General features: G+C 64.7%; 110 protein-coding genes, 1 pseudogene and 1 riboswitch (2 of these 112 cut by a window edge). Of the genes and pseudogenes, 49 read left to right on the top strand and 62 right to left on the bottom strand.

Features of this window, described 5'->3' with window-relative positions; genetic code table 11:
- The 3 genes in view from ctaD to LDZ24_RS22950 are tightly spaced (at most 10 nt apart) and all read right to left on the bottom strand, a layout consistent with a single transcriptional unit that may run on beyond the window.
- Nucleotides 1-2264, bottom strand: the 5' portion of a protein-coding gene (ctaD, locus tag LDZ24_RS22940) for a cytochrome c oxidase subunit I (protein ID WP_248323515.1). It extends 337 nt beyond the left edge of the window; the window shows 2264 of its 2601 coding nt (coding positions 1-2264); it begins with the start codon at nucleotides 2262-2264; its stop codon lies beyond the left edge, outside the window.
- 10 nt (nucleotides 2265-2274) lie between these two features.
- Nucleotides 2275-3330: a cytochrome c oxidase subunit II gene (coxB, locus tag LDZ24_RS22945; protein WP_248323516.1), complete on the bottom strand. Its 1056-nt coding sequence runs from the start codon at nucleotides 3328-3330 to the stop codon at nucleotides 2275-2277.
- 5 nt (nucleotides 3331-3335) lie between these two features.
- On the bottom strand, nucleotides 3336-3878 hold the full coding sequence (locus tag LDZ24_RS22950; protein ID WP_248323517.1) for a DUF4396 domain-containing protein: 543 nt from the start codon (nucleotides 3876-3878) through the stop codon (nucleotides 3336-3338).
- 463 nt (nucleotides 3879-4341) lie between these two features.
- Here LDZ24_RS22950 and LDZ24_RS22955 point away from each other — a divergent pair, with 463 nt between their 5' ends.
- The 4 genes from LDZ24_RS22955 (at nucleotide 4342) to LDZ24_RS22970 (ending at nucleotide 10237) form a co-directional block, all read left to right on the top strand.
- Nucleotides 4342-4758 (top strand): MarR family winged helix-turn-helix transcriptional regulator, encoded by a 417-nt coding sequence (locus LDZ24_RS22955; protein WP_175943997.1) that lies wholly within the window; start codon nucleotides 4342-4344, stop codon nucleotides 4756-4758.
- Between the two features lie 155 nt (nucleotides 4759-4913).
- Nucleotides 4914-5915, top strand: coding sequence for an SDR family oxidoreductase (locus LDZ24_RS22960; protein WP_248323518.1), 1002 nt, complete (start codon nucleotides 4914-4916; stop codon nucleotides 5913-5915).
- Nucleotides 5912-7687 carry a glycoside hydrolase family 15 protein gene (locus tag LDZ24_RS22965; protein ID WP_248323519.1) on the top strand — a complete coding sequence of 592 codons (1776 nt, stop codon included), beginning with the start codon at nucleotides 5912-5914 and terminating at the stop codon, nucleotides 7685-7687. The genes LDZ24_RS22960 and LDZ24_RS22965 overlap by 4 nt, the downstream gene beginning before the upstream one ends.
- Before the next feature lie 255 nt (nucleotides 7688-7942).
- Nucleotides 7943-10237 carry a multicopper oxidase family protein gene (locus LDZ24_RS22970; RefSeq protein ID WP_248323520.1) on the top strand — a complete coding sequence of 765 codons (2295 nt, stop codon included), beginning with the start codon at nucleotides 7943-7945 and terminating at the stop codon, nucleotides 10235-10237.
- Nucleotides 10238-10254: 17 nt separating this feature from the next.
- On the opposite strand, the gene LDZ24_RS22975 is transcribed toward LDZ24_RS22970, so the two are convergent.
- The 7 genes from LDZ24_RS22975 to LDZ24_RS23005 form a co-directional block, all read right to left on the bottom strand.
- Complete coding sequence (locus LDZ24_RS22975) at nucleotides 10255-11214, bottom strand: ABC transporter permease (RefSeq protein WP_248323521.1); 960 nt, start codon at nucleotides 11212-11214, stop codon at nucleotides 10255-10257.
- Complete coding sequence (locus tag LDZ24_RS22980; RefSeq protein WP_248323522.1) at nucleotides 11214-12221, bottom strand: ABC transporter permease; 1008 nt, start codon at nucleotides 12219-12221, stop codon at nucleotides 11214-11216. Before LDZ24_RS22980 ends, LDZ24_RS22975 begins: the two co-directional genes overlap by 1 nt.
- Complete coding sequence (locus LDZ24_RS22985) at nucleotides 12218-13762, bottom strand: sugar ABC transporter ATP-binding protein (RefSeq protein WP_248323523.1); 1545 nt, start codon at nucleotides 13760-13762, stop codon at nucleotides 12218-12220. The genes LDZ24_RS22980 and LDZ24_RS22985 overlap by 4 nt, the downstream gene beginning before the upstream one ends.
- 10 nt (nucleotides 13763-13772) lie before the next feature.
- Nucleotides 13773-14792 carry an ABC transporter substrate-binding protein gene (locus tag LDZ24_RS22990; protein ID WP_248323524.1) on the bottom strand — a complete coding sequence of 340 codons (1020 nt, stop codon included), beginning with the start codon at nucleotides 14790-14792 and terminating at the stop codon, nucleotides 13773-13775.
- 81 nt (nucleotides 14793-14873) lie between these two features.
- On the bottom strand, nucleotides 14874-16211 hold the full coding sequence (locus LDZ24_RS22995; protein ID WP_248323525.1) for an amidohydrolase family protein: 1338 nt from the start codon (nucleotides 16209-16211) through the stop codon (nucleotides 14874-14876).
- 144 nt (nucleotides 16212-16355) lie between these two features.
- Nucleotides 16356-17141, bottom strand: coding sequence for an alpha/beta fold hydrolase (locus LDZ24_RS23000; protein WP_248323526.1), 786 nt, complete (start codon nucleotides 17139-17141; stop codon nucleotides 16356-16358).
- 2 nt (nucleotides 17142-17143) lie between these two features.
- On the bottom strand, nucleotides 17144-18022 hold the full coding sequence (locus tag LDZ24_RS23005; protein WP_248323527.1) for a fumarylacetoacetate hydrolase family protein: 879 nt from the start codon (nucleotides 18020-18022) through the stop codon (nucleotides 17144-17146).
- 125 nt (nucleotides 18023-18147) lie between these two features.
- On the opposite strand from LDZ24_RS23005, the gene LDZ24_RS23010 reads away from it, so the two are divergent.
- The 4 genes from LDZ24_RS23010 (at nucleotide 18148) to LDZ24_RS23025 (ending at nucleotide 22197) form a co-directional block, all read left to right on the top strand.
- Complete coding sequence (locus tag LDZ24_RS23010) at nucleotides 18148-18891, top strand: FadR/GntR family transcriptional regulator (protein WP_248323528.1); 744 nt, start codon at nucleotides 18148-18150, stop codon at nucleotides 18889-18891.
- A 395-nt stretch (nucleotides 18892-19286) separates the two neighbouring features.
- Nucleotides 19287-20390, top strand: coding sequence for a sugar ABC transporter substrate-binding protein (locus tag LDZ24_RS23015; protein WP_248323529.1), 1104 nt, complete (start codon nucleotides 19287-19289; stop codon nucleotides 20388-20390).
- On the top strand, nucleotides 20390-21400 hold the full coding sequence (locus LDZ24_RS23020; protein WP_248323530.1) for an ABC transporter permease: 1011 nt from the start codon (nucleotides 20390-20392) through the stop codon (nucleotides 21398-21400). Before LDZ24_RS23015 ends, LDZ24_RS23020 begins: the two co-directional genes overlap by 1 nt.
- Nucleotides 21400-22197 (top strand): ATP-binding cassette domain-containing protein, encoded by a 798-nt coding sequence (locus LDZ24_RS23025; protein WP_248323531.1) that lies wholly within the window; start codon nucleotides 21400-21402, stop codon nucleotides 22195-22197. Before LDZ24_RS23020 ends, LDZ24_RS23025 begins: the two co-directional genes overlap by 1 nt.
- Before the next feature lie 115 nt (nucleotides 22198-22312).
- On the opposite strand, the gene LDZ24_RS23030 is transcribed toward LDZ24_RS23025, so the two are convergent.
- From LDZ24_RS23030 to LDZ24_RS23045, 4 genes are all read right to left on the bottom strand, one after another.
- Nucleotides 22313-24055: a tannase/feruloyl esterase family alpha/beta hydrolase gene (locus LDZ24_RS23030; RefSeq protein WP_248323532.1), complete on the bottom strand. Its 1743-nt coding sequence runs from the start codon at nucleotides 24053-24055 to the stop codon at nucleotides 22313-22315.
- Between the two features lie 428 nt (nucleotides 24056-24483).
- Nucleotides 24484-25179, bottom strand: a complete 696-nt coding sequence (locus LDZ24_RS23035) for an H-NS family nucleoid-associated regulatory protein (protein ID WP_248323533.1) — start codon at nucleotides 25177-25179, stop codon at nucleotides 24484-24486.
- Between the two features lie 147 nt (nucleotides 25180-25326).
- Nucleotides 25327-25728 carry a hypothetical protein gene (locus tag LDZ24_RS23040; protein ID WP_248323534.1) on the bottom strand — a complete coding sequence of 134 codons (402 nt, stop codon included), beginning with the start codon at nucleotides 25726-25728 and terminating at the stop codon, nucleotides 25327-25329.
- A 90-nt stretch (nucleotides 25729-25818) separates the two neighbouring features.
- Nucleotides 25819-26787 (bottom strand): NAD(P)H-binding protein, encoded by a 969-nt coding sequence (locus LDZ24_RS23045; RefSeq protein WP_248323535.1) that lies wholly within the window; start codon nucleotides 26785-26787, stop codon nucleotides 25819-25821.
- Nucleotides 26788-26879: 92 nt separating this feature from the next.
- Here LDZ24_RS23045 and LDZ24_RS23050 point away from each other — a divergent pair, with 92 nt between their 5' ends.
- The 3 genes from LDZ24_RS23050 (at nucleotide 26880) to LDZ24_RS23060 (ending at nucleotide 29103) form a co-directional block, all read left to right on the top strand.
- Nucleotides 26880-27773 (top strand): LysR family transcriptional regulator, encoded by an 894-nt coding sequence (locus LDZ24_RS23050; RefSeq protein WP_248323536.1) that lies wholly within the window; start codon nucleotides 26880-26882, stop codon nucleotides 27771-27773.
- A gap of 89 nt (nucleotides 27774-27862) precedes the next feature.
- The gene (locus tag LDZ24_RS23055) at nucleotides 27863-28687 is read left to right on the top strand and encodes an oxaloacetate decarboxylase (protein ID WP_248323537.1); all 825 of its coding nucleotides are present in this window, start codon (nucleotides 27863-27865) and stop codon (nucleotides 28685-28687) included.
- 17 nt (nucleotides 28688-28704) lie between these two features.
- Nucleotides 28705-29103, top strand: a complete 399-nt coding sequence (locus tag LDZ24_RS23060) for a RidA family protein (protein ID WP_248323538.1) — start codon at nucleotides 28705-28707, stop codon at nucleotides 29101-29103.
- A gap of 16 nt (nucleotides 29104-29119) precedes the next feature.
- Here LDZ24_RS23060 and LDZ24_RS23065 read toward each other — a convergent pair whose 3' ends face one another.
- Nucleotides 29120-30247 carry a YbdK family carboxylate-amine ligase gene (locus LDZ24_RS23065; RefSeq protein ID WP_248323539.1) on the bottom strand — a complete coding sequence of 376 codons (1128 nt, stop codon included), beginning with the start codon at nucleotides 30245-30247 and terminating at the stop codon, nucleotides 29120-29122.
- Between the two features lie 233 nt (nucleotides 30248-30480).
- Here LDZ24_RS23065 and LDZ24_RS23070 point away from each other — a divergent pair, with 233 nt between their 5' ends.
- A complete protein-coding gene (locus LDZ24_RS23070) occupies nucleotides 30481-30966 on the top strand; it encodes an SLATT domain-containing protein (RefSeq protein WP_248323540.1) in 486 nt (161 codons plus the stop codon).
- A 12-nt stretch (nucleotides 30967-30978) separates the two neighbouring features.
- Here LDZ24_RS23070 and LDZ24_RS23075 read toward each other — a convergent pair whose 3' ends face one another.
- Both LDZ24_RS23075 and LDZ24_RS23080 read right to left on the bottom strand, forming a co-directional pair.
- Entirely contained in the window at nucleotides 30979-32391 is a 1413-nt protein-coding gene (locus LDZ24_RS23075) for a cytochrome-c peroxidase (protein ID WP_248323541.1), read from the bottom strand.
- Between the two features lie 130 nt (nucleotides 32392-32521).
- The gene (locus tag LDZ24_RS23080) at nucleotides 32522-34198 is read right to left on the bottom strand and encodes a phospholipase C (RefSeq protein WP_248323542.1); all 1677 of its coding nucleotides are present in this window, start codon (nucleotides 34196-34198) and stop codon (nucleotides 32522-32524) included.
- Nucleotides 34199-34664: 466 nt separating this feature from the next.
- On the opposite strand from LDZ24_RS23080, the gene LDZ24_RS23085 reads away from it, so the two are divergent.
- Nucleotides 34665-35771 (top strand): sensor domain-containing diguanylate cyclase, encoded by a 1107-nt coding sequence (locus tag LDZ24_RS23085; RefSeq protein ID WP_248323543.1) that lies wholly within the window; start codon nucleotides 34665-34667, stop codon nucleotides 35769-35771.
- Nucleotides 35772-35970: 199 nt separating this feature from the next.
- Here LDZ24_RS23085 and LDZ24_RS23090 read toward each other — a convergent pair.
- The 4 genes and pseudogenes from LDZ24_RS23090 to LDZ24_RS23105 all read right to left on the bottom strand — a co-directional run.
- Nucleotides 35971-36087, bottom strand: a pseudogene (locus LDZ24_RS23090) (substrate-binding domain-containing protein); the annotation flags it as partial.
- 381 nt (nucleotides 36088-36468) lie between these two features.
- Nucleotides 36469-36780: a hypothetical protein gene (locus LDZ24_RS23095; RefSeq protein WP_248323544.1), complete on the bottom strand. Its 312-nt coding sequence runs from the start codon at nucleotides 36778-36780 to the stop codon at nucleotides 36469-36471.
- 67 nt (nucleotides 36781-36847) lie between these two features.
- Nucleotides 36848-37861, bottom strand: coding sequence for an NAD(P)-dependent alcohol dehydrogenase (locus LDZ24_RS23100; RefSeq protein ID WP_248323545.1), 1014 nt, complete (start codon nucleotides 37859-37861; stop codon nucleotides 36848-36850).
- Nucleotides 37862-37964: 103 nt separating this feature from the next.
- On the bottom strand, nucleotides 37965-38969 hold the full coding sequence (locus LDZ24_RS23105) for an aldo/keto reductase (protein ID WP_248323546.1): 1005 nt from the start codon (nucleotides 38967-38969) through the stop codon (nucleotides 37965-37967).
- Between the two features lie 127 nt (nucleotides 38970-39096).
- On the opposite strand from LDZ24_RS23105, the gene LDZ24_RS23110 reads away from it, so the two are divergent.
- From LDZ24_RS23110 to LDZ24_RS23120, 3 genes are all read left to right on the top strand, one after another.
- Nucleotides 39097-40008: a LysR family transcriptional regulator gene (locus LDZ24_RS23110; RefSeq protein WP_248323547.1), complete on the top strand. Its 912-nt coding sequence runs from the start codon at nucleotides 39097-39099 to the stop codon at nucleotides 40006-40008.
- Nucleotides 40009-40369: 361 nt separating this feature from the next.
- Nucleotides 40370-41443: a glycosyl hydrolase gene (locus LDZ24_RS23115; RefSeq protein WP_248323548.1), complete on the top strand. Its 1074-nt coding sequence runs from the start codon at nucleotides 40370-40372 to the stop codon at nucleotides 41441-41443.
- Nucleotides 41444-41653: 210 nt separating this feature from the next.
- Entirely contained in the window at nucleotides 41654-43228 is a 1575-nt protein-coding gene (locus tag LDZ24_RS23120; protein WP_248323549.1) for a catalase, read from the top strand.
- A 52-nt stretch (nucleotides 43229-43280) separates the two neighbouring features.
- Here LDZ24_RS23120 and LDZ24_RS23125 read toward each other — a convergent pair whose 3' ends face one another.
- The gene (locus LDZ24_RS23125; protein WP_248323550.1) at nucleotides 43281-43610 is read right to left on the bottom strand and encodes a GlpM family protein; all 330 of its coding nucleotides are present in this window, start codon (nucleotides 43608-43610) and stop codon (nucleotides 43281-43283) included.
- A gap of 79 nt (nucleotides 43611-43689) precedes the next feature.
- Nucleotides 43690-44868, bottom strand: coding sequence for a diguanylate cyclase (locus LDZ24_RS23130; protein ID WP_248323551.1), 1179 nt, complete (start codon nucleotides 44866-44868; stop codon nucleotides 43690-43692).
- 152 nt (nucleotides 44869-45020) lie between these two features.
- Between LDZ24_RS23130 and LDZ24_RS23135 the strand changes: the two genes are divergently transcribed.
- Entirely contained in the window at nucleotides 45021-45938 is a 918-nt protein-coding gene (locus tag LDZ24_RS23135) for a LysR family transcriptional regulator (RefSeq protein WP_248323552.1), read from the top strand.
- 6 nt (nucleotides 45939-45944) lie between these two features.
- On the opposite strand, the gene LDZ24_RS23140 is transcribed toward LDZ24_RS23135, so the two are convergent.
- The 10 genes from LDZ24_RS23140 to LDZ24_RS23185 form a co-directional block, all read right to left on the bottom strand.
- Nucleotides 45945-46643 (bottom strand): sterol desaturase family protein, encoded by a 699-nt coding sequence (locus LDZ24_RS23140; protein WP_248323553.1) that lies wholly within the window; start codon nucleotides 46641-46643, stop codon nucleotides 45945-45947.
- 76 nt (nucleotides 46644-46719) lie between these two features.
- Nucleotides 46720-48096 carry an MFS transporter gene (locus LDZ24_RS23145; RefSeq protein WP_248323554.1) on the bottom strand — a complete coding sequence of 459 codons (1377 nt, stop codon included), beginning with the start codon at nucleotides 48094-48096 and terminating at the stop codon, nucleotides 46720-46722.
- Nucleotides 48097-48193: 97 nt separating this feature from the next.
- Nucleotides 48194-49933: a GMC family oxidoreductase gene (locus LDZ24_RS23150; protein ID WP_248323555.1), complete on the bottom strand. Its 1740-nt coding sequence runs from the start codon at nucleotides 49931-49933 to the stop codon at nucleotides 48194-48196.
- A 24-nt stretch (nucleotides 49934-49957) separates the two neighbouring features.
- A complete protein-coding gene (locus LDZ24_RS23155; protein WP_175943563.1) occupies nucleotides 49958-50764 on the bottom strand; it encodes an enoyl-CoA hydratase/isomerase family protein in 807 nt (268 codons plus the stop codon).
- Nucleotides 50765-50769: 5 nt separating this feature from the next.
- Complete coding sequence (locus tag LDZ24_RS23160) at nucleotides 50770-52362, bottom strand: AMP-binding protein (RefSeq protein WP_248323556.1); 1593 nt, start codon at nucleotides 52360-52362, stop codon at nucleotides 50770-50772.
- A complete protein-coding gene (locus LDZ24_RS23165) occupies nucleotides 52355-52915 on the bottom strand; it encodes a (2Fe-2S)-binding protein (protein WP_250501072.1) in 561 nt (186 codons plus the stop codon). Before LDZ24_RS23165 ends, LDZ24_RS23160 begins: the two co-directional genes overlap by 8 nt.
- Nucleotides 52888-53709: a xanthine dehydrogenase family protein subunit M gene (locus LDZ24_RS23170; protein ID WP_248323558.1), complete on the bottom strand. Its 822-nt coding sequence runs from the start codon at nucleotides 53707-53709 to the stop codon at nucleotides 52888-52890. Before LDZ24_RS23170 ends, LDZ24_RS23165 begins: the two co-directional genes overlap by 28 nt.
- Nucleotides 53706-56738 (bottom strand): molybdopterin cofactor-binding domain-containing protein, encoded by a 3033-nt coding sequence (locus tag LDZ24_RS23175; protein ID WP_248323559.1) that lies wholly within the window; start codon nucleotides 56736-56738, stop codon nucleotides 53706-53708. The genes LDZ24_RS23170 and LDZ24_RS23175 overlap by 4 nt, the downstream gene beginning before the upstream one ends.
- A 4-nt stretch (nucleotides 56739-56742) precedes the next feature.
- A complete protein-coding gene (locus LDZ24_RS23180) occupies nucleotides 56743-57357 on the bottom strand; it encodes a UbiX family flavin prenyltransferase (RefSeq protein ID WP_206470480.1) in 615 nt (204 codons plus the stop codon).
- The gene (locus LDZ24_RS23185; protein ID WP_248323560.1) at nucleotides 57350-58843 is read right to left on the bottom strand and encodes a UbiD family decarboxylase; all 1494 of its coding nucleotides are present in this window, start codon (nucleotides 58841-58843) and stop codon (nucleotides 57350-57352) included. Before LDZ24_RS23185 ends, LDZ24_RS23180 begins: the two co-directional genes overlap by 8 nt.
- A 291-nt stretch (nucleotides 58844-59134) precedes the next feature.
- Here LDZ24_RS23185 and LDZ24_RS23190 point away from each other — a divergent pair, with 291 nt between their 5' ends.
- Both LDZ24_RS23190 and LDZ24_RS23195 read left to right on the top strand, forming a co-directional pair.
- Nucleotides 59135-60058: a LysR family transcriptional regulator gene (locus tag LDZ24_RS23190; RefSeq protein WP_248323561.1), complete on the top strand. Its 924-nt coding sequence runs from the start codon at nucleotides 59135-59137 to the stop codon at nucleotides 60056-60058.
- Nucleotides 60059-60071: 13 nt separating this feature from the next.
- Complete coding sequence (locus LDZ24_RS23195) at nucleotides 60072-61511, top strand: aldehyde dehydrogenase family protein (protein WP_248323562.1); 1440 nt, start codon at nucleotides 60072-60074, stop codon at nucleotides 61509-61511.
- 4 nt (nucleotides 61512-61515) lie between these two features.
- On the opposite strand, the gene LDZ24_RS23200 is transcribed toward LDZ24_RS23195, so the two are convergent.
- From LDZ24_RS23200 to hpnI, 5 genes are read right to left on the bottom strand one after another with little or no spacing between them, the layout of a single operon-like run.
- A complete protein-coding gene (locus LDZ24_RS23200; RefSeq protein WP_248323563.1) occupies nucleotides 61516-62280 on the bottom strand; it encodes a hypothetical protein in 765 nt (254 codons plus the stop codon).
- A gap of 51 nt (nucleotides 62281-62331) precedes the next feature.
- Nucleotides 62332-63357 (bottom strand): lysylphosphatidylglycerol synthase domain-containing protein, encoded by a 1026-nt coding sequence (locus LDZ24_RS23205; RefSeq protein WP_248323564.1) that lies wholly within the window; start codon nucleotides 63355-63357, stop codon nucleotides 62332-62334.
- Nucleotides 63357-64196: a hopanoid biosynthesis-associated protein HpnK gene (gene hpnK, locus LDZ24_RS23210; RefSeq protein ID WP_248323565.1), complete on the bottom strand. Its 840-nt coding sequence runs from the start codon at nucleotides 64194-64196 to the stop codon at nucleotides 63357-63359. Before hpnK ends, LDZ24_RS23205 begins: the two co-directional genes overlap by 1 nt.
- A gap of 4 nt (nucleotides 64197-64200) precedes the next feature.
- Nucleotides 64201-65625 (bottom strand): hopanoid biosynthesis associated radical SAM protein HpnJ, encoded by a 1425-nt coding sequence (hpnJ, locus tag LDZ24_RS23215; protein WP_248323566.1) that lies wholly within the window; start codon nucleotides 65623-65625, stop codon nucleotides 64201-64203.
- A 19-nt stretch (nucleotides 65626-65644) separates the two neighbouring features.
- Entirely contained in the window at nucleotides 65645-66898 is a 1254-nt protein-coding gene (hpnI, locus tag LDZ24_RS23220) for a bacteriohopanetetrol glucosamine biosynthesis glycosyltransferase HpnI (RefSeq protein ID WP_248323567.1), read from the bottom strand.
- 299 nt (nucleotides 66899-67197) lie between these two features.
- Here hpnI and LDZ24_RS23225 point away from each other — a divergent pair, with 299 nt between their 5' ends.
- Both LDZ24_RS23225 and LDZ24_RS23230 read left to right on the top strand, forming a co-directional pair.
- A complete protein-coding gene (locus LDZ24_RS23225; protein ID WP_248323568.1) occupies nucleotides 67198-67578 on the top strand; it encodes a hypothetical protein in 381 nt (126 codons plus the stop codon).
- 158 nt (nucleotides 67579-67736) lie between these two features.
- Nucleotides 67737-68672 (top strand): diguanylate cyclase, encoded by a 936-nt coding sequence (locus tag LDZ24_RS23230; protein WP_248323569.1) that lies wholly within the window; start codon nucleotides 67737-67739, stop codon nucleotides 68670-68672.
- Between the two features lie 15 nt (nucleotides 68673-68687).
- Here LDZ24_RS23230 and LDZ24_RS23235 read toward each other — a convergent pair whose 3' ends face one another.
- From LDZ24_RS23235 to LDZ24_RS23255, 5 genes are all read right to left on the bottom strand, one after another.
- Complete coding sequence (locus LDZ24_RS23235) at nucleotides 68688-69614, bottom strand: NAD(P)-dependent oxidoreductase (RefSeq protein ID WP_248323570.1); 927 nt, start codon at nucleotides 69612-69614, stop codon at nucleotides 68688-68690.
- 26 nt (nucleotides 69615-69640) lie between these two features.
- Nucleotides 69641-70876 (bottom strand): alpha-hydroxy acid oxidase, encoded by a 1236-nt coding sequence (locus LDZ24_RS23240; RefSeq protein ID WP_248323571.1) that lies wholly within the window; start codon nucleotides 70874-70876, stop codon nucleotides 69641-69643.
- 24 nt (nucleotides 70877-70900) lie between these two features.
- Nucleotides 70901-72205: an MFS transporter gene (locus tag LDZ24_RS23245; protein ID WP_248323572.1), complete on the bottom strand. Its 1305-nt coding sequence runs from the start codon at nucleotides 72203-72205 to the stop codon at nucleotides 70901-70903.
- Nucleotides 72206-72272: 67 nt separating this feature from the next.
- Complete coding sequence (locus tag LDZ24_RS23250) at nucleotides 72273-73196, bottom strand: dihydrodipicolinate synthase family protein (protein WP_248323573.1); 924 nt, start codon at nucleotides 73194-73196, stop codon at nucleotides 72273-72275.
- A gap of 57 nt (nucleotides 73197-73253) precedes the next feature.
- On the bottom strand, nucleotides 73254-74828 hold the full coding sequence (locus LDZ24_RS23255) for a UxaA family hydrolase (RefSeq protein WP_248323574.1): 1575 nt from the start codon (nucleotides 74826-74828) through the stop codon (nucleotides 73254-73256).
- Nucleotides 74829-74992: 164 nt separating this feature from the next.
- On the opposite strand from LDZ24_RS23255, the gene LDZ24_RS23260 reads away from it, so the two are divergent.
- The gene (locus LDZ24_RS23260; RefSeq protein ID WP_241270080.1) at nucleotides 74993-75898 is read left to right on the top strand and encodes a LysR family transcriptional regulator; all 906 of its coding nucleotides are present in this window, start codon (nucleotides 74993-74995) and stop codon (nucleotides 75896-75898) included.
- A gap of 65 nt (nucleotides 75899-75963) precedes the next feature.
- A complete protein-coding gene (locus tag LDZ24_RS23265; protein ID WP_248323575.1) occupies nucleotides 75964-76446 on the top strand; it encodes a GNAT family N-acetyltransferase in 483 nt (160 codons plus the stop codon).
- A gap of 22 nt (nucleotides 76447-76468) precedes the next feature.
- On the opposite strand, the gene LDZ24_RS23270 is transcribed toward LDZ24_RS23265, so the two are convergent.
- Nucleotides 76469-76885, bottom strand: a complete 417-nt coding sequence (locus LDZ24_RS23270) for an organic hydroperoxide resistance protein (RefSeq protein ID WP_248323576.1) — start codon at nucleotides 76883-76885, stop codon at nucleotides 76469-76471.
- Nucleotides 76886-77155: 270 nt separating this feature from the next.
- Between LDZ24_RS23270 and LDZ24_RS23275 the strand changes: the two genes are divergently transcribed.
- Entirely contained in the window at nucleotides 77156-77863 is a 708-nt protein-coding gene (locus tag LDZ24_RS23275) for an SDR family NAD(P)-dependent oxidoreductase (protein ID WP_248323577.1), read from the top strand.
- Between the two features lie 24 nt (nucleotides 77864-77887).
- Entirely contained in the window at nucleotides 77888-78124 is a 237-nt protein-coding gene (locus tag LDZ24_RS23280; RefSeq protein ID WP_248323578.1) for a 4-oxalocrotonate tautomerase family protein, read from the top strand.
- Between the two features lie 4 nt (nucleotides 78125-78128).
- On the opposite strand, the gene LDZ24_RS23285 is transcribed toward LDZ24_RS23280, so the two are convergent.
- Together LDZ24_RS23285 and LDZ24_RS23290 are read right to left on the bottom strand one after the other, a co-directional pair.
- On the bottom strand, nucleotides 78129-79061 hold the full coding sequence (locus LDZ24_RS23285) for a LysR family transcriptional regulator (protein WP_248323579.1): 933 nt from the start codon (nucleotides 79059-79061) through the stop codon (nucleotides 78129-78131).
- A gap of 33 nt (nucleotides 79062-79094) precedes the next feature.
- Nucleotides 79095-79553, bottom strand: a complete 459-nt coding sequence (locus LDZ24_RS23290) for a MarR family winged helix-turn-helix transcriptional regulator (protein WP_248323580.1) — start codon at nucleotides 79551-79553, stop codon at nucleotides 79095-79097.
- Nucleotides 79554-79722: 169 nt separating this feature from the next.
- Nucleotides 79723-79889: riboswitch (FMN riboswitch) on the top strand.
- 71 nt (nucleotides 79890-79960) lie between these two features.
- Here LDZ24_RS23290 and LDZ24_RS23295 point away from each other — a divergent pair.
- Nucleotides 79961-80461 (top strand): 6,7-dimethyl-8-ribityllumazine synthase, encoded by a 501-nt coding sequence (locus LDZ24_RS23295; RefSeq protein WP_248323581.1) that lies wholly within the window; start codon nucleotides 79961-79963, stop codon nucleotides 80459-80461.
- 197 nt (nucleotides 80462-80658) lie between these two features.
- Nucleotides 80659-81087, top strand: coding sequence for a diacylglycerol kinase (locus tag LDZ24_RS23300; RefSeq protein WP_248323582.1), 429 nt, complete (start codon nucleotides 80659-80661; stop codon nucleotides 81085-81087).
- A 17-nt stretch (nucleotides 81088-81104) separates the two neighbouring features.
- On the opposite strand, the gene LDZ24_RS28070 is transcribed toward LDZ24_RS23300, so the two are convergent.
- Complete coding sequence (locus LDZ24_RS28070; RefSeq protein WP_248323583.1) at nucleotides 81105-81521, bottom strand: rubredoxin; 417 nt, start codon at nucleotides 81519-81521, stop codon at nucleotides 81105-81107.
- 143 nt (nucleotides 81522-81664) lie between these two features.
- On the opposite strand from LDZ24_RS28070, the gene LDZ24_RS23310 reads away from it, so the two are divergent.
- Complete coding sequence (locus LDZ24_RS23310; protein WP_248323584.1) at nucleotides 81665-82252, top strand: TetR/AcrR family transcriptional regulator; 588 nt, start codon at nucleotides 81665-81667, stop codon at nucleotides 82250-82252.
- A 7-nt stretch (nucleotides 82253-82259) separates the two neighbouring features.
- Here LDZ24_RS23310 and LDZ24_RS23315 read toward each other — a convergent pair whose 3' ends face one another.
- Complete coding sequence (locus tag LDZ24_RS23315) at nucleotides 82260-82595, bottom strand: hypothetical protein (RefSeq protein WP_248323585.1); 336 nt, start codon at nucleotides 82593-82595, stop codon at nucleotides 82260-82262.
- 146 nt (nucleotides 82596-82741) lie between these two features.
- On the opposite strand from LDZ24_RS23315, the gene LDZ24_RS23320 reads away from it, so the two are divergent.
- From LDZ24_RS23320 to LDZ24_RS23330, 3 genes are all read left to right on the top strand, one after another.
- Nucleotides 82742-83221: a DUF2244 domain-containing protein gene (locus LDZ24_RS23320; protein WP_248323586.1), complete on the top strand. Its 480-nt coding sequence runs from the start codon at nucleotides 82742-82744 to the stop codon at nucleotides 83219-83221.
- Between the two features lie 40 nt (nucleotides 83222-83261).
- Complete coding sequence (locus LDZ24_RS23325; RefSeq protein ID WP_248323587.1) at nucleotides 83262-83750, top strand: hypothetical protein; 489 nt, start codon at nucleotides 83262-83264, stop codon at nucleotides 83748-83750.
- A gap of 122 nt (nucleotides 83751-83872) precedes the next feature.
- Nucleotides 83873-84106 (top strand): DUF2934 domain-containing protein, encoded by a 234-nt coding sequence (locus LDZ24_RS23330; protein ID WP_244140179.1) that lies wholly within the window; start codon nucleotides 83873-83875, stop codon nucleotides 84104-84106.
- Between the two features lie 37 nt (nucleotides 84107-84143).
- Here the strand turns inward: LDZ24_RS23330 and LDZ24_RS23335 are convergent, their stop codons facing one another.
- Nucleotides 84144-84371 (bottom strand): hypothetical protein, encoded by a 228-nt coding sequence (locus LDZ24_RS23335; RefSeq protein WP_175943622.1) that lies wholly within the window; start codon nucleotides 84369-84371, stop codon nucleotides 84144-84146.
- Nucleotides 84372-84532: 161 nt separating this feature from the next.
- On the opposite strand from LDZ24_RS23335, the gene LDZ24_RS23340 reads away from it, so the two are divergent.
- On the top strand, nucleotides 84533-85432 hold the full coding sequence (locus LDZ24_RS23340) for a LysR substrate-binding domain-containing protein (protein ID WP_248323588.1): 900 nt from the start codon (nucleotides 84533-84535) through the stop codon (nucleotides 85430-85432).
- Between the two features lie 15 nt (nucleotides 85433-85447).
- Here LDZ24_RS23340 and LDZ24_RS23345 read toward each other — a convergent pair whose 3' ends face one another.
- The 4 genes from LDZ24_RS23345 to LDZ24_RS23360 form a co-directional block, all read right to left on the bottom strand.
- Nucleotides 85448-87559: a phosphocholine-specific phospholipase C gene (locus LDZ24_RS23345; RefSeq protein ID WP_248323589.1), complete on the bottom strand. Its 2112-nt coding sequence runs from the start codon at nucleotides 87557-87559 to the stop codon at nucleotides 85448-85450.
- A 29-nt stretch (nucleotides 87560-87588) separates the two neighbouring features.
- On the bottom strand, nucleotides 87589-87900 hold the full coding sequence (locus tag LDZ24_RS23350) for a hypothetical protein (RefSeq protein WP_248323590.1): 312 nt from the start codon (nucleotides 87898-87900) through the stop codon (nucleotides 87589-87591).
- Between the two features lie 119 nt (nucleotides 87901-88019).
- Nucleotides 88020-88754 (bottom strand): DUF421 domain-containing protein, encoded by a 735-nt coding sequence (locus LDZ24_RS23355; RefSeq protein ID WP_248323591.1) that lies wholly within the window; start codon nucleotides 88752-88754, stop codon nucleotides 88020-88022.
- Nucleotides 88754-89461, bottom strand: coding sequence for a DUF421 domain-containing protein (locus tag LDZ24_RS23360; protein ID WP_248323592.1), 708 nt, complete (start codon nucleotides 89459-89461; stop codon nucleotides 88754-88756). Before LDZ24_RS23360 ends, LDZ24_RS23355 begins: the two co-directional genes overlap by 1 nt.
- Before the next feature lie 145 nt (nucleotides 89462-89606).
- Between LDZ24_RS23360 and LDZ24_RS23365 the strand changes: the two genes are divergently transcribed.
- The 4 genes from LDZ24_RS23365 to LDZ24_RS23380 all read left to right on the top strand — a co-directional run bounded on the left by LDZ24_RS23365 (nucleotide 89607) and on the right by LDZ24_RS23380 (nucleotide 94438).
- A complete protein-coding gene (locus LDZ24_RS23365) occupies nucleotides 89607-90830 on the top strand; it encodes a DUF2252 domain-containing protein (RefSeq protein ID WP_248323593.1) in 1224 nt (407 codons plus the stop codon).
- 64 nt (nucleotides 90831-90894) lie between these two features.
- Nucleotides 90895-91458 (top strand): DUF3005 domain-containing protein, encoded by a 564-nt coding sequence (locus tag LDZ24_RS23370; RefSeq protein WP_248323594.1) that lies wholly within the window; start codon nucleotides 90895-90897, stop codon nucleotides 91456-91458.
- A gap of 53 nt (nucleotides 91459-91511) precedes the next feature.
- Nucleotides 91512-91751, top strand: coding sequence for a DUF3460 family protein (locus LDZ24_RS23375; protein WP_244851245.1), 240 nt, complete (start codon nucleotides 91512-91514; stop codon nucleotides 91749-91751).
- 320 nt (nucleotides 91752-92071) lie between these two features.
- The gene (locus LDZ24_RS23380; protein ID WP_371747495.1) at nucleotides 92072-94438 is read left to right on the top strand and encodes a PAS domain S-box protein; all 2367 of its coding nucleotides are present in this window, start codon (nucleotides 92072-92074) and stop codon (nucleotides 94436-94438) included.
- 47 nt (nucleotides 94439-94485) lie between these two features.
- On the opposite strand, the gene LDZ24_RS23385 is transcribed toward LDZ24_RS23380, so the two are convergent.
- Nucleotides 94486-94893, bottom strand: coding sequence for an Hsp20/alpha crystallin family protein (locus LDZ24_RS23385; RefSeq protein WP_248323596.1), 408 nt, complete (start codon nucleotides 94891-94893; stop codon nucleotides 94486-94488).
- A gap of 44 nt (nucleotides 94894-94937) precedes the next feature.
- Nucleotides 94938-95378: an Hsp20/alpha crystallin family protein gene (locus tag LDZ24_RS23390; RefSeq protein ID WP_248323597.1), complete on the bottom strand. Its 441-nt coding sequence runs from the start codon at nucleotides 95376-95378 to the stop codon at nucleotides 94938-94940.
- Nucleotides 95379-95609: 231 nt separating this feature from the next.
- On the opposite strand from LDZ24_RS23390, the gene LDZ24_RS23395 reads away from it, so the two are divergent.
- The 8 genes from LDZ24_RS23395 (at nucleotide 95610) to LDZ24_RS23430 (ending at nucleotide 102707) form a co-directional block, all read left to right on the top strand.
- On the top strand, nucleotides 95610-95993 hold the full coding sequence (locus LDZ24_RS23395; RefSeq protein WP_175943644.1) for a hypothetical protein: 384 nt from the start codon (nucleotides 95610-95612) through the stop codon (nucleotides 95991-95993).
- 145 nt (nucleotides 95994-96138) lie between these two features.
- The gene (locus LDZ24_RS23400) at nucleotides 96139-96579 is read left to right on the top strand and encodes a YsnF/AvaK domain-containing protein (protein WP_248323598.1); all 441 of its coding nucleotides are present in this window, start codon (nucleotides 96139-96141) and stop codon (nucleotides 96577-96579) included.
- 96 nt (nucleotides 96580-96675) lie between these two features.
- Complete coding sequence (locus tag LDZ24_RS23405) at nucleotides 96676-97557, top strand: YsnF/AvaK domain-containing protein (protein WP_248323599.1); 882 nt, start codon at nucleotides 96676-96678, stop codon at nucleotides 97555-97557.
- Nucleotides 97558-97793: 236 nt separating this feature from the next.
- Nucleotides 97794-97997, top strand: coding sequence for a cold-shock protein (locus tag LDZ24_RS23410; protein WP_159834819.1), 204 nt, complete (start codon nucleotides 97794-97796; stop codon nucleotides 97995-97997).
- 234 nt (nucleotides 97998-98231) lie between these two features.
- Nucleotides 98232-98450: a hypothetical protein gene (locus LDZ24_RS23415; RefSeq protein ID WP_248323600.1), complete on the top strand. Its 219-nt coding sequence runs from the start codon at nucleotides 98232-98234 to the stop codon at nucleotides 98448-98450.
- A 269-nt stretch (nucleotides 98451-98719) separates the two neighbouring features.
- On the top strand, nucleotides 98720-101143 hold the full coding sequence (locus LDZ24_RS23420) for an EAL domain-containing protein (protein WP_248323601.1): 2424 nt from the start codon (nucleotides 98720-98722) through the stop codon (nucleotides 101141-101143).
- Between the two features lie 13 nt (nucleotides 101144-101156).
- A complete protein-coding gene (locus tag LDZ24_RS23425; RefSeq protein ID WP_206469728.1) occupies nucleotides 101157-101891 on the top strand; it encodes a TenA family transcriptional regulator in 735 nt (244 codons plus the stop codon).
- A gap of 87 nt (nucleotides 101892-101978) precedes the next feature.
- The gene (locus tag LDZ24_RS23430; protein WP_248323602.1) at nucleotides 101979-102707 is read left to right on the top strand and encodes an OmpW family protein; all 729 of its coding nucleotides are present in this window, start codon (nucleotides 101979-101981) and stop codon (nucleotides 102705-102707) included.
- A 43-nt stretch (nucleotides 102708-102750) separates the two neighbouring features.
- Here the strand turns inward: LDZ24_RS23430 and LDZ24_RS23435 are convergent, their stop codons facing one another.
- The 5 genes from LDZ24_RS23435 to LDZ24_RS23455 are packed head-to-tail and all read right to left on the bottom strand — an operon-like array spanning nucleotide 102751 to nucleotide 106628.
- A complete protein-coding gene (locus LDZ24_RS23435; RefSeq protein WP_248323603.1) occupies nucleotides 102751-103032 on the bottom strand; it encodes a DUF3072 domain-containing protein in 282 nt (93 codons plus the stop codon).
- A gap of 59 nt (nucleotides 103033-103091) precedes the next feature.
- Nucleotides 103092-104477: a hypothetical protein gene (locus tag LDZ24_RS23440; RefSeq protein WP_248323604.1), complete on the bottom strand. Its 1386-nt coding sequence runs from the start codon at nucleotides 104475-104477 to the stop codon at nucleotides 103092-103094.
- Complete coding sequence (locus tag LDZ24_RS23445) at nucleotides 104474-105484, bottom strand: alpha/beta fold hydrolase (protein ID WP_248323605.1); 1011 nt, start codon at nucleotides 105482-105484, stop codon at nucleotides 104474-104476. The genes LDZ24_RS23440 and LDZ24_RS23445 overlap by 4 nt, the downstream gene beginning before the upstream one ends.
- 48 nt (nucleotides 105485-105532) lie before the next feature.
- Entirely contained in the window at nucleotides 105533-106399 is an 867-nt protein-coding gene (locus LDZ24_RS23450) for an MBL fold metallo-hydrolase (protein ID WP_248323606.1), read from the bottom strand.
- Between the two features lie 37 nt (nucleotides 106400-106436).
- On the bottom strand, nucleotides 106437-106628 hold the full coding sequence (locus LDZ24_RS23455; RefSeq protein WP_248323607.1) for a hypothetical protein: 192 nt from the start codon (nucleotides 106626-106628) through the stop codon (nucleotides 106437-106439).
- 205 nt (nucleotides 106629-106833) lie between these two features.
- Here LDZ24_RS23455 and LDZ24_RS23460 point away from each other — a divergent pair, with 205 nt between their 5' ends.
- The 5 genes from LDZ24_RS23460 (at nucleotide 106834) to LDZ24_RS23480 (ending at nucleotide 109136) form a co-directional block, all read left to right on the top strand.
- Nucleotides 106834-107652 (top strand): OBAP family protein, encoded by an 819-nt coding sequence (locus tag LDZ24_RS23460; RefSeq protein WP_248323608.1) that lies wholly within the window; start codon nucleotides 106834-106836, stop codon nucleotides 107650-107652.
- Nucleotides 107653-107688: 36 nt separating this feature from the next.
- Nucleotides 107689-107931 (top strand): hypothetical protein, encoded by a 243-nt coding sequence (locus LDZ24_RS23465; protein ID WP_248323609.1) that lies wholly within the window; start codon nucleotides 107689-107691, stop codon nucleotides 107929-107931.
- 49 nt (nucleotides 107932-107980) lie between these two features.
- Nucleotides 107981-108202 (top strand): DUF2795 domain-containing protein, encoded by a 222-nt coding sequence (locus tag LDZ24_RS23470; protein WP_248323610.1) that lies wholly within the window; start codon nucleotides 107981-107983, stop codon nucleotides 108200-108202.
- A 71-nt stretch (nucleotides 108203-108273) separates the two neighbouring features.
- Complete coding sequence (locus tag LDZ24_RS23475; protein WP_206469734.1) at nucleotides 108274-108735, top strand: DUF3597 domain-containing protein; 462 nt, start codon at nucleotides 108274-108276, stop codon at nucleotides 108733-108735.
- A 101-nt stretch (nucleotides 108736-108836) separates the two neighbouring features.
- A complete protein-coding gene (locus LDZ24_RS23480; protein ID WP_241270027.1) occupies nucleotides 108837-109136 on the top strand; it encodes a DUF6723 family protein in 300 nt (99 codons plus the stop codon).
- 25 nt (nucleotides 109137-109161) lie between these two features.
- On the opposite strand, the gene LDZ24_RS23485 is transcribed toward LDZ24_RS23480, so the two are convergent.
- Nucleotides 109162-109869 carry an MgtC/SapB family protein gene (locus tag LDZ24_RS23485; protein WP_248323611.1) on the bottom strand — a complete coding sequence of 236 codons (708 nt, stop codon included), beginning with the start codon at nucleotides 109867-109869 and terminating at the stop codon, nucleotides 109162-109164.
- Between the two features lie 432 nt (nucleotides 109870-110301).
- On the bottom strand, nucleotides 110302-111267 hold the 3' portion of the coding sequence (locus tag LDZ24_RS23490; RefSeq protein ID WP_248323612.1) for a major royal jelly family protein. Its footprint extends 174 nt past the window's final position; the window shows 966 of its 1140 coding nt (coding positions 175-1140); the start codon falls outside the window, past its right edge; the stop codon is at nucleotides 110302-110304.

The raw sequence follows: 111267 nt of genomic DNA on the forward strand, positions 1-111267 counted from the left end.
TTGCCCTTCTTGAGCGTTCGCTCCGACATCCACGCCAGCACGCTACTCATGATGAGCACGCCCGTAGCCGTCGCGCCGGTGCCGATCTTCGGCATGCCCTCGGGCGGCCACGGCAACGTGGTTTGCGACTGCGAATAGAAATAGCAGAAGATGAGATAGCCGAAGAGACTCGCTTCGGTGGCGACCAGTGCGATCACACCCCACCATCCGCCCGAATGCTCGCCCGTGCTTCCGACAGGCAGCACGTCGTTCTTCTTCGCGGTCTGCGCCGGAATGGTTTCTTCAGGCGTCGGCGGTTCGCGTTGCCCGAGCGAGCGGCGCGGCCACATCCATGCCACCAGCGTCGCACCGCAACCCGCGACCATGAGAGCAGTTAACCACGGCGAGCGAAGCAGCAGCGCCGCGAAACACAGCGCAGCGAAAAGAGCCAGCAGGAATGGCGACCATGCGTCCTCCGGCATCTTGAGTATCGCGTCGGGCTTGCCGTTGAACGGATGCACGCCGAGCGCCTCGCGTCCCTGATGCAGCAGATAACCGGACTTCAGGCTCGACTGCCGCCCTTTGGGTTGCAAGCGATCTTCCCACATAGGATGCCGCGACTCGACAATCGGCAGCACCGCGAAGTTGTAGGCCGCGGGCGGCGAGTCAGTCGACCATTCCAGGCCCGGCGCATCCCAGGGATTCTGCGGCGCCTTCTTTCCTCGCTTCGCCGAAATGAGTGCATTGACCAGAAAGATGCCGACGCCGATGGCGAAGATGAAAGAGCCGATCGTCGTAATGAGATTGGAGGTGTCCCATCCCATGCCTTCCGGATACGTATAAATGCGCCGCGGCATGCCGAGCAGCCCCGAAATATGCATCGGGAAGAAGCCGACATTGAAGCCGACGAGAATGATCCAGAACGCGATCTTGCCCCAGCGCTCGCTCATCAGACGCCCGGTGAATTTCGGGAACCAATAAGTTATGCCGCCGAATACCGGGAATACGTTGATGCCGAGCAGCACGTAATGAAGATGCGCGACGACGAAGTAAGTATCAGTGAGTTGCCAGTCGAGCGGCACCGCTGCGGTCATCACGCCCGACACGCCGCCGATCACGAACATCAGCACGAAGCTCGCGAAATAGAGGAACGGCGTGGAGAACACGGGGCGCCCCGTCCAGATCGTCGCGATCCACGCGAAGACGGCGACCGCGCTCGGAATCGTAATGAGCACGCTCGCTGCGCCGAAAAAGGCCAGCGCAAGCGGCGGAATGCCGGTCGCGAACATGTGATGAATCCAGACTTCGAATCCGATGATCATCGTCGCGACCGTGGACATGGCCACTGCCGCGTAACCGACGAGCGGACGCCGACAAAACGTGGGCAATGCATCCGAGACGATGCCCATCGCGGGCAGCACGACGACATAGACCCAAGGATGCGCGAACATCCAGAAAAGGTGCTGCCAGAGCAGCGGCCTGCCGTCGCTCGCGACATCGAAGAAATGCGTGCCGATGTTGCGGTCCATCCATAACAGGAAGAACGCGAGACTCACGGACGGCACGGCAAAGAGGTTCGCGAAGGAAATGGTCAGCGTGCCCCATACGATGATCGGCAGCCGGTCCACCGACATGCCCACCGCGCGCATGCGAAACAGCGTCACAACGAAATTCACTGCGCCTACCGTTGTGGAAATGCCGAGCAACACCATGCCGAGCGAATAGACGTCTATGTTTATTCCACGGCTGTATTCGAGCGACGAAAGCGGCACATAGTTGAACCAGCCCGCATTAGGCGCTTCGCCGAGCGGAAAGCTGCAATAGAGAAAAATGCCGGCAAAGAGAAAGACCCAATACGAAAGCGCGTTCAGACGCGGGAACGCCATGTCGCGCGAGCCCAGCATCAACGGCCAGAGAAAGTTCGCGAAGCCGCTCAGCACCGGCAGCGCGTAGAGAAAGATCATCGTGATGCCGTGCATCGTGAACAGCTCGGCGAACTGTCCCGGCGTGACGAGCGTCTCGTTCGGCCGCGCGAGTTGCAAGCGCATGATGAGCGCCTCGACGCCGCCCAACAGCAGAAACACGAACGCGGTCACGATATAGCGCAGGCCGATCTTCTTGTGATCGACTGTCGTGATGAAGCCGCGCCATCCCGATTCGCCTTCCCATAGATCGAGCAGCCGCTTCTCGGCTTCCGATCCTTTCGGGACGCTGCCGAACTCCGGCTCGCGTCTGAACGCGACGCGGTGCGAGTGCCCGGCGCTTCGATCCCCTGTCACGGCCATCGTCTTGTCCTTACCTGAGAGTAGCGAGGTATGCCGACAGCTCGCCTGATTCAACGGGCGAAAGCTTCATGTCGGGCATGAGCGTGCCGGGCTTGATTTCCTGCGCGTGCTGAATCCAGTCCATCAGATTCTCCGGCGTATTGACGACCGTGCCCGCCGCCAATAGCCGGCGCGACAGCACATGCGTGAGATCGGGCGCCTGCACGCCGGCCGCATTGCTGCCGCGTACCGCGTGGCAGCCCGCGCAGCGTTCCTCGAAGAGCTTCCTGCCGTGCACGGCCTGCGTCGTGGCCGGCGCGGCTGCTGTGCGCTGCTGCGCGGCGTACCATCGGTCATAGTCGGCTTGCGGCTGCGCATAGACTTCGAATGCCATGTGAGCATGTTGCACGCCGCAGTACTGCGTGCACTGGCCGCGGAAAATGCCGGGCTTGTCTGCCTGTATCCACTGACGGTTGGTGTTGCCGGGTATGGTCTGCGTCTTGCCGGACAATTGCGGCACCCAGAACGCATGAATGACGTCTGCGCTCTTCAGCAGCACGAGCACCGGCACGCCTACCGGAATATGCAGTTCGTTCGCGGTCGTGAAGGCGCTCGGGCCCTGACCGTAGTCCACTTTCCACCACCAGTCGTAAGCGGTGACCGTGACGGTGAGAGCCGGCGTTTTGGGCGGATCGGCGACCTCGGCCAGCACCGTCAGCATGTAGATGGCGATGCCGAACAACGCCACGGTCGATATGGCCGTGCCGACATAGATAAAACTCAGGCCGCCGCCCTTGCCGAGCGCACGGTGGTCTTCTTTCTTGCGGTGACGGAAGGTCGCAATCAGCAGCATCACCGCGATGATGATGCACACAAGACTGCATATCGCCGTCAGCACCCAATCGAGATGCAGGACGGGATGCGCCGCGGGTCCCTTGCTGTGAAGGAAGTAGGCAAGCGGCGTCGGTCCGCTCGTGAGTGAATCGGATGTGTCGGGCGCTGCCTCGTTCGCAAATGCCGTGATCTGACGAAGCGAGACCGCGAGCGCCAGCCCCGTTCGCAAGATAGATACGAAAAACCGACGCACACAGATCACATCTTCTCCTTGATGCCTCGCCGGATGAGCCAGTAGTTGACCGGGTATGTCGTCAGGAAGCCCGCCACCATCGCAAGTTGCATGCGCACCCAGTACGCCGAGTCAGTCGGCTCGAGCGGCGTGGCAAGCTTCGCGAAAGCGATCATCACGCCGAACATGCCCACCTCGTACGCGACGAGAGAGAGCGTGTCCGCCTTGACTGCCGCGATCACGCCATCGCGAAAGCCAAAGCCTCGCATTGGCGCGATCGAGAAATACTGGAAAGCCACGCCGATCAGGTAAGCCAGCACGAACGCCAGCGCGAGCCGCCCGATCAGTTCCGAGCCCGCGATGCTGAAGGCAAGCAGAAAGGCGAGCCATTCCCCAATGAAATCTCCCAACGCGCAACCTGCACCGCAATGCGTCGCGCCCAGAAATGTGGCTTGCCACATCGGCGCTTCGCGCTGATTTGCGCCGGGCGTCGCGCGACCGAACGCGAAATAGAAAACCAAGCCTATCGGGCCCCAGTACAGCATCGTCAACGGCCATACCACGGACATGATCGCCATCGGTTGCCGATGTCCGAGCATTGCTATGTCGACTACCACTGCACATGCGGAAAGCACCGATAACGCCAGCCATGCCGTTGGCATGACGACCGACCAGTGTGCCGGCATCTCGGTTCTCCTGCGGTGTTCACGGTCGGCCTGCTCGCGCTCGCACGCCTTTGAGAGGTCATCGAGAAAAGGGACTCATCTGGGGGCTTGCACGAAGCAAGCCGCATTCCGGGTCATCTTCCGCGCGCGCGCCCCGGTCGATCCGCCATGCGCCAGAGAAGGTATCGAGCTTCGATTTCTATCACATTGTGCTTTTTTCCTGCTGATTGCAAATTGTTCCTGAGCGCCGCCCCGCGCGACTTCAGGCCGCTAGCATGCCCGGATGCATCTGCTACCATGAATGGCACGTCCGGCCGAAAAGCAATGCATTTACCGACCCACTGAACCGAAGATCCGTGCGCAGAAAATGAAGCAACCGAATAACCGCGGGACCAAGGGTCTGCCGAGCAAGACGGATCTCGAATCGCTTTCGAATTTCCGCTATCAGCTCCGCAAGTTCCTTCGCTACTCCGAAGAAATCACTCACGCGGCCGGCATCACGCCTCTCCAGTATCAACTCCTTTTGCATGTGCGCGGCATGCCGGGACGGACGTGGGCGAGCGTCGGCGAACTGGCCGAACGCCTTCAGGCCGCGCCCAACGGCACGGCCGCACTGGTAAGCCGGTGCGAGCGCGCAGGACTCGTCGTCCGAAAGCCGGGGGAAAGCGATCGGCGCCAGGTGGAAGTGCATTTAACGCCCAAGGGCGAGCGATGCTTGTTGAAGCTCGCTGCCATGCATCTCACCGAGATGCAAACCTTCGGCTGGCTGGCAAACAGTGTTTGATGCTTCCATAGGGTCGTCTGCGCATGAGCGATTCAGCCCACGACAAAACAGCACCGCGTGACCTATTGGCACGGCTGCTGCTCTGAGGCGTTTGACTGTCGTTCTTCCAACCGTTGTTCCTGACATCGCCCTATGCGTCGACGAGGAGGCACCGAATGCCAAAGGTAGTCGTCATCACAGGCGCGGGTGCCGGCGTAGGTCGCGCGACCGTGGATGAATTCGCGCGGCAAGGCTACGACGTCGCCCTTCTCTCACGCGACGCCGAGCGGCTGGAGCGGGCGGCGTCGCAAGTCCGCGAGACCTATGGCGTGCGCGCGCTGCCCATTCCGACGGATGTAGCGGATGCGCAGGCGGTTGAGCGCGCGGCATCGCATGTCGAAGAGACACTGGGACCGATCGACGTCTGGGTGAACGTCGCGATGGCGACCGCATTCGCGCCGGTCTCCGAACTCACGGCAGAAGAGATCGAGCGCGGCACGAAGGTCACTTATCTCGGGCAGGTCCACGGCATGATGGCCGCCCTCGCGCGCATGCGCACGCGCAATCGCGGCACGATCGTGAATGTAGGCTCCGCGTTGGGCTACCGCTCGGTGCCGCTGCAATCCGTGTATTGCGGCGCGAAGTTCGCCATTCGCGGCTTCACGGACTCGCTTCGCTCCGAGATCATCCATGACCGGCTGAAGATCCATCTCACGATGGTCGCGCTGCCCGCTCTGAACACGCCTCAGTTCGACTGGGCGCTCAACAAAATGGGGAAGCGCGCGCGACCCGTCGCGCCGATTTTCGAACCCGAGGTCGCCGCGCGCGCCATCTACTTCGCCGCGACTCACCGCCGGCGCGAGGTCTGGGTGGGCTTCTCGAGCGTCAAGGCAATCCTCGCGAATCGCATCGCGCCTAATCTGATCGACCGCTATCTGGCGCGCAGCGGTTATAGCGGGCAGCTTACCGACGAACCGCTCCCGCATGACGCGCCGAGCAATCTGTTCGAGCCTGTTCCCGGCGATTACAGCGCGCACGGGCGCTTCGGCGACGAATCGCGGGAACGCAGCGTCGAATTGTTCACCGATCGCCACCGCGCGTTATTGTGGGGGCTCGCAGGCATCGGCACCATCGGTTTGTTCGGCCTTCTATCTAAACGATGGGGCGGGCAGCGGTGAGCCGGCCCATCGAAGACTATGCGCTGCTGGGCGACGGCCAGACCGCGGCGCTCCTGAGCCGCGATGGCTCCATCGACTGGCTATGCTGGCCACGCTTCGACGACGACGCGTGCTTCGCCGCGCTGCTCGGCACGTCCGACAACGGATGCTGGTCGCTTGCGCCTGCCGGCGACATCGAACGTCAGGCGCGGCGCTACCAGGAGAACACGCTCGTCATGGAGACCGACTTCGAACTGCGCGACGGCGCGGTTCGCCTGATCGACTTCATGCCTGTGGGCGAAGCATCGAGTTCGGTGGTGCGCATGGTCGTGGGCCTGCGCGGCGTCGTGCAGATGGACATGAGCCTCTGCTTACGCTTCAACTATGGCGCGCTGCGTCCGTGGAGCGAGCCGATCGACGGCGCGATTCAGTCTTGCATCGGCCCGGATGGCGTTTTCCTGCGCGCGGACATTGCGCTCTCTATGGACAAAGGTCGCGCGCAGGCGTCGTTCGCCGTGCATGCCGGCGAATCCGTCACCTTCGTGTTGAGCTATGGCGCGCCAAACGAGACGCCGCCCCCGCCCGTGGATGCGCAAGCCGCGCTGCGACGAACGCAGCACTTCTGGCGCGACTGGATAGGCCGCTTCGATAACGGCAGGACGGACTGGCCGGAAGCGGCCAGGCGCTCGCTGCTGACGCTCAAGGCGCTCACGCACGGCCGCACCGGCGCCATCGTCGCCGCGCCCACGACCTCGCTGCCAGAGGCGCCGGGCGGACGGATGAATTGGGACTACCGTTACGGCTGGCTGCGCGATACGAGCTTCGCCATGGTCGCCTTGCTGAACGCGGGTTTCAACGACGAAGCGAGTGCATGGCGCGACTGGCTGCTGCGTTCAATCGGCGCGTCGCCCGAGCATATCCGCATCATGTATCGCGTCGACGGCGGGCGTCACCTGTCCGAATGGAACGTGGAATGGCTGCCGGGCCACCGCTATGCGTTGCCCGTGCGCGTGGGCAATGCGGCGGCGCATCAGCATCAGGTCGATGTCCTCGGCGAGATCATCGACTGTCTCGACGTGGGCCGGCGCGGCGGGCTCAAGCCCGCGAGCAGCGAGAACTTCGTCGAGACGCGCATCGTCGAGCATCTGGAACAGGTCTGGAATACGCCGGGCTCGGGTATTTGGGAGTCTCGCTCCACGCCGCGCCACTACACCTATTCACGCGTGATGGTGTGGGTCGCGCTCGATCGCTTCGTGAACAACCGGTCGGGCGACGCCGCTTGCGCCGCGCTCGTCGAACGCATTGCCTCGCTTCGGGAGACGGTGCGCGATGAGATTTGTCGCGAGGGGTGGAACGAAGGCATGGGCAGCTTCACGCAGTACTACGGCGCCGACGAACTCGACGCCAGCCTGCTTCTGATGCCGCTCGTCGGCTTTCTGCCTGCCGATGAGCCGCGCATGGCATCGACGATCGAAAGAATACGCCGCGACTTGAGCGAGAACGGACTCATCCGACGCCGCAAGAAGCGGCCGGACGGCCCCAACGAAGGCACCTTTCTAGCGTGTTCATGCTGGATGGCCGACTGCCTGCAAATGCAGGGACGCACGGAAGAAGCCCGGCAACAGTTCGAGCGCGTGCTTGCCGTGGCAAACGACCTTGGGCTGCTTTCAGAGCAATACAACGCAGAGCGCCACGAACTCGCCGGCAACTTTCCGCAGGCGCTCACTCATCTCGCCGTCATCAACTCCGCACTCGGTCTGTGCGGGCCGACGATACAGCGTGGAGGCGGCTGATCGCGACGCACCGTTTTGGACCGCTCACGGTGCAGAACATTCCTTCGACGATTGCAGCCACCGCGCCGCCGCAAACTACTTAGCCATCCGTAATTCTCCTGCCGAATGGGCATCCGGTTCAAGTTACCGATTCGGCGCGCGGCCTTTGTGGGGAAACACACACATACAAAACTATTAGGGATACGACGGTTTTTCCAATGCCCTAATGTCTCCTTGCGGTGACCCAACACCGTCCGTGGACAGAGGGGAGCACACATGAAAACGTCGCTGAAAGAAATCGGCGCTGCTATGCGCGCCTTGCTTCTCACGCTGGTCCTGATTCCTGCGCTATCGTTCGCGCAGAGCACGCTGACCGCGCGATCTTTCACCGATGTGGACGACACCGCCGATGCGACCGCCGGCAATTCCGCCGTATCCACAGCCGGAAGTCTCGCCTCGCTGTTGCAGCGGCTGCAATGCGCCTCGGGGCTCAATCCGTCAGGCAACTCGGCGACCGTCTCGCTCACGGCGAAGATGACGTCGTATCGAATCTACAACCCGTCCACCAACGTATTCGATACCGTCAACATGCGTTCGTACAACGGCTGTCCATCGGGACCGACCATCAGCATCAAGCCGGGCGCCACGCTGAAGCTGAACTTCACGAACAATCTTCCGCTGAATCCGAACGACGCCACTTGCCCCAGCCAGCCCGATCACGTCACGCCGCATTGCTTCAACAACACGAACATCCATACGCACGGGCTGCACGTATCGCCGTCCGGTAATGCCGACAACGTGCTGATCACCGTGCCGCCGAGCGGCGGAAAGTCCACGAGCGAAAGCACGCATCACTACGTCTACGAGATTCCGTCGAACCATCCGTCGGGCACCTTCTGGTATCACTCGCATCTGCACGGGTCGACCGCCATCGACGTGGCGAGCGGCATGGCCGGCGTGCTCATCGTGCGCGGCTCGCGTCAGGCGCGCCCGGGCGTCGCGAACGGCAGCGCGGACATCGATACGATCCTCAAGCGCAGGACATTCGGCTTGCCGCTGACCGAGCATGTGATGCTCTTCCAGCAGACCGAATACGCGTGCTTCAGCGACGCGACTTCCACCGTGCCGCTGCTCGACCCGACCACGGGCGAGTGGATCTGCCCATCGGGCAAAGTCGGCGAGATCCGGGGGTATAACAATCAGTTAGGGTTCGTTCCGGATACGCGGACGGGCGCGCCCGCCGGCGCGGTGAATTCGTCGTGGATCATTTCGGGCCGTTATACGCAGATCAACGGCGTGGTGCAGCCCATCTTCCCTAGCGCGATCGGCTTCGTGCCGGCCGGCGACATCCGGCGTTTTCGCATGGTGCACGGCGGCAACCGCGACACCATCAACGTGAAGATCGTGCGGGCGAACCTGTCATCGCTCGGCCTCGCCGATTCGCAATCGCTCAGCACCGCGCAAGTGAACACGGCGACCAACGCCGCAACATCCGCACTGGCGAACGACCGCACGAAGTCTTCGCAAGTCGTCACGCTCGACGCGCTGTGCAGCGGCGAGACGGTGAAGCAACTGGAGTTCGCCGAAGACGGCATCACCATGCAGACGATGGTGGAGAAAGACGTCAACTCGATGAACCCCGGTTATCGAAGCGACGTGCTGGTGGCGTTCCCGTCGCCTGGCTTGTACTGCATCCTCGACGAAGCGGCGTCCGCTTCCGCCACCATCAACTTCCGCGCCGGCGCGAGCAAGGTCAAGGACCGCCGGCTGTTGTCGTTCGCGCGCGTGGGCCCCGGCGTGAACATTCCCAATACGACCGTGGGCAGCCATTCGAAGTACTGGCAGTTCATCCGCGATCAACTCGTGGCCGCCAATCCCGCGCTCGCGCAACCCGCGAAGTCCGATCTCCAGTCGCTCAACCTGCGCGCTTTCGCGCCGACCGTGCCCGTCGACGGTCCCATCAAGCAGACGGTCAATCAGCAATTCCAGATCAATCTGCCGACGGGACCGAATCAGCCGCTGACTTTCCAGATCGAAGGCGCATCGTATGATCCGTCCGTCATCCGGGTGACCGGCACGCTGGGCACGGTGGATCAGTGGAACGTGTCCGCGTCGACTTTCGCGACGCACGTGTTCCATATCCATACGAACCCGTTCAAGATCATGGACATCAAGAATGCGGCGAATCATTCGATCTTCGACGGTTCGGGCAACTGCACGCAGGAGGAACTGGCAACCGGCGACACGGAGTACTGCAACCTGCAAGGCGTGATACGCGACACACTCTTCATCAAGGCAGGCTACACGCTGCAAATGCGCACGGCTTATGAAGACTTCACCGGCGAATTCGTGATGCACTGTCACATCCTCGATCACGAAGACCGCGGCATGATGGAGAACGTGGCTGTCGTATCGCCGACGACGGCATGGCTGCAGCGCTTGACGTCACCGGTCACGGCGATGAAGGCGAGCACGAGCCGATGGCTCGCCCGCCTGCGCGGCGAAGACGAGACGAAGCTGGCTCTTGCGGCATCGTTATGTTCTGCGAAGGACTTCGGGAGAGGTCAGTAACGGCGCACACCTCGCGATCAAGCCTGCGCGGGACGCAGCATGCCCTTGAACGACCACTTGTTGAGCGCGAGAAACGCGAGCAGCGTCGCTCCGAAGATACACTGCCGCCCTGCTTCGCCGATTTGCAGCGCGGTCAGCAGACTCGTGAGCGCGGTGAGCAGCAGCGCGGCCATCGCCACCGCGATGTAGTCGCCGCGTCCGCCTGCGAGCGACACGCCGCCGATCACCGCGACGACCACGCTCGGCAGCACATACGTGGTGCCGAGCCCGAGAAACGCCTGACCGACATAGCCGACCAGCAGCACGCCCGTCAGCGCCGCGATGACGCCGCTCGCCGTATAGACCGCGATGCGAATGGCGCGCACGCGCGTCCCCGCTATCGCCGCCGCGGTCGGATTCGCGCCGCTCGCGAGCAGCCGTCGTCCCCACGCGGAATGATCGAGGAAGCGCCACACGAGCGCGCCGGCCACGAGCCAGATCAGCGCGACGGTCGGCACGCCCGCGAGCGTTCTGCCGGCGAGCGCGGCGAGCGCCGGGCTCGCCGCCGTATTCACATGCATCACCGATGACCACACGATCAGGCCGCCATCCACGAGACTCGCCATCGCGAGCGTCATGACGAGCGGCGGTATCCGCAAGAGCGTGATGCCGACGCCGTTCACCGCGCCCACCAGCGCTCCGCTCGCGGCAGCAACGACGAAGGCCGCGCCCAGACCCGGCGACGCGGGCCCGAGCAGCGCCGCGCCGAGCATGCCGCCGAGCGTGGCCGCCGCGCCGACCGACAGGTCGAGCCCCTGTTCGCCCGCGATCATCACGAGCGATTGTGCGATGCCGAAGAGACCGAGAAACGTCGCGATCTTCAATTGATTGGCGACCTGCCCCGGACTCGCGAAACCCGGCACGGCGAACTGTCCGCCGACGAGGACGATGATCGCGAGCGCGAGCAGGAAGAGGCGGCGCGATTGGGTATTCGTCATCAAGCTCTCCTTTTCGCGCCGACGAACGTGAAACCGAGCGCGATCACGATCACCGCGCCCTTGAACACTTCCTGATAGTTGCTCGGAATGCCCGCGAAGTAGACGACGTTGCCGATCAGCGCGAGCACGAGCGAGCCGCAGATTGCCCCGAGCATGGAGCCGCGCCCGCCCGCGAGCGAGATGCTGCCGATCACCACGGCCGCCACCGAGTTCAGCGTGTACGGCAGGCCGAGGCGCGCATCGCCGGATGCAGTCTGCGCCGAGAGGCACACCGCCGCCGCGAATACGAAGAGCCACGCGAGCATATAGCCGAGCAGCTTGACGAGCCGCACGTCGACGCCGACCTTGAACATGGCGTCGGCGTTGCTGCCGGTTGCAATCAGCCGCCGCCCGAAACGGTGCCGTTGCAGCACGGCCCAGATCACGACAGCCGCGAGCACCGGCAGCGCCGCGACCGGCACCACGCCGATGCGCGCCGCAAACCATTCGCCGAGCGCGTCGGGAACGGTGCCGCCCGGCTGCGGCATCAAGAGCAGCGCGCAACCGAACCACACCGCGCCTGTCGCGAATGTGGCGATGAGCGCGCTCTGTTTCGCGTAGCCCACGAGAAAGCCGTTGCACGCACCGGCCGCGAGCGCGGCAAGCAGCGCCGCAAGACACGTCGCGCCCGTGCCCCAGCCCATGAGACCGGGCGCGGCGGCGAGCACGCAATTCACGAGCGAAATGCCCGCGCCCACCGACAGATCCAGCTCGCCCATCAACACGACGACCGCCTGCGCCATGCAGACGAGTATCACCGGCGCGGCGTTCTGCATGTTGCTCGCGAGCGAATCGAGCGTCAGAAAGTCGGGCTGAAGCCATGCATTGCACACGATCACGGCCAACAGCATGACGAGCGCCGGCAATGCGCTCGCGGCGCGCGCAAGCGTCGCTTTCAACGCCGCGCCGGTGCGTGTCATCGGCACGGCTTTCGTGCGGGGAAGCCCTTCGCTCAAGTGCGCTTTCATGCCGCGCTCCGGCCGAAGAGCGCACTGGTTACGCGGGATTCGTTCATCTCGTCTCCTTCCAGCAGCGCGACGATCCGGCCTTCGTACATGACGACGAGCCGGTCGCACACCGCGAGCAATTCTTCGGTGTCCGAAGCATAGACGAGCACCGCGGTTCCGGCCGCGGCGAGCGCGCCGATCGCTTCGTAAATGTCCTTGCGCGCGATGACATCCACGCCCTTAGTCGGATCGCTCAGAAGCAGCACATCGACTTGACGGTTCAGCCAGCGGCCGATCACGACCTTCTGCTGATTCCCGCCCGACAGATCGCGCACCGGCTGCCGCGCGTCGGATGTCTTGATGCGCAGGCGCTTCACGACGTCGTCGACGAAGCGGCGAATCGGCGCGCGATGCAACCGCCACGGGCTTTGCGCGAAGTTCACGCCGACCTGCGCGAGGTTGAACTCGACCGAATGATCGAGCCACAAGCCCTGACGATGCCGGTCGTTCGGCACGAGGCAAACGCCCGCCGCGATCATCTGGCGTGGCGAGCGCGGTTCGACCGTCTTCGCGCCGTGCGGTCCAGCCAGCGTCACCGTGCCGCCGTCCGGCACGCGAAAGCCGGCAAGCGCGTCGAGCAGTTCTTCCTGGCCGTGGCCCTGCAATCCCGCGATGCCGAGAATCTCGCCACGCTTCAGTTCGAGATCGACGCCGCGCAGCCGCGCGCCCGCTCGCAGGCCGCGCACCGTCATCGCGACAGATGCGCCATCGCGCGACACGCGGTCCGTTTGCGCCGTTTCGCGCGCGCCATCGTGCAGATGCGCGGCCGCCGCGCCGCCCGCGACGCCGCCCATCAGTTCGAGCACGCGCGGCTCATCCAGTTGGCCGCGCACCGGCAACTCGCCGACCGCGCGGCCATTACAGAGCACCATCACGCGATCGCATAGCGACTCGATCTCCGCCATGCGATGCGAGATGAAGACGACCGCCGTGCCGCGCGCCGTCAGGCCGCGCACGGCGCGCATCAGGCTATCGACTTCGGCTGCGGCGAGCGCGGCGGTCGGCTCGTCGAGAATCAGCATGCGCGGCGCGAGCGCGAGCGCCCGCGCGATCTCGACCAGTTGCTGATCCGCCGCGGTCAGACTGCCCGCAGCGGCATCGACGTTCCAGCCCGGCCGCAGGCTTTCGAGCAATTGAAGCGCGCGCTCGCGCGTGCGCGGCTGGTTCAGGAAGCGCGCCGCGCGACATAGCTCCGCGCCCAGAAACACGTTCTCCCAGACCGGCAAATCGGGCGCGAGCCCCGGATGCTGATGCGCGATCGCGATGCCCGCCGCCCGCGCCGCTTTCGGCGAGCCCACGGCGAGCGGCACGCCGTCGAGTTCGATGGAACCGTGGTCCGGCATCCTGTCGCCCGCGAGAATGCTGGAGAGCGTCGATTTCCCCGAGCCGTTCGCGCCGAGCAAGCCGAGCACTTCGCCGGCTTCGAGCGCGAGGCTCGCGTCGTCGAGCGCCAGCACGCCGCCGTAGCGTTTCGTGAGCCCCTTCGCGATCAATAAGGACATGGCGCCGCCGTCACTGCACGAACAGCGCGTCGAGTTCGGCTTCGGAGAGCCATTGCCCGAGGAAGTAGCTGTCCGGCTTGCCGTTCATCGACGCGAGCGTGGCATCGAGCGTGTCGCTCGTCACCGTCTTCGTAATCGGGAAGTAGTACGTGTTGTCCGGCAGGGCTTTGAGCTTGCGTCCCTGCGCGAGACGCACCGCGATGCCGAGCGCCGTGCGGCTGATATCGGGCGGATTCACCTGCACGAAGACCTTCATCGGATTGCCCGCGTCGCGCTGCTTCTTCCATTCAGTGAGAAAGCCCTTTTGCGCCTCGCCGGTCATGATCGGCACGCGGCGGTTCGCGTTCTCGAAGGCGCGCAGCACGCCGAGCGCCATCGCGTCTTCGGTGAACACGGCGTCGATTTTCGGCTGCGCGGCGATGACCGTCGCCATCACGGACTGCGCCTTCGCCTCGTCCCATTCGCCGTAGCCGGACCATACGACCTTGATGCCGGGATACTTCGCGAACGTATCGAGCGCGGCTTTCTTGCGCGCTTCTGCCGCCGGGTGCCCGGGAATGCCGTCGAGCACCACGACGTTGCCCGTGCCGTGCAGTTGCTCCGCGATCCATTCGGCGTAGCGCTGGCCCCACTTGTAGTGATCGACCGTCACGTTGGTCGCATAGCGGTTCGACACGGCCTGATCGAACGAGACGACCGGAATCTTGCTGCGCTCCGCTTCGTTGATGACGCCGTTGAGCGCGGTCGCGGAATTCGCATCGACCATGATCGCGCCGACTTTCTGGCGGATCATGTTGCGCATGTCCTGAATCTGCTGGCCGGTGTTCGCGCCCGACTGCTGGATGACCAGCTTGTCGGCCATGCCCTTCGCCTTGTAGGTCTCGAATTGCTGGTTCGCGCCGTCGATCATCTGGTTGCGCCATTCGGTGCCGAAGTAGCCGTTGGATAGCCCGATGGTCGGCGCGGCGGCGAACGCCGATGCGCACGCGAGGCTGGTCGCCAGCGCGGCGAGCAAAGTGCGCGGTTTCATGTGGTCGTCTCCTGATTTTTTCGTAAGCGAAGGCGCCGGCCGCAAGGAACGGCCGGCGCCATGCAACGCGTCTGCGAGCGTTTAGTGCACCGGCGCGGGCGCGGCTTGCTCGACGCCTGCATCGGCCGGCAGCGGCGTGCCGATATGCAGTTCCCCGCGCGGCGGCAGCGAATCATGCGTCGTCTTGAAGATGTCGCCGTCTTTCATCACGAGCGTGATCTTCTTCGGGTCCTGCAAGATGGTCAGGTCCGCGAGCGGATTGCCGTCCACGAGGATGATGTCGGCGAGATAGCCTTCGCGAATCTGGCCGAGCTCGTCGGGCATCATCATCAGTTCGCCGCCGTAGCGCGTCGCGGAAACGAGCACTTCGATCGGCGTCATGCCGATGTAATCGACGAAGTACTGAAGGTCGCGCGCGTTGGTGCCGTGCGGCATCCACGCGAAGCCGTAATCGCCGCCCGGCAGGACGCGGATGCCGCGCTTGTGCATCTTGCGCAGCGTTTCGGCGGCGGTTTCGAGCTCGCGCTTGTAGCCCATCTTCGTCGCCATTTCTTCCGTGATGCCCCACTTCTCCGCGTGATACAGCGTGCTGATGAGCCAGCCGATGCCCGGCGCGACGAAGTGCTTCTCCTTGTTGGCTTCGAGCATGTCGAGCGCTTCTTCGTCGGCGAAGCTCGCGTGGAAGATCAGTTCGAGCCCGTGCCGCACGCACTGCTTGACCGATTCGCTCGACCGCGCATGCGCCGCCACGCGCTTGCCGGCGCGCTTCGCTTCAGCCGCGAGCATCGCGATTTCTTCTTCCGAGAACGGCGACGATTCCGCCGAAATGCCGGCGATGTACTCACCCGAGAGATTGATCTTCAGGTGATCGACGCCGTACTTGACAAACATGCGCGTGGTCGCGCGCATCTCTTCCGGGCCGCTCACGACCGCGCCGAAGTTCAGTTCCTTGAACGGCATGTGCGGCAGCGTGTTGTCGGCGAGGCCGCCGAGAATCGTGATTTCCTGACTGCCCGCGAGATAGCGCGGCCCCGGGAACTCGCCGGCGTTCACGGCGTTGCGCAGCACCACATCGAGCCGCGGCTTCGCGGCGGCCGCGCCGAGCGCGGAGGTCCAGCCCATTTCGAGGTAGCGCTTCGCCACGCGCACGCACCACAGCATGTGCTCTTCGGGCGGCATGAACTGGATGGCGGATAGCGACGGCTGGTCATTCCACGAGAAATGCGTGTGCGCCTCGGTCATGCCGGGCATCAGGAACGCGCCGCGGCCGTCGATGCGCCGCGCGTCGGGCGCGCTGATCGGCGCTTCCTCGCGCGCCACGCGCACGATGCGGCGGCCATCGACGAGCACCTGGCCCTTGAACGGCTGCGCGCCGCTGCCATCGAAAATGGATACGTTGTCGAACAGGATCGAACTCATGTGTGTCTCCTCCACGCGGACCCGGCGCATTCGCGCGCGGGCCGCCGGTTGATTACGGTCTGACCTGGTTGGTGTTCTTCCGGCGCCGGTCGTGGCCGTCTCTGCGGCGCTTCTTCGACGCGGCGTGCCGGCTCGTTCAGTTCTTCACTGCGCTGCCTCATAGAAGCGCTTGAGTTCCGCCATCGATTCGGCGGGCTTCTCGAACGTCGTCCAGTGGCCGCAGCCGTTCAGCACGACGACCTTCGCGCCTTTGATGCGCTCGGCCATCGCTTTCACCGCATCCGGCTTGCCGACGCCGTCCTGATCGCCGGTGACGAGCAGCGTCGGCACTTCGATGCGCTCGATCTCGGCGGCCTGCGCGCCCGCGAGCGCCTCGCAACTTTGCGCGTAGCCTTCGGGCGACTGCCGCATCACGCTTTCGCGCACGAGCGCGAGCGTCACCGGGCGCTGCGACTTCGTTTCGTCGCTGGTCGCGCCCTTGACGATGGCATCGGCAATCTCCTGCACCCCCGGCACGCCCTTCTCGCGCGCGATTCCGGCGCGCTGGCGCATGCCTTCGCGGCCCGCATCCGGCGGCGCGACGAGCGGCCCGAAGAGCGCCAGGCTCTTCACCAGTTCCGGATGCTTCACGGCCAGATGCTGCGCGACGATCGTGCCCATCGAATGCGCGACGACATCGGCCTTCGTGACTTGCATCTCGCGCAGGACCGAGGCGATCGTGTCAACATACAGATCGATCGACAGCTTCTGCTCCGGCAACGGCGAACGCGCGCTGCCCGGCAGGTCGATGCGAATGGCCTTCTTGCCCTCGAATGCCGGCAGCACCGGCGTCCAGTTGTTCGACGATCCGCCGAGACCGTGAATGCACACGACCGGCGCGCCTTCGCCCTCGGTCTCGATGAATACGCCCTGCACTTCTCTCGTTGCCATGTTCACGCCACCTCGTTTTCAAGAATGCCGATGCCCGGAATCTCCATGCGCACGACGTCGCCGCTTTGCAGGAATTTCGGAGGATTGAAGCCGATGCCCACGCCCGCGGGCGTGCCCGTCGCGATGACGTCGCCCGGCTGAAGCTCCATGCCGGCCGAAAGCGTCTCGATGATCGTCGGGATATCGAAAATCAGAAGCTTTGAGTTCGATTCCTGACGCAGCTCGCCGTTGATCCAGCAGCGCACGTCGATGTTCTCGGCGTCGATCTCGTCCGCCGTGACGAGAAACGGACCCATCGGGCAGAAGCCGTCGAGCGACTTGCCGATGAACCATTGGCGATGCAGCTTTTGCAGATCGCGCGCGGTCACGTCGTTGATGATCGTGTAGCCGAAGACGTGGTTCATCGCGTCGGCCTTCTTGATGCCGCGCCCGGCCTTGCCGATCACGACGCCGATCTCCACTTCGTAGTCCATCTGCTGCGTCACGTCGGCGTGGCGCGGAATGCGCTCGCCTGTCGCGATGATCGTCGAGACGGGCTTGGTGAACACGACCGGCGCTTCCGGAATGTGCTCGCCCGCCTGCGCGCTCTTGTCGAAGCCCGACTTGCTGAATTCTTCGGCGTGGTCGTGATAGTTCTTGCCGACACAGAACACGTTGCGGCGCGGCTGGTCGATCGGCGCGAGCACTTGCGCCGAGGCGAGCGGCTTGCCTTCGCCGCGCGGCTTGAGCGTTTCGCGCAGGTCGGCGAATTGTTGAACCAATTGGACCATGTCGCCGGAGAAGCCGTCGCAAAGCTCGGAAACCGGCCAGTACTTGCCGCCTTCCGAATCCACGAGAGCGACTGTTTTCGCGCCATCTACCCGCAAAGTTGCTAATTTCATGGTGGGCCTTTAATCTAGACTTGTCGGTGAATCTGGAGCCACTCTAGGACCAAAAAAGGACAAAGAGAACTAGGGTTAACCAATCATCGATACCAATTGGTCTAAAAGGATGCGCAGGAAAAGTCATGAGCAGCGTCGACGAAATCAGGCTGACAGTCAGGTCCAAAGGAGCGCGCGAGCTCGCCCACTATCTCGAAGAGGCGATCCGCAGCGGCCGGCTGGGTGTGGGCGTGCGTTTGCCGCCGGAGCGCGAGCTGAGCGAAGAGTTCGGCGCGTCGCGGGGCGCCGTGCGCCGCGTGCTCGCGGATCTCAAGGAACGCGGGCTCATTCGCCAGGCAGTCGGCAGCGGCACGTTCGTGATGCCGGGCGGGATGTCGGCAAGCCCGGTGGCGCCGCTAACGCCGCTAACGCCGCCCGAGCCGCAACCGGAGCCAAAGAACGACGTCGTGCAGACGAGCCCTGCCGAACTGATGGAAGCGCGGCTCTTGATCGAACCGCTGATGCCGGGCTTGATCGTGCGCTATGCGACGGTCGCCGACTTTACGCACATGACCGAGTGCATCGAGCGTTCGGAAGCGGCGGCGAGCATCGAAGAATTCGAGCACTGGGATGGCGAGTTGCATCGCGCGTTCGCAGTGGCCACGCATAACAGCTTCTTTCTGCGCGTGCTGGAATTGACGAACGAAGTGCGCGAGCAAGGCGAATGGGGACGCCTGAAGCGCAAGTCGCTCACGCCGGAGCGTCGCAGTCAGTACGAGGCGCAACACCGCGCCATCGTCGATGCGCTTCGGGATCGCGACGCCGAGCTGGCTTGCGAGCTACTGACCGGGCATCTGCTTCAGATTCGCGAGAACCTTTTCGGGCGTTAGCGCAGGTCCTCGCCGCCGCCCGCATCGCCACGCTTTTCGCGGACTCATTCACCGCATGAGTCCGTGCGTGCGTTTCATCGGGAAAGCTCTAATCGAAGCGCCGAAAATAGCTGCATATAGTGGCTCTGTTCTTTTTTCCCGCCTGTGCGCTGCATAAACCAAAATATGAGACAACCGCGCGATTCAGTGCGTCATGCCCGCCGCGATTCCCGTTTCTGAGCGCCAAGACGCGAATAAATAAGCATTCAGAGCTTCATCGAAACGCATCGAAAGAAAATCATCTCGACGTCTTTCCAATGTGAAAGCCGCTCTGAAGTGATTAGCAAGCGATCACCCATTATCTGGACGCAATCGACGACACGTCGACTCGCATCGACCAAGAAACGGAGGTGGACATGACGCAGAACCGGGACACGAAAGACGATAACAACAGCATCAGCACCGCAAGGCGCGGCCTGATGCAGGGCGCGGGGCTCGGCGCGGCGCTGTCGCTGCTGGGCGGCGTCACGGGCGCGGGCGGACTGATTTCGAGCGCTCAGGCTGCCGAATCCGCTTTTCCGCAGCACAAGAAGTGGAAGATCGTGTTCGTCAATCACGTCACCACGAATCCGTTTTTCGTGCCGACGCAATACGGCATACAGGACGCGTGCTCGCTCTTCGGCATGGACTATCAGTGGACCGGCTCAGCCACGTCCGATGCCGGCGAAATGGTGCGCGCCGTGAACTCCGCGATTGCCGCGAAAGCCGATGCCATCGCCGTGCCGATCGTCGATCCGACTGCATTCGACAAGCCGATTCAGGCCGCGCTCGATGCCGGCATTCCGGTGTTCGCCTATAACGCCGACGCGCCGCGCGGCAAGACGAGTCCGCGTCTCGCGTATATCGGGCAGGAACTGTATCTCTCGGGTTATCAGATGGGCGAGCGCATTGCGAGTCTCGTCGATAGCGGCATGGTGGCGCTTTTCATCTCGACGCCGGGTCAGTTGAACATCCAGCCGCGTCTGGACGGCGCGAGCGATGCCATCAAGAAGTCGGGCAAGAAGATCGACATTCAGACCGTGGCGACGGGCGCGACGGTCAACGAGGAACTGTCCAAGATCAAGTCGTTCTATCTGGGACACCAGAACCTCAAAGGCATGTTCGCCGTCGATGCAGGCAGCACGCAAGGCGTCGCGCAAGTGATGAAGGAATCGAACCTGCCGTCGAAGGGCGTGCATGGCGGCGGCTTCGACCTGTTGCCGCAAACCGTCCAGCTGATCCACGAAGGCTTCCTCGATTTCACCATCGACCAGCAGCCGTACGTGCAGGGCTTCTATACCGTGGTGGAAGCGTTCACGTTCCTCGCGTCGGGCGGACTCGTCGGACCGGCGAACATCAACACGGGTCTCAAGTTCGTGACCAAGGCGACCGTCGAGCCGTACCTCAATACGTCGACGCGTTATGAAGGCAAGACCACCAAGCCGCAAATCGTTCCGATGAGCGGCGCGATCAAGTCCTGATGAATACGCTGAACGAGCCGGGCAAAACACACGGCGCCGCGCCGGTCGCGAGACCGCGCGGCGCGCTCTTCGCCCAATGGGCGGCCGAGTTGCGGATACTGCTCGTCGCGGTGCTGCTCGCCGCGTACTTTCAGATTCTCAACCACGACTTCCTGCTCTCCAACGCGAGCCTCGTCAACCTGTCGCAGTTCATCGCGCCGGTGGCGATCATCGCGCTGGGCGAAATCATGCTGATGATCGGCGGCGATATCGATCTGTCGGCGGGCATGGTGTTCGCGTTCGCGCCGTTCATGATGGTCTTCGCCAACGATGCCGGCGCGCCGATGTGGCTCGCCGTGATCGCGGGCCTCGTCGCGGCGGCCATCATCGGCTTCGTGAACGGCGCGGTGACCGTGTATCTGCGCCTGCCCTCCTTCGTCACGACGCTCGGCACGCTGTTCCTCATCAACGGCATCACGCTCACGGTGTCGCGCGGCACGCCGGTCGCGACGCCCGGCTCGCCGGAGTTCGCCGCCGTCATGGGCGCGTGGGGCTACAGCGAGATCATCTGGACGGTCGGGCTCGCGATCATCATGCATGTGCTGTTGCGGCACACGCGCTGGGGCCTGCATACGCAGGCGGCGGGCGCGAACCCGCTCGGCGCGGGCGAAGCGGGCATTCTCGTGAACCGGCTGCGTCTGGGTAACTTCGTTCTCGCGGCGGTGCTCGCGGGCCTCACGGGCATACTCGAAGGCTTCCGCATCACGTCCATCGATCCGCAGGCGGGCGGCAATCAGATCATGTTCCTCGCGGTCGCGGCAGCCGTGATCGGCGGCACGCCGCTGACGGGCGGCTCGGGCACGATCGTCGGCGGCGTGATCGGCGCAGCGGTGCTCGGCATTCTGAACGACGGCTTCACGCTCATCGGCATCAACGCGTTCACGTTCAACATCATTCTCGGCGCCGCGATTCTCGCCGCGATGATCTTCAACATTCACGTCGGGCGCATTCGCCGCAAGGGAGGACGGTAATGGCTGAAGCGCAAACCGCCGCGCCCGATCTCGCCTTGCGCGGCGACAACCTCGTGAAACGCTTCGGCGCGGTGACCGCGCTCGACGGCGTCTCGCTCACGCTCGGCAAGGGCGAAATTCTCGGCGTGCTCGGCGACAACGGCGCGGGCAAGTCCACGCTCGTCAAGATTCTCACGGGCTTTCATCAGCAGACGAGCGGCACGCTGCACGTGCACGGCCAGGAAACGCTGATTCGTTCCGTCGATCACGCGCGTTCGCTCGGCATCGAATGCGTGTATCAGGACCTCGCGCTCGCCAATTCGCTCAGCATCTACCACAACATGTTTCTGAACCGCGAGATCGTGCGGCGCGGGCCGCTCAGTCTCATGCGGCTCGTGGATCACAAGCAGATGCGCGAGCGCGCGGCGCAATGTCTCGACGATATCGGCGTGCATGTGCCGTCCGTCGATTTGCCGGTGGAGCGTCTGTCGGGCGGTCAGCGCCAGGCGATCGCCGTGGCCCGCGCCGTCAATTCGAACGCGCGCATTCTGCTGCTCGACGAACCGCTCGCCGCAATGGGCGCGCGCGAAGCGGGGCTCATCATCGACCTCGTGCTGCGGCTAAAGGAGAAAGGCGGACTGTCGATCATCATGATCATGCACAACTATGCGCAGACGCTCGACATAGCGGATCGCATCATGTTGATGCAGCGCGGCCGCGTCACGTATGAGCAGCGCAGCGCGAATACGTCGGTGGCCGAGCTGATGGATATCGTGCGGCGTGAATATCGCGCGATGCGGGCAGCCACGGCGCATTGAACGCGCTTGGCCGCGCTTGGCCGATGCCCGAGCGTTACTCGACTTCCCCGCCCCGCCGATAAAACCGATGCCGCGAGCATGATGCAAGCCCGCGGCATCGGCAATCAGACTGCCACTACTGCGCCGCGCACGTGAAGCTCGACGCGACGTTCACATCGCCCGAACCGTTATAGCGCGGGAACGCCGGGTACTCGCACAGCGGGCGCGTGCGGCCCGGCACGCCGGTCTTGTCCGCGACGATCTGCGCAGGCGGCGTCACGCCCTTCTCGACCCAGTTCTCGAGCGTCGTCAGCGAGTCCCATCCCGCGTTGAAGATGCTGCTGGTCGAGTGCCCGTAGCCGGGAATCTCGTAATAGCGCACGAAATTGCTGACCGTGGACGCGCCCATCGTCTGACGCAGGCGCTGGTAATACTGCTCCGTGGCCTGCGTGCTCACCAGTGCATCGGCCATGCCGTGCGCCATCAGGATCTTGCCGCCCTTCGCATTGAACGCGGACAGGTCCGTCTTGTTCACGTCCTGCTCGGCCGTCAGCGCGCTGATGCGTGCCTGATACGCGCCCGGGCTTTGCGGATCGACCGTGAGCGAATTGACGCTCGGGTCACGCGCCACGAAGTAGCGAATCCACTGGTCCCAGAAGACGCTGAAGTAAGGCGCGGTGGCAGGCATCGGGCTCGCCGGCTGCAGCAGATTCAACGCAAGGCTGATGACGGTCGGCTGCACCGGCGATGCATTTACGACGCCCAGGTCCGCGCCCCACACGTTGAAGCCGGGATACTGCGTCTCTCCGCTGGCGAGCTGATAGTTGAATGTGATCGGCGTCGCGTACACCTTCAGCGCGGTGATCTGCGCATCGGAAAGGCACGTGTCGCCCGTGTCCGCGCCGTTCGCGCATCGCAGCGGCGTGCCGTTCACCGTCGCGGTCGCCGGATCGAAGCTCGCATTGCAGGCGGCCACGTTGCTGATGAGACCGTCGGCCACGCCGTCGAGCGCATCGCAGGCGGACACCGCGGCATCGAGCAGTACCTTGCGCTTCGCCTGATTCGGATAGGCGCCCGGCTGCGCGAGCGCGCGCGTGATGCGGCCGAACTGAAGGTCCAGCGACGCGGCATTCCATGCCGGATACAGCACGATGGAGCCGTCCCAGTCCTGCGGCCAACGCTGCACGACGGCCAACGCCTCGCGTCCGCCGGACGAGCCGCCTGCGAAGTAGGCGCGCTTGGGCTTGTCCACCGCATAACGCTTGCCGATCAGATAGACCGCCGCATCGCGCGTTTTCTTGAGCGCATCGCCGGAGAAGTTCGCGACGGCTTCGTCGTTAGTGCCGAACGAACCGTCGCGGCTGCCGAGCGCGCCCGCCTGATGGCCCGAATCGCTCGCGAACACCGCATAGCCGCGAGCAAGCGGCGCGGGCTGTGTCGTCGGGCCGGCCGGGACGTTGCCCGTCACGGCGGGTATCGTGCCGTCATAGCCGCCGCCACCGAACATCATCGCCTTGCTGTTCCACTGCGTCGGCATCGCAACCTGGAAGTTGATCTTCGGCGCGGTCTGATCGACGGGCGCAATCGATCCGCTCACGAGGCAATACTCGGGCGTCGCCGAGACGCCCGTTCCCGAAGCGGGCACGACCGCGGCGGCGGCGACGGTCGCGCCCGTCGTCGGCAAACCGATCGCGTTTGCAGGCACGCTCATTCCCGCGAGTTGCGCACAACTGAGCGCAGCGGTCGGCGGCGTGCCGTTATTGTTATCGTCGTTTCCGCCATGACACGCGGCAAGCGCCAGCGCGGCAAACGGTGCAGCCGCCACCGCTGCCTTGTTGACGTATCGAATAGTGCGAGGCCTGCAGAATGCTTCGGGCATGTCTCCTTCCTCCTGGCAATTGGATCGCTCTCGTGAACGGCTCTCGTGAACGGCGTTCTGGTGCCGCGTCGTGCGGTGCGCTTTTTTGCGTCCGCATAAGAATCGTTGACGGCGGCGCGATGGAAGTCAAGCGGGGCGTTTACCAACGCGTGGGATGGCAATCAATTCAATAAGACTTACTGCGCCAGCAGGAATAAGAGTGAGTTGCGAAGGTAGGCTTTACCTCGTCGATGAGCGGCTCATCGGCTCGTGTTCGCTTTGATTTGGCAGGAGAGAGTAGCCCGCATGCGTGCCTTCGTTTCGCATGAGTTGGTGAATTGGGCCGATGATTGATCGCTCGCCATGCAAGGCGAGCGAGTAGCACGCTTCTTTGCCGTGCTCGAAGAAGCGCCGGAGTCATTGACATGACGACCCGGCGCTCGCGTGACTTAACTGGCCTCGGCTGCGTTCGCGCTGCCATTTTGCGCAGGGTCGGATACCGAAGCGCGCTTGACGGAAGCCTTCTTTGCAGCCTTCTTCGTCGCCGTTTTCCTGGTCGCGGCCTGCGCTTTCTTTGCGACTTTCTTCGTGGCCGTCTTCTTGGTTGCCGTCTTTTTCGCCGGCGCGCCGTTCGCCCCTGTCGCATCGATCAGAAACTTGGTCCTGTCTTTAGCGGAGGCGAGCCACGCCGGCGCCTTGCCTCGGCCACTCCATTCCGCGCCCGTCTTCGGATCGCGATACTTCGGCGGCTGCGGGCCGCGTACATAATTGCCGAGCGGCTTGGCCGCTTTCGCATCGGCGGATGAACCCGTGCTCGCGCCAGCGTCGATGAGGAACCTGTTGCGGTTCTTCGCATTGGCAATCCAGCCGGGCGCGCGGCCGTGACCGCTCCACGTCGCGCCGGTCTTCGGATCGCGATATTTCGCAGTCGACGCGCCGCCTTTCTGCGACCCGGTGCTCGCGCCGCGTTTCGCGTCGATGTTCTTGCCGGCCCCGTGCGCGCGCAAGTCGTCGACAGTCAAACCATATTCGTCCATCAACGAATGAATTCGGGCGATGACACCCGCCGACTCTTTCTTCGCTATTGCTTCGGCTTGCGCCTGTAGCTTGGCTATCTTCGTCTGAATGTCTTTGAGCGTTGCCATAGGACTCCCCTTTTCGATTGCAATGCCCGCACTATGCCATATGCGTTGCCCGCGAAACACATTCATCGCGTGACACAATGGCCGACATCGATCGAATCAAACGCAATTTGACGAATTTTTGGCGCGCAAGAAGCCGCGAAATGCACGCTATCCGAAGATACGCGCCCAAATCTTACGAATGCGGCGAGCGCGGTCCTCGAATAGAAATGAAGCGATGAGCGCGAAGATTCCCGATACCACGCCCGTCAGAATATGTTCGACGTACGGATTGGAGTAATGACTTGCGTGTGAATACGCATCGCCTAACGCAGTCAGCAAGCCCACCAGCAATGCATTGCCGTATCGGTTTCCATAGAGTTTCATCGCCGGCGTGAAAGTGAGGAGCACCGCGAGCAGTCCGGTCAGAAGACCAGTTTTGAATGCGATAGTCCAGTGCGCCAGACTCATGACATTGCTCCAGCTACCCGGCATGCAGGTCATGCATGCACTCGTCGGCTGCCAGAAACGCTGCACGAACAATCGGACGCGACGCTTCCACTCGGTTGACATGATCGTTGCCCTCGGCAATCGCGACGCCGGATGACTCACGTTACGACGACGAGCGGCTATGCGCAATCCCTGTCTGGTTACGCCTCTCGTTCAAGACTCAACGCAGCCCAGACCCAGAAGCGTCGCTTCGATTGCATCGTCGAGCGGCGTATGCGGCTCATGACCGAGCACATCGAGCAGCCGTGTGTTGATCATGCGCACCGGCGTTCGCCACAAATAACGCATTTCGCGCATCTCGCGGAAAGTCACGTTGAAGGGCGATGCAAGCGTCAGCAGCCACCACGGAAAGGCGCCGATCGCAGGCGCTCGCCCGGTGTGTCGCGCGACCACGCGTTGAATGGCTGCGGCGAATTGCGTGCCGTCCTCGTCCCAGTGGCCGCCCATATGAAAGCGCGCGAAACGATCCAGTCTATCGCGGCGCGCGAGCAATTCGACCATGGTGCGCGCCACGTCCGGCAGATACGACCATGCATGTCCGACACCGGCCATCCCCGGATAGACGATTTTTTCGACCCGCTGCCCCGGCTTGACGAGCCCTTGCGAGAACCAGTTGTTGCCCGCTTTCGGCCCGCCGAAGAAATCGCCCGCGCGCACAATCAATGTCTGCACGCCGTCGCGGCTTGCACGTTCGAGCCGCGCTTCCATCTCGACGCGAATCGCGCCTTTCTTCGTGACCGGATGCTGCGGCGCATCTTCGGCGATAACGGGAAACGCGTCCGGTCCGAAGTTGTACACCGTGCCCGGCAGCACGATCGTCGCGCGTTCCGTCTTCGCTGCCGCGATCGTGTTGTCGAGCATCGGCAGCACGAGGTCGGCCCAGCGCCGGTAGCCGGGCGGATTCACCGCATGCACGATGACCGTCGCTCCCTTCGCCGCGCGCGTCACGTCCGCGCGATTCATCGCATCGCCGTGCATCCATTCGATGCCGTCCGTCTGCTCGCTCGCCGCAGCGGAACGCCGCAGGCCGCGCACATGCCAGCCTGCATCGCGCAACTGCCGCGCAACCTCGCCGCCGATGCCGCCGGTTGCGCCCAGCACCAAAGCCGTTTCCCGAGTCATTCCACGCTCCTGTTATGTCGATTGGATGATTCTGCGCGAGACACGCCTGCAATAGAATTGCTGAACCACGTAGAGCGGATATACAAATTTGCATGGCGGACAACATAGGCTGGGAACTCTATCGCACGCTATTGGCGGTGCTTCAGGAAGGATCGCTGTCGGCGGCGGCGCGCGCATTGGGCATCACGCAACCGACCGCTGGCCGTCACATCGAGGCGCTCGAACGGGCGTTGAACGTGAGCCTCTTCACGCGTTCGCAAACCGGCTTGCAGCCGACGGACGTCGCGCTCACCCTGCGCGCTCATGCGAAGGCAATGCAGAGCACGGCTCTATCGCTGGAACGCGCGGCCAGTGGTCACGGCAATGGCGGCGACGTGCGAGGCGTGGTGCGCGTATCGGCGAGCGAAGTGGTCGGCGTCGAAGTGCTGCCGCCCATCATCGCGGCGCTGCGGCAAAGGCATCCACAGCTGGTCGTGGAACTGGTGCTGTCCAATCGCGTGCAGGACCTGCTCAGGCGCGAAGCCGATATCGCCGTGCGCATGGTGCGGCCGAAGCAGACGCAACTCGTCGCGCGACGTATCGGCAGCATCGAACTCGGGCTGCATGCGCATCGCGACTATCTCGCGATGCACGGCACGCCCCGGAACGCGGCGGCGCTGTGGAAACACGCGATCATCGGCTACGATCAATGGACGGCCTTTGTCCGCGAGGCGAGCAAGGCATTTCCCGGCTACTCGCGCGGCGCGCTTTCGCTACGCACCGACAGCGATGTCGCGCAATTCGCGCTGATCCGCGCGGGCGCGGGCATCGGCGTGTGTCAGGTGCCGCTCGCCCGCCGCGACGCGGCGCTCGTCCGCGTGCTGCCCAAGCTGGTCGCGCTGCAACTGGAAACGTGGGTGACCATGCACGAGGACCTGCGCGCATCGCCGCCGTGCCGCGCGACCTTCGATGCGCTCGTGCAAGGGCTTCTGGACTATGTGCGGTGATGCAGCGATGCTTCAGGCGCGCGTGAAACGACTCGGCGCGGGCGGGTGAGACAATCGTCGAGAGTTGGCATCAACCATCGGAGAACGTCATGTCACGCAGCGTCGCAGAGAAACGCGCGGCCTTTCGCGCATTGCATGAGTCGGGTTGCTTCATATTGCCGAACCCTTGGGACGCGGGCAGCGCGCGTTATCTCGCGAGCCTCGGCTTTCAGGCGCTCGCGACGACGAGCTCCGGCTTTGCCTGGTCCACCGGACACGCCGACAACCACGTCACGCGCGATCTCGTCCTCGCGCATTTGCGCGCGATGGTGGACGCCACTGATCTGCCCGTGAACGCCGACTTCGAGAACGGCTTCGGCGCGACGCCCGCCGAGGTTGCCGCAAGCGTCGAGCTGGCGGTCGCGACCGGCGTGGCCGGCTTGTCGATCGAAGATTCCACCGGCGACGCGTCCGCGCCGCTCTTTCCGCTCGACGTCGCCGTCGCGCGCCTGCAAGCGGCGCGGCGCGCCATCGATGCGAATGGCGGCGACACGCTCTTGATCGGCCGCGCGGAGAACTTCTTTGCCGGAACGCCCGATCTGAACGACACGCTCGCGCGCCTCGCGGCCTACGCGGCAGCGGGCGCCGACTGCCTTTACGCGCCCGGCATTCACACTCGCGAGCAGATCGAGGCCGTGGTCGCCACCGTCGCGCCCAAACCCGTCAACGTGCTCATCGGCGGACCGTCGGCCTTCACGCTGAGCGACCTCGCCGCGCTCGGCGTGCGGCGCGTGAGCGTCGGCGGCGCGCTGGCGCGGGCCGCGTGGGGCGGTTTCATGCGCGCGGCCGCGACGCTTGCCGACGGACGCTTCGACGGTTTCGAAGGCGCGGCATCCGGCGCCCAACTCAACGCGCTGTTTTCAGGCAACGCATGACTTCGAAGGAGCGTGTGATGGCTCGTGAAATCATTCGCGTGGAACCGCTTTCCAGTTGGCTCGAACGAAGGAAGGCGCCGGCATCGGTTGTCACGCGTCATCGCGACACCGTGTATGTCTCCGGTCTTCCGCCCTTCGATCCCGAGACCGGCGACGTGCTCGACGCGCCCATCGAGCAGCAGACGCAAGGCGTGCTGGAGCAATTGAAGCTATGCGTGGAGACGGCGGGATCGTCGCTAGATCAGGTCTTGAAGTGCAATGTCTACTGCACGTCGGTGGAGATGTTTTCCGTCGTGAACGAAATCTATGCGCGCTTCTTCGGGCATGCGCCGCCGGCGCGCATCTTCGTGAATGTACCCGCGTGGCCGGGACGCTTCGACATCGAGATCGACTGCGTCGCGGCGGTGTCACAGTAAGTCAGCAAGAGCCGCATCATTCCGGCGTCTGCGCGCCGCGCCATACGCGGCACTGCTGGCGCACGACTTCGTGCAGCGAATCGTGCGCGCCGTAGATGCGGCGCAGCCACATCGCATCGGTCATCCCCTGCGTCACGGTGCGCCTGATCGCATCGAGCGCTTCATCAGCGGCGAGCGCGTGGGCGTGCGGCGCGATGGCGTCGAGCGTGGCGAGAATGTCTTCGCGAATCGGGCGGCGATTTAATGTCTCCGGATTCACGCATACGCCATCCAGTCCGAAGCGGCACGCCATGAACCGGTTCGCCCGATAGACTTCATAGTCGCGCTCGGTCAGGCGCAGAGGCAAATCGGTCAGCAGATAGCGCGCGAGCGACTGAATATACGCGGCAATGGCCGCGGCCCATTCGACGCGCAGCGGCGTATCCATCACGCGCACTTCGATGGTCCCGTATCCCGGACTCGGACGAATGTCCCAATAGAAGTCTTTCAGGCTTTTGACGAGACCCGTGTGCGTCATGCGCTCGAAGTACGCTTCGAACTCACTCCATTTCGTCACGAACGGCGCTTGCCCCGACAACGGAAACGGCGCGACGGAATTCAGGCGGGCGCATTGAAACTGCGTGTCGCTGCCTTGCACGAATGGAGAAGACGCGGCGAGCGCAATGAAATGCGGCACGTAACGCGAAAGCGAGTGCAACAGAACGAGTGCCGAGTCCGGGTCCGCGCAGCCGACATGCACGTGCTGGCCGAAAATCGTGAATTGCTGATAGAGCGCGCCATAAAGCCCCATCAAATATTCGGAGCGCTCGCGTCCGTCGGAACGCTGGTCGTACCAGTTCTGGAAGAAATTGGTTCCTCCGCCGCACACGCCGACATTGAGAAAGTCGCCTGCCCGAACGAGCGTATCGCGAAGCACCTGCAATTCGCTTCTTGCCTGATCGAAGTTCTTGCAGATGCCCGTCGACAACTCGATCATGCCTTCGGTTGTCTCTGGATTAATCGCGCCCTCGAAACGCTCTTCTCTTACGCGATTCCGAAGTTCTGTCGTCGCCTTCGTCAGGTTGTAGTCGTGCGTATTCACGACCTGAACTTCCAGTTCGACTCCGATCGTAAACGGCTCTGACGATGCAAATGGCTGGAGCATGGAGTGTCCTGTTTCGCGGGAGACGAGACGAAGCGGCGAGTTCATTCTACGCGACGAGCAAGACTTGACGAGGAGACGGCATGCGTCCCGTTCGAGGTGAAATCGAACGATCGATCGTAATGCGCAAAGAGTTTCGATAAGAAAGGCGTTGCCGTGCCAGCCTCTTTGTCCGAGACATGGTGTGTCTTATTCAGCAGGCATATTCACTATCAAGATCTCAATGCTTTCTGAACATGCCCACTACTACTAAGCACGCGCCCTACGACCCGCCGCACGACCCGGAAACGCTCGTTCTCACCTGGATAAGACGCGCCCGCGAAGCGCAGTTACGTCACTACGCGATGGCCGACCGCCTGAGTGCCTGCGCGCGACAATTGGGGCTCGCGGTCATCGCCATCACCGCGCTCACGGGCACATCGGCGTTCGTGTCGCTGGTGACGCTGGCCGTGTCGCCGGGATTACGCGTGGTCGTCGGACTCACGAGCATGAGCGCTGCGGTGCTCGCCTCATTGCAGACATTTCTGCGCTATAGCGAACGCGCGGAGTTGCATCGCAAAGCCGGCGCGCGCTATGGCGCGGTGCGCCGACGACTCGAGACCATTCACGTCGACGGCGCGCGCGAAGAAGCGATGTTCAGCATCGACGTCGTGCGCGACGAGCTCGACGATATCGCGCAAAACGCGCCGCACGTGCCGCGGCGTGTCATGCGAACGCCTTAGCGACCGCGCTGTTCAAGGCCCATACCCATCGTTGAGCGTGTGCAGAAACGCGACGATATCGTGAATATCCTCTTGCGTCATAGCGGGCGTATCGCCGGGCTTGCGATCGAACGGCGCGTCCTTGTCGTCCACGTTCGCGTGAAATTGCGGCGGCAGGTCGTCGTATTTGCGCACCTCGCCTTTGGCGTTCTTCGGGTAGAACTTCTGCGGCGCGGTATTGCGCTCGTTATAGAACGCCATCACGTCGTCCAGTGAACGATAGATGCCGTTATGAAAGAACGCGTGCCGCGTCGCGACGTTGCGCAGCGTGGGCGTGAGGAACATGCCGCAATACTGCGTCTGTTCGCGCAGGTCTTCGCGGAACGGCCCGCACACGCCCATGTCGTAGAACGTCGGATCGCGATTGATCGCGAGCGCCTTATTGCGCGGCACGCCTAGCGATTCGTACTGGAAGTCGGTGAACATCGGCGGCAGACCGTCGGGGCTCGGCTTAGACACATGACAGCCCGCGCAATTCGCCTTGTCGGGATCGTTGAAGAGGCGCAGTCCGTGCAATTCCGCCTGCGTCAGCCGCGCCTTGCCTTCGAGCCAGTAGTCGTATTTGCTCGTGTACGGATGAAACGCCTGCTCCTCCACCTGATAGCGGGCCACGGCGAACATGGCCTCCGATACCGCCAGATCGCCGCTATCGAAAATGCGCGGCCCGAAGAGCTTCTCGAAGTCCCCCTTGTACGACGTATGCGCGAGCTTGTCCGCGACTTGCGCGAGGCTCGCGTTCGCCATTTCGACCGGGTTGACCATCGGCCCGCTCGCTTGCGCCTGCAACGTGTCCGCGCGGCCGTCCCAGAAGAGGCCGCCTTGCGGCACCATCGCCGGGGCGGTGGGCGCCACGCCCGCGCTTTTCTGCGCGCGGGCCGTGCCGCTCGCCTGCGCGGCGAGTTTCGCGAGATCCGGCGCTTCGTCGGCATCGCCCTGATCGGGACCGATGCTGAATGCCGGCTGGCGATACAGATACATGAGTGACGGCGGCGGCCGGTAGCCCGGCAGCGTCAGATGCGGCCCGCCCTGTTGCACGGCGAGGTCGTTCGGCGGGCCGAATGCGTGCGCCGGATCGTGGCACGAGGCGCACGACTGCTGGCCCGACGCCGAAAGACTGCGGTCGAAGAAGATGCGCTTGCCGAGTTGGGCGACGGCGCTCAGTTGCACTGCGGGCGGACGTTGCAAGACGACGGGGTGCGCGTTCGCGCCGGTCAGATTCTCGACGATATCGCCGATTACCGCGGGCATGCGCGACGGCGCGACGACGGCATACGCGCCGAACGCGCCCGCCGCGACGGTGAGCGCAGCGGCCACACGAAGCGCGCGGCGCTTCCGGTTCGGTTGATCACTGGACTGGCCGAGAGCCGGATCGACGGTAGTGGACATGGACTGATGAATACGAGAGCTTCGATGAAAACGCGTTGTCGCCGGCAAGCGGCGACAACAGAAAACGTGATGACACGCGCACGCACGGACGCGCAGCGCGTGCGCGTGTGCCTGTGCGTGTGTGGCGTGCTTAGATGGCCGGCACGGAAGCCACCGGCGAGCCGAGGTTCGGATCGACGAAGAGCTTCGCGTTGTTCCCCTTGCCGCTGAAGTCGAACATGCCCATGATGCTGCCGGCGGTCGCATCGAATGAGCCGCCGCCCAGACGCGCCGAGCCGAGCCAGTTGTCTTCGATGAAGCGCACCACGGACGCCTGGCTGATCGGCGTGTGATCGACGTAGTTCACCTTCGCCCACGGCGAGATCACGAGGAACGGAATGCGCGTGCCCGGACCGCAGCGGCCGTTCACGGCGCCGCCGTTCACGCCGATCGGCGCCGCGCCCGAGCCGCACTTGCCCGCGCCGTTCAGCTGGTCGGCCTGCGCGTCGAACGAAGACGCGGTCGGCGTGGCGTACGCGTGGTCGTACCAGCCGTCCGAGTCGTCCCATGCGACGATCACGGCGGTGCTGTTCCAGTCCGGCTGCTGCTGCAGGAAGTTCACGACCTTCGCCGTGAACGCCTGTTCGTCGAGCGGGTCCGAGTAGCCGGCGTGGCCGTCCTGGAACGCGGGCGCCTTCACGAAGCTCACCGACGGATAGTTGCCCGCCTTCACCGCCGCGAAGAAGTCGTCGCTGTCGTACTGATGGTTCGCGGGCTCCGGCGTCTTGCCGTCCGCTTCCACGGACGACCCGATGGCCGCCGTCGAGCTCGGGCGCAAGTGCTGCGGATTGGCCGTCGACGCGTAGTACTGGAACCAGTTGTGATGCGGGATATAGTCGGCCGTCGCCTGTCCGACCACCGGCGACACCGTGCTGCGCTTGCAGCCCGTCGTGCCGTTGCCGTTCACGGTCGCGAGGTTGAAGCCGCCCATGAAGCCGCCCCACGTGATGTTCTTCGCGTTGAGCAGATCGCCGATGTTCTTCGAGGTCATCATCGCCTGGTCGGTCGTGCTCGAGCAGACGTCGTAGCCGGGATCGACGTCGTTGATCATCGAGTAGCCGCCCTGACCGTCCGCGACATAGTACGAACCGGAGGCCGTCGTCATGTTGAACACGGGCTTGCTCGCCTTGACGATCTGCATGCCGTTGTTCTGGCCGGACACCACTTCGAGCGCGCCCGGCGTCGACGGGCCGTAGGTGTCGGTGTAGGCGTTGTCGCTCATCGCGAATTTCTGCGCGTAGTTCCAGAGCGCGGTGACCGTATTGCCGTCGAAGTAGCCCATCACCTGACCGGCCGTGCCGAACGAACCCGCGCCGCCGCTCGAACCCTTACCCGTGTACTTCGGGAACAGGTCGGCCGCGCCGTTGTTATAGGCCTGCTGCTCGGCGGTGTACGCGTGATTCTGGTCGGCGGTGGCCGCGTGCGTGCGGTCGAGGCGAAACGGATTGGCCGCCGCCGCGCCGTTCTGCGTATTCGTGAAGTTCGGGTTGGCGGTGAGCAGCGTGCCGCTCAGGCCGTTGACTGGCGGGGTGCCCGCCGCCGCCGTGAAGGCCGGTTCGCCGGCCGGATTCGTGGCGTTCGGGTAGGTCGCGAAGTAGTGATCGAACGAGACGTTCTCGTTGAAGATCACGACGAGATGCTTGATCGGCGTCGCCGTGGCGAGCTTGTTCTGCGCGCTTTGCGGGGTGTCGTTATGGTCGCTGCCGCAGGCGTACATGCCGATTGCGGCGGCGGCCGATGCGCCAACCATGAGGGCTCGACGAAACATGAAGGGGACTCCGGTGTCGTTTTGATAGTGGTTCGTTCGTTCGCGCTTTCAGGCGCCGCGAAAGCGAGAGCGCGCGCTGTGCACGCGCGACGGATTTAAGCATCCGCTGATGGCCTCATTAAGACAGCGCGCTTGCGGCGGACTTACTCTGAGTTGACGATTCGTCGGGACGGACTTTCGAAAGCGTTACGCTGCCGCGCCTCGACAAAAGGTACGCGGCGTTCTGCGGGTAAATGCGCCGTTCGTCCCGCTAAAGCATCGCATCCGCGCGACGTAAACCAGCTATCGCCTCGCGTTTGCCGCGCGGCCGGCTCGTTCGCTCGTCCATCCTTCAGGCCCATGCTTCGTCACCTTCTATCGATCACTCGCCGCTTCGTCGCCCGTGGCGGCGATGCGCCGGGCATGCTCGGGTGCGGAAGTGGTTTCGCGCATCGCGCAAGCTTTGCATCGACCGGGGGCCGCTGTCATGACCTTCGTTGATGCATCCGATCTCGCGTCGGACGAACGCCCGACGACGCATCGGCGCGGCGCCGGCTTTGCGCGGCGGTCGTATTGGCTGCGCTGCATCGGCCTCGCGATGGGCTTCGTCCTCGTTCAGACGGTGCTGTGGATGCAGCATGCATCGGCCGGCGCGCGGCTATTCGTGCTGGCGTATTGCTTCGGCTGGCCGCACGTCGCGTTTCTGATCGCGCGCAGCGGCGCCTACCCGGACCGCAGCGAGCGACGCAATATCTACGTGGACAACCTCGCGGGCGCGATGATCGTCGTCGCGATGAAGTTCGCGTGGCTGCCGTCCACGCTCGTCCTCTTGATGTTCATGATGAACAACGTGGCGGCGGGCGGCGCGCGCCTGCTCGCGCGCGGCTCGCTCTTTTGTCTCGCGGGATTCGCCCTCGGCGCGCTCGTATTTGGCGTCGGATTCGACTGGGGCAGCGTGTCGGCGAGCACCATCGCGAGTGCGCCGATGCTGATCGTCTATCCGTTGTCGCTCGGCATCGTCACGCACCGCACGGCGATCAAGCTCGCTGAGCGCTCCCGCGCGCTCAAGCATCTGAACGAACGCGACGTGCTCACCGGCCTACTGAACCGGGCGACGCTCGCGCGGCGTCTGGACGACACGCTCGCGCGGGCGCGCGCGGACGGTACGCGCGTGAGCGTGCTGTTCATCGATCTCGACGAGTTCAAGGTGGTGAACGATTCGCTCGGCCATCATCACGGCGACGAATTGCTGGCCACGGTCGCGGCGCGGCTCATGACGACGGCGGGCGTCACGGAGCAGATCGGGCGATACGGCGGCGACGAATTCGTGATGGTGTCGACGCTGCCCGCGCTGGAAGTGGTGACGTCGCTGGCCGCGCGGCTCATCGACGCGGTGAACGCGCCGGTGCGGCTCGGCAGCGACACGGTCGGTCCGCGTCTGAGCGTGGGCATCAGCACGTGTCCCGAAGACGGCAATGAAGCACAGCCGCTTCTGAACAAGGCCGACGCGGCGATGTATGCGGCCAAGCACGGGGGAAGGAACCGGTGGGTCGTGTTCGAGGAAGGATTGGCTGAGGCGGAGGTGTACGGGTAGATCGACGGCTGATATTCGTGAGACGACGCGCGTCGCGGTCAGCAACGCGCTTCATTGCGTCGGGCTACGAAGGCATTTTTTGTGGTCCGTAGCGCCGCCGTCCCCGCATTGGAAACTGGGCAGCATAGACCACGCACGGCGAGCGCAACTCCTTGCAATTTGCAACGCTCTACGAAACCGCGCCCGTATCGACCAAGCTTCATTGCGCGACCGAATCGAGCCCGGTCTTGCGTACGGTCGGCTGCGCGGCGGGCGATGCGAGGAACCGGAGCAGCGCCCGCGCTTCGTCCGGATGCCTCGCGCCGACCGGAATGCCGGGGTCGCGAACGGCGACTATCGAACATCGCGGGCGTATCGGCGGATCAGTTCGACGGAATGCGGCTCGCCATCCTTCGATACGTCCCGGCATAACGCGACGCGCGATTGGCCACGGCGCCGGTCGCGTTCAATTCGATGGGTCAAACGAGTGGAGCTGCGAGTTGTGCATAGCGCGCTTGCTCGCAGCGAGTCGAGCATCGGATAGAGGACGATGGTCATCGAACTCATATCGAGCGACGCGACTCCGGCAACGGGCTGCATGCAGCGCCTTGCGCGGCGGACATTCTGCAACGTCGAGGCGTCGGCTCGAAGGCGACACGCGCGAACCCCGGCATCGACTATTCATGCTTGTTCGACCAACCCGCGCCGCCGCCACGCCCTACTTGCCACTCGCCCCCGACGCCCCGCCCACCTTCCCATGCTGCCGCGCAGTCTCATCGCGCTTCAGTTCCGCCGGCGGCGTGCCGGTCTGGGTCGCGCCGCCCTGGCCGCCCTGCGGACTCGCGCCTTGCCCGCTCTGTCCCGACTGCCCGCCGCGCACGCCGAGCCCTTCGTTGCGCTGCTGATTGCCCGGCGTCGCCTGCGCGAGCAGCAGGGCGGAGCCGCCCGCGTCGTTCGCCGAGGCGGACGTCGCGGCGATTACCGCAGTGGTGAGCACCAGACCCAATGCCGCTGTGTACTTGCCAGTCATTGCATTCTCCTTCGATTATTCGACCAGCATCCGTGCAATGCGCATGCCACGCGCGGCATCGCAGCGCTTACCACTCTACGCAAATCTTCCCAAGATGCGCCGCGCTTTGCTGATAGCGGAACGCATCCGCGAGCGCATCGAAGTCGAAAGTCTTGTCGATGACGGGCCGCACGCCGCTCTGTTCCAGCGCGCGCACATACTCCTGCTGTTGCCGCCGGCTGCCGACGATCAGCCCCTGCAAGCGCGCCTGCCGCGCCATCAGGAGCGACGTCGGCACGATGCCTTCGCGCCCCGTCAACACGCCGATCAACGAGATATGCCCGCCCACGCGCACCGCCTCGATGGACTGCGCGAGCGTGCCGGGCCCGCCTACTTCGATCACGTGATCGACGCCTCGTCCGCCGGTCAGCTCAAGCACCTGCGCCGCCCACTTCTCGTGTTTGCGGTAGTTGACGACCTCGTCCGCGCCGAGCGCCTTCACGCGCTCCAGCTTCTCGTCGGACGACGACGTGACGATGACTCGCGCGCCCATCATCTTGCCGATCTGCAACGCCGCAATCGACACGCCGCCGGTGCCGAGCGCGAGCACGGTATCGCCCGCCTTCAGCGCGCCGTCCACCACGAGCGCGCGCCACGCGGTGAGCCCCGCTGTCGTGATGGTCGCGGCTTCGGCGTGAGCCCAGCCGCGCGGCGCGTGGGTGAAAGCGGTCGCCGCGCGCACCACGTGCATCGCCGCCATGCCGTCGATGCCGTCGCCCGGCGTGCCCGCGAAGTTGCCCACCTCGGCTTGCGCCGCGCCGTCTAGCCATTGCGGGAAGAAGCACGACACCACAGCGTCGCCGACGGCGAACTCGGTCACGCCCTCGCCGAGCGCCTCGACGACGCCCGCGCCGTCCGCCATCGGCACGCGGCCATCGGCGGTCGGGCTCTTGCCGCTCACCACGAGCAGATCGTGAAAGTTGAGCGATGTCGCGTGTATCGCAACGCGGATCTGTCCCGGCCCCGGCTCGCCCGGGTCGGCGATGTCGCGAATCTCGAGCTTGTCCAGTCCGCCCGGCGCGCGGACGACGAATGCCTTCATCAGAATCTCCTTGGCCGCGCTGCGGCAGTGAATCGGTCGCGCGCTGAAAAGCGCACGCGACTCACGCCGCAACTCGTGGACCCGCTCCGTCTTGCGCGCGCGGTCAGCCTTTCTCGCTATCGAGATGCGCCATCTGCACGGCCGCATAGCGGTCTCCGGCGGCGGCGCCCTTTGGCACCGCGGCCTCGATGGCGGCGATATCGTCCGCGTTCAGCGAGACATCCAGCGCGCCCAGCGATTCGTCGAGCCGCTCCCGCGTGCGCGCGCCGATGACCGGCACGATGTCCTCGCCCTGCGCGAGCACCCACGCAATCGCGATCTGCGCCACGCTCACGCTCTTCTTCTGCGCGATCTGCGCGAGCGCATCGACGAGCGCGAGGTTGCGCTCGACGTTGCCCTCCTGAAACCGCGGGCTGTGCGCGCGCCAGTCGCCCCCTTGCGCCGATGCCTTCGTCCAGTGGCCGCTGATGAGGCCGCGCGACAGCACGCCGTACGCCGTCATGCCGATGCCGAGTTCCCGGCACGCCGGCAGGATCGCGTCCTCGATGCCGCGCGAAATCAGCGAGTATTCGATTTGCAGATCGCACACCGGATGCACGGCCGCTGCCTTGCGGATGGTCGCCGCGCCCACTTCGGACAGTCCGACGTGGCGCACGTAGCCCGCCTGGATCATGTCCGCGATCGCGCCCACGGTGTCTTCTATCGGCACCTTGGGATCGAGCCGCGCGGGGCGGTAAATGTCGATATGGTCCACTTGCAGGCGCTGCAACGTGTAGGCGAGAAAGTTCTTCACCGCATTGGGCCGCGCGTCGTAGTCGGTCCAGTTGCCCGCCGGGTCACGCATGCCGCCGAACTTCACGCTGATGATCGCCGAATCGCGGCGCGACGGCGGCGCGCTCTTCAGCGCCTCGGCGATCAGCAATTCGTTGTGGCCCATGCCGTAGAAGTCGCCGGTATCGAGCAGCGTGACGCCGGCTTCGAGCGCGGCGTGAATCGTCGCGACGCTTTCCGCGCGGTCGGACGGGCCGTACATGCCGGACATGCCCATGCAGCCGAGACCGATGGCGGACGATTGCGGTCCCGTCTTGCCGAGTTGACGCACTTTCATGTGGGTTCTCCGAACGAGATAGTCAGACGATGGAGCCCGCGAACCCGGGCTTGCGATGCATTATCCGAGCAAACCCCGCGTGCGATAATCCGCCTCAATGCGAATGGGCTGTGCGCCGAGGCGAACAATGAGCGAACCGGATCTGTCGGACCTGCATGCGTATCTCGCGGTGGCGCGCTCGCGCGGCTTCCGTCAGGCGGCGCTCTTGCGCGGCGTGTCCGCTTCGTCTCTGAGCGACGCCATTCGCCGTCTCGAAGCGCGGCTCGGCGTGCGGCTCCTTAATCGCACCACGCGCAGCGTGACGCCGACGGAAGCCGGGCAGCGTCTGATCGAGCGGCTCACGCCCGCGTTCGCGGAGATCGCCGGCGCGCTCGACGCCGTCAACGTCTTTCGCGACAGTCCCACCGGCACGCTGCGTCTCAATGTGCCGACCATCGCCTCGCGGGAAATTCTTCCGTCCATCATTCCGCGCTTTCTTGCCGCGCATCCGGGCATCTCGCTCGAAGTCAGCGCAACCGACAACTTCATCGACGTGCTCGCCGCGGGCTTCGACGCAGGCATCCGCTACGACGAAAGCATCGAGCGCGACATGATCGCGGTGCCGATCGGACCGCGCACGCAACGCTTCGTCGCGGCCGCCGCGCCGGCCTATCTCGAAGCGCATGGTGAGCCGAAGCATCCGCGCGAACTGGTGAACCACGCGTGCATCGGGCATCGCTTCGAGAGCGGCGTGCTCGCGTCGTGGGAATTCAAGCGCGGCGGCAAGACGGTGCGCATCACGCCGCGCGGGCCGCTTGCCACCACGTCGATCGAACTGAGCCGCAGCGCCGCCCTCGCCGGACTCGGCTTGACCTATACCTTCGAAGAGTTCGTCCGCGCGGAGATCGAGCGCGGCACGCTGGTTCCCGTGCTCAAGCCGTGGTGGCAGAGCTTTCCGGGGCCGTCGCTCTACTACCCGAGCCGTGCTCATATGCCGGGGCCGCTGCGCGCGTTCGTCGATTTTCTTCGGGCCGAGAACGCGTCGCGAGTCGAAAAGTAACTTCTACCGCACGCCAAAAAACGTGCAGTAGATTCTTTAGACAAAAGCTAAAGTCGGTCTGGGGCGGGTCGTTAAACAAGCAAGAAGAGCAACACCTGGTTACAAACTCGGTAAGTCCTTCCTAAAGCGATTCAACTGCAAACGTTTGCACTCTTGCACTTCCGAATGGTGAACGCCACGGAAGCGAACGCGCTCGGCAGTTGAATCGAAGTTAATGCAGCTTTGCCCGCCCGCAGGGATACGCGGGACGCATGGCCCGTTGCCGACCCGCCCCTGAAACGGCGCTCCGGACAGCACGCCTCTTCTTAACGATGCACGCTTGTCTATCAGTAGTACTTACCATACTAACCAACAAAAAGTCATGACCCAGACCACCACTCGACGCCTCTTCGCGCGCAAGGCGGCCATCGCCGCCGCAATGACCACGGGATTGCTGCTTGCCGCTTGCGGCGGTGGCAGCGCCGCCGACTCCGCCTTCGATGCAGCCGCAACCGCGAAGGCCTCGACCGTGCCGGGCAGCATTTTCTACGGCATCAACGGCCACAATAACGAAGGCGGCGCGTACGACATTTCGACGCCCACGCTTCAGCTTCAACAGGTGAAAGACCTCGGCGCCACGCTTTACCGCAACGAGGTGTACAACCTCGGTTCGGCGACCAAGCTCGCCGGCATCGCGAAGACGGCAGCAGCGGCAGGCGTCACGGTTTATCCGGTGTTGCTCATCGGCGTGAGCAGCTTCACGAACGAAACCGATGCCTACAACGCGGGCTTCACGCTCGGCAAGCAAACGGCAACGGCGTATAAGTACCCGTACTACGAAGTGAGCAACGAGCTCGACAGCAGCCTTCTGACCGGCAATGTGGACGGCGTGTATCCGCAGCAGTTCGTCAACGCCAAGTTCCAGATTGCGCGCGGCATCGTGCGCGGCATGATCGCGGGCATCAAGTCGGTGGATACGAACGGCAAGATCATCATCGGCGGCGGCGCGTGGATGCACTACGGCTTCGACCAGATGCTCTGGAACGGCACGCAGCCGGACGGCACGTCGGGCTATCCGAAGGTGACGTGGGACATCACCGCGTGGCACTGGTATTCGGATCAGGGCGACATCACGCATGCTTGCGGCGGCACGGGCTGTCACGACATCCTCGCGACGCTGCAACAGTTCGGCAAGCCGATCTGGATCAACGAGTTCGGCGTGCGGCCGTGGCTCGGCACGGATGACCAGATCGCGGCGTACCTCGTGGGCAACAAGATGATGGCGCAGTTCGTTTCGATCGCTTCCAAGTACAACATCCAGTCGATCCAGGCGTATCAGCTGTACGACGACCCCGCAGGCGGCGAAGGCAACTACGGTCTCTTGAAGAACGACGGCAAGACCACCAAGGCGGCCTACAGCGCGTTCAAGAACTTCGTGGCGGCAAACCCGAAGTAAGCGGTACGCGGGCAGATCGACATAACGATCTGCCCGCTCAGACATCGACGAATACTGGACGACGACGCGCTTCGCGAATGAAGCGCGTCGTCGTCCATTGTATTGTCGACCGGTATGCGCGTTGCTACGACGAGACGAACCGGCGGACAAGGACGATGCCGCCGGCTCGACCACTCACCTGTGACTCTGGCACAGAGCAAGGAGCGCGCTATGAGCGACAAGGCATTTCTCACCACGCGACAGGGACATCCTGTTCCCGACAATCAGAGCCTGCGCACCGTCGGCGAACGCGGCCCGGCGACGCTGGAAAATTATCCGTTCATCGAAAAGATTACTCACTTCGATCGCGAACGCATTCCCGAGCGCGTCGTGCATGCGCGCGGCACCGCGGCTCACGGCTATTTCGAGCCGTACGGCAAGATCGGCAATGAACCGGCATCCAAGTACACACGCGCCAAGGTCCTGACGCAAACCGGCGTCAAGACGCCCGTTTTCCTGCGCTTTTCCACGGTGATCGGCGGCAAGGAGTCGCCCGAGACGGCACGCGATCCGCGCGGCTTTGCCATCAAGTTCTATACGGAAGACGGCAACTGGGACCTCGTCGGTAATAACCTCAAGATTTTCTTCATCCGCGATGCGATCAAGTTCCCCGACATGATCCACGCGTTCAAGCCCGATCCTGTCTCGAACCGGCAGGAACCGTGGCGCTTCTACGATTTCATCGCGCATCATCCGGAATCGCTGCACATGGTGACGTGGGTCAAGAGTCCGTGGGGCATTCCCGCCGACTACCGCCACATGCAGGGTTCCAGCGTCAACACGTACAAGCTCGTGAACGATCAGGGCGAAGCGGTGCTCGTCAAGTTCTCGTTCGAGCCGAAAGCGGGCGTCAGGAATCTGACCTCGCAGCAGGCGTCCGAGATTCAGGCGAAGGACGTGGGCCATGCCACGCGCGACCTGTACGACGCGATCGAACGCGGCGAGTATCCCGAGTGGGAAATGTGCGTGCAGATCATGTCGGACGACGAGCATCCCGAGCTCGACTTCGATCCGCTCGACGACACGAAACGTTGGCCCGAGGACAAGTTTCCGCTGCTGCCGGTGGGACGTCTCGTGCTCGACCGGAACCCGAAGAACGTGTTCGCCGAAACGGAGCAGTCCGCGTTCGGCACCGGCGTGCTGGTGGACGGCATCGACTTCTCCGACGACAAGATGCTGCAAGGACGCACGCTCTCGTATTCGGATACGCAGCGGTATCGCGTCGGCCCGAACTATCTGCAACTGCCGGTCAATGCGCCGAAAAACGGCGCGCGCACGAATCAGCGCGACGGGCAGATGGCGTACTACGTCGATCAGGCGGGCGAGAATCCGCACGTCAACTATGAGCCGAGCATGATGGGTGGCCTGAAAGAAGCGCCGAAGAAGGAGCACGACTACCACCAGTGGGTCCAAGGGCATCTCGGACGCTATCAGACGTCGCGCACGCAGGACGACTACAAGCAGGCCGGCGAGCGGTATCGCACGTTCGAGGATTGGGAGCGCGATGACCTGATCGCGAACCTCGTCGAAGACATGAAGGCGTGCCCGAAGCCGATCGCGCTGCGCATGGCGTGGCACTTCTGGCATTGCGATCCGGACTACGGAACGCGCGTCGCGCAGGGCGCGGGCATCGACCTCGAAGAAGCCAAGAAGCTGCCGCCGCTGGAAGGCAAGCCGCTTCCCGGCGAAGGCCGCGAAACGCCGGCCTACACGACCAACGAGCCGGAAGCCGAAGCGGCGCGTTGATCGACGAACGGTTCGGGGCGCATGATGCAAGCGCTCCGAGCCGTGCGCGTGGCTAGAAGAATCGCGGCGCGAGAAAGATGGTCAGCGCCGCGATCAGCCATGCGGCGAGTCCGCCGAGAATCGCGAGCCGGTAGTCCACGAAATGCACGAGCACGTAGCATGTTCCCAGAAACACGAGGTAGGCGGGAATGGTGCGCGCGCCGGAGAGGCACGTGGTCCTGAAACCGCCCGCATCGCCCTTTGCGCCGACCACGAGGAGCGCCATGATCGCGAAGGTGGGCGCAAGAGGCAGAATGCCGGGAAGCACGTTGCCCCGTTTGGATGCCATCGCGATCAGCGCGGTGACGAGACCGCCGAGCAGACCCTTCCACAATACGTCCATCGAATTTCCGTTTGATGCAGGTGCGAAGCGGGGATTATAGGGAGAGTGGGACGGGCGTGGGCGCTCCACCACCTTCGGCTCAAACCACCCCCTCATCACACCGCGCCTCGCCCCACTGCGCGAGCCGCCCCACTTCCACCCGATTCCCGCCGCCCGCCTTGGCCGCATACAAGGCCCGGTCCGCCGCGCCGAGCACATCGGCGAGCGCGCTCTCGGGCGTGCCGGACCGCGCGAGGCCGATGCTCACCGTCGCCCGCAACTCCGCGCCGTTCGCGCCGCGAGAGGTCGCCGCGGCGAAGCGTCTGACGACGTCCTCCGCGAGCTCTTTCGCCCGATCGCCGTGCGGCCCGGCCAGCACCGCCGCGAACTCTTCGCCGCCGATGCGCGCGAGAACCGCTTCCGGTCCCAGCACGCTTCGCGCGACGAGCGCGAACGTCTTCAGCACTTCGTCGCCGGCCTGATGGCCGTATCGGTCATTGATGGTTTTGAAGTGGTCGAGGTCGATGGCGAGCACCGACACGTCGCGCCCGGCGGCCGCGCGCGCGCCGTCTTCGAAGAACGAGCGGCGATTGCCGAGCCCGGTCAGATAATCGGTCTGCGATTGCCGCAAAAGCTGTGCGTGAGCTTCATCGCGGACGAGCCGCAGCAGCGTCATCGGCAAGAGGACGGAATAGAGGATGCCCTCGTACATCGTGATCTTGGCGATCAGCATCAAAAGCGGCGTGCCGAGCGCCGCCATCCACGGAAGAACGCACGCGCGCGCGGCGTAGAGGAGCGCATGCACGCCGCACACGATCACGGCGATGCGCCGCGCCGGTCCCCAGTGCATGCGGTCGCTCCGCAGCAATTCGCGCGAGGTCATCGCGGCCGCGGCGGCGATGGGCAGCGCGCTCGCATAACTCCACACGGTCTCCTGCCAGCGCACGCCGCCGATCGCCCACGCGAGCGCCTGCACGGCGAGCAGGCCGATGGAGAACGCGCGATAACGCCGCCCGTTCAACGCCGCGACGCCGCGCAGGATCAACAGATAGCCCGCCTCGATAACGAGGTTGCTCAACGCCGAGCCGAGCACGCCCGGCACCGCGTGCCGGAACGACGCCGCCCCGCAGCCGATGGCGAGCGCGCCGTATCCCGCCGCGAGGATCTTGAGTTCCCTGCTGCGCCCGGGGTTCGTGCGATGTTCCCAGAACGTCATCCCGCAACTGACGAGAAGCGTTCCGACGACTAGGACATAGAAGGTGATGAGGTCGACACGCATGCGCTCGCTTGCCTGATATCTGCTGGAAATGACGATTCCATACGAGGGAGTTAACGGCTCGACGCATCGAATGCTGAAGGGCGCGTTGAACCGCGAAGCGCCGCCCGGCGGTACCATGTCCGTTTCGCCGCACGGCTGCGCACGCCTGTCACATGGAACTGAAGCAGATCCAGTACTTCATCGCGCTATTCGAAGAAGGCACCGTCACGCGGGCGGCCAAGCGCCTCAATATCGCACAGCCCGCGTTGAGCATGCAGATCGCGAAGCTCGAAGCCGAGCTGCGGCAAACGCTTTTCGAACGCGGGCCGCACGGCATGGCGCCGACCGAAGCCGCGCGCCTCATGTACCGGCTCTACACGCCGATCATGCGCGACATCGGCCATGCGCGCGAGCAGCTGAGCCGGCGCGATGTCATCGTGACGGGGCGCGTGTCGCTCGGCATGGTGTCGTCGGAGGCGCAGAGCGTCTTGCCCGAATCGCTCGCGCGCTTCGACGCCCTCTTTCCGCAAGTGGAAGTATCGGTGGCGGACGGCTTCAGCGCGCAACTCATCGACGCCGTGGAATCCGGCCGGCTCGATGCCGCGATCATCAACAAGCCGCGCGGCCGCCTCGCGTTGGATGTCGAGCCGCTACTCGTGGAAGAAATGGTGCTCGTGACGAGCGCGGCGCACGGGCCGGATCTGCCGGAGACGATCGACCTCGTCGCGCAGTCCGACATCGAACTCGTGCTGCCCACGCGGCGCAACGGCCTGCGAGGGGCGCTCGACGCCGCGCTCATGGCGGCTGACATCGTCATCAAGCCGAAGTTCGAAATCGACCTTCTCAGCACGATCGTTCAGTTCGTCGAGCAAAGCAGCGTCGCGACCATCCTGCCGCGCGTCGTCGTGCAGTCGAAAGTGGACGAAGGACGGCTGCGCGTGCGCACGATCGACAAGCCGCCCATCGTGCGCCACATCATTCAGGTCACGCATCCGAAGCGGCCCATTGGGCCGGCGGCGCAGGCGCTCATCGCCATCATCACCGAGGAGATCCGGCGTGTGACCACGGGCGCGCCGGCTCCTTCCGCATGATGCGAATCAGCCGCGGCGCGCAGTCGTTGGCACCGTGCGCGGCGCATCGCTGCGCGTGCCGAACAGCGTGTCGCAGATCGGGAAGGTGAGATTGAAGTTCTGCGTCGCCATCTGCTCGGGATCGTGATGCGTCACGTGCAGCCGGCGCACCGTGTTGACGAACGGCACGCGGTCGAGAAACGGACTGTCCGTGACATGCGAGAGCGTGTGCAAGCCTTCGTACATCAGGTAGTACGCCGCCATCGTCAGAAGCGCGATATAGCCTGCGTTGCGCGTGAACACGAAGCCGATCAGCAACGCGAGCGGCGCGGCCGCGAGCACGAACGCGACCGGCGCGAACGGCGGAAACAGCAGCGCGCGCCAGTGCTTGTGGCCTTTGTACTCCAGCGTCACATGCGTGAAGAAGCGGTGATGCACCGCGCAGTGGCGCTTGTAGACCATGCCGAAGTACTTCGTCGGCCGATGCAGCACATAACGGTGCGCGGCCCATTCCGCCCAGTTGCCGAACAGAAAGAGCGGCACGACCGCGAGCCATTCGGCGAACGTCGGCGCGTGAAGCTGCATGGCGCAATACACGATCACCGCCGTCGTGAAGACGAGCGTGAAACCCAGATGCATCTCTCCGCGATACCACTTCGGCGTCGCATCCACGTATTCGTCGCGGAACTTGTACGAGCGCGCGCGAACGTCCTCGTCATATTTCATGATGAGCGTCTCCAGTGTTTCTATTAGAGGATGCGGGCGCGTGCGTCGCGCGCCCGCAAGGACATGCTTCAGGACTTCAGGACGGATTGCGCGCCGCGCTGTTGTCCAGCTTGCCGAGCGTTTCCGGCACGACGAACGCGCCGACGAGGAAGATGATGCTGATGGCGCCGACAAAGATCGCGAGCGTCGACGGCAACTGGCTTGCGTCTTTCGCGACGAGCGAAACGAAGGTCGGCATCATCCCGCCGATGGCGAAGCCGATGTTCCACGAGAGACCGGTGCCGGTCGCGCGGATCGCGGTCGGGAAGCGCTCGTTCAGGAAGATCAGAATCGGCGCATATCCCGCGCTGCCGAGTGCGGAGAGCAGCACCGCGTAGACGCCGATCATCGTGATGCTCTGCGCCGTCGGCAACAACAGGAAAAGCCCCGGTAGCGCGACCAGCCGGATGAGGCCGATCCACACGAACGCGCTCTTGCGTCCGATGAACGTCGAGAGATGCCCCGCCGCGATCGATGCGATCACCACCGCGACGCTGCAGATCATCAGGATCGCGGCGGCCGCGCCGTTCGGCGCATGGCTCACGACCTTGAGGAACGTCGGCAGATAGCCTGAGGTGAGGTAATAGCCGCTGCCGCCGCCGATGGTGAGCAGCAGGTTCACGAACAGCACCCCGCGATACTCGCGCGAAAACAGCGTGCGGATGGGCGAGCGCACGACTTCGACCGGCGCGGTCTTGATCTGCGCAGCGGCCTTGGCCGCTTTCTCCGCCGCGAGCTTCTTCCAGAGCGGCGATTCTTCGAGGCTGTTGAAGACGAAGAGGCCGAGCACCGAACTCACGATGCCGGTGAAGAACATGCAGCGCCAGCCCCACGCATCGAAGAGTTCGCCCGGAAAGATGGACGACATCGCCAGATACGTGAGGGAGGCGAGCAACGCGCCGAGGCCCGCGCCGCCGCCGCCGATCAGGCCCGACACCGCGCCGCGATACTTCGGCGCGACCGATTCGGTGCCGATGGTATGCGTCGATGCCACGACGCCGCCGACGAACACGCCCTGCACGAGACGCAGCAGCAGGAACAGGATCGGCGCGACGAGGCCCGCCTGCGCGACGGTCGGCAGCACGCCGAACGCCGCCGTCGAGATGCCGACGCCGACCACCGCGAAGATCATCGCGCCCTTGCGGCCGTGGCGGTCCGCGTACGAGCCGAAGAGCGCGGAGCCGAGCGGACGCATGAGCAGCGTCACCGCGAACGACGCATACACCGCCGCGAGCGACAGCATCGCGTGTTCGGACGGGAAGAAGAGACGCCCGACCACCGGCGCGACGTATAACAACACGAAGAGGTCGAACAGATCGAGCGCCCAGCCCATGCACGAGGCCAGCACCGCGCCCATGATCTGCCGCTGATTCACCGGAAGCGCGGCGGCCCCGTCTTGTGCAGCTACGGACATGTGTATCTCCTAGTTTGTCACCGGGCCGTCTTTCGATCGCCCCGGTTTCGCAGGCACGTTTCTTATTGCGTGCTCTTGTCGAGGTTGAAAAAAATCGTTAGTGGGCGGCGGCGAGCGGCGGTGACCCCGAGACGTCGAGTTCCGCGCGTTCGCGCCGCGCCGCGACCATCGCGTCGGCGATCTTCTCGGCGATCATGATGGTCGGTATGTTCGTATTGGCCGATGGCAGCTTCGGCATCAGCGACGCATCCACCACGCGCAAGCCTCGCGCGCCATGCACGCGGCCTTGGCCGTCGGTGACGGCATCGCGGTCGTTTGCGCCGCCCATGCGGCAGGTGCCGCTCGCGTGCCATACGCCGAACACGTTCGCGCGGATGAAGTCCGCGAGCGCGCGGTCGTCGGCCAAAAGCGCGTTCATCTTCAGGCCGCGCGTGAAGAAGCGTTCGATCAACATCCGGCGCACGGGCGCGGGCGTGTCCAGCAGCAGCCCGAGCGCGGACGTGAGCAGCGCGTTGCCCTCGCCGACTCGGCTCAACGCCTTCACGCGCGGCGAAAACGCCGCCGGGAAGAAGTCGCGTGCATCGCGGCTCAGACCCGACGCTTCCACGATGCGCGCCAGCATCCGCACGCCCACGGCGAGCCGCGCTAGATCGCGTTCGTCGTCCAGCAGATTGAGATCGACGCGCGGCGCGGCGGCGGCATCGGCGGAAACGAGCTGCACGCGGCCACGCGAATACGGCCGGTTGCACCACAGAAAGAACAGCCCGAGCCGGTTGCCGAGCGCATGCCATGCGGCGCGCGTCGCGCTCGACAGATACAGGTCCGACTCGTCGCAGCCCGCGACGCCCGAACTGAGACGCGCGGCCATCATGCTGGCGCGGCGTCGCGCGAGCGGCATGCGAAAGCGCGGCTCGAGAAAATGACAGAACGTGAGCGACGGATGATCCTGCAGATTGCGTCCGACGCCCGGCAGATCCACCGCGCACGCGATGCCCAGCGCCGAAAGTTCGCCCGCATCGCCAATGCCGGCGCGCATCAACAGCGCCGGCGATTGCAGCGCGCCCGCGCTCACGACCACTTCGCCCGCATCGAAACGCAGGCGCTCCCCGTTCTCGGCCACCGCGATCACGCCGCGCGCCGTCGCGCCTTCCATCACGATGCGCTCGACGCGCAGCTTCGAATACACCGAGAGATTGGGGCGCTTGCGCGTGGCGTCGTCCAGATAGGCGATGGCCGTGGACACGCGCTTATCGTCCTCGTTCGAGAACGCGCCGGGAAAGAAGCCGTCGCCGAACTCGCCGTTCTGATCGTGCAACTCGGCGACGCCCTGCGCGCGCAAGCCCTTGCCGAACGCATGACAGAACGCCGGCCAGTCCTTCGGCATGATGCGGCGGATCGGCACCGGGCCGTCGCCGCCGTGCAGTTCGCCGCCGGGAAAGTCGAGGTCGCGCTCCAGCTTGCGGAAGTACGGCAGCACGTCGCGCCACGCCCAGCCCTCGGCGCCTGTCGCGGCCCAGTCGTCGTAATCACGCGGCAAGCCGCGATTGGCCGACTGCACGTTGATGCTCGACCCGCCGCCCATCACGCGGCCCTGCTCGTACACGCGCGGCGCGGCCTGCTTCGTGGCTTTCGCCTTCAGGTCCGGCCAGATGTACGTGTCGCCGCAGAACACCGGCATCGGATAGCTGTCGAGGATGGCCTCGGGAACCGCGCCCGGTGGCGTGTCCGCGCCCGCCTCGATCAGCGCGACGCGCAGCGACGGCAACGCCGACAGCCGATGCGCGAGCACGCATCCTGCCGAACCGCCGCCCACGATCACGTAATCGAAGCGTTCCATGTCGTCTTCCTCTCTCTGCGTGGGTCAGGAGCCGCGAAACACCGGCTTGCGCTTGCCGTGGAACGCTTCGACGCCTTCGCGGAAGTCGTCCGACGAGCGCAGGCGGCTATAGCAATGCCCTTCCAGTTCGATCGCGATGGAAAGCGGCGCGTCTTCCGAATCGTTCAGCAGCTTCTTCGCGGTGCGCTGGGCGAGCGGCGAGAACGCGCGCAGTTCGTCGACGAGCGCGTCCGTCGCGGCTTCGAGCTCGGCGTTCGGCACGCAGTCCACCGCGATGCCCCACTCGTACGCCTGCTTGCCGGGAATGCGGCGCGAGCGCATCACGATGTCCTTGGTCCGGCCGATGCCGACCATCGCCTGCAAGCGCGCCGAGCCGCCCGAGCCCGGAATCTGGCCGAGCTTCTGTTCGGGCAGCGCGTAGAAGGTCGTGTCGGTGACGATGCGGAAATCGCACGCGAGCGACAACTCGAAGCCCACGCCGAAGCAGAAGCCGCGATTGGCCGCGATCACCGGCTTCGAGCAGCGCGCGGGCGCCGCGATGTTCCATGCGAGCTTCGATACGTGTTCCGGCGATGCTTCGAGAAAGCCCTTGATGTCGCCGCCGCTCGAAAAGTGCTCGCCGTTCGCGCGCACGACGATCACGCGCACGCGCTCGTCGTCGTCGAGTGCTTCGAATGCGGCGCGCAACTGGTCGCGGGCGTGCATCGAAATGACGTTGAACGGCGGACGGTGCAGGATGATGTCGGCACGTTCGCGTTCGGCGTCGATCTCGACCGAGAAGCCGTCGAGCTCTTGCAGCAGCGTCTGGCCGCGATGATTCAGGTCAGTCATTCGAATTACTCCTTCGTGGTTTCTGTATGTTGTGCGGCCGGCGCAGTGTCGGGCACGTACTCGCCCGCCGAGAGCTTGCGGCGCAGGATCTTGCCGACCGGCGACTTCGGAATGTCATCGACGAACACGTAGTCGCGCGGGCGCTTGAAGTTGACGAGGTCGGACTGGCGGCACCAGTCGTCGAGCCCTTCGGCATCGACATATTCGCGGCGCTTGATGAACGCGACCACGCGCTGGCCCCAGCGCTCGTCCTTCACGCCCGCGACCGCGACTTCATCGACGGCCGGATGCAGCGACAGCACCGACTCGATATCCACCGGCGAAATGTTCTCGCCGCCGCTGATGATCATGTCGTCCACGCGGCCGGTCACGTAGAGATCGCCGTCGGCGTCGAAATAGCCGGTGTCGCCGGTGAAGTACCAGCCGTCGCGCAGAGACTTCGCGTTCGCGTCCGGGCGATTCCAGTAGCCTTCGAATGCTTCGTCGCCGAGCAGGTCCGCGATGATCTGCCCTTCCTCCCCGACGGCCGCCGTCTGGTCGGGCGAGACGGCGTCGAGCTTCACCACGCGCAGCCGCGTGTTGATGCCCGCGCGCCCCGCGCTGCCCGGCTTCTTGGTCGCGTCCTGATCGATGCTGAACGTGTAGACCTCGGACGAGCCGTAGTGATTGACGAACAGCTCCGGCTCGAACGCGGCCGAGAGGCGCTTGAGCAGCCCGTCGTTCATCGGCGCGCCCGCGAAGCCGAGCTTTCTGACCGACGACGTATCCGTGCTCGCGAAACCGCTGTCGGCGAGCAGATCGTGATAGAGCGTCGGCACGAGATAAAGGCACGTCAGCCGATGCTGCGCGATGGATTCCAGCGCGAGCTTCGCGTTCCAGCGGCGCACGCAGACGAACACGCCATCGACGAGCGCCATCGCGAGCAGCGAGCGCACGCCCATCGTGTGATAGAGCGGCATCACGCCAAGCGTGCGTTCGCCGCGCCGGTACAGGTTCTGCGCAACGTGCGCGAGCGCGCCCGCGCGTTCGTGGCGGTGGCGGCGCGGCACGCCCTTCGGCTTGCCGGTGGTGCCGGACGTGTACAGGATCAGCGAGATGTCGTCGGCGGTGGCGTGTGCGCTGTCGTCGATGCGCCCGGCTGTGCAGTCGCCCGCGCATTCCGGCGTGTGCTCGGCGGTCAGCGCGTCGAACGTCAGCGTGCCGCCGGATACGTCATCGAGCCCGATGCGCGGCAGGTTCTGCGCCGACGCGCTCTGCATCACGGCATCGGCGGAAACGGGTTCGTAGACGATCGCCTTCACGCCCGCATCCGTCACGCAGTATTCGACTTCCTCCGGCTTCGCGCGCCAGTTGAGCGGCACGATCACGATGCCCGCGAACTGCCCCGCCCAATGCAGCGTCGCCATTTCCCAGCGGTTTTGCAGCACGACGAGCAGCCGGTCGCCGCGTCGCACGCCGAGCGCGCGCAGGCCATCGGCGACATTCAGGATCACGCGATGCCACGCCGCGTAGGTGAGTTCCAGGTCGCCGTCGACGAGCGCGAGCGCGTTCGGGCTGCGCTCGACGCTTTGCAGGAAAGTGCGGCCGAGATCAAGCATGTTCGGTCTCCTTCGTGTTTGCTTTTCCCTGACGGCGCGCGGCGACATCGAGCACGGCCGCGACGATCGGCGTATAGCCCGTGCAGCGGCAGATGTGGCCCGAGAGCATCTCGCGCACCTGTTCTTCCGTGGGGTCCGGCACGCGTTGCAGATAATCCGCGCACGACATCAGAATGCCCGCCGTGCAGAAGCCGCACTGCAGCGCGTGATGACGCTGAAACGCCTGCTGCAAGTCGCCGAGCGTCTGCTCCGGCGCGAGACCTTCGACGGTATCGATGCGCCGTCCGTCCGCCTGCACCGCGAGCATCAGGCACGACCGTGCCGCGATGCCGTCGACATGCACCGTGCATGCGCCGCAGACGCCATGCTCGCAGCCGACGTGCGTGCCCGTCGCGCCGAGTTCGTGCCGGATGAAATCCGACAGCAGTTCGCGCGGCTCGCAATAGCCGCTGCGTTCGCGGCCGTTGAGCGTCAGCGTGATGCGCTGCTGCTCGCCGTGCCGCATGATGTTGTCCGCCGTGTTGCTCACTTCGCCTCCTCGATCACGCGCCATCCCAATTGCCGGACCAGATTCCGGCGATACTTCGCGCTGATGTGCGCGTCGTCCTGCGCGTTCAGTTTCCAGCTCAGGTCGTTCAATGCGCCGCGCAGGTCGTCGCCTGTCAGACGGGGCCAGGTCTCGGCAACCGGCCGGTCCGCGACGCCACCTACCGCAATGCGGATCGCGTCGTCGGTCACGACCGCCGCGCACGCGACCACCGCGAAATCGCCGTGCCGCGCCGAGAACTCGGCAAACGCATGGCGCTCGCCGGGCTCTCTCAACGGAAAGCGCACGGCTTCCACCAGTTCGTCGGGCTCGCGCGCCGTCATGAGCATTCCCTGGAAGAAGTCCTGCGCGGCGAGCGTGCGGCGTTTCTTCTTCGAGCGCAGCATGACGTCGCCGCCGAGCGCGCTCAGCACGAGCGGCAATTCCGCGCTCGGATCGGCATGCGCGATGGAACCGCACACCGTCCCGCGATTGCGGATCTGAAAATGCGAGATGTTTGGAAACGCCATCGCGAGCAACGGCACTTCGTCGCGCAACGAGCGGCGCCACTCGACGCTGCCTTGCGTCGCCGCCGCGCTCACGACGAGATGCCCCGTTTTGTCGTCGACGCGCACGGCGTCCAGCTCGGCGGTGCGCGAGATATCGACGAGCACGCGCGGCTGCGCGAGCCGCATGTTGAGCACCGCCATCAGCGACTGCCCGCCCGCCAGCACGCGGGCGTCTTCGCCGTGTTGCGCGAGCGCGTCGAGCGCGTGTTGCGTCGTCATCGCGCGCAGATAATCGAACGGCGCGGGTTTCATGCATGCCTCCTGAAACGGCCGAGGAGCCGCGCGATCCATGATTCGCGCTGCGCCACCGGCTTGCCCGCCGCCTGCCGGCCGAGCGATTCGAACAATTGCCTGAGCACCACCTTCGCCGCGCCTTCGAGCATGCGTCCGCCGACCGCCGCAACCTTGCCCGAAACCTGCGCTTCATAGTCGTATGTGAGGCGCGTGCCGCTACCGTTCGGCGTCAGTTCGACGAGACCGTTGCCGCGCGCGCTGCCGAGCGGCGAGATGCCCGCGCCCGCGAGACGCAGGCGGCGCGGCGCGTCGATCTCCGACAAGCCGATGCGCGCTTCGAAACGCGCCTTGATCATGCCGACGCCCACGGTCACGTCCGCGCGATACTGGTTCGGTGCGGTCTCCTCCAGCGCGTGACAGCCGGGGATGACGTTGGCGAGCGCCTTCGGATCGAGCAGCACGGCGAACACCGCTTCGGGCGTCGCGGGCAAATCGACCGTGCCTTGCGCCGTCAATGCCTTGCCGCCGCCCGGCGTCGCGGGCTTCGTCGCGGCCGCTTCGCGGTACTCGGGGCGCGACGGTTCCGGATCGTCGATGCCGATCAGCGCCATCACCTTTTGCGGCGTGAGCGGCAGGCGAATGTCGTCGACGCCGAGCGCATCCGCCACCGCATTCGCGATGCACGGCGGCGTGCTCATGTTGTTGCCTTCGCCGAGCCCTTTCGCGCCGAGCGGCGTGAACGGCGACGGCGTTTCCAGATGCACGATCACCGGATCGGGCACTTCGCAGGTCGTCGGCATCAGATAGTCGGCGAGCGTGCCCGACTGGAAGCTGCCGTCCGCGCCGTAGCGGAACTCTTCCATCAGCGCCGCGCCGAGTCCTTGCGCGAACGCGCCGCGAATCTGGCCGTCCGCGAGCGCGGGATTCAGAAGCGTGCCGGCGTCGTGCGCGGTCACGTAGCGGTCGATACGCACGCGTCCCGTCGCGCGGTCCACCTCGACGGCGCACATGTCGAACGCGAAGCCGTACGCCGCCGACGTGTTGATGCGGTCCTCTTCATCAGGCGCGTCCATGTGCGGCGGCGACCAGAACACCGTCTCGCGCAGACCCGGCTCCTCGCCCTCGGGCAGGAGCGCGGGCGCCCAGTGCGGCGCATTGCTCGCCGCGCGCGCGAACGGCAGCGCGCGGTCTTCGGCATCTTTCGGGAAGATGCGCGCGCGCTCGAACCGAACGTCATCCACTGCGCAGCCGAACTGCTTCGCGAGAATGCGCGAGAGCTTGTCGCGCACGCGCGTCGCGGCGAGATGCACCGTGCCAGCGACCGCGCCTGCGAAGCGGCTCGAATAGTTGCCCGCCGCGACGGACCACGCGTCCTTGTGCGTGTCGAATTCCACGTTCACGACGATGTCCTTCGGGTCCAGCCCGAGCACATCCGCGACCACTTGCGCGCACACCGTCATGTGGCCCTGTCCCGCAGGCGTCGACGCGATCGTGACGACGACGCCGCCCAGCAGGTCCACGCTCACGGTCGCGCTGGCTATCGCGCCGTTCTTCGGGCCGGCCTTCTTGCGCGCGTCGGGCGGCATGACGGTCGTGATATAGCCCATGTTCGACACGGACGGCTCGACGATCGCGGCAAAGCCGATGCCGTAGAGACGCCCTTCCTTGCGAGCCGCGTCGCGCCGAGCGACGAGTTCTTCGTAGCCGCCCTGCACGTTCGAAAGGCGCAGCGCCTCCTGATAGTTGCCCGAATCGAGCAGCGCGCCTGCCGCCGCGCGATACGGAAACGCATCGGCGGGAACGAAGTTGCGGCGGTACACGTCGAGCACATCGAGCTTCAGTTCGATGGCGATGCGCTGAATCAGCCGCTCCAGCGCGAAATACACCTGCGGTCCGCCGAAGCCGCGCACGAGGCCGGTCGGCGTCTTGTTGGTCAGCACCACGCGGTTGCGCACGGCGAGGTTCGGAATCGCATACGCGCCGGTCAGACAGCCGTGCATCCGGTAGAAGGTCGCGGGCTCCGGCGCGCGCACGTAGCCGCCCACGTCTTCCAGTTGATCGTACGAGAGCGCGAGAATGCGGCCGTCGCTTTCCACGGCGGCTTCGAGGGTCGACAGTCGCGCGGTCGCGGACGTCGCGGCGCTCAGGTGTTCGAGCCGGTCCTCGACCCATTTCACTGGCGCGCCGGCCTTGCGCGAGGCGAGGCACATCAAGACGACATACGGAAACACCGCCTGCTTCACGCCGAAGCTGCCGCCTGAATCGCGCGGGGCCTTGTGGCGCAAGCGGTTCGCGGGAACGTTGAGGGCCATCGCCATCACGGCGTGCAGCGAGAACGGCCCCATGAAGTTCGACGTGACGTCGTAGCCTTCGTCGCCCGACAGGTATTCGGCAATCACGACGCCGCATTCGATCGGCGCGCACGTATTGCGCGGATAGTGCGCGACGAGTTTCACGCGATGCGGCGCGCGCTCGAACGCGGATTGCGGGTCGCCATAGCTGAAATGGCGGTCGCTGATCACGTTGGTGCCGACGCGTTCGTGCAGCACCGGCGAATCCTCTTGCACTGCTTGTTCGATGGACGTGACCGGATCGCGCAACGCGTACTCGACCTTGATGAGGTCCATCGCATCTTCGGCAATGGCGCGCGATTCCGCCATCACGACCGCGACCGGCTCGCCGACGTAGCGCACGCGATCCATCGCGAGCGCCCACTGCTCCATCGGCGACTTCACGCCGACCACGAACGGACGCGACCACGGACGCAAGTCGTCGCGCGTGAGAATGGCGCGCACGCCATGCAGTTTCGACGCGGCTTTGGTGTCGATGGACACGATGTCCGCATGTGCATGCGGCGAGCGCAGAATGGCGGCTTGCAGCGTGCCCGGCTTCACGGCGAGGTCGTCGCCGTAGCGGCCACGGCCCGTCAGAATCGCGGGGTCTTCGAAACGCGGCATCGGACGGCCGACGTGGCGTTCGGGCGCGGCGGCAACGTTCTCAGCGACGCGTGCGTTGATATCCGCGAAGCCTGTATCGCGCTGGTTCATGTCGTCACTCCTTGCTCTCGGCGCGGCTGCCGAATTCATCGGCAAGACCGCTCCAGCGGCGCGCGATCTCGCCGTGCTCGATGCCGAACAAATCCAGAATGCGCCCGACCGTGTGATCGACCACATCGTCGATGGTCTTCGGATGCGCGTAGAACGCGGGCACGGGCGGCATCACGATGGCGCCCATTTCGGTTGCGAGCGTCATGTTGCGCAGATGCGCGAGGTTGAGCGGCGTCTCGCGCGCGACCAGCACGAGGCGGCGGCGCTCTTTGAGCATGACGTCGGCGGCGCGCGTCAGCAGGTTGTCGGCGAAGCCGTTCGCAACCGCGGCAAGCGTCTTCATCGAACACGGCGCAATCACCATGCCGTCGCTCAGAAACGAACCGCTCGCCACCGCCGCGCCGATATCGCGCACGTTATGCACGACATCAGCGAGCGAATCGAGGTCGGCGCGCGTGAGGCCGAGTTCCTGCGCCGCCGTCACCGCGCCCGATGCCGAGACGATCAGATGCGTCTCGTGCGTGCCGAGCCGGCGAAGCGCGGCGATGAGACGCACGCCGATCACCGCGCCGCTCGCGCCCGAGATGCCGACGACGATGCGCTTCTTTCGCTCAGCCATGATCGCGCGCGAGGTAGGCGTCGAGCGCGCTGTTGTCATTTGCGACGAGCGCATCAAGATCGACCGTGTCTTGCCCCGGAATCCGCACGCGCGTGAAGACGTGCGCCGGATAGCCGACCGGGCGCGTGGCGTCGAGACCCATCTTCGCGCTCACGCCTTGCAGATGCGCGGGTGCGTCTTCAGGCAGGCCGACCGTCGTCGAAGGATCGAGCGGCGAGCCTTGCGCGCCCGCTACCACCACGAGATCGCGGTCGGCCTGAAAGCGCGTGGCGATCGCCCATTCGATTTCGGCGGGATCGTGCACGTCCACATCCGTATCCACGACGACGACCTGCTTGATGTCGTAGTGCGCGCCGAACGCGCAGAGAATCACATTCTTCGCCTCGCCTTCGCGCTTCTTGTCGAACTGCACCCACAGGTGATAACGGCACACGCCGCCTACGGAAAGATGCACGTCCCTAACGGAAGGATGGCTGCGCTGAAGATGCGCGAGCAGCGTGGCTTCGCGCGGAATCGCGCCGAGCAGCAGATGCTCCATCTCGGCCGGCACGATCGTATGAAAAATCGGGTCGCGCCGATGCGTGACCGCCGTCACTTCGATGACTTCGCGCGATTCCTTTGCGCTGTAGTACTTCGGAAACTCGCCGAACGGGCCTTCCGGCTCGCGCACGTTCGGCAGAATGCGCCCTTCGATGATGATCTCCGCGAACGCCGGCACATGCACGCCGTTCGTCACGCACGACACGACCGGCAGCGGCGCGCCGTGCAGCGCGCCCGCGATCTCGAGCTCGTCGTGATCGATCGGCGTGATGGCTTGCGACGCGAGCATCGTCAGCGGATCGACGCCGATGGCGACCGCCACGTCGAGCGCATCGCCCGCTTCTTCGGCGGCGCGCTGGAATGCGTACAGATGGCGCGGCAGCAGCAGAATCGCCATGCGGTCGCGGCCGTGCACCTGAATGCGGTTGATGGAGACGTTCTGCACGCCCGTGCGCGGATTGCGCGCGATCACGAGACCCGCCGTGATGTAGGGGCCGTTGTCGTGCTCGCTGTGCGTGGGAATCGGCAAGAGCGCGTGCAAGTCGATGCCGTTCGTATGCACCACTTGCTGGCACGGCGCGTCGTCACGCTCGATCACTTTCGACGCGAGCGGCGCCGCGGCCGCAGCGGAAAATCGCGCGAGCAGTCCGGCTTCTTCGACGCCCATCGCTTCGGCGATCCATGCGCGCTTCGCCATGAAGCCGCTCACGACCGGCACTGAATGTCCGCCCGGACGCGTGAAGAAGGCCGCCTGCGTGCCGTCGAGCCGCTTGGCGATGGCCGCGAGTTCATGTTCGAGCGCGACGGGCTTGTCGATGGTCGCGACACGTCCAGTCTTCGCGAGATGCGCGAGCCAGTCGCGCAGCGAGAGCGAGCCCGCATCGGCGCCCTGGCGGCCCCATGCAAATTTGGAAATGCCGTTCGTTGCGGCATCGCGTGAGTTCATTGGTGTCTCCATCCGTTGCCTGCCGTTGACTGGAAATGCCGCAGCAAGCGCATGGTTGAAGCGTAGCGAGATCACTCCATAAGTTCTAATACTGTTTTCTGATGCGCCGGATCATCGGGTCTTATATCGGTGTTAGCCCCGATGACAGCGTTCTTACAGTTACGTATCAATAGATGCCTTTCACACGCCGCCCAGTCGGGCGCTGCTTCGCGCGATGCACTCAGGCCGCGTTTGACGCATAGTGATAACTCGACGCAGGCCTATTAGCGTTGCTGATGAGGATGGGATCAGATGGACCTCAAGCAAATCCAGTACTTCATCGCGCTCTTCGAAGACGGATCGGTCACGCGCGCGGCTAAACGGCTCAACATCGTGCAGCCCGCGTTGAGCATGCAGATCGCCAAGCTCGAAGACGAACTGCATCAGCAACTCTTCGAACGTGGCGCGCACGGCATGGCGCCGACCGCGGCGGGACGGCTCATGTATCGCCTCTTTCTACCGATCATGCGCGACCTCGCGCACGCGCGGCAGCAACTCGTGCAGCGCGATGAAGTCGTGACGGGGCACGTGGGCATCGGCCTGATCGCGTCGGTCACGGAGAGCGTGCTCGCCGACTCGCTCTCGCGTTTTCATGCGCGTTATCCGGATGTCGAAGTGACCGTCGCCGATGGCTACAGCGCGACGTTCATCGACTGGGTGGCGGGCGGCCAACTGGATGCGGCGATCATCAACAAGCCGCGCGCGCGTCTTTCGCTCGATTCGCGCCCGCTGCTGGACGAAGAGATGGTGCTCGCGACGAGCGCCGTGCACGGCCCCGACTTGCCGCACGCGATCGAACTGGCGCAGTTGCCCGAACTCGAACTCGTGCTGCCGACCAAGCGCCACGGTCTGCGCGGCGTGCTCGACAGCGCCGCGCAACATGAAGACGTGCTGCTCGCGCCGCGCTTTGAGATCGACGTGCTCTCCACTATTCTCAAGCTCGTCGAGCACACGCGCTTTGCGACGATTCTTCCGCGCATCGTGGTGGAACGCGCCGCGCGGCACGGCACCTTGCGCGCGTGCCCGATTCTCGCGCCGCGCATCGTGCGCCATATCGTGTGCGTGAGTCATCCGCGCCGGCCGTTGAGCGCGGCAGCCGAGGCGTTGATCGCGATCATCGGCGACGAACTGCACCAAGCATCGAATACTTCGGTGTCCGATACACTAACCGAATGAAGGAACGAACACGATGAACGCATTGCACTGGATCGGCGGCGAATGGACCGGCACGCCCACGCTCGACAGCATCGACCCCGCGACGGGCGAAGCCATCGGCCAATACGCCGACGGCGGCGCGCACGAAGCGGACGCCGCCATCGCCGCCGCGCGCCATGTGTTCGACCGCACGACGTGGGCGCAGGACGCGCGCTTGCGCCAGGACGTGCTGCTCGCGTGGGCCACGGCGCTCGAACAGCAGCGCGATTCGCTCGCGACGCTGCTCACGCGCGAGAACGGCAAGCCGATTGCGCAATCGCGCGGCGAGATCGCGGGCGCTATATCAGAGGTGCGCTATTACGCGGGGCTCGCGCGGCATATCGCGGGTCACGTGCTCGAACCGGAACCGGGCACCCTCTCCACGATGCTGCGCGAAGCCGCTGGCGTCGCGGCGATCATCGTGCCGTGGAACGCGCCGGCCGTGCTGCTCGTGCGCTCGCTCGCGCCCGCGCTCGCGGCAGGCTGCACGGCGGTCGTGAAGCCGGCCTCGCAGACGTCGCTCGTCACGGCCGCGATGCTACGCTGCTTCGAGCACACCGCGTTGCCCAAGGGCGCTGTCAATCTCGTGAACGAACAGGCGCACGCCGCCAGTCAGCGGCTCGCGGATTCGCACGGCGTGGACGTGGTGAGCTTCACGGGATCGACCGCGACGGGCAAGAAGATCATGGCCGCAGCGGCGGACAGTATGAAGAAGCTCTCGCTCGAACTCGGCGGCAAGTCGTGCTGCCTGGTGTTCGACGATGCCGACATCGCCGCGATCGCGCCGCGTCTCGCGCGCGCCGCAACCATCATCTCCGGTCAGCAATGCACGGCCGCGCGTCGCGTGCTGGTGCATGCGTCGCGCGCGGCCGACATGCGCGAGCATCTCGCGGGCGCGCTCGCCGCGCTGAACGTGGGGCCCGGCATCGATCCGGCGACGGATATCGGCGCGCTCATCGATGCGCCCACGCGCGATTCGGTGGACCGCACCATCGAACGCGCATGCGACGTGGCGGATCGCGTGCTGTTGCGCGGCGCACGCTCCGGTCACGCGTTTCTTTCGCCGACGCTCGTCGAGCACGGCGACCCGAAGGCGTTCTTCTGCCAGGACGAGATCTTCGGGCCGTTCGTCACGCTGGAAGTGTTCGAGAGCGAGCAGGAAGCGCTCGCGAAGGCCAATGACACGGTCTTCGGCCTGTCAGCGAGCGTGTGGACGCAAGACGGCCCGCGCGCCTTTCGCATGGCGCGTGCACTGCGCAACGGCACGGTCTGGATCAACGACCACAACAAGCTCTTCGCGGAAGCGGAAACCGGCGGCTACCGGCAAAGCGGCCTCGGGCGTCTGCATGGCTACGACGCGCTCGCCGACTTCACCGAGATCAAGCATATCTGCATGCCGTCCGGTGTCGCGGAAGGCATTGCTCCGTTGCGCTGACACGCTACGAAAGCGATCGGCGTTCGCGCGCCTGCGCCTTCGTCATCCATGCGACGCAGACGGCCATGAACGCCAGCAGAATCAACGACGCCCACAGGCGGCTCATCGCGAGACCGCCCTGCGCGACTGGTTTGTCGAAGAAGTCGCCGAGCGTCGCGCCGAGCGGCCGCGTCAGGACGAACGCCGCCCAGAACAACAGCGTGCGGGACAGCGCGGTCCAGAAGTACAGCGCCGCGACGCACGCGAGCAGTCCGCCGAACAGGAGCGCGCCGCCTTCGTACCCGAGCGCGAGGCCGCCGCGGTCGTCACCTGCGATCCAGTCACCGAGGGCCGTGCCGAGCGTTTGCGAAAAGAGGATCGTCACCCAATAGAACCATTCGACGCGCGGCGTGTTCACGGTGTCCACCGACACGCTGCCTTCCACGCGATACCACACCGCGAGGCTCAACACCAGGCATGCGGAGACGATCGCCACGCCGCCCGGATAGCCGAGGCCGAGCGAACGGTCGGCGAAGTCGGCGAGCGTGGTGCCGAGCGTCGTCGTCGCGACGATGGTGGCCCAGTAGAGAATCGGGTGAAAGCCGCGCGCCTTCACCTGCGCCGTCACGAACCCGACGAACAACAACGCGAAGATCGCCGAGCCGATCAGATAGCCGAGATTGAGCGACATGGACACCCAATCGCCGCCCGTTTCGCCGAGTGTCGTCGCGGCAATCTTCACGATCCAGAAGAAGAACGTGATGTGTGGAACTTTGGATTCACTTTTCATTAGGACACCTTCCTGTTTCATGTGTTGCAGTATTATTGGAGCGACTCGGCGTTACGCCGACAAGTTCGCGCGATCCTCGCGCGCGGCGCTTTTCGTCGTGCCGTGCGCGCGGCGCACGCGCTCGGCGACGAGCCACGATGCGAGCGCGAGCCCGCCCGACAGCACTTCGCGCATGCGCTTGACGAGCGCGAGCGACAGCGCCGCCTCGGTGCCGATGCCGGCGAGCTGGCTCGTCAGCACGATGGCGGCATCCTGCACGCCGACGCCGAGCGGCACGAAAAAGGCCACATGCCGCGCAATTTGCGCAACGGCTTCGATGGCGACGGCATCGGAGAGCGTCACGGGCACGCCCATCGCCCAGAGCGCGAAGAAATTCTCGAGCGCGCCCGCGGCCTGCCCCGCGAGTTGCCACGCGAGCGCGGCGAGCCACGCGCGCGGACGTTGCGCGAGCGCGCGCAGGGCGGCATCGAGCCGTCGCGAATGGCCCGCGCGCAACAGCGGACTGTGGCCGAGCACGCGCCGCGCAAGCGCCATCAGCACATCGAACGGCGCGCCGCGGCGCAGCCACCAGGCGCATGCGGCGAGCGCCGCGAGCGTCGCCGCGCTCGCCGCTGCCAGCGGCCACAACGCGCGATGCAACGCGACCGAATGCGCAAGCGCCGCAATGCCGAAAATCGCGAATATCGCCTGCATGCCTAACGTGGCGAGCACTTCGACGATCACCGACGCGATGACCGCCGACGAATCGCGCAGCTTCCAGCAGGCGAGCCGCACGCCGACCACTTCGCCGCCCACGCTCGCGACCGGCAGCAGGCGGCTCACGCCATCGCGTACCGTCGCAATCCACCATACGAAGCGGTACGGCACGGCGCGCGCAAGCAGAATCCACCAGCCGAGCGCATCGAGCGCGAGCGGCAACGCGCGATACAGCACGAGCAGAAGCAACGGCAGCCATGCGTGCATGATCCGCTGGCTCGCGTGACCAATGCTCTCGCGCAGCGTGTAGACGATCACGGTTGCCAAGATGAGCGCGAGCACGCCCGGCCACGCCGTGGCGGCGGCCTTGCGTAGCGACATCACGCGCGCCCCGCGCCGAATACGTCGGAGAAGCCGCCAAGCGCGACGCCGCGCGCACGCGCCGCCGCGAGCGCCTGGCTCACGCGCGGCGACAGAAGCGCGTCGAGTTCGTCGGCGTGCCGGTAGTCGCGCATCGAAGCCGTGATCGGCGTATCGCCCGCCACCGCAGGATGACAGTAGATCTCGCCGACTCGCCCATCGTTCGCGTCGATGCCGGCGAGCGCGGCGAGCCACGCGGCTTCGTCCAGGCGCCCCGTCTGCGCCATGCCGACCACGTAGTCGTTATGCGCGATTCCCGCGCGCGCGAGACGCCGGCGCGTCAGCGCCATCCACGGCTTGAGCCACAACGGGGCGCTCGCCTCCGATGGCAGGCGCATCGCGCGCATGCCGTATTCGCGGCCGATCGAGAGTATCAGCGAAAGCACCACGGGATGCACATGCAGATGCTTGTGCGTGTTCACGTGGTCGAGCGCCAGCCCGGTCGCGCGAAACGCGTCGAACTGCGCGCGGATTTCCTCGGCAAGCTGACGGCGCACATGGGGAAGCAACGCATAGCGAAGGCCGTCTTTCAGCGGCGCATCGCGCATCCATCCGCTTTCGTCGGTCAACGCGGGAATCCGCGACGCGCCGAGCGTCGAGAGTCCATCGGCCAGCACCACATGCAGTCCCACGCGAAGCGACGGACACTGCCGCGCGCGCTCGACGGCGTCGCGCGCGGCGGGTGCCGCGACCATCAGGCTCGCGCACGCGAGGACGCCTTCGCGATGCGCGCGGATCACCGCCTCGTTGACGCGCTCGTGCAGGCCGAAGTCGTCGGCGGTGACGATCAACGCTCGCATGCGCTCACGCCTCGTGCGCCCGCAAGAAGCGGAAGAATTCCACCCCTTCGCGCAAGCGGCGCTTCATCATGTCCCAGCTCGTCAGCATTTCGCGCACGATCTCCCAGATCTTCGACGGGCGGAAATAGAACCGCTTGTAGAAGCGTTCGAGCTCGTGATAGATGTCCTCGCGCGACAGGTGCGGATAGCCGATCGCCGCAAGCTGCACGCCTTCCTTGCTGACGAGATTGATGACCTTGTTTTCGGCGAGCCAGCCGTTATCGACAGCCTGCTGATAGAGCGTCGTGCCCGGATAAGGCGCGGCGAGCGAAACCTGGATCGTATGCGGATTGATCTCCTTCGCATACCGAATCGTTTTCTCGATTGTCTCTTTCGTTTCGCCCGGCAAGCCGAGAATGAACGTGCCGTGCACCTTGATGCCGAGCTTGCGGCAATCGTCCGCGAAGCGCCGCGCGATGTCGGTTCGCAAGCCCTTCTTGATGTTGAGCAGAATCTGGTCGTCGCCGGATTCATAGCCCACGAGCAAGAGCCGCAGGCCGTTTTCCTTCATGATCTTCAACGTCGAATACGGGACGTTGGCCTTCGCGTTGCACGACCACGTCACGCCGAGCTTGCCCAGACCGCGGGCAATCTCTTCCACGCGCGGCTTGAAATCGGTGAACGTGTCGTCGTCGAACATGATCTCCTTTACTTCCGGCATGTTGTCGCGAATCCACTTCACTTCTTCGAGTACGTTCTCGACCGAACGCACGCGATAGCGATGCCCGCCCACCGTCTGCGGCCACAGGCAGAACGTGCAGCGCGAACGGCACCCGCGCCCCGTATAGATGGACACATACGGATAGTTCAGATAGCCGATGAAGTAGTTCTTGATGTTCAGATCGCGTTTGTAGACGGGCGCGACGAACGGCAGCTCGTCCATGTTTTCGAGGATCGGGCGCGCTTCGTTATGCTCGATCGAGCCGTCCTCGTTGCGCCACGACAGCCCCTTGATCGACGCGAACGGCAGGCCCTCGGCGACTTCCTTGCAGGTGTAGTCGAATTCCTCGCGGCATACGAAGTCGATCGCTTCGCTCGCGGTCAGCGAATTATGCGGATCGACCGCCACCTTCGCGCCGACCATGCCGATCAGCACCGACGGCTTGCGTTCTTTCAGATGCTCGGCGAAGAGCGCATCGGTCGGAAAGGACGGCGTGCTCGTATGGATGATGACGAGGTCGTATTGCGCGGCGATCGCGAGCGTTTCCTCGACGGACAGGCCGTCGGCGGGCGCGTCGAGCACGCGGCTTTGCGGCACGAGGGCGGCGGGCTGAGCAAGCCACGTCGGATACCAGAACGAGCGTATCTCGCGCTTGGCCTGGTAGCGCGATCCCGCGCCGCCGTCGAAGCCGTCGAAGGACGGGGCCTGAAGAAAGAGCGTCTGCTTCATGATGCGAAGTCCTGTGAATTCATGACGGGTCGTATGGGCTGTCGGACGAGCTGGTTTCGTACGCATCGCGCTTCGCGGCCGACGCATCGAGCGGCACGCGCACGCCGCGCCACATCACGCTCGAACCGAACAGCGCAGCGAACCAGGCGAGCCACATCAGCGCGTCGCGCAGTGGAATGAGCGGCAGGTCGCGCCAGAACGCGCCCCACGACCGCGCGCTGCGCGAGTGCAGCAAGAGGCGCGCGCTGATACCGAGCGACGTGCTGATATCGACGATAGCATCAGCAGTGGATTGTGCGAGGTCCGTGCCGCTCGTGTCGAAAGAAAAGCCGAGAATCGCGCTCGCCAGAAGCCACGGCGATGCAAACGTAATGCACAAGAAAGCGAAACCCAAGGGATTGATCGAACGGATGGTGCGTAGCCAGCGCGTCTCGCGCCGCCACAATGAAGCGAAATCGTCCTCGATGACATCGGTCGTGACGACGACATCGGACAGCACCGTGCGCAAGCCGATGACGCGCGCCCGCTCGGCGAGCCAGAAATCGTCGGCGAGGCAGTCGCGCAAGGCTTCGAGGCCGCCTATCTTCTGAAGCGTCTCGCGTGTCAGCGCGAGCGTCGCGCCGAAGCCGAAGCGCCCGTAGCCGAGCGCGTTCGCGACATACACGGACGGCGCGAACCATTCGTCGATGAAGAGGCCGCCGAGTCTCGCCCACATGCCGCCGACGCAGCGCGCCCGATAAAGGCACGTGACGACGCCCACGCCCGGGTCGGCAAGCGGCGCGGTCACGCGCATCAGGTAGTCCGGTTGCACCGCGATATCGCTGTCCGCGATCACGATCACATCATGCTTCGCGTGTCGCGACAGATTGATGAGATTCGCGACCTTGCGGTTGCTGCCATGCGGCGTTGCGTCGATGACGAGTTCGATGTCGCGCTCGGGGTAAGCCCGCGCGAGCCGCCGCACGACACTCGCCGCGGCATCCGACGCGTGCGCGACGCCGAACAGGAGTTGATATGAGGGATGAGTCTGCGCGCAAAACGTTTGAAGGTTCGCGTAGAGACGGGGCTCCGCGCCGCATAGCGGCTTCAGGATGCTGACCGGCGCGACGTGATCGGCGCTCGTGCAATCGGCGCTCGTGGGATCGTCGCTTTGCAACGCCACTGCGGTGCGCCGGCCGCCGTGCAGAAGCGCAGCGAGCGCCGCATGACAGGTCGCCGCGACACACAGGCCAATGACCAGCCACATCCATACGGGAATGAGATGCGCTGTCATGCGTGTCTCGGCCGCATTGAGTGAAGTACGGATCGTCGCACCGCGGCAGTGACCATTGAATGACCGGTAGGCGTGGTTGAACTCGGCACCGCCTGAGCGGCTTCACGGGATGCCTTTCGTCTGAGCGAAATCGGCGGACTCAGCGGGATATAGTGCGTGGCTCAAGCTTATGCAATGCTTAAGTAACAGCGGCTGCGTGTGACCGATATCAGGCAATAATGAGTCAGCCGTTCGCGTGCCTGATCGCGGCACGACGCTTGCGCGCAATGCTCCCGTATGCATCCAGTGGGAGATTCGAAATGAAATCGAGACTTGCAGTGACTGCGCTTCTGATCGCACTGACAGGCGGCGTGAATGTCGCCAGCGCGGCCGGCGCGGGTGGTGGCATGATCGGCGGCGCGGCGGGCGGGGCCGTGGGCGGAACGAGCGGCGCGGGCACGGGGACGAACGGCGTCAACGGACTGTCCGGCGCGACCGGCGCGAACACATCGGGGCCGAGCGACGGCGCCGGCATGACGCGCGGCGGCGGCATCGGCGGCGCGAATGACGGCACCATGAACGCAGCGCCGGGCAGGGGCGGCATGCAGCCGCCGGGCGCGACGCGCAACATGTCCTCCGGCGTGACGAGTCCGCAGAACACGCCTTCGCCGGGCGGCGGCGGATCGCGCGGCGGATGGTAAGACGCGCGTTCGCTTCCATGCATCAGGCCAGCGCGGTTCGCGCCGCGCTGGCGTAACGCATGTTCGTTTTGTCGGGGTCTCGATAGAAGCCGTCAGCGGGTAGAATAATCTGAAGTTCTCCCGCCCGCCCGGGCATCCGCAAGTCGTTGCCGACACCGATGCTTGTCCCTATCAAGCCTGCGAACGAAAGCGAGCGCATCGCCGCCCTGCGCGCACTGAATATCCTCGATACCGCGCCCGAAGAGCGCTTCGACCGCCTGACGCGGCTCGCCAAACGCCTGTTCGACGTGCCCATCGCGCTGGTGAGTCTCGTCGACGAAAATCGCCAGTGGTTCAAGTCATGCACCGGCCTCAAGACGCGTCAAACACCGCGTGATGTTTCGTTCTGCGCACATGCCATCGGCGGCAGCGACGTGTTGATCGTGCCCGATGCCCGCGCCGACGCGCGCTTCGACGACAATCCGCTCGTCGTCGGCCCGCCGTTCATCCGCTTTTATGCGGGCTATCCGCTCAGCCTGCCCAATGGCGCGAAGCTCGGCACGCTGTGTCTCATCGACCAGCAGCCGCGCGCGTTCGGCGAGGAAGACCGCCGGCTCTTGCGCGACCTCGGCCGCATGGCGGAACAGGAAATGGCCGCGCTGCAACTCGCGACCATCGACGAACTCACGCTGCTGTCCAACCAACGCGGCTTCGAGACGCTCGCGCAACATACGCTGAACGTTTGCAAGCGGCTCGCGCGCGAGGCCACGCTGCTTCTGATCGACCTGGACGGGTTTCGCGAGATCAACGATACCTACGGGCACGCCGAAGGAGACCGCGCGTTACAGACCTTCTCCGACGTGCTGCGCGATGTGCTCGCCGAGAGCGACGTGATCGCGCGACTGAGCGGCGACGAGTTCGCCGTGCTGCTCACCGACACGAGCGCCGAGGACACCGACGACTTGATCGAACGGCTGCGCCACACGCTGCGTCAACGGGAAGCGCGCGTGCATCGTGGTTACGCGATCGGCTTTAACGTGCGGCAGACGCAGTTCGATCCGGCGCTTCATCGCAGCATGGCGGACCTGCTGGCCGAAAGCGGCTTCGGCGAGTAAGCCCGCCGCAATCTGTCAGCCGTTTTGTTTCTTGCCGTTCAACTCGGCAACGACGTCGAACATGTGCGGCACGTATTCGTCGCCGTGGCCGAGGTTGATGCCGAGCACGTAGATCTGGCGCACGGCTTCGGCGAGTATCGCGGTCGATGAATACGAGGCCGCAAGCTGGCTATACGAGCGCATGTCTTTCGCGGCATTTCGGATTGCGAACTGTTGTCCGCTGTCGTCGCCTTCGAGCAGATACGGCACGATGCGGTCGAAAGTCTTGCTATGCGCGCCGCTCAGACGGCACACCGCCGCGAATTCATGCAGGTTCAACTGCGCTTTCGCGGCCGTGCCGAACGCTTCAGCGAGAATCGCGGCGTTCGCCTGCGCAATGAAGTTGTGAATGAGCTTCGCGCGATAGCCCGATCCGTGCGCGCCCAGATGATGCACCGTCTCCCCGTACGCAGCCATGAGCGGCCGCACGCGTTCCAGCACCGCTGCATCGCCGCCTACCAGCACGTTGAGCCGGCCCTCGCGCGCTTCCTTCGGCGTGCGGTTCACGGGCGCATCGAGGAACGCCGCGCCCTTCTCGGCGAATGCGCTGGCCGCCTCGGCGGCGAAATCCGCATCGGCCGTCGTGCTGTCGATCACGATCAAACCGTCGTGCGCGCCCGCGAGCAGGCCGTCTTCGCGAAACACGGCATCGCGCACATGCGGCGTGCCCGTGACGCATACGATCACCACATCGACGTTGCGCGCGAGTTCGGCGGCGCTGCCGAGTTCGGTCGCGCCTTGCGCGACCAGTTCTTCGAGCGCCTGACGGCTGCGGTGCCCCACCACCGAGAGCTTGAATCCCTTCTTCATGACCTGCGAGGCGATGGCGCTGCCCATCAGTCCCAATCCGATCATGCCGACGCGTTCGATGCGCGCGGCAGATGCCGTTTCGTTCAGGCTCATGTTGTTCGTGTCCTTTGACGTTACGCTTAGAGGGTGACAGCTTCCTGCATCGGTTGCGGCGCGCGTGCCTGTATCGGCTCTGCGTTGCGCCGGGTCCATTGCAGATAGCGCGTGTCCAGTTCGGCCATGCTTTTGCAACCCAGTAGACCGATAACGCGATCCACTTCCGTCTTCAATATCTCGATGGCGCGGTCCACGCCCGCGCGACCGCCCGCCGCGAGACCCCACGTCGTCGCGCGACCGAGGAGTACCGAATCCGCGCCGAGCGCCATCGCCTTCACGATGTCGGAGCCGCGCCGGAAGCCGCCATCGAGCATCACGGCGAGACGCCCGTTCACTTCGGCGACGACTTCGGGCAGCACTTCCAGCGCCGCCACCGATCCGTCGAGTTGCCGCCCGCCGTGATTCGATAGCACGATGCCGTCCGCGCCCACGGACACGGCGCGCGCCGCGTCTTCCGGATGAATGAGCCCCTTGATGATGAGGCGTCCCGGCCAGCGATCACGCAGCCAGCGGATATCGTTCCACGACAGCGAAGGATCGAGTTCCTTCGCGAGCGCCGAGGCCGCGCCGCGCACGCTGTCTTGTCCGGGCGGCAGCAGATCGCCGAGATTCGCGAACTTCGGCATGCCGCCGGGCCAGAGCACATCCATCATCCAGCGCGGATGCGCGAGCACGTCGAGCGTATTGCGCAGATCGAGCTTCAGCGGACGCGCGTAGTTGCGCAAGTCCCATTCACGCTTGCCATAGATCGCGCTGTCGGTGGTGACGACGAGCGCCTCGACTTGCGCTTGCTTCGCGCGTTCGGCGAGCTTCGCGACGAAGTCCCGCGTGCGATACATGTAGACCTGCATCCACGCGCGCCCGCCAGCGCTCGCCACCACGCGTTCGAGCGGCACCGTCGAGGCATTGCTGAGAATGAACGGGATGCCTGCGGCAGCCGCCGCGCTTGCAAGCGTGATATCGCCTTCGCGCGAGAGCAGACCGCTGAAACCCGTCGGCCCGATCATGAACGGCGCAGCGCTGCGCCGCCCGAAGAGATCGATGCCGATGTCCCGCTTCGACACATCCACGAGCGAGCGCGGCCTGAAAGCGATATCCGCGAACACCGAGCGATTGCGCAGCAGCGTGGCTTCCTCTTCCGCGCCGCCTTCCACGTACTCGAAACAGAAGTTGGGCACGCGCCGCTGCGCCATGCCGCGAAGCTCCTCGATGCTGTGCGCGCGGCGCGGATCGTTACCCGTATAAAGACGACGTTGCACGACTGCTCTCCTGCTCGTTTCTGCTTATACCGGCAGCTTGCGTTGATAGTTGATGTTGAGTACCGACACCACCTGGAACACGGCCACCGCCACGAAGAACATCAACGCGAGGAAATACGAGCCCGTCGTCTGCACGATATAGCCGATGAAGATCGGCACGAAGATCCCCGCGATATTGCCGACGAAGTTCATGATGCCGTTGAGCGTGCCAGTGCGCGCGCGCGTCGCGAGCATCGCGGGCGTCGCCCAGTTGCAGCCGCCGTTCCAGCGCAGGAAGAAGAGCGCGACGCACAGCAGGGTCACGACGAGGAACGGTGTCTTCACGAAGGCGACGCCGAGCATCGACAACGCGACGGCCGCCGCGCCGATGATCATCATCGAGCGATACACGACGTTCGCACTCGCGCCCGACGCCTTCCACTTGTCGGCGAGCTGACCGCCGAGCACTTCGCCCACGAAGCCGCAGAAGAAGATCAGGAACGTCGCGCCGCCCAGCGACTTCAGATCGAAGCCGTGGACCTTGAAGAGGTACGTCGGCAGCCACGTCATCAGCCCGAAGAAGATCAGGTTGGTGCAGGTATGGCTCAGGCACATGCCCCACACCGACCGGTACGCGAAGAAGCGAAACAGCGATCCGCCCGCCGCGACCTTCGGCTCGTTCGCGTCTTCCTCGGCGTGCGCGCGTTCGATGTACGCGGCCTCTTCCTCGCTGATCGACGGATGCTCGCGCGGCGTATTGCGGATATACCACCACGCCCACACGCCGCACAGGATCGTGCCGACGCCCGCGACCACGAACGCCGCGCGCCACGAGCCGAGCAACGTCATCAGTGTTGCCACGACGATCGCGCCGACGCCCGAACCGAGCGCGCTGCCGCCATCCAGCAGCGCCGCGCCGCGCGTCTTCTCGTTCTGCGTAAGCCACAGTGCATTCAGCTTGCCGCCGCCCGGATAGATCGGCGCTTCCGTCACGCCGAGGCCCAAGCGCGTCAGCAACAACAGGAACCAGCCGGTACTGAGCGCGCCGAGCGCCTGAAAGAAGCCCCAGCCGACGGTCGCGACCGCGATCAGCGCGCGCGGCTTCAGGCGGTCCGCCAGCATGCCCGACGGAACCTGCATGAACAGATAGGTCCAGAAAAAGGAGCTCAAGATGAGACCCTGCCGTTCCGGCGTCAGGTCGAACTCCTGCGAGATGGCGGGCATCGCCACCGAAAGCGCCGCACGGTCGATATAGTTGATGGACACGAGCATCAGCAGCAGAAGGAAAATCTTCCACCGCACATTCGTCATCTTCACGGCTTGCACACGACTACTGCTCGACACATCCATTGTCCGTCTCCTAACCAGTCTTATATTTCAGGCGAGCGGAATCGCTCGCTCGTCATGCTTGAGTGCTTCAGTGGCCCCAGCGCAGCACCAGCGGATCGAGCCGGCGCGCGACTTCGAGCAAGCCTTCGCGCGTCTTCGGGTGCACAGACGCAAACGGGTGACGCACCGCGTCCGAGCCGATCACGCCGCCTTCCTTCATCAGGATCTTGCAGGCCGCGAGTCCGCACTGGCGGTTCTCGTAGTTGATGAGCGGAAGCCACTGCTGATAGAGCAATGCTGCCTGTTCCTTGTCGCCGCTCACGTAGGCATCGACGATCTTGCGGATGCCGTCCGGATAGCCGCCGCCTGTCATCGAGCCGGTCGCGCCCGCTTCGAGGTCGGGCATCAGCGTGATGGCTTCTTCGCCGTCCCACGGACCCACGACGCTGTCGCCGCCGAGTTCGATCAGCTCGCGCAGCTTCGAGGCAGCCTGCGCCGTTTCGATCTTGAAGTACGCGACGTTCTCGATCTCACGCGCCATGCGTGCGAGAAACGGCGCGGAGAGCGGCGTGCCCGCCACCGGCGCGTCTTGAATCATGATCGGAATGCCGATCGCATCCGACACCTTGCCGAAGAACTCGTAGATGCCCTTCTCGGTCACGCGGATGGTCGCGCCGTGATACGGCGGCATCATCATGACCATCGCGGCGCCCGCATCCTGCGCGGCGCGGCTGCGGCGCGCGCAGACGTCGGTGCTGAAGTGCGTCGTCGTGACGATCACCGGCACGCGGCCGGCCACGTGCTCCAGCACCACGCGCATCACCGTGTCGCGCTCTTCATCGGACAACGCGAATTGCTCGGAGAAGTTCGCGAGAATGCACAGGCCGTTGGAACCGGCATCGATCATGAAGTCGACGCAGCGCTTCTGGCCTTCGAGGTCCAGTTGTCCCGCCTCGTCGAAAATCGTCGGAACGACGGGAAAGACACCGCGGTATGAGGTCGTATTATTCATAGTTAGGAATGCGATGGTTAAGGGTTGAGTACGGGATAACCGGACTTCCATGCGCCTTCAGGTGATCGCGCCGATTTGCCAGGGCACGAATTCGTTCTGGCCGTAGCCGTGAATCTCGCTGCGGGTGCGCTTGCCCGATGCCGTGTCGAGCATCAGCTTGAAGAGGGCTTCGCCCATTTCCTCGATGCTCTTCTCGCCGCTCAAAATCGGGCCGCAGTTCAGGTCCATGTCTTCCTGCTGGCGGTTCCAGAGCGCGTCGTTCGTCGCGATCTTGAGCGAAGGCGACGGCGCGCAGCCGTAGGCCGAGCCGCGTCCCGTCGTGAAGCAGATGAGGTTCGCGCCGCCTGCCACCTGCCCTGTCGCGGAGATCGGGTCGTAGCCGGGCGTATCCATGAACACGAGGCCCTTCGCATCTACGCGCTGCGCGTACTCGTACACTTCGACGAGATTCGTATTGCCCGCCTTCGCGATGCCGCCGAGCGACTTTTCGAGCACGGTGGTCAAGCCGCCGGCCTTGTTGCCCGCCGACGGATTGTTGTTCATCGCGGCGCGGTTGCGCGCGCAATAGTCTTCCCACCAGTGAATGCGCGCGACGAGCTTTTCGCCGACCTCGCGATTGATCGCGCGGCGCGTGAGGAGATGCTCCGCGCCGTAGATCTCGGGCGTTTCGGAGAGAATCGCGGTGCCGCCGTGCGCCACGAGCAAGTCCACCGCTGCGCCGAGCGCGGGATTCGCGGAGATGCCCGAATAGCCATCCGAGCCGCCGCATTGCAGTCCGACGATCAGGTGCGATGCCGGCACCGGCTGGCGCTCCACGCGGTTCGCGGAAGCGAGCATGCCCTTCACCACCTCGATGCCGTGCGCGACCGTCTTCGCGGTGCCGCCGGTTTCCTGGATGCTGAACGTCTGGAGAAACGGCGCTTCGGTGAGGCCCTGCGTTTCCAGAATGCGCGAAATCTGGTTCGTCTCGCAGCCGAGGCCGATCACGAGGACGCCCGCGAAGTTCGCATGCGTCGCATAGCCGCCGAGCGTTCGCTGCAGCATGGCGAGCCCTTCGCCTTCGGGATCCACCGCGCAGCCCGCGCCGTGTGTCAACGCGACGACGCCGTCCACGTTCGGATAAGCTGCGAGGCTCGCGGGGTTCGTGTCGCGGCGAAAGTGATCGGCAATTGCGCGGGCGACGGTCGCCGAGCAGTTGACCGAGGTCAGAATGCCGATGTAATTGCGCGTCGCCACGCGGCCGTCCGGACGCACGATGCCGTCGAACGTGGCGGGCGTCTTCGCGTATTGCGTGGCGCGGGCGCTTGCGCTGAACGCGTAGTCGCGATCGAATTCGCCCATCGCCACGTTATGCGTGTGAACGTGCTCGCCCGGCGCAATGGCGCGGCTCGCGAAGCCGATGATCTGGCCGTAGCGCCGCACGGCTTCACCTTCATCGATGGCGCGCGTCGCCATCTTGTGGCCCGGCGGAATCAGTCCGGATACGGTGATGTCTTCGTCGGGGAGCCGCGCCCCGCCGACGAGCTGCTCTCGCGCGATGACGACGTCGTCGTCACGGTGCAGGCGAATAACGGGGGATCGTGGCCGGGCTTCGTCGAGCCGGCCAGTGCTGTTCTGGCTTGCGTTCTGCATGATGTGAACCCGTGACGGGTTTCTCGAGTGTCGTCTCCGAGACCGACTATACGGTTGCCGGACGCGGCATGTATATTGAATTGTTTCCATCCCCCGATCACTTCTCCTACTTGCCCCGCGACTCGCCGATGAACACGGTCCAGATGCTGCTGTCGAGACTCAGAATGAAACAGCTTCAATTGCTGATTGCGCTCGACGAACACAAGTCGCTGCACAAGGCCGCGGCGGTGCTGGCCGTCACGCAATCGGCGGCGAGCAAGGCGTTGCATGAACTGGAGGCGCTATTCGACACGCCCCTCTTCGAGCGCTCGGCGAGCGGCATGCTGCCGAATCAGTACGGGCATCGCGTCATTCAATACGCGCGGCTCCTGACCACGGACTTGACGCTCTTGTGTCAGGACATCGCGGAGATTCAGTCGGGGCGCGGCGGACGTCTTGCCATCGGCGCGATCATGGGCGCGATTCCGGCTGTCGTCGTGCCCGCGCTCGATGCGTTGCACGCGGACCAGCCGCATGTGTCGGTGGAAATCGTCGAGGACACGAGCGCGCGCATGCTGCTGCAACTCGATGAAGGGGTTCTCGATCTCGTGATCGGCAGATCGGCGGTCAGCGAACAGCCTTCGAAATACCGCTACTGGAAGCTCGCCGACGAGCCGCTCTCGGTGGTGGTCGGCTACCGGCATGCGACGAAGTCGCGCAGCCACGTGGAGATGCGCGATCTCGCGCATTGCCGCTGGGTCACGTACCCGAGCCAGATGCCATTGCGCGAACTGCTGGAACGCGAGATGGACCTCGCGGGCGTCGCCATGCCCGCCAACACGATCTCGACCGCATCCACGTTCGTCACGGTCGCGCTGCTCAATCAGAGCAAGGACCTCGTGTCCGTGCTGCCCACCGATATCGCGAACTTCTTCGCGCAGCACAAGATGCTGCGCATTCTTCCGGTGACGTTGCGCTCGCCTTCGCAGACGTACGGCATCGTGACGCGCAAGACCGGCGTGCTCTCGCCGATGGCCGAACGCTTCATCGCGCTGCTCACCAGCCGAACGCGCGTTTCGAACGCCTCATAAGACGGCGGGACCGGGGTTTGCTCGACTCGTCCGGGCCACTGTAGACAAGCCGAGGAGCCCCCGCCGTGACGCCCTTTGAGACAGCCATTCTTGTCCGACGTGAAGACCCGTGGTCGCTGGAAGCGCAGTCCCTGCTCGACGAACTGAGCGCCATGCTCGCCGTGTTTTCCGGCGACGGCGGCCAGAGCCGCTTCTCCCCGGAAGATGCGTGTTCGGCGCGCGGCGCATTCGTCGTCGCGCGAACCACGCAGGGTCTCGCGCTCGGATGCGGCGCGTTCCGGCGCTTCGATTACGGGGTGGCCGAACTCAAACGCATTTACAGCAGGCCGAATACGCGCGGCGTGGGCAAGGCGATTCTGTCGCAGCTCGAAGCGGATGCGGCTGCGGTCGGCTATCACACGCTGCTGCTCGAAACGCGCTCGTTCAACCGGCGCGCCATTGAGTTCTATCAGCGTAACGGCTTCACGCCGACTGGCCGTTACGGCATCTACGTTCATCAGCCCGACGCCTGCTGCTTCGAGAAGACCATCGGCGTCAAAGCTGATTAGCGCGGTACCCGCCGCGCCTCGCTCAGACGAGGTTGATCTCTACTTCGATGTTGCCGCGCGTCGCCTTCGAATACGGGCAGGTTTCGTGAGCAGCATCGACGAGCGCGCGCGCCACGTCGGGTTGCACGCCGGGCAGGCTCACGTTCAGGCGCGCGCCGAGCAAGTAGGCGTCGCCTGTCATGCCGAGATCCACTTCCGCGTCCACGGACAAGTCAGGCGGCAGTGTCATCTTCAGCTTGCGCGCCGCGAGCCCCATTGCGCCGATGAAACACGCCGACCAGCCCGCCGCGAAGAGTTGCTCCGGGTTGGTGCCCTTGCCCGCGCTGCCGGGCGACGACAAGTCGATGTCCAGGCGGCCGTCGGAGCTGCGCGCCGTGCCGTCGCGCCCGCCGGACGTGTGGGTCTTTGCCGTGTACAGCACTTTTTCGATCTTGGACATGATGTTTTCCTCAATGAATGGAAGGCCGCTATTTAGATCGCATGCGATCTAATCGGTTGCGCCATACTGCTTGATCGGTTCGGGGGTGTCAATTGCTTTTGCTTAAGCCGGCAATAGCCGCCTCTTGTTCCTCTTGTTCCCCATACGCAATAGTGTTTGTCCGCCGTGGGTGTTCGCGGCGCGGCGGCGCGCGCCTACAGTGAGCCTCCATCGGATCCGTCGATTCGAACGGCAAGACAGCCGACACACTCACACCGTCAGAGGCTCATCATGAATGCAGGCAAAGTGGTCATCGTCACAGGCGCGTCGCAAGGCATCGGCGCCGAAACCGTGAAGGCTTTTCGCGAACGCGGCCATCGTGTCATTGCGACTTCGCGTTCCATCGGCGAATCAGCCGACGAAAATCTGGTCACCATTGCCGGCGATATCGCCGATGCCGGCACGGCCGAGCGCATCGTCGCGACCGCCATCGAACGATTCGGGCGCATCGACACGCTGGTCAACAACGCGGGCATTTTTATCGCCAAGCCGTTCACGCAATACACGCCGGAAGACTACGCAGCGATCCAGCGCGTGAACGTGGACGGCTTCTTTCACATCACGCAGCGCGTCATCGCGCAGATGCAGGAAGCGGGCAGCGGGCATATCGTCACGGTGACGACGAGCCTCGTCGATCACCCGATCAGCGGCGTGCCTTCGGTGCTCGCTTCGCTCACGAAAGGCGGCCTGAACGCGGCGACGAAATCGCTCGCCATCGAGTACGCTCGTTCGGGCGTGCGGGTGAACGCGGTATCGCCGGGCGTGATCAAATCGCCGATGCACCCCGAAGAGACGCACGCCGCGTTGTCGGCGCTGCATCCGGTGGGCCGCATGGGCGAGATGAGCGACGTGGTCAATGCGATCCTCTTTCTCGACGATGCCCCGTTCGTCACGGGCGAGATCCTGCACGTCGATGGCGGCCAGAGCGCGGGGCATTGAGTCGTCATTTCACAGGAGTCTGATATGCCTATCGTCACCATTCAGGTCACGCGCGAAGGCACGCAGCCCGGCGCGAATGCGATTACCGCCGAAGAAAAGGCGCGGCTGATCGCGGGCGCAAGCCAGCTATTGCTCGACGTGCTGCACAAGCCGCTCGAAGCGACGTTCGTCGTGATAGAGGAAGTGGAGCTGGAAAACTGGGGCTGGGGCGGACTGCCGGTGCAGGACTACCGCAAGAAGCTCGCGGACAAGGCCGGATGACGCTCTACTTCGGCGCGCGATCGGCGCGTGCGCGCGGCAGGTGTTCGAAGAGAAAGTCGACGAACACCCTGACGCGCGACGACAGGTGGCGCGCGTGCGGATACAGCAGGATGAACGGACGCGTGCTGCGGTAGCCGGAGAGCACTTCGACGAGGCGCCCCGCGCGCAGGTCCTCTTCGACGATGAAGCGGTACGTCTGAAAGAGGCCCGCGCCCGCTCGCGCGAGCGTGACGCCCGCGAGCGCGTCTCCCGACGAGCCATAGGCGCCTCGCGTGACGATATCGGTGTCGCCCGATGCATCGCGAAACGTCCAGGCGATATTGCGCCCGCTGCTCGGCCGCTCGAACTGAATGCACTCGTGCGCTGCAAGATCGCCGGGCGACTCGGGCACGCCCTTGCGCTTCAGATACGCAGGCGTCGCTACGACGACCATCTCCGCGTCTTCGAGCTTGCGGGCAATGAGCGAGGAATCGTCCGGCGCGCGGCCGCGTATCGCGAGATCGAAGCCGTCGTCCGCGAATTCGATGTTGCGGTTGCTCAGATGCGTCTCGATGCTGACGTCCGGATAGCGCTCGCGAAACGCAGGCAGCAGCGGCAACACGCGGTAATGCCCGTACGGCGTCGGCATGCTGATGCGCAGCACGCCCGCGGGCGTGGTTTGTTGCCCTGTCACTTCGCGTTCGGCATCGACCAGTTCGCCGAGCGCTTGCCGACAGCGTTCGTAGTAACGCCGGCCGGAATCGGTCAGGCGGATCTGCCGTGTCGTGCGCACGAAAAGCCGTACGCCGAGGCGCTCTTCGAGCCGCGCGACCGACCGGCTCACCGCGGCCGGATTCACGCTCGCGGCATTCGCGGCGAGCGTGAAGCTCTCTAGCTCGGCAGCGAGGCAGAAGAGCTCGATACTGCCGAGCAGCAGGTCGTCGAACCTTCGTTGCATGCGTGCTCTTTTCCGGTTAGCGCCGGCGCTATGTCAGGCCGTTTCGTTGACTGAGCGGATGAGGTTCTCGCGCAGCGTGACGATCGCCTTCTGGACCTTCACGAATTCGGCGGGCTTGAGACCGGTGGCTGCGACGAGATCCATCTTGCCGCCCTTTTCCCGCAGCCGGCGGCCTTCCCTGGTCAGACTCACGCGCACCTGGCGCTCGTCTGCGGGGTCGCGCTGTCTTTGTACGTAGCCCATCGCTTCGAGCTTTTTCAGAATCGGCGTCAGTGTGTTGGATTCGAGAAAGAGCTTCTCGCCGAGCCTGCCGACGGTCTGATCGTCTTCTTCCCACAGCGCGATGATGGTGATGTACTGCGTGTAGGTCAGGCCGAGTTCTTCGAGAATGGGCTTGTACGCCTTGCCGAACGCGAGATTCGCCGAGTACACGGCAAAGCACAGAAAGTTCGACAGCGACGGTGCGCAAGACGACGATTCCGTCGATTTCATGATGCTCTCCGGAGCGAGACTTCGATGCAGGCATTATAGATCGCGCGCGATGGAATCGCTTCCGTCGAATCCCGCGTTAACCCTGCATTAAACCTCGAACGAGACGGGGAATTCCGCGCAGCGGCTTCGCGTCGTGTTACCGTACCTGCGTTCTTCGATCATACGAAGGACACGTTCTCGGGGCGGGGTGCAATTCCCCACCGGCGGTAATCGTCCCATGCGGACGTAGCCCGCGAGCCGCTCGGCCAGGATCATCGAAAGATGGAATTGGGCGATGTCGGCAGACCCGGTTGGATTCCGGGGCCGACGGTATAGTCCGGATGAAAGAGAACAGGACGGTGCGCGCGCCTCCTCCGGGAGGCGCGCGCACCGTCCTTCGCCCTGTTCACACAAACAGGCTGAAGTCCATGAACACATCCATTCTCAACGAATCACAGGCAGTACAGGCTGCGGGCGCTCGCCGTCCTCGCATTGCGTTCGTTCAGGCTTGCTGGCATCGCGATATCGTCGATCAGTGCAAGACGTCCTTTCTCCAGGCAATCGAACAACACGGCTATGCGCGCGACGACATCGATCTCTTCGAAGTCGCCGGCGCGTTCGAAATTCCGCTGCACGCGAAGCGGCTCGCGCAGAGCGGGCGTTATGCCGGCATCGTGGCGGCGGGACTGGTGGTCGATGGCGGCATCTACCGGCACGAATTCGTCGCGCAGGCCGTGATCAACGGGTTGATGCAGGTGCAGCTCGAAACGTGCACGCCGGTGTTTTCCGCCGTGCTCACGCCGCATCATTTCCATCACGGCGAGGAGCACGTCGGCTTCTTTCGCGAGCATTTCCTCGTGAAAGGCCGAGAAGCCGCGCATGCGTGCGCGGATACCATCGGCAAGCTCAGCGCGCTGCCGGTTGTATAAGCCTCAGCGAAGTGGCGGTCATGGGCGCTCGGCCCGTGACCGCTTTGGAGATGCCGGTTTGGGAGACCGTTAGTTGCCTTGAAATTGCGCAGGCAGATGTTGCCTGCTATCCGAAGCTATATTCTTGTCACGCGGGCGGTCGAGCGCAGCCGCTCGCCAGAATCCAACCGCGCACGCTTCTCTTCCCCTAAACCCCGATGGCACGACGCAACTCACCCTCTCCGTGGACAAACTCCACGCCGCACAAGCGCAGCGGCCCATTGCGCGGCCTGTTCGCGCTGCGGCACTCGTGGAACGGCCTCGTCGTGACCTGGCGAGAGGAAAGCGCGTTTCGCCAGGAGGTCGGCCTTGCAGTCGTCCTGCTGCCGGTGGCGTTCATCGTGCCTGTGAGTGCAGCCGAGCGCGTGCTGCTGGCCGCGTCGGTGCTGCTCGTGTTGCTAGTCGAACTGATTAATTCGAGCATCGAGGCGGCCATCGATCGCATTTCGCTCGAACGTCACGAACTCTCGCGCCGGGCGAAGGATCGCGGAAGCGCGGCCGTCACTGTCGCGCTCGTCATTTGCGTGCTCACGTGGGGCATCATTTGCGGGCCGATGGCGTGGCATTGGGCGCGCACGCTGGCATAAAGCGGCAGCGCCGAGTATCAAAACTCGACGAGCGCAAAGTCGTCCTTGCCGACGTCGCAGAGCGGACAGCGCCAGTCATCCGGCACGTCGCGCCAGCGCGTACCCGGTGCGATGCCGTGCTCGGGGTCGCCCGCGGCTTCGTCGTAAATCCATCCGCAGATCAGGCAGACCCATTGCGTGAACGCGGACGCCGCGGGTTCGGGCGCGACGCCCCGACCATCCGATTCGTGGAATTCGCCGTGCACGTCTTCGTCCAGCGAGACGATGAGCGGCCCCGCCTGCGCATCGACGCCTTTTGCCAGAAACGCGCCGAGTTCAGCGTGCAGCCGCATGGCTTCCTGCGCAGTCAGATCGATCCAGTACGGATCGCCCGCGCCGTTGTTCAACCGCGCCGATGAGAACTGCAATTCGAGCGCGGCGCCCTTCTTGTACATGCCTTCGGCCTCTTAATAGTTCAACATACTCGCCGGTTTTTAGATACTGCGGAGTATCCGGATGCTAACACGAATCTTTCCGACGCTGCCTTTACTTGCTAGTATCGGGCGTCGGCAAAATTCAACATCGAGAGGATTCGAACATGGCAAGGCTTTCGCGCGAGGAAACTCAGGCGCTTACGCGGCAGCGGTTACTGTCGGTCGCGAAAGAGCATTTCGCCCGCGATGGCTACGCCGCCGCCTCGCTCGACCGCATCGCCGACGAAGCCGGTTTCAGCAAGGGCGCGGTCTATTCGAATTTCGCGGGAAAGGACGAGCTCTTTCTCGGCGTGCTGGAAGAACACGGGCGCGTCAGTCTCGATCAGATACTGGCCGATTTACGGGGCGCGCAGAGCATCGAGAAAGCCATCGACCGTATTGCGGCATGGGCGACGCGCAGTTCGCGGCTTGGCAACTGGCCGATGCTGATCCTCGAATACTCGCGCGTCACGAAGCCCGCGGACGCCTTTCGCAAGTCGCAGGAGAAGGTGCTGCGCGCTCAATGGAAGGCGCTCGGCGAGGTGCTGCTCCGGTTCGATCCCGAGCTCGACGTCAAGCCGGAAGTGCTCGGCGCGCTCGTGTTCGAGCTGACCTATGCGCCCGCGATGAGCTTCGTCAGCAAGCCCACATCGGGCGATTTGTTGCGCACCGCGCTGCGAGGTCTCTTCGGTACGCTGCGCGCTTCCGGTTGATCCGCGCTTACCAACCCTGCGAGCCACCGGCATCGTGCTTCGTCACGGGCGAAGGCTTGCCGCTTTGCGCGCCGAACGGCATCGCGCCGCCCATGTCGCGGCTCATGCCGCTTCCCTGCCCGCCTTTCGACACCGTGCCCGGCGAGACGTTGGACGATCGCTGCGTACCGGAAGCTTCGGCCGATTGTCCTGCCGAAGTTCCCGCGCCGCCGGACGTGCTGCCGCCCTGTCCGTTGTTCACGCAGCCGCCTCCGCCGCAGCCGAGTCCTCCGCCGGCCGCATGAACGTTGCCGGCTAGTACGAGCATCGAGCCCAGGATGATGTTGCGTGTCGTTGCATGCATGGCGACTCCTTTCTTCATCGAGGTTCATACAGACGATGCAATCCACATGCCCCTCCGCCATGCCGAGCCGGCCAGAGCGGCCTCGCCGCGGGACTGTGGATTGCTCCTTCGCCACGCCGACATCGCAACGTGAAGCAGGAGTCCTCATGCTCGCCCATCCGTCCCCGAAGCAATGGTCGCTCGCGCGGCGCGCGTCGTGTTCTCCGGCGTGCCTCGCGAGCGTCTGCGCGAGTCTGTCGATCATCCCGCTTGCCTTCGCGACCGCGATGCACGCGATGAACGGCAGCATCGTGTTCTACGGATTAGCACTCCTGCACGCGTGCGTCATCTGGTCGTGCTTCTTCTGGCACGCAAGGCACGCGCTGGACGGCGACATCGTGACCTTGCACGGCCACACGCTCGTGATCGAATCGGCGCGCGGGCTCCACACGCGCACCTGGCGAATCGATGCGCGCTGGGCGGTGCTCCTCGTCACGCAGACAGGCGCGCGCACGCGCTTGTCGCTGCGCGTTGCCGGCGAGACGCTGGAACTCGGACGCTTCACCACGCAGAGCCGCCGCCTCGGATTCCTCGCCGAGTTCCAGCGCATCGCGCGCTGCGAGATGCACGCGCTGGCTCGCGAGTGACAAACCCGCACCGGACTCACCGAATTTGCAGTCGAGCATCATGGACACCTCCCTCGTTTTATTGAAGGCGACCGCGGCGCCAGGAAAGCCCGGCCGCGTGACGCTGGCCGTGGCGAACCGGAGCGACGCGCGCATCGAAATCGTACGCAGCCTGTTCGAACTAAAGCGAACGTATCGCGACGCGCGGCATGCTTTGCCGAGAGCGGGCTGGGGCTACACCGTTACCTCCGTCATCACGAAGGGCACGCTGCTCGACGCCAACGCCGAGTGGTGGGCCTGGTTCGACGGCGATACGCGCACGACCTTCGGCGGCGCCATTGCCGCGCACGCCCCGGCGCCCGGCGAGCCGCAGTTGTATCTCGCGGGGCGCATCTTTTATCGACGCACGAAAGGCGAACTGATGGAAACCGCGTTCTATCGCCGGCTCGACTATGCGGACATGTCGTTCAGCGGAATCGAGCCGCTCGACGACGCGCTCAACTACGCCGGCAAGGTGCTGATTCCGGGCGCGCTCGAAGCGCAGCATTAGGTTCGCGGTTCGCGGTTCGCGGCTCGCGCCGGCACGGCGAATGCAGTGGACAACTTCCAAGGCGCGCGTGGCGGCCCTAGAATCGAACTGCGCGCAGCGCGCCCACTTCACAGGACGAGAGAATGTCGAGCACACCGGACCACGAGGACGACGATGCACGCGACGCGATGACGCGTGAAGCCCTCGAACAGCGCATTCGCACGCTGGCCTATTACATGTGGGAGGCCGAAGGCCGGCAAGCCGGCCGGGCCGACGAGTACTATCACCGCGCGCGCGAGCAGTTGAACGCGGACAACCCGGATGCGGCTCGCGAACGCTCGGTCAATTCGAAGAGCAAAAGCAAGCCGCCGTCGTGAGCACGACGGCGGGCATCGCAGGCTCTCGTGCGTTCGTTCAGAGCGCGAGCGCCTCGTGTTCGTCGACCCACGCCATCGCGCGTTCGCGTGCGAAGGCAATCGCCTCGTTTTCATCGACGAAGGCGAGATGAAACTCCATGTCGTGCGATTCGATGTCGTCGCCTTCGTTCGCGGGCGGCATATAGATGCGCGCATTGCCGACGATGCTTCCGTCTTCGATGCTCGCCGACGTGTGAATCTTGCATGAACGATACTCGAATTCCATGGTGTGCCTCCGCGTATGGGTGTGATGTTTGAAGGAGGGCACAGCATGTAGCGTGCCGCGCGCGGCGCTCGCGCGTTACAGGCGAAAATCGGATAATGCGGGCCGGCGCTTCACCATCAGCCACAATCGACCACAACCGACCACAACCACACTCAGCACCTATGCGTATTCCGCCGCTCAAGGCCATCGTCGCGTTCGAGAGCGTCGCGCGCACGAAAAGCGTGAATCGCGCGGCCGAGGAGATGGGCTTGTCGGCGTCGGCGGTGAGCCATCAGATCGCGAATCTGGAAGGCATCATCGGGCAGCCGCTCTTTCAGCGCTCCGGACGCGGCCTCGTGCTCACGCCCGCCGGCGAACGCTATCTGTCCGACGTCACGGGCCTGCTCGCGGACCTGAGCCGCGCGACCGAGCGCGCATCGAGCCAGAAGGAAGTGGACATCCTGCGCGTGCATTCCAGCCCGAGCTTCGGGCTCATGTGGCTCTTGCCGCGCCTCTCGTCGTTTCAGGAAGACAACGGCGATATCCAGCTCAATCTCGCGTGCTCGTACGAGAACGTGTCGTTTTCGAACGGCTATTACGACATCGACATCCGCCATGGCTACGGCAACTGGACCAATCTCGAAGTGCGGACCTTGCGCGGCGAATTTATCGCGCCGCTCGCCTCGCCGAAGTACCTCGAACGCCATCCCGTGAAGACGCCGGACGACCTGCTCTCGCATCGTCTGATCTATTCGGAGACGCCGCTCGTGCAGTGGAAGCAATGGTTCGGCAGAACCGGCGTGTCCGCGCCGCAGAAGACTTTCGACTTCTCGTTCGACCGCTCGTACATGTCGATCGAAACGGCGGCGCTCGGGCTCGGCATCGCGCTGGAAAGCCTGATGCTCGCGTCCGTCAAGATCAGCGAAGGCGTGCTCGTGCCGGTGTTCGACGCGAGCCACGCGGTCGAAGTCGGCGCGCATCATCTCGTCTATCCGAGCCAGAACGCCGACTTGCCGCGCGTCGAGCGGTTCCTTGCATGGATCGAACGCGAGGCCGCGCGCGACATTCAGCCCGCGCGCTAGCCTCGCCGGTACCGCCTACGCCGACAGCGCGGGATCGCTCATGCTGTCGCAGCCGGTCTCGACGTGCCCGGCGAAACGGCGCGCGAACGTGCTGTCCGTATCCACCGTCACGCGCACGTCGTACCAGCCGTGCGACGCGCGCAGGTCCAGATACAACTGCGCGGTCTCGCCGCCCGCCACGCGCCGCGTCACGGTCTTCGAAGGCTCGTAGTCGTTCGTCGCGCTGAACGTGCACGGCCCGCTGCCGTTGTTCTTCAGACGCAGTTGCAGATTGCCGTTCGCGACGTCGTAGCCTTCGGCGACTTCGGGCAGCGCCTCTTCGCGCGACCACCCGCTATGCGATGCCGTCGCCTTGCCCGCCACCCGGCGCAGGAACCCGTTCGGCCCGTGCACGACGAAGTCGTAGCTGCCGTCGGCGTTCGTCGCGAGGTGATCGGCGAGGCGCTTGTTGGCCTCCACCGTGTAGGTGCGCGGCGCATCGGTGCTGCCCTGCCGATACAGCAGGAACACCGCGCCCGCCGCGCCCGTGTTCACGAAGTCGAAGGCCACCGTGCGCTGGCTCGCGTTCGCGTGCGTGCGCACGAAGAGTTCGTACGGCAGCGCGCGGGCGGGACGAACGCCCGGCTCCTGCTTCGGCATCGCGCCGACGACGGGCGGCACCGGCACGTAGTCGGGATGACGCGCCTTGTCGGGCGGCGCGTACGACGACGTGCCCGGCAGCGTCGGCAGGCCGCGATTCGGATTGCGGAAGTCGAACGCGGAGGTCAGATCGCCGCAAATCGCGCGGCGCCACGGCGTGATGTTCGGCTCAGGAAGCCCGTGCGACGCGCCGAAGCGCTTCTGAATGAAGCGGATGACCGACGTGTGGTCGAACGTTTCGGAGCACACCCAGCCGCCGCGCGACCACGGCGACACGACGATCATCGGCACGCGCGCGCCGAGGCCGTACGGACCCGCCGCGTACTTCTGGCTGCCGGGGAAAATTTCGAGGCTGGTATCGACGGTCGAGAGCCCGTTCGCGCTCGATGCCGGCGGAAACGGCGGCACGATGTGATCGAAGAAGCCGTCGTTCTCGTCGTAGTTGATGAGGAGCGCCGTCTTGCTCCAGATGTCCGGGTTGGAGGTCAGCACCTGCAACACCTGATCGACGTACCACGCGCCATAATTCGCCGGCCAGTTCGGATGCTCGGAATACGCTTCCGGCGCGACGATCCACGAGACCTGCGGCAGCGTGCCCGCCTGCACGTCCTGCCTGAGCTTCGTGAAGTAGTCTTCGCCCGCCGCGGCGTTGGTGCCGCGACGCGCCTTCTCATACAGCGGGCTGCCCGGCTGCGCGTTCTGGTACTGAGTGAAGTAAAGCAACGAGTTGTCGCCGTAATTGCCGATGTACGGGTCCTGCGTCCAGCCCCACGAGCCCTTCGCGTCGAGACCCGTACCGATGTCCTGATAGATCTTCCACGAGATGCCCGCGCGCTCCAGCACTTCGGGGAACGTGGACCAGCCATAGCCCGCTTCCGCGTTGTCGACGACAGGACCGCCACCCTTGCCGTCGTTGCCCACGTAGCCGGTCCACATGTAGTAGCGGTTCGGATCGGTCGACGTGTTGGTCGAGCAGTGGTACGCGTCGCAGATCGTGAAGGCGTCGGCGAGCTGATAGTGGAACGGGATGTCGTCGCGCTTCAGGTACGCCATCGTCGTCGTGCCCTTGGACGGCACCCATTGATCGTACCGGCCGCCGTTGAACGCGCCCTGGCCGCTCACCCAGTCGTGCGGCAGGTCTTGCAGGAACTGCATCCCGAGGTTGGATGCGCCCGGATGAAACGGCAGCACGTCGCCCGCGCCGGCGGCAATCGGCTGGTGATACACGGTCTTGCCGTTCGCGAGCCGCACGGCGCGGGTATCGCCGAAACCGCGCACGCCGCGCAGCATGCCGAAGTAGTGATCGAAGGAGCGGTTTTCCTGCATCAGCACGACAATGTGCTCGATATCCTCGATCGAACCGTGACGGTTGTTCGCGGGAATGGCGAGCGCCTGGCGAATGCCGAGCGGAACGATATTGAGTGCGGTGGCCGCGCCGGCGGTCTGCATGGCCGCGCGCAGGAATTCACGTCTGTTATGGGTTGTCATCCGTGTGCCTGGGGAAGAGAGGGAAGGCGTCAGTCGACCGTGTGAATGACCGGCGGCGCGAGCGCATCGGACGATGCCTGCGCGGAGACGGCCTGCGCGGACTGCGCTTGCGACGGACGGGGCGTGCCGGTGGACGTGGCCGAGATCGCCCAGTTCTCCAGTTCGCTCGTTCCCGCGGTCGCGGCATCCGCTTGCGCGCTTGCGCGCGCCGGCGCGGCCGCGGCAGGGTCGGCTGCCGTATCGCTATTGCTGTTGCTGTTGCTGTTGCAGCCGCCAACGGTTGCGCACGCGAATACGGCGATGCCCGCCGCTACGTGGCGGCGTCTTTCGGCTCTCTTCATGCGTCCTCTCGGCAAGTGGGCAGTTGCACTCAGCGCACGGAAGCGTAGCGGGGGGATGTGTAAGCAATGTGACCGGCGCGCGCCGGGCCGGTGGGTGGCATCGGCAAGACGTTGGCGGCTTAGCTAGCCGCGGTCTGTTCGGTGTCTGCGGCGGCGCCGGTATCCGTGGCCGTCGACCGCTCGACGGGCACGCGCACGGCGGATTCCCACCGCTCGTAGCCGCACGCCTCGCACGGCCGGTCAGGACGCTCGTCCGACTGCACCGTGACGCCGCAGCTCCAGCACGAGAAATAGCCCTTCGCGCCGATGGCGTCGAGCAGCGACCGCTCCATGTCCGGCCGCACCGTGAGCCCGGGCAAAGGCTCCTTTCGCCACACGATGCTGATGGACCCGGACGCCTCCATGTACACGCGGCGCAGTTGCCCGAGATGCGCGACGTTCGCCGCCCTCAGCTCGGAAGCGAGCATTTCGCGCGAGACCTGGCTGGCTTTCAGTTCATCGAGCAGTATGCGGCCGTCTTTCACGAGAATCGTGACGTCGCCCTGCTCCAGCACTTCGAATCTGCGCCAGCGCAGACCGGCCGTCGCGCTCAGGCGTTGCAGCGCGACCACGGCGAGCAGCACGACGGCGGCCGGCAGCACGCCCTGCGACGACACCTGAATGGGCACGCCGATGGCCGCGCCCAGCATCAGAATGACGGCGAGTTCGGTGATGCTCAACTGCGCCGCGACGCGCTTGCCCATCATGCGCATGGCGACGAGCAGCATCAAATACATCACGACCGCGCGCGGGATGACCTCGATGAGAAAAGCCCACGGCCCGTCGCCGATCAGCAGTCGCTCGATAAAAGGCATCAGCGCTCCACTTCGGTCACGGCGTACGTCCACTCGCGCGATCCGCAGTTGTCGCAGCGCAGATCGCCGGCGTGGCCGCTCTCCTCGGTCTGCACCGTGTTGCCGCACTGCAGGCACGCGGAGCAGCCCGGCACGCGGGCTTCGTCGCGCAATTCCTCGTCGATGGCGGGCAGCACCGACAAGCCCGGCTTCGCGGGCCGCGCGGGGATGAACGAGAACGCGCCCGAAGGCTCCATGTACAGGCGGCTGATCTGCCCGAGATGCTGCCAGCCCGCGAGCCGCATCGCTTCGTAGACCTTTTCGCGGGGCATCGCGGCGCGCGCCAGCTCGGCGTGTTCGAGCCGCCCTTCGCGGGCGAGCAGCGTGACATCGGTCGATATCATCGTCTCCACGCGCCGGTGCGTGATGCCCGCCGCCGCGATGATGCGCTGAAGCGCGACCGCGACGAGCGCGATCAGAAACGGCGGCAGCATGCCGCGATTCGCGGCCTGCAACGGCACGCCGATGGCCGCCGCCAGTGTCACGACGATCGAGATTTCGAAGAGCGTGAACTGCGCGGCGACGCGCCGGCCCAGCAAGCGCATCGCGATGACGAGCAGCACGTAAGTCGCGCAGGTTCTGAGCAGCACTTCCAGCAGAAAGTGCCATGACGCGTTGCCGAACAGGAAGCGATGCCAGTCGGTCAGTCTGAACGGAGGGGATTGCAAAGCGGCACCTGACAGCATGTCGAGTGCGGACCACGGCGCATTCAGCGTGCCTGATGCGCGCGCGACATAACGTCTTTAAAGCGGCAGGCACATCTTGTGCGGTGCACGAGAAAAGCCCGCGCGACACTATCCCGCAAGACGATTCATGCCCAAGCCATCCAAGCAAAAAGTACCCGAATTCGAGAGCCGGCAGGAAATACTCACGGCCCGACGCAATGCCAAGATGGCCCGTTCGACGCACGCCTATGTGCGCGGTAACACCTCGAAGTTCTACGACTGGCTCGAACAGGCGGAGATACGCGGATTGCCGCAAGGCCCGGCCATCTGGATTTGCGGCGACTGTCACACCGGCAACCTGGGCCCCGTGGCGGACGCCAACAAGCGCATCGAGATTCAGATTCGCGATCTGGACCAGACGGTCATCGGCAATCCGGTGCATGACCTGATCCGGCTCGGCCTCTCGCTCGCGACCACGGCGCGCGGCTCCGCGCTGCCGGGCGTCACGACCATCAACATGATCGAAGCCCTGTTCGAGGGCTACGCGCTCGCCTTCGACGCCGACGCCGACAGCGACGCCGACGACCTCTGCCGCAAGCCCGAAGTCGTGCGCGTGGTGATGCGCGAAGCGGTGCGCCGTTCGTGGAAGCATCTGGCGCTCGAACGTCTCGACGACACGCAGCCGACCATTCCGTACGGAAGCCGCTTCTGGCCCGTCAACAAGGACGAGCGCGCGGAGATCGAGGCGCTCTTCCAGAAGGAGACGCTCGCCAAGCTCGCGACGAGCCTGCGCGGTCGTCCGGATACCGGCAAGGTCACCGTGCTCGACGCCGCCTACTGGGTCAAAGGCTGCAGTTCGCTCGGACGCCTGCGTTACGCGGTGCTGCTCGACGTGGACGGCGGCGTGGTCGAAGGCGACGACCTGTGCCTCATCGACATCAAGGAAGGCGTGAAGGCCGCCGCGCCGCGTTATCCCGGCACGAACATGCCGCGCGACAACGCCGAACGCGTGGTCGAGGGCGCGCGCAACCTGTCGCCGCATCTCGGCGAGCGCATGCGATCCGCGACCTTGCAGGGACGTCCCGTGATTCTGCGCGAGCTGCTGCCGCAGGACCTGAAGCTGGAGATCGAACACATCGGGCCAACGGAAGCGATGGAAGTGGCGCGCTATCTCGCGTTCGTCGTCGGTCAGGCGCACGGCAGGCAGATGGACCGCGCCACACGCAAAAGCTGGCTCGGCGAACTGAAGCGCACGAAGCCGAAGTCCATCGACGCGCCGTTGTGGCTGTGGAGCAGCATCGTGGAACTGGTCGGCAGTCACGAGGTCGGCTATCTCGAACACTGCCGGCGTTACGCGCTCGCGGCGGCCTGACGCGCGCCCGGGCACGCGGAATGCATCGCAACGCCATACAGCAATTGAATCAGACGAGGACGCAATGCAGAACGCAGAAGGGAATCCGTCACAGCAACAGCAAAAGGAAATGGCGGCCAAGAGCCCCGCCAAGACGCCCGCGACCGGCACGGCTTCGCCCGACGCCGCGACGCAGGCGAAGGAGTTCGGCAGCACGAAACACGCGGGCTCGGCCGAACCGGGCCCGGCCGACGCGAACGGCGCGCTGCCGTCGATAGACAATCGCGCGGCCAGCAACGGCTCGTCCGATCCCGTGCGCGAAGCGGCGAGCCGCATCCGCGCGGTCGACGACGAAGGCATGGAGTCCACCGACGACACCGTGGACGCCGACGCGAAGTCGATCGAAGCGAGCCGCGATATGTCCGGTTGGCACGACAACGTGATCTCGTCGAACGCGACGCTGTCCAATAACGTGCGCGCGCCGGCGCGCGGCCTCGGCGGCATCGACAGCCGTCCGACCGGCAACGTGCCGCCGATTCTGCCCAAGCGCGGCTATCGCGTGGTGTTCAGCGAGACGCTTTACGAGCAGGAGATGAACGGATCGAAAACATCGCATGTGTTCAGCTTCGAGCGCATTGCGGATGCATGAACGCCAACGAGCGCGGCTGTTGAAACCATCGACTTTGGTGAAGGAGAAAGAAAGTGGGCTTGTTCAAACGTCATCGTGAGCAAGGCGGCGTATCGACCGGCCTGTATGTATCCGAGTTCGAGCAGTTCCTCAACCGGCTGAAAGAGGACCATCCGGACATGGACCGGAACCAGATGTTGGGGCGCGCGCTTCTCTGGGACAAGCTGCCGCGTCTGCCGGACTCGCCCGATTCGGTCGGCAAGGAAGGCAAACTGCGCCAGCCCTCGTACGTCTATTACAGCGACCTCGACTAGCTTGCGGCAAGCCTGAACCCGCCAATGGGCGCTCGCCCATGCGCGCGCCCGGATTCGTCCAGGGCAGCGCGCAGTCGCTCACGCGCCTGACGCGGCGACGCGCTCTTGTCCGGCGCAAGCACGTGCGCAACCGCCGTTGTCCGTCTTCTCCCGCATCTTCCGCCCGTTTCTCGCGCTTTTCCGCAGCCGGCCGGGCGTCGTTCGACGCCGGGCGAGCAAGTCGCTAGAATGGTCCGTTCGGAGACGCCCATCAAAACCATGCTCATTGCCGCTTTCAGGTCAGCGGGGTCAGCGAGCCAAAAGAACCGATGACGAATGTCATGCGCAATAGCGAGAACACGCCAGCCGGCATGCGCCCCGACTGGGCACGCGTCTGGATCGATTCCACCACCAATCTGGCGGCGTTCTGCCTGACGCCGGAAGGCTTCGTGTCGACCTGGAATCCGGGCGGCACGGCCATTTACGGCTATGCGCCCGAAGAAATCATCGGCCAGCACTACTCGGTGTTCTTCCCGGACGACGGCCGCGAGAGCGCGACGCTCGAAAGTGAATTGCGCGAAGCACGCGCGCACCGCAGCTTCGAAACGGAAGGATGGCGCAGGCGCAAGGACGGCTCCGTGTTCTGGGCGAGCGTGCTCACCACGGCGCTCGTCGAGGCGGACGGGTCGCTCATCGGCTTCGTGAAGATTGTCCGCGACGAAAGCGACAAGCGAAAGGCGCACGACGCGGTGATTGAAAGCGAGCGGCGCTTTCGTCTGCTCGTCGAGGGCGTGACGGACTACTCCATCTTCATGCTCTCGCCCGAAGGGCTCGTGACCAACTGGAACAGCGGCGCGCGGCGCATCAAGGGCTATACCGCCGAGGAAATCATCGGCTCGCACTTTTCGCGCTTCTATTCGCCGGAAGATGCGGCGGCCGGCTTGCCGCAGCGCGCGCTGCGCATTGCCGCCCGCGAGGGACGGTTTGAATCCGAAGGCTGGCGCCTGCGCCGCGACGGCACGCGCTTCTGGGCGCATGTGATCGTGGACGCCATTCGCGACGAAACCGGCACGCTGATCGGCTTCGCGAAGATCACGCGCGACGTCACCGAGAAGCGCGAAGCGGATCAGCTTCTCGAAGAGACGCGCGCCGCGCTGTTGCAGGCGCAAAAGATGGAAGCCATCGGCAAGCTGACGGGCGGCGTCGCGCACGACTTCAACAACGTGCTGCAAGTGCTGCGCGGCAATCTCGAACTGCTGCGCAGCCGTTGCCTGGGCGACAACTGGAGCATGGACCGCCTGAGCAATGCGATCGATGCCGTCGAACGCGGCGCGAAGCTCGCGTCGCAATTGCTCGCGTTCGGCCGCAGACAGGCGCTGCGGCCCGTGTCCGTGAATCTCGCCTCGATGGTGCGCGGCATGGACGACTTGCTGCGCCGCGCGCTCGGCGAAACCATTCAGGTCGAGACGGTGGTCTCCGGCGGGCTATGGAATGCGTACGTCGACTTGCATCAACTGGAGAACGTGCTGCTGAACCTCGCCATCAACGCGCGCGACGCGATGCCCGACGGCGGCAAGCTCACGCTCGAACTCGCGAACGCGATGCTCGACGACCGCTACGTGCGCACGCTTTCCGACGTGCCGGCGGGACAGTACGTGATGCTCGGCGTGACCGATACGGGCGTCGGCATGCCGCCCGAAGTGCTGGAGCGCGCATTCGATCCTTTCTTCAGCACGAAGCCGGAAGGCGAAGGCACCGGGCTCGGCCTCAGCATGGCGTATGGCTTCATCAAGCAGAGCGGCGGGCATATCCGCATCTACAGCGAAGTCGGGCACGGCACCACGGTGCGCGTCTACTTGCCGCGATCGCTGGTGGAGGCGCTCGAACCCACCACGTGGCGGAACGCGCCGGTGACGGGCGGCACGGAAACGATACTCGTCGTGGAGGACGACCAAAAGGTGCAGTCCACCGTCATCGAAATGCTGACGGACCTCGGCTATCACGTGCTCAAGGCCGACAATGCCGACCAGGCGCTCGTCGTGTTGAGCAGCGGCGTGCACATCGATCTGGTCTTTACCGATGTCGTGATGCCCGGCTCGCTCAAGAGCCCCGAGATGGCGCGCCGCGCGGTGAAGATGCAGCCGGATCTGCGCGTGCTCTTCACGTCGGGCTACACGCACAATGCGATCGTTCACGGCGGACGCCTCGATCCGGGCGTGGAACTGTTGAGCAAGCCCTACAGCCGCGAAGATCTGGCCGCCAAGATCCGGCAGATGCTCGGCACTCCGAATCAAACACCTCAAACAAGCGAAGCCAAACCGGAGCCTTCGCCCGCGCCCGCTGTTGCGAAACGCGTGCTGGTGGTGGAAGACGACCGCTTCGCGCGCGAAGCGGTGAGCGAGCTGCTCGTGATGCTCGGCCATCGCGCGGTGAGCACGGCCAATGCAAGCGGAGCGCTCGAAGCGCTGGCGCACGACACTTTCGACGTGCTGCTGACCGACGTCAATCTGCCCGACATGGCGGGCACCGAACTCGCGCGGCGCGCCGTCGAGCGTTGTCCCGGCATGCGCGTGATCTTCGCGTCCGGTGACAGCGTGCTCGATGACGAAGCGCAGGGCTTCGAGTGGCAGGCGCTGCGCAAGCCGTACACGCTCGAACAACTCGAAGAAGCATTGCGCGACGAAGGCCGCCCGAGCGGCCAGCAATAAGCCGAGCGGGGCCAGCGTCGCGCCGGCCCCGTCACTACGTCACGACCTCACGCGGCCGTTACTTCGATGCGTCGCGGCTTGGCTTCCTCGCGGCGCGGCAGCGTCAGCTTCAGCACGCCGTCCTTGAGCGTCGCTTCGATCTTCGACGTATCGAAGTCGTCGCTCACGGTGAACGTGCGCGAGAAGTACGGCGCGCGCACTTCCGCATGCGCGAGGCGCAGATTCGACGGCACCGGCACGACCGACTCGCCTTCGATGATGAGACTGCCGTCGTGCACCTTCACATCGAGCCGGTCCTTCGATACGCCCGGCAGGTCCGCCCACAACGTGACGGCGTGCACGTCCTCGACGATATCGACATTCGGCGCAAGCGTCGTGCGGCGCCGTTCCTGGCTGGACTCCTGACGAGCCACAGCGCCTTTTTCGCGTTCCGCGATCTGAGTGTTGTCGCTCATGATGTCACCTCTTCTTTCGCTCATTGCATGGGTTATTTCACAGCTCATTGGACACTGATAGCGCGCGGCTTCGATGCCTCGCGCTTGCCGACCGAGATCAGCAAACAACCATCGACATAACGCGCCTGCACCTTGTCCGGATCGGCCTGCTGCGGCAGTTCGATCACGCGACGGAAGGTGCCGTTGAAGCGCTCCTGCGCGTACTCGCGCGCGCCTTCGGGCAGGTCGCGCTCGCGCGTCGTGCGTTCGCCGGCGATGTTGAGCAAGCCCTTGTCGATGGACACGTCGAGCTTCGTGGTGTCGAGGCCCGGCGCGAACGCGACGATCTCGATGGTGTCATCGGTCGAACCGATGTTGACGGGCGGGAACACGCCGGGACGGCTCGATCGCAGGCTTCTCGGAAAGCCGTCGAACACGCTGGACAGTTGCCGCTGCACTCTCTCCAGTTCGCTGAAGAGATCGGCCGCAGTGAATGCTTCGTTCATTTTCGCTCTCCTCCGGCGGCAAGAGGGAAGCTCCATGCGCTTCAGCTTTAGCTGCCCCATGCCGCGGACAATTAAGGTTGAAACACGCAGCGCTCATGGCGAGCGGCTGCCTTTACGAGGTCAATATATGAAACGCCGCGAGATTTTCAAGGGGCGGGGCGTGCGCTTCGCGCGCTTGAAAATGGAGGCGTCGCCCATACCATCCGCGCACCAGGTCACAAGGAGAATGTCGTGGAATTCGATACCGACTGGAGAACGCTCGGACGGCATCGCATCAAACTGCGTTCAACCCGGGGCTTTCCCACCGAGATCATGAATCAGCTCGCCGAGGTGGCGCGCCTCGCGGTGGATCACAACATGAGCGCCCGGGCGCGGATCGTCGAGATCGTCTTTCGGCACGAGAAGGTGTACGACATCACCGTCGGAACGACGATCGCCGAAGACCGCGTCTGCGCGCCCCAACTGGAAGCTGCTATCGCCGCCGTGTTCGGACTCATGCCGGAGCAGATCAATCTCTTCGTGCAGACGGTCACGCAGGAGGAAGTGGACCTGCACTTCGGCGTCTACGAAAGGATGCTTGCAGAGAAGCTCGGGACGGTCGCGCCGATACATTGACTGACTGCGCATCGGCTTGCGCTCGCTCGCGAGCGGCACAGTGCTTGCGCGGTCCGTTGCTCGGATGGCCATTGCGCAACCCGCGCGAGGCGGCCGTCTTCGAGCGGACGAATCAGCGTTCCGCGAATCTGCGATGGAGAAGCCGATGAACTCAGACGATACCCCGGCCAACGTCACGCCGCCGTCGGAAGAAGTGCGCCTGTCCGCGGTACAGGAAGAACTCGCGGTCGGCGTGCGCACGACCGAGACCGGCTCCGTGCGCGTGCGCAAGGTCGTGCATGAGGAGATGCAACCCGTCTCGATGCGCCTTTCCACGCAGCAAGTGGAAGTGAGGCGCGTGGCAGTGAATCGGCCTGTCGAGGAGCGCAGTGAACCGCGTCGCGAAGGCGATACGCTCGTCATACCGGTATACGAATATGTGCCGGTGGTCAGGATGCAACTCACCTTGAAAGAAGAGGTGTACGTGAAGACGACCGAGACGCAACAGGACGTCGTGCACCAGGTTCTTGTGAATTCTGAGGAACTCGTCGTAGAGCGGCGCGAGGGGCCGGACGGCGAATGGAAGCGCGATCCGCAGGCAGGCTGAGGAACGCTCGGGAGTTGCGCGGGAACGGCCGTTGCGATCTTCATCGCACGCGCTTCAACCCCGGCTTGCGTACGCCTTTTTCTCGGAGATGCTGCTATGACTCAGACTATCATTGGTGTATTCAATACGCTTCAGGACGCCGAGCTCGCTCAGACCCGCCTCGAAGCAGAAGGCATCGCGCGCGCGGACATGAGCGTGCATTCGAATGATGCCGGCTCGTCGATGACGACCGGCGCCGCCACGAGCGATGTCGCGACGGACCGTCCCGTCGGCGACGCGCACGAAGGCGCGATGGGCCGCATCGAACACTTCTTCAAGAACCTCTTCGGCGACAACGACCGGCCGGAAGAGATCGGTCACTATCAGGAAGCGGTGCGCCGCGGCAGCGCGTTGCTGTCGGTGGACGTGCCGGACGGAATGGAGACCGAACGCGTGCGCGACGCGCTGTATGCGGCCGGCGCAATCGACATCGACTCGCGCGTGGCTCAATGGCGCAATACGGGCTACACGGGCTATGACCGCAACGCGCCCGCCTACACCGCGGATGAAATCGCAGCCGAACGCCAGGCTTTCCCGGTCGTGCAGGAGTCGCTCGAAGTCGGCAAGCGTGAAGTGCAAACGGGCGGCGTGCGCGTGTACTCGCGCCTGACGGAAACGCCGGTCAGCGAGTCCGTGAACCTGCACGAAGAACACGCGAGCATCGAGCGCCGCGCAGTGGACCGTCCCGCGACGGCGGCGGATCTGAAGGAAGGCTTCGTCGAGATCAAGGAAACGGCTGAACAGCCGGTCGTCGCGAAGACGGCGCGCGTCGTCGAGGAAGTGGTCGTCGGCAAGGAGAGCTCGAACCGCACGGAGACGATCACCGATACGGTTCGCGGCACCGAAGTGGAAGTGGAACGCACCGCAGGCGTGGAAGGCACGACCACGGGCCTCGAAGGGACCACGGGCGTGACCGGTACCAAGAAGAACCCGCTGTAACGGCAGCATGAGGTCGGCCCGGTCGCGTCATGCGCGCGGCCGGGCCTTCTTATCGAATCGGGTCGAAGAAATAGTTGACTGATTCGATTGGGATTGGCATAATAGCGCTTGAAGTACAAGAAGTCGATTGCTGCTCATCAATAGTCCGATTTTCCTCCGGTATTCGTTGTCCACTCCCTCCTTGCCGCTTCACCCCGCTCTATTCGAGCATCTTCAATTTTTATTTCAGGATTTTCATGGACACCGGTACCGTCAAGTGGTTTAACGACACCAAGGGCTTCGGCTTCATCACCCCCGACAATGGCGGCGACGACCTCTTCGCGCACTTCTCGGAGATTCGCGCCGACGGCTTCAAGACCCTGGCCGAAGGCCAAAAGGTGAGCTTCGAAACGAAGCGCGGCCCGAAGGGCATGCAAGCTTCGAACATCAAGCCGCTGTAAGTCTTGATTCAGTAGTTCGCAGTAACACGCAGCATGCGCGGGGGCCACAAGGCCCCCGCGTTATATCCGCGTTTTTTCCGCTTTCCTCGCTTCGCCTTTCTCCGTCCCCCGCTTATCTCTCGGCCATCTCCGGCCAGATCTTTCGGCCCAGACGATTTTTTCTGGCGTCTATCGAGGGCGCATTGTCCTCCGGCTTTTTCCGCATCGACGGAAAGCCACGACCTTAAAACTAAAATGAACACGACTCAACATTACCGCGGTTATGCGGTGCACGCGTCCGCGCATCCGCTTCGCGACAAAACTTTCTCCGCCGATCTCCTGCTCGAACGCGACTCCGCCAGCGAGCACGACGCGCAATACCGCTTCTACTCGCTGGATTACTTCGCCAACGAAGCCGACGCCGTCGAGTACTCGCGCCAATGGGCTCGCGAGTGGATCGACACGCGCGGCTAATCCTCGCGGCTAATCATCCTTTCTTTCCGATTCCCCTCGCAGCAGGGACCGCTTTTTACCTCACAGACTTTAATCGCCCGACGTTATTCGATAATTAACATTCAACGCACCAAACGTTTGCCAACGCCGCTCGGCCCTCAAGGCCGGACGCCTGCTGCCGATATTCCGGATGAGGGTGAATTAACCGGATAGTCCGGTCGGCGTGGTCGTTACTCGGGCCAGCAGTCGCATCGCTCAAGACGTATCAAGCGAACAACAAGAAGGTAAACATGCGCGTTGCCCCCAAGACGACAAACCGGCAACTATTCAACACGATCTGGCCGTTTCTCGCGGTCGTCATCTCCCTTCTGGCGATGGCGGCGACGAGTCTCGCCATCATGTCGTCGGTGCGCGCGTATATCGGCGGTGAAAGCACCTGGTCCAAAGGACAGAAGGACGCCGTTTTCTATCTCGCGCGCTATGCGCAGACCGGCGACGAACAGGCGTTCCGTCAATACGAAGACGCGATCGCGTATCCGCTCAGCCTGAAGCGCGCGCGGCTCGCGCTCGACCGGCCCAACCCGAACGTGCCCGAGGCGCGCGCGGCGCTGCTCGCGAGCGGCGTCTATCCCGCCGACGTCGGCGCGGTGATCTGGGTGTTCCGCACCTTCCGGCGCGCGAGCTACTTCCAGGAAGCCGTCGCGTACTGGACGGCGGGCGATCTGCTCGTCGACCAGCTCACCGATGCCGGCAGGAAGCTGCGCGACGCCGTCAGAAGCGGCCCCGCGGCTCGCGGCGAAGTGGAAAGCCTCACCAACGAAGTGTGGAACATCAACGGTTCGATTGCGCCGATCTCGCGCGCATTCGCCGACGTGCTCGGCTCGGCGTTCCGCCAGACGGCGATGCTGCTGTTCACCGTGAACGTCGTGGTCGCCGTGCTACTCGTGTGTCTGTCGGCGTGGTATGCGCGACGCTTCATCACCGCGCGGCTCGAAACCGAGAACGCGCTGCGACGAAGCGAGGCGCGCGCGAAGGCGACGCTCGGCTCCATCGGCGAGGCGGTGATTTCCGTGGGGCCGTCGGGTCTCGTCGAGTTCATCAACCCCGCCGCCGAGAAGCTCTTCTGCCGCGAAGCCGCTGCGTGCGTGAACCGGCCGCTGGGCGCGCTCGTCACGGTGGCGCGGGAATGGGATCGCCGCCCGGTCGATGTGATCGACGAAGCGCTCAAGGGCGCGGAGCCGGAGGAAGCCGGCGGCGACCTCATTCTCACGAACGCGCTGGGCAAGGATATCGTCGTGCAGGCGATCACGTCGCTCGTGCGCGACACGTCCGATACGTTGACGGGCGTCGTGCTGCTGCTCAGGAACATGACGCGCGAGCGCGAGTACGTCTCGAACCTCGCGTGGCAGGCGACGCACGACGGCCTCACCGGACTCTTGAACCGCACCGAATTCGAACGGCGCCTCAGCACGGCGCTCGATCCCGAGTCGGATGTGGACGACTCGCATCGCGCGCAGATGCTGATGATGCTCGACCTCGACCAGTTCAAGGTCGTGAACGACACCTACGGTCACGCCGCCGGCGACGCGATGCTGCGCGAAGTCGCGCTCTTCATCGAACAATGCCTGCGCGAAGAAGACGTGCTCGGCCGCCTGGGCGGCGACGAGTTCGGCGCGCTGCTCTGCAATTGCGACAAGCATCGCGCGATGCAGATCGCGGAGCGCTTGCGCAAGGACGTGGCGGCGTTCGAATGGTCATGGGAGACGCATCGCCTGTCGACGAGCGTGAGCATCGGCGTGGTGGATCTGCGGCAGACCGGGCTCGACGTGGAAACCGCGATGCGCTACGGCGATATCGCCTGCTATCTCGCGAAGGAGCGCGGCCGCGACCGCGTGCATCTGGCTGTGCCCGGCGACAAGGAACTCACGCGCCATGCGAGCGAAATGTCGTGGTGCGGCCGCATCAAGGACGCGCTCGCGAACGACCGCTTCTGCCTGTATGCGCAGGACATTCAGGCCACCGACCCGCGTGCCGGCCGACACGAAGAACCGGAGCAGCACGTCGAAATCCTGTTGCGCATGGTCGGCGAACGCGGCGATATCGTGCCGCCCGGCCTTTTCATGCCGGCCGCCGAACGCTACGGCCTCATGTCGGCCATCGACCGCTGGGTCGTGCGCGCGGTCTTCTCGACGCTCGCGAACACGCCGCCGTCCTATCGCATGCAGTACGCGATCAATCTGTCGGGCGCGTCGATCGGCGACGAACGCTTCCTCCAGTTCCTTAACGAGCAGTTCGCCATCAGCGGCGTCGCGCCCTCGGCGATCTGCTTCGAAGTGACCGAAACCACCGCCGTCGCCAATCTCGCCGCGGCCGCGCGCTTCATCCGCGAGTTGAAGAAGCGCGGCTGCAAGTTCGCGCTCGACGACTTCGGCGCGGGCATGTCGTCGTTCGGCTATCTGAAGCACTTGCCGGTCGACTACATCAAGATCGACGGCGGTTTCATCAAGGACATGCTCAAAGATGCCGTTAATCGCGACATGGTCGCCGCGATCAACGACATCGGCCATTCGATGGGCCGTCTGACGATCGCGGAGTATGTCGAAAGCGAAGCGATTCTGCGCGCATTGCGCGAGATGGGCGTCGATTTCGTTCAGGGGTTCCATGTTGGGCGCCCCGCGCCTTGGGCACAGCATGTCGAACCTATCAACATCTAATCAGGAGAACACGTTGGATCCGACTTTTCAGCGGGTGGGCGATTTGAAAGACATCGCAAGTTACCCGGCCTGGCTCGGCGATGTGCTGGCCGAAACCAAAGAAGCAAAGCTGGCCGTCGTCTCGCATCCCATTTTCGCGGCGATGCGCGAAGCCAAGCTCGAGCCGCGTCAGGCGGAAGCGTTCCTCGTCAACGGCTGGCCCGTCGTCGAGCAGTTTCCGCAATACATGGCGATGAACCTGCAAAAGGTCCGCTACGGGCACTCGCGCGGCGAAGACCTCGCGCGGCGCTATCTCACGCGCAATATCCGCGTCGAACAGAACCACGCGGACTACTGGGTCGACTGGGCTGCCGCGCACGACGTGAGCAAGCGCGACCTGATGAAGGCGAACGGTCCGTCGCTCGCCTACGCGCTCAGCCACTGGTGCTGGAAGAGCAGCAGCACGGACGCGCTCGCGGCGAGCATCGCGGCGACCAACTTCGCGATCGAAGGCGTGACCGGCGAATGGTCCACGCTCGTGTGCAGCACGGACACGTACGCGAACAGCTTTCCGGTATCGATCCGCCGCAAGGCGATGCGCTGGCTCAGCCTGCACGCGCACTACGACGACGCGCATCCGTGGGAAGCGCTCGAAATCGTCGCGACGCTGCTCGGCAATGCGCCGGGCGTCGACGAAGTGCATGCGGTCAAGCGCAGCATCGCGATGAGCTACGAGTACTTCAAGATGAGCCTCGACTGCTGCCTCTAACCGCGAGCATCGCCGTTGCGGCAAATGATGGCCCGCGCAGCGCGAAGGCGCGCTGCGCAGGACCGGTACCCTATCTGGACAAGAAGAATGAAAACGAAGCAAATCGCGTGTGCGGCGGCCGCTGCCTTATGTGTCGGCGGCGCTCACGCACAGGCGGCGGGAAATATCGTCGTCAACGCGGGGTGGATGCACTTCTCGCCGCAGGATTCCAGCGAGCCGTTCAAGATCAACGCGCTGGGTCAGACGATGACGCAGCCGGACGCGGGCGCGTCGGTGAGCAATGCCGACACCTTCGCGGTCACGACGACCTACTTCTTCACCGACCATATCGCCGCTGAAGCCGTGATGGGCGTGCCGCCGAAGTTCAATCTCGACGGCACGGGCACGCTCGGCGCCATCGGCAAGCTGGGTTCGGCGCGCGAATGGAGCCCGACGCTGTTGCTGAAGTACTACTTCGGCAGCGCGCAAAGCCGCTTCCGTCCGTATATCGCGGCGGGCGGCGCGTACGTGTGGTTCTCGGATACGAAGCTCACCTCGCCGATGGCGAACGGCGCATTTCTCTATTCGAGCCAGTTCGGCAATGCGCTGACCGGCCCCACGACCGTGAGCCTCAGCAGTTCGTTCGCGCCCGTGGCCAACGCCGGCTTCACGTACAACTTCACCGACCACTGGTCGGCGTCGTTCTCGCTGTCGTACATGTGGCTGTCGGCGCGCGCGCGTCTGGAAACGCAATCGGCCGTCGGCACGGTGCGCAGCGAATCGAAGATCAAGCTCAATCCGATCGTGAGCTTCCTCTCGGTCGGCTACAAGTTCTGACGACACGCCGCCGCGCGCTCGCGCCGGGCGGCGCGGCGGGCGGTCAGGACTTCTGTCCCCTGCCCGTCTTCGCCTGAAGCTCGTCGATCCTGCGCGACGCATCCGCTTTCGACAGCGACGCGTCGAACGGCTCCTTCGCCTCTTCGGAAAGCGTCTTCAGATATGACGCCTGCGCGCCCGTCATCGGCTCGTCGCCGGTCACCCACTCGTCGGGGTCCTTCTCGGCATTCGATGTCGGCGACGCCTTCGGGTTGTCGATACGCGGATCGCTCTGATCGCTCTGATCGTCCTGACGCTCTGCGTTTTCGGTCGGTTGTCCTTTCATGGCCGCTTTCTCCTGCGATGTCTATTAGCGCGTCTTGTCCATGCAAGCTGCGTGCCTCGTCACAACTGGCGCATCTGCACGCCGTGACGCGGGCCGTGCGCGCGCAGGCCGGCTTCGAATTGCGATAGCGTCATCGGCGGCGGCGGGTCGGCTTGCGGACCGAGTTCCGCGAGCGCCCGGCCGAAGCGCGCGAACGTCGCGAAGTCGCGCGGATAGCGGCGCGTATCGACGCCGAGAAAGCGCCCTTCTCGCCTGCTTCGTTCGAGCAACGCGCGCCACTTTGCAATCGGCGTCACGCCGACGCCTTCCGTGCCGTGCGAGAACAGCATCAGGTCGATCTCATCGAACGATTCGGAATCCAGAAAGCGCCGCAGCGTTTCAGCGGACGGGTCCGTGGAGAACACGAGCCACAGCGGAACCGCGCGAAGGCGCAAGGTCGTGTACGGGTCCATCAGAATGAACGAATCGACGACGAGCCGCGCCGCTTCCACGTTCATGCTGCGATACCAGTCGCGAATCATCCGCGCCGCGACGAAGCTCAACGACTCGGGCTCGTCGAAGCGCATTTCCACCACGCGCCAGTTCTTCTCGCGGGCGAGCGCCACGATGCTGTCGGTCAGCGCGGCATCGAAGCCCCATTCGGCCTCGGGCGCGCGCTCGGTCGGCGCGGGCGGTTGCCATCGCGGCCAGCGCGAGCGGTAGCGACGCAGATACTCGGTCACGCGCGGACTGCCTTCGAAGTACTCGGCCTCGGTCGCGCCGCCGAGCGCGCCGAACTGATACACGGACCGGTCGCTCGTGCGCGTGACCGGCCAGTCGCGCGTGCAGGTGTTGATATAAATGGTCGCGTTCGGCGCGAGGCTGCGCAGCAGGAACTCGCGATACGCCAGCGGCAACGCGCGCATCTTCAGCCGGAAGTAGCTCATCGCGGACAACATCAGCCGGTCCTGATTCGGGTCCTGCATGTGATGCACGGCGATGCGCGGATCGGCGGCGAGCAAGTCCTCGACGATCCGCAAGCCTTCGCGAAAGCCGCGCTCTGCGTCGTCGGGATCGGAAAACGGCGCGCGCACCGGACACATGAACGTCTGCGGCAGCCACGGCACGCCCATCGCGGCGGCCAGATGCATGAGCGCGCCATTCGACGAGCCGATGAACGCGGCATCGAAGGTCCGTTGCGGATACAGTCCCGCAATCCATTCGCCGATGCCTTCCACATCCAGCTTGCGAGCCGCGCGCGGCGCGATGCCCTCGGTCATGCCGCCGATCGAGTAGGCCCATTCGCGCGGCCGACGCGGCAACTGGTTCAGCGCGGGCATCAGGCTGTCGAAGAGCGGCGACTGGCTCGGACTCGTGAACCGCTCGCCATGCAGCGACGCCGCGAGCGCCTGCACCATGCCGGCGGCGGAATCGAAACGCGCGATGCCGGGTGGAGGTCTCGTCATGCGCGCGCGGCTCCCTTGTCGCTATCGACGCCATCGAGCAGAAACGGGCGAATGGCGAGCGCCATGCTATGCGGGTACACATAGTTGAGCGTATGCGTGCCGCCTTCGATGACGAGCAGCTCGCCATGCGGCAAGCGCTCTGCCACTTCGCGCGCCCATGCGAGCGGCACCACCGGATCGCGCGAACCCACGACGACGAGCGTCGGCGCCTGCACGCGCGAGAGCTTGTCCTCGATGCGGTCGCGCACGAGCTCGCGCATCGTCGCGAAGGCGCGCAAGAGTCCGGCTTTCGCATAGTCGATGCGCCCGAGCGCCGCCGCCGACCGCGCCCGTTCCAGCCGCCCGTTGCGCCAGTCGCGCAGCATCTGCACGGGCAGAAACCGCGCCGCGCGATCCACGGTCGGCCCTTGCAGCACGAGCTTGTCGACGCAGCCGGGAAAGCGCGCCGCGAACTCCGCGAGTATCTGACAGCCGAACGAATTGCCGATGAACACGGCCTTGTCGATGCCGCGGGCCGCGAGCCACAGGCGCAGCGCATCGGCGAGTTCCGGCACCGTGAGCGCGCGCTCGCGCGTCGGGCTTTCGCCGAAGCCGGGAAGATCGGGCGCATGAACGTCGAGGCCGTCGATGGCATCGCGCAGGGCGAGCGCGAGCGGCTCCATGTAGCGGCTCGAAATGACGAGGCCATGCACGAGCACGACCGGCACCATCCGCACCATCGGCACGCGCGAGCCACGCCCTTCGCGCAGCGCCTGCCGCGAAAACATGCGGTAAGGACCGGCCTGCGTCGTGCGCGCGGTGACGCCTGCGTTCGCGCTGGCTTCGGAAAGCGCGGGCGTGCGCTTGAGCCGCTTCCATTCGACGGCCGCCCAGGCCGCGAGCGCACAGGTGCCCGCTACCGCGAGCGCAGGCCAGGCGGAGCGTGCGGATCGCGCAACGTGTGCGGATGCGTGTGATCGAACGCGTCGTGTCATGCCCTCGACGAGCGAATCGCGTGCCCGCTTCACGTCATCGCTTCACGTCATCGCTTCACGTCATCACTTTACGTCATCACTTCACGCCATCACGAGATGCTCCGCCGGAATGCCGGGCGAGCGTCCGGCCAAGCGCTCGAAATCGAACGGATCGTGGCTGCAAAACACCGTCAGCTCGGAACCGGCCGTGCGGCATAGTTCGCGCAGTCGCGCCTGATTGCGCAAGCGGGCCGCGCGGTCCTTCTCCAGCATCCACTGATAGAACGCGAGGCCCGGCGTGCAGCGCGGCCGCTCGGCGTCCATCTCGGTGTGGAAGAAATACGCATCGGCCGCGAGCAACAGCCACCGGTCATCCTTGCGCACGGCAATGCCCGCGTGTCCGAACGTGTGGCCGGGCAGCGGCACGAAAGCGATGTCGTCGCGAAAGCCGGGCAGCGGCCGCACGCTGTCGAAGCCGCGCCACTTCTCGCCGTCCGCGCGATGCACTTGCCAGTTGCCGCGCGTCGACCACTGCTGCGGACGAAACCGCTGCCGGTCGAGCCACGTCTTCTGCGCGAGCGCATAGTCGCGCTCGATCTGCAGCATATGAACCGTCGCTTGCGGGAAGTCGTCGAGTCCGCCCGCGTGATCGAAGTCCAGATGACTCATCAGAATGTGGCGGACATCGCTCGCCCTGAAGCCGAGCCGCTCGATCTGCCGCACCGCCGTCATTTCCTCGCGGAAATCGGGCTTCAGCATGAACAGGAAACACGTGCTCAGGCGGCTCTGCGGATTGGCGACATCGCGCAGGCCGAAGCCTGTATCGACGAGCACGAGGCCGTCGTTCGTTTCGATCAGCAGGCAATGGCAGGTGAGTTCGCCGCGACGCAGGAGGCTCGGCGTGCGCCCGTCGAAGAGCTTGCCGCCGAGCGGACAACTCGAAATGCAATTCAGATGATGTACGCGCATGGCGGCTCGATCCCTGCGTTGACCGGTCGCGCGGCGCTTAAGACTGTCCGCCGCCCGCAGGTTTCACTTCGGACAAGTCGTCCGCCTTGACTTCGGCTTCGCGCACGGTCGTGCCTTCGTCGTCGGTTTCGGAGATATCGGTCGTGAAGGTTTCGTCGCTGCTGCTTTGCGCTTCATCGTTGCCCTTCTGCGACTGTTCCGGCTTGCCGTTTTGCGATGACGTGCTCATGTCGATCTCCTGATGATTCGGTGTCGGGAAGTGCTCGTTGCAGCGAGCCGTCGCAGCGCGTCATGGCGTCACGAGAAGCGGCCCGCGCCGCACGGCCACCGTCAAGCAATCACGGTGCCTTGGCTCGCAGCGGCCGCGACGCATCGCGCCGGAACGGTGATTGCTCCGTTCACCCGAGGAGCAACGCGAGCGAACGGAGGCATCGATGCGCAACCGGCGTGAACTGTCGAACGAATTGAGCGGAGCAAGCGAATCCAGCGGATCGGACGCCTTCATGCCGCTCGCGGCGGGCGTCGTCGCCGGTCTCGCGGCGGCGGCAGGCGTTCTGATCGGACGCCGCGCGAACGCCATCGCGCGCGTGGGCGAAGGTCATTCCGCCAAGCATCGACTGCTCGATCTCGCATCGGGCGTCATGCAACCGAAGTATCCGCTTCAGGCCATGAGTACGTGGCTCAACGGCTTTCACATGTATGCGGACGACATGGGCCGTCAGGTCGAGGCGCATCACTTCTGCATTCATCTTCGGCACGACCTGCATCAATGCGTGATCTTCGATTCAAACCGGCCGGACGCGCGTCTCATCGGCATCGAATACATCATTTCGGAGGAGCGGTTCCGGCAGTTGCCGGCGGAAGAAAAACGCCTGTGGCATAGCCACCACTACGAAGTGAAGTCCGGCACTCTGATTGCGCCGGGCATTCCGGAACTCGCCGAGCGCGCTTATTTTCAGGACCTCGTGTCGACGTACGGCAAGACGTTTCATACGTGGCAGATCGATCGCGACGAATTCCCGTACGGCCCCCCGCAACTGATGATGGGCTTCACGCAGGACGGTCAGGTGAACGAGGCGATGGTCGCTGAACGCGACGCGCGTCTCGGCGTCTCGTCCGAGGACCGCAAGCGCAGACGCTACGGCATTCCGGTGCCGGACATCGCGGAGGGCGCGAATGCGTGGGAAAGCGGCACGTCGGTGCAGACGACGCTCGCCGAAGTCCCGTTCAGGGACGTGAGCGGGTCGTCGTGATTCCATAACGCAGCACGAAGCACGGAGGACGAAAGCATGGTCAGGAACAGCACAACCCGGATTGCAACGCTCGCCGCGCTGCTCGTCGCACTCTCGCTCACGGCGGGCTGCAAGCGCGGCGGCGACGCGAGCAGCGGAGCAGGCGGCGGCGCGGCAAGCGATACGTCGGCGGCGGCCGCATCCGCGTCGATGGGTTCTGCGCCGATGGCGTCGGCGCCGGCCGCGGCGAGCTTCCCCGCGACCGCCGCGAGCGACGCGCCCGCAGGCGCGAGCCAGTAGTCAGGCGCCGCGGCCTCAGTCGCGGCTGCAAAGACACTTCACAGGAGAAATGAGAATGGCGAACAACCAGTCCGGCGGATCGAACAGCATGTTCATCGACATGCAGAAGGCGCTGAAAGGCATCGACTATCCCGCCGACAAGCAGAAGCTCCTCGACACCGCTCGCAGCAACGGCGCGAGCGAGGAGATCACGAACGCGCTCGACGCGTTGCCCGATCAGGAATACGAAAGTCCCGCAGCGGTATCGAAGGCGGTGGGTCAGGAGAGTTGAAATTCTTTCCGTCGCGGCGGCCGCGGCAGCGCGGCCGGCGCGCATTTTCATTCTTTCGATAGGAGAACCTGATGAGCATTTTTTCGACCATTCTGAACAAGATTTTCCCGCACGATCACCCGGCCGCCACCGCATCGGGCGGCGCGACACCGCCTGCCGCGAACAATGCAGCGGGCGGCGCGACGGCAGCGGCGCAGGCCAGCCCGACTGCGACGTCGGCGGCGCCGGCCACGTCGGGCGCCGAGCCCGCGCGTCCGCCCGTCACGCCGATGCCTGAAGTCGATGTCGAAGCCATCCTTTCGCAGAAACAGCAGCAGCACGGCGCCAATCTCAACTGGCGCACGTCGATCGTCGACCTGATGAAACTGCTCGACCTCGACAGCAGCCTTCAGGCGCGCAAGGAACTCGCAACCGAGCTGCACTACACGGGCAACACGGACGACTCGGCATCCATGAACATCTGGCTGCACAAGGAAGTGATGAAGAAGCTCGCCGAGAACGGCGGCAAGGTGCCGGACGACCTGAAGAGCTGACGCCCCACGCGGCCGGTTCCGCACTGCGCCGCGTGGTCATCGGAGTTCGGCACAGCGAATGCTTAATAGCTGCGTCGACTCCTTTCTCAATGATCCCGGCCATGAAAGAACCGGTCTCGCGACGCGCGAAGCTCGTCTTGTTCCCGTGGAAGAAGGACCATGCGGCCAAGCCCGGCCTCAACGAAGACGACTACGCGGTGTACGCGTCGTATCGGCCGCACGTGAGCGGCGGCTTCGTCGGCACGCTGAAGGTGGTGCGGCTGACGGATGCGCGCCTGCTCTATCCCTTCGACGGCGCCGAGGAACTCGGTCCGTTCGATTCGAAGGATGCCGCGAAGAACGCGGCGCAGACGCGCGGCAAGCAGATCGTCGACGCGGATCTCAAGACGCCCGAACTCTGAACGACGCCGCGCGCCGCGTAGTGCTTTAGCGCGTGAGGGACCATTCGGTCTGCGCCGCGCCCGCCTTCATCGCCCATTCGGCGAACGGCGGCAATTCCCGCGCATTCGGCGCGCCGTACCAGCGCACCTCGTAACGCTCCTCGACGCGATTTCCCGGCTGTCCCGACGCTCCCGCCACGGCGGCGAGGCGGCAACCGCGCGCGCGCATCGATTCGATGAGCGCTTCCTTCGAGAAGCGTCCGGGCTCGTAGGTGATCTTCAGTTGTGCCTGATTTTCGCGCGGAATCCGCACTTCGATTGCCTTCATGAACCACAGCACGACGATGCCGAGCACGACGCCCGCGACGCCGAGCCCGAGTTGTCCGCCGCCGAAGCACAGGCCGACCACCGTCACGAACCACAGCGTCGCCGCCGTCGTCACGCCTTTGACGAGGCCGTCCTTGCGCATGATCGCGCCCGCGCCGATGAACCCGACGCCCGACAGGATGCCGAGCGGCAGGCGCATCACGTCCATTTGAACGAAGGACTCGGGCGTCTTGCCGGACTGGGACAGCAGCGCGTTGACTTCGAGCATCGAGAGGCACGCGGCGAGGCAGACGAGCAGCGTCGTGCGCAGGCCCGCGACCTTGCCGGATTCGCCCCGGTCGAAGCCGATCAGGATGCCCGCCACCGCGGCCAGCAGCAGGCGTATGAAGACGTCGCGCCATTCGAGGGTGAGCGGCATCAGCCCCATGGTCGTTCTCCGTTTTTGTCGTGTTCGGGGCCGGGCTTGTTGATTGACACGGTCTTTGCGGCCCTATGCGGGGGATGTCAAGCAAATGTCGAACCAGGGGCAGTTCGAGCGTTCTAAGTTGTGCATTGGCTTGTGGGCGGCTGGCCCTTGCGTTCGCGAATCCGTACGCGAGCGTTTGAAGCGACGGGACGCGCAGACGGCGGTAATACGGGGCGGCTGTGGCTCAAGGCCGTAGCGAACATGCGAAGAGGACGCGCGGAAGTTTCCGGTGCGCGAAAGTGATTGCGGATCGTCGCGTCGGGCGAGCAGCGTTAATACAGCGACTCGCCGCCTGACACGAGCATCTAACACGAGCGATCCCGCAAACCGAGTGCGACGAATGCGGCGATCCATGCAACGCGCCGCCATCCGCCGATCTATCAACGCACCGACTTACCTCCGCCGAATCGCATACAACGAAGTCGGCAGCGCGATCGGATTATCGGGCTTGAACCAGCTCATGTCCGGAATGCGCGAGTCGGTGACGTACACGGTGCCGTCCGGACCTTGCGTGAACGTGTCGGGCCAGCGCAGTTGCGGATCGCGCAGCAGCGTCCAGAGCCGGTCGCCCTCGCGCACGCGCACCGCATGATCCTCGACGCCCGACACATACAGCCGGCCGCGCCGGTCGAAGAGCAGCCCGTCCGCCGGACCGTCGATGCCCACCGTCTCCACGCGCGACGACACCTGCTGCGCGCTCAGTTGCGGATTCTGCAGCGCGTCGGTGGCGATGCGATACAGCGTCTTACCCTTCACCGCCTGCCAGTACAGATAGCGGCCGTCGGGCGTGAGCGCGATGCCGTCGGCGGAGAAGTTCACGCCGCGGCCATCGGTCTGACGCAGCGGCTTGCCGTCGACGGTCACGGTCACGGTCTTGTCCGACTGCGTGCTCGGATCGCCGTCGAGCAGGCGCCGCGCGACGCCCGTCGTCCGGTCGATCACGACGATCGCGCCACGCGCCCCGGAATCGGTGATGTAGACGAAGCGGCCGTCCGGGCTCAGGCGCACGTCGTTCAGATAGCTGCCTTGCGGCGCGATGCTCTCATCGAAGTGAAACACATGCGCGATCTGGTTCGTCGCGAGATCGATCTGAGCGAGCTTCGGCGCCCCCGGCACGACGAGCGACTGCGCCGGCGCGCCAGGGTCCAGCACCCAGAGATTGCCTTGCTTGTCCGCCACGACCGACTGCACGCACACCCAGTGATCCTGCGGCGAAATCTCGTCGCGGCGCGCGTTGCGCCACGCGTTCCACTCGGCATCCGGGAACGGCCGCAGGTCGCCGCTCGCGCCGAGTTCCGCCACAGAAATCGGCGCGTCCTCCGTCCAGCGCGGGAAATTGACGAAGGTGCGGCCCGTCGG

The sequence above is a fragment of the Caballeronia sp. Sq4a genome (assembly GCF_023170545.1).
GTDB lineage: Bacteria > Pseudomonadota > Gammaproteobacteria > Burkholderiales > Burkholderiaceae > Caballeronia.

Coding starts and splice junctions, on each gene's coding strand:
- LDZ24_RS22950 (WP_248323517.1), bottom strand. CDS start 3,878: ATGTCCGTGGTATGGCCGTTGACGATGCTGTACTGGGGCCCGATAGGC.
- LDZ24_RS22955 (WP_175943997.1), top strand. CDS start 4,342: ATGAAGCAACCGAATAACCGCGGGACCAAGGGTCTGCCGAGCAAGACG.
- LDZ24_RS22960 (WP_248323518.1), top strand. CDS start 4,914: ATGCCAAAGGTAGTCGTCATCACAGGCGCGGGTGCCGGCGTAGGTCGC.
- LDZ24_RS22970 (WP_248323520.1), top strand. CDS start 7,943: ATGAAAACGTCGCTGAAAGAAATCGGCGCTGCTATGCGCGCCTTGCTT.
- LDZ24_RS22975 (WP_248323521.1), bottom strand. CDS start 11,214: ATGACGAATACCCAATCGCGCCGCCTCTTCCTGCTCGCGCTCGCGATC.
- LDZ24_RS22980 (WP_248323522.1), bottom strand. CDS start 12,221: ATGAAAGCGCACTTGAGCGAAGGGCTTCCCCGCACGAAAGCCGTGCCG.
- LDZ24_RS22985 (WP_248323523.1), bottom strand. CDS start 13,762: ATGTCCTTATTGATCGCGAAGGGGCTCACGAAACGCTACGGCGGCGTG.
- LDZ24_RS22990 (WP_248323524.1), bottom strand. CDS start 14,792: ATGAAACCGCGCACTTTGCTCGCCGCGCTGGCGACCAGCCTCGCGTGC.
- LDZ24_RS22995 (WP_248323525.1), bottom strand. CDS start 16,211: ATGAGTTCGATCCTGTTCGACAACGTATCCATTTTCGATGGCAGCGGC.
- LDZ24_RS23000 (WP_248323526.1), bottom strand. CDS start 17,141: ATGGCAACGAGAGAAGTGCAGGGCGTATTCATCGAGACCGAGGGCGAA.
- LDZ24_RS23005 (WP_248323527.1), bottom strand. CDS start 18,022: ATGAAATTAGCAACTTTGCGGGTAGATGGCGCGAAAACAGTCGCTCTC.
- LDZ24_RS23010 (WP_248323528.1), top strand. CDS start 18,148: ATGAGCAGCGTCGACGAAATCAGGCTGACAGTCAGGTCCAAAGGAGCG.
- LDZ24_RS23015 (WP_248323529.1), top strand. CDS start 19,287: ATGACGCAGAACCGGGACACGAAAGACGATAACAACAGCATCAGCACC.
- LDZ24_RS23020 (WP_248323530.1), top strand. CDS start 20,390: ATGAATACGCTGAACGAGCCGGGCAAAACACACGGCGCCGCGCCGGTC.
- LDZ24_RS23025 (WP_248323531.1), top strand. CDS start 21,400: ATGGCTGAAGCGCAAACCGCCGCGCCCGATCTCGCCTTGCGCGGCGAC.
- LDZ24_RS23030 (WP_248323532.1), bottom strand. CDS start 24,055: ATGCCCGAAGCATTCTGCAGGCCTCGCACTATTCGATACGTCAACAAG.
- LDZ24_RS23035 (WP_248323533.1), bottom strand. CDS start 25,179: ATGGCAACGCTCAAAGACATTCAGACGAAGATAGCCAAGCTACAGGCG.
- LDZ24_RS23040 (WP_248323534.1), bottom strand. CDS start 25,728: ATGTCAACCGAGTGGAAGCGTCGCGTCCGATTGTTCGTGCAGCGTTTC.
- LDZ24_RS23045 (WP_248323535.1), bottom strand. CDS start 26,787: ATGACTCGGGAAACGGCTTTGGTGCTGGGCGCAACCGGCGGCATCGGC.
- LDZ24_RS23050 (WP_248323536.1), top strand. CDS start 26,880: ATGGCGGACAACATAGGCTGGGAACTCTATCGCACGCTATTGGCGGTG.
- LDZ24_RS23055 (WP_248323537.1), top strand. CDS start 27,863: ATGTCACGCAGCGTCGCAGAGAAACGCGCGGCCTTTCGCGCATTGCAT.
- LDZ24_RS23060 (WP_248323538.1), top strand. CDS start 28,705: ATGGCTCGTGAAATCATTCGCGTGGAACCGCTTTCCAGTTGGCTCGAA.
- LDZ24_RS23065 (WP_248323539.1), bottom strand. CDS start 30,247: ATGCTCCAGCCATTTGCATCGTCAGAGCCGTTTACGATCGGAGTCGAA.
- LDZ24_RS23070 (WP_248323540.1), top strand. CDS start 30,481: ATGCCCACTACTACTAAGCACGCGCCCTACGACCCGCCGCACGACCCG.
- LDZ24_RS23075 (WP_248323541.1), bottom strand. CDS start 32,391: ATGTCCACTACCGTCGATCCGGCTCTCGGCCAGTCCAGTGATCAACCG.
- LDZ24_RS23080 (WP_248323542.1), bottom strand. CDS start 34,198: ATGTTTCGTCGAGCCCTCATGGTTGGCGCATCGGCCGCCGCCGCAATC.
- LDZ24_RS23085 (WP_248323543.1), top strand. CDS start 34,665: ATGACCTTCGTTGATGCATCCGATCTCGCGTCGGACGAACGCCCGACG.
- LDZ24_RS23095 (WP_248323544.1), bottom strand. CDS start 36,780: ATGACTGGCAAGTACACAGCGGCATTGGGTCTGGTGCTCACCACTGCG.
- LDZ24_RS23100 (WP_248323545.1), bottom strand. CDS start 37,861: ATGAAGGCATTCGTCGTCCGCGCGCCGGGCGGACTGGACAAGCTCGAG.
- LDZ24_RS23105 (WP_248323546.1), bottom strand. CDS start 38,969: ATGAAAGTGCGTCAACTCGGCAAGACGGGACCGCAATCGTCCGCCATC.
- LDZ24_RS23110 (WP_248323547.1), top strand. CDS start 39,097: ATGAGCGAACCGGATCTGTCGGACCTGCATGCGTATCTCGCGGTGGCG.
- LDZ24_RS23115 (WP_248323548.1), top strand. CDS start 40,370: ATGACCCAGACCACCACTCGACGCCTCTTCGCGCGCAAGGCGGCCATC.
- LDZ24_RS23120 (WP_248323549.1), top strand. CDS start 41,654: ATGAGCGACAAGGCATTTCTCACCACGCGACAGGGACATCCTGTTCCC.
- LDZ24_RS23125 (WP_248323550.1), bottom strand. CDS start 43,610: ATGGACGTATTGTGGAAGGGTCTGCTCGGCGGTCTCGTCACCGCGCTG.
- LDZ24_RS23130 (WP_248323551.1), bottom strand. CDS start 44,868: ATGCGTGTCGACCTCATCACCTTCTATGTCCTAGTCGTCGGAACGCTT.
- LDZ24_RS23135 (WP_248323552.1), top strand. CDS start 45,021: ATGGAACTGAAGCAGATCCAGTACTTCATCGCGCTATTCGAAGAAGGC.
- LDZ24_RS23140 (WP_248323553.1), bottom strand. CDS start 46,643: ATGAAATATGACGAGGACGTTCGCGCGCGCTCGTACAAGTTCCGCGAC.
- LDZ24_RS23145 (WP_248323554.1), bottom strand. CDS start 48,096: ATGTCCGTAGCTGCACAAGACGGGGCCGCCGCGCTTCCGGTGAATCAG.
- LDZ24_RS23150 (WP_248323555.1), bottom strand. CDS start 49,933: ATGGAACGCTTCGATTACGTGATCGTGGGCGGCGGTTCGGCAGGATGC.
- LDZ24_RS23155 (WP_175943563.1), bottom strand. CDS start 50,764: ATGACTGACCTGAATCATCGCGGCCAGACGCTGCTGCAAGAGCTCGAC.
- LDZ24_RS23160 (WP_248323556.1), bottom strand. CDS start 52,362: ATGCTTGATCTCGGCCGCACTTTCCTGCAAAGCGTCGAGCGCAGCCCG.
- LDZ24_RS23165 (WP_250501072.1), bottom strand. CDS start 52,915: ATGGCGCGTGATCGAGGAGGCGAAGTGAGCAACACGGCGGACAACATC.
- LDZ24_RS23170 (WP_248323558.1), bottom strand. CDS start 53,709: ATGAAACCCGCGCCGTTCGATTATCTGCGCGCGATGACGACGCAACAC.
- LDZ24_RS23175 (WP_248323559.1), bottom strand. CDS start 56,738: ATGAACCAGCGCGATACAGGCTTCGCGGATATCAACGCACGCGTCGCT.
- LDZ24_RS23180 (WP_206470480.1), bottom strand. CDS start 57,357: ATGGCTGAGCGAAAGAAGCGCATCGTCGTCGGCATCTCGGGCGCGAGC.
- LDZ24_RS23185 (WP_248323560.1), bottom strand. CDS start 58,843: ATGAACTCACGCGATGCCGCAACGAACGGCATTTCCAAATTTGCATGG.
- LDZ24_RS23190 (WP_248323561.1), top strand. CDS start 59,135: ATGGACCTCAAGCAAATCCAGTACTTCATCGCGCTCTTCGAAGACGGA.
- LDZ24_RS23195 (WP_248323562.1), top strand. CDS start 60,072: ATGAACGCATTGCACTGGATCGGCGGCGAATGGACCGGCACGCCCACG.
- LDZ24_RS23200 (WP_248323563.1), bottom strand. CDS start 62,280: ATGAAAAGTGAATCCAAAGTTCCACACATCACGTTCTTCTTCTGGATC.
- LDZ24_RS23205 (WP_248323564.1), bottom strand. CDS start 63,357: ATGTCGCTACGCAAGGCCGCCGCCACGGCGTGGCCGGGCGTGCTCGCG.
- hpnK (WP_248323565.1), bottom strand. CDS start 64,196: ATGCGAGCGTTGATCGTCACCGCCGACGACTTCGGCCTGCACGAGCGC.
- hpnJ (WP_248323566.1), bottom strand. CDS start 65,625: ATGAAGCAGACGCTCTTTCTTCAGGCCCCGTCCTTCGACGGCTTCGAC.
- hpnI (WP_248323567.1), bottom strand. CDS start 66,898: ATGACAGCGCATCTCATTCCCGTATGGATGTGGCTGGTCATTGGCCTG.
- LDZ24_RS23225 (WP_248323568.1), top strand. CDS start 67,198: ATGAAATCGAGACTTGCAGTGACTGCGCTTCTGATCGCACTGACAGGC.
- LDZ24_RS23230 (WP_248323569.1), top strand. CDS start 67,737: ATGCTTGTCCCTATCAAGCCTGCGAACGAAAGCGAGCGCATCGCCGCC.
- LDZ24_RS23235 (WP_248323570.1), bottom strand. CDS start 69,614: ATGAGCCTGAACGAAACGGCATCTGCCGCGCGCATCGAACGCGTCGGC.
- LDZ24_RS23245 (WP_248323572.1), bottom strand. CDS start 72,205: ATGGATGTGTCGAGCAGTAGTCGTGTGCAAGCCGTGAAGATGACGAAT.
- LDZ24_RS23250 (WP_248323573.1), bottom strand. CDS start 73,196: ATGAATAATACGACCTCATACCGCGGTGTCTTTCCCGTCGTTCCGACG.
- LDZ24_RS23255 (WP_248323574.1), bottom strand. CDS start 74,828: ATGCAGAACGCAAGCCAGAACAGCACTGGCCGGCTCGACGAAGCCCGG.
- LDZ24_RS23260 (WP_241270080.1), top strand. CDS start 74,993: ATGAAACAGCTTCAATTGCTGATTGCGCTCGACGAACACAAGTCGCTG.
- LDZ24_RS23270 (WP_248323576.1), bottom strand. CDS start 76,885: ATGTCCAAGATCGAAAAAGTGCTGTACACGGCAAAGACCCACACGTCC.
- LDZ24_RS23275 (WP_248323577.1), top strand. CDS start 77,156: ATGAATGCAGGCAAAGTGGTCATCGTCACAGGCGCGTCGCAAGGCATC.
- LDZ24_RS23280 (WP_248323578.1), top strand. CDS start 77,888: ATGCCTATCGTCACCATTCAGGTCACGCGCGAAGGCACGCAGCCCGGC.
- LDZ24_RS23285 (WP_248323579.1), bottom strand. CDS start 79,061: ATGCAACGAAGGTTCGACGACCTGCTGCTCGGCAGTATCGAGCTCTTC.
- LDZ24_RS23290 (WP_248323580.1), bottom strand. CDS start 79,553: ATGAAATCGACGGAATCGTCGTCTTGCGCACCGTCGCTGTCGAACTTT.
- LDZ24_RS23295 (WP_248323581.1), top strand. CDS start 79,961: ATGAACACATCCATTCTCAACGAATCACAGGCAGTACAGGCTGCGGGC.
- LDZ24_RS23300 (WP_248323582.1), top strand. CDS start 80,659: ATGGCACGACGCAACTCACCCTCTCCGTGGACAAACTCCACGCCGCAC.
- LDZ24_RS28070 (WP_248323583.1), bottom strand. CDS start 81,521: ATGTACAAGAAGGGCGCCGCGCTCGAATTGCAGTTCTCATCGGCGCGG.
- LDZ24_RS23310 (WP_248323584.1), top strand. CDS start 81,665: ATGGCAAGGCTTTCGCGCGAGGAAACTCAGGCGCTTACGCGGCAGCGG.
- LDZ24_RS23315 (WP_248323585.1), bottom strand. CDS start 82,595: ATGCATGCAACGACACGCAACATCATCCTGGGCTCGATGCTCGTACTA.
- LDZ24_RS23320 (WP_248323586.1), top strand. CDS start 82,742: ATGCTCGCCCATCCGTCCCCGAAGCAATGGTCGCTCGCGCGGCGCGCG.
- LDZ24_RS23325 (WP_248323587.1), top strand. CDS start 83,262: ATGGACACCTCCCTCGTTTTATTGAAGGCGACCGCGGCGCCAGGAAAG.
- LDZ24_RS23330 (WP_244140179.1), top strand. CDS start 83,873: ATGTCGAGCACACCGGACCACGAGGACGACGATGCACGCGACGCGATG.
- LDZ24_RS23335 (WP_175943622.1), bottom strand. CDS start 84,371: ATGGAATTCGAGTATCGTTCATGCAAGATTCACACGTCGGCGAGCATC.
- LDZ24_RS23340 (WP_248323588.1), top strand. CDS start 84,533: ATGCGTATTCCGCCGCTCAAGGCCATCGTCGCGTTCGAGAGCGTCGCG.
- LDZ24_RS23345 (WP_248323589.1), bottom strand. CDS start 87,559: ATGACAACCCATAACAGACGTGAATTCCTGCGCGCGGCCATGCAGACC.
- LDZ24_RS23350 (WP_248323590.1), bottom strand. CDS start 87,900: ATGAAGAGAGCCGAAAGACGCCGCCACGTAGCGGCGGGCATCGCCGTA.
- LDZ24_RS23355 (WP_248323591.1), bottom strand. CDS start 88,754: ATGCCTTTTATCGAGCGACTGCTGATCGGCGACGGGCCGTGGGCTTTT.
- LDZ24_RS23365 (WP_248323593.1), top strand. CDS start 89,607: ATGCCCAAGCCATCCAAGCAAAAAGTACCCGAATTCGAGAGCCGGCAG.
- LDZ24_RS23370 (WP_248323594.1), top strand. CDS start 90,895: ATGCAGAACGCAGAAGGGAATCCGTCACAGCAACAGCAAAAGGAAATG.
- LDZ24_RS23380 (WP_371747495.1), top strand. CDS start 92,072: ATGCGCAATAGCGAGAACACGCCAGCCGGCATGCGCCCCGACTGGGCA.
- LDZ24_RS23385 (WP_248323596.1), bottom strand. CDS start 94,893: ATGAGCGACAACACTCAGATCGCGGAACGCGAAAAAGGCGCTGTGGCT.
- LDZ24_RS23390 (WP_248323597.1), bottom strand. CDS start 95,378: ATGAACGAAGCATTCACTGCGGCCGATCTCTTCAGCGAACTGGAGAGA.
- LDZ24_RS23400 (WP_248323598.1), top strand. CDS start 96,139: ATGAACTCAGACGATACCCCGGCCAACGTCACGCCGCCGTCGGAAGAA.
- LDZ24_RS23405 (WP_248323599.1), top strand. CDS start 96,676: ATGACTCAGACTATCATTGGTGTATTCAATACGCTTCAGGACGCCGAG.
- LDZ24_RS23410 (WP_159834819.1), top strand. CDS start 97,794: ATGGACACCGGTACCGTCAAGTGGTTTAACGACACCAAGGGCTTCGGC.
- LDZ24_RS23415 (WP_248323600.1), top strand. CDS start 98,232: ATGAACACGACTCAACATTACCGCGGTTATGCGGTGCACGCGTCCGCG.
- LDZ24_RS23420 (WP_248323601.1), top strand. CDS start 98,720: ATGCGCGTTGCCCCCAAGACGACAAACCGGCAACTATTCAACACGATC.
- LDZ24_RS23430 (WP_248323602.1), top strand. CDS start 101,979: ATGAAAACGAAGCAAATCGCGTGTGCGGCGGCCGCTGCCTTATGTGTC.
- LDZ24_RS23435 (WP_248323603.1), bottom strand. CDS start 103,032: ATGAAAGGACAACCGACCGAAAACGCAGAGCGTCAGGACGATCAGAGC.
- LDZ24_RS23440 (WP_248323604.1), bottom strand. CDS start 104,477: ATGACGAGACCTCCACCCGGCATCGCGCGTTTCGATTCCGCCGCCGGC.
- LDZ24_RS23450 (WP_248323606.1), bottom strand. CDS start 106,399: ATGCGCGTACATCATCTGAATTGCATTTCGAGTTGTCCGCTCGGCGGC.
- LDZ24_RS23455 (WP_248323607.1), bottom strand. CDS start 106,628: ATGAGCACGTCATCGCAAAACGGCAAGCCGGAACAGTCGCAGAAGGGC.
- LDZ24_RS23460 (WP_248323608.1), top strand. CDS start 106,834: ATGCGCAACCGGCGTGAACTGTCGAACGAATTGAGCGGAGCAAGCGAA.
- LDZ24_RS23465 (WP_248323609.1), top strand. CDS start 107,689: ATGGTCAGGAACAGCACAACCCGGATTGCAACGCTCGCCGCGCTGCTC.
- LDZ24_RS23470 (WP_248323610.1), top strand. CDS start 107,981: ATGAGAATGGCGAACAACCAGTCCGGCGGATCGAACAGCATGTTCATC.
- LDZ24_RS23475 (WP_206469734.1), top strand. CDS start 108,274: ATGAGCATTTTTTCGACCATTCTGAACAAGATTTTCCCGCACGATCAC.
- LDZ24_RS23480 (WP_241270027.1), top strand. CDS start 108,837: ATGAAAGAACCGGTCTCGCGACGCGCGAAGCTCGTCTTGTTCCCGTGG.
- LDZ24_RS23485 (WP_248323611.1), bottom strand. CDS start 109,869: ATGGGGCTGATGCCGCTCACCCTCGAATGGCGCGACGTCTTCATACGC.